This window comes from Microcoleus sp. EPA2, from assembly GCA_020882975.1.
Classification (GTDB): Bacteria; Cyanobacteriota; Cyanobacteriia; order Cyanobacteriales; family Microcoleaceae; genus Microcoleus.
In genome coordinates, this window is sequence record JAHRFD010000003.1 from 255,044 (window position 1) to 344,377 (window position 89,334).

Below are 89,334 nucleotides of genomic sequence, written 5' to 3' on the forward strand. Positions count from 1 at the left end.
TATCTAACTCAACCAAACAATCTCTATAAACCCGCCCCCACCCACAAATTGGTAAATCTTGTAAGGGCGGGTTTTACCAACAATATCTAACTCAACCAAACAATCTCTATAAACCCGCCCCCACCCAATGAATAATCGATCGCTTTCCTAAGATCGGAAGCCATCGACCTATTCAAGATAAAAAATTAACTCAGCACCGGTGGCAATCCCACCTCTTGCGGCCGCACAAATTTGCCACTAAAACTAATAGCTTTACCCTCAAAAGTTCTCGCTTGGGCAACTGCTTGCCGCAAATGAGCTCGATCCATATCGTCCTTAATTCCCGCTACCAAATATACCATTAACTTCGCCGCTAAATCCTTCCCAGAAACCAACACTCGCTTTTTATTCGGATCGTACAAAATCCCGTACCATGCAGACTCAGGATTGTCCATATGGCTGAATCCTTCATCCACATCATACCTGCGGAGTTTATCGAAAGTTGATTTCAGAGAAAGTTTCTTTCTAAAAGTGAGAATTCCTAAAGCATTAGCTAAGGCAATTTGACCGACGGGACGAAACAAAATATTGCCCTCGCCCCCTGGCTTTTCAAAACTAAATCGGCGCAATTCTGCTGTTTCTTCGTCGCTTTCAATTCTTTGATAGCTGGGCAAAGTTGCTAAATGGTCGAACAGTTTCTTAAATTCTTCAATCCCCTCCTTCAGTTCCTCATCTTCTGGCCGCATGGGAATTAAACCTTTTTTTTCCGGCTTCCAATGGGGGAATTTGTATTCTAAATACCGTTCCGACATATCTTGCAGGGCTTGCAATGTGGTTAACACAGTTGATTTGGCTGCGACGGTGGCGCTGTCCCAATTGACGCGGGGGTTTCTGCTATCTTGTTCTTTTAATAACGGATGGGTGACGGCAATTTTGCGGGCGCAGATTGCAAATCCATTGTCCTCATTTAATAAGGCTAATTGACCCTGACTCAGCGTCACCGCCATTAAATTAACGTGCACGAAGATCGATCGCACTCGCCGTTGTGCTTGCTGTCGCGTTTCCCCAGCCACCACGGCGGGAATAAACTCAATGCCGATTTTTTCCTGGGCTAAATCGCAGACTTTTTCGGGGTCTAGTTGATATTCTTCGGCTAAATCTTCGAGGGTAATTGCAGCGCCGACTGGTTTTTTGTTTTTGTTATATCTTTGCAGGATTCCGGTTTTAATTAAAGTCATCAAACCTTGAACTCCCATCAACCGATGCTGGCCGTCTAAGGCAAAAATTGAAATTTTTTGAGAAACATTCAACAGCCCTAAATTTTGGTTTTTATCAAAGGATACGAATTCCGCAGCCGATTTAGTTGCGACTTTATTTTTATCCCATTCATCAGCTAGAGGATTGTCTACCCACGGGGGACTGATTACTACTAAAACTGCGGGAAATTTGTGGGATTTGCGGGCGGCTAGATATTGAGTGAGGGCGGCTTGGCGGGACCAATCTAGGGGGCGCTGGATGATTTCATCGATGGTTTCGTCGTCGCGGAGGATGTTGTTAGTTTGGAGGTCGAATTTGTGGCGGAAAAGTGGCATTTGGGATGCGAAACGCACGCGGGAGTCTAACCATTCTAGGCTGACTGAACCGATGTAGGCTTCGCTGTTTCCCATCTGGGTTTTTTGGACAAAAATGCGATCGTCTTTTCCTAGGTAATTATCTAATAACAGTGCGATTTCTTGGCGATCGCTATTTTCTTTTTCTAATATCTTATTAGCGAGGTCATCCGCTGGGTTAGTGTTCATCGGCGGTTTTTATATAAATATGGTATTTTTTCAAAAACTATCACGTTTAAATTTTTGTGTCAATGGTTGTTTTTAAAAAAATATTGTGAAATACTTAAATTATCTGGAGCGAGGGTCAGCATATATCACAAAAATAAATTAAAGTCAATAAGTATTAATTCTGAATTTTTCTGTCCGATACCCCATTCTAAATTATGTCTACTCTTTCTTTTGAATACATTTTGCCGGTGATCCGGGGAATTCAAGGGGGCCGCGAATATTATGTTTCGATGTGCCCGGTGCGTTTTTTGCCGAAATTGTTCCCCTTTGAATCTGAAGATTTGCCGCCGGAAATGCGGGCTAGTCGTACCCTGAATCAAAGTCGGATTCCCGAAATAGCTGATTATTTGGTGAGGAATTCGACAAGTTATACTTGCGGGGCGATCGCCGCTTCGATTGATGCGGATATTACGTTTGAAGCGGTGGGAAATGAGGGACAAGAACGGAAAATAGGCTGCTTGCGGGTGCCGATGGATGCTAAGTTTACGATTAATGATGGACAGCATCGCAGGGCGGCTTTTGAAATGGCTTTGCAGCAAAATCCGCAGTTGGGATATGAGACGGTGGCGCTGATTTTGTTTATGGATATTGGATTGGAGAAGTCACAGGAAAGGTTTGCTGATTTGAATAGTTTTCAGGTGCCTTTGGAAGCGTCGCTGAGTTTGCTTTACAATCATCGGGACGATCGCGCGCGGTTGGTGAAGGCGGTGGTGAAGCAGGTTGAAGTTTTCCGCTGTTTGACGGAGATGGAGAGGGGGATTTTGAATGGGCGATCGCCCAAATTATTTACCCTGAGTGCGATCGATCGTGCTATCATGGCTTTGCTGTCTAATATTGAGGCCAGCCAACAGGCAAAACCCTCTCGTTACCGCGCCACAAAACAGGAAAAAGAGGCAGAGTTTGTTCAAAAAATACAACTAGCGGTTAGTTATTGGAATGCGGTTAGCAGTTTTATTCCCGATTGGCAGTTGGTTTTGCACAAGCAAGTTGCAGCGGGGGAAATACGGCGGGATTTTGTGCATTGTCGTAGTGTGGTGCTGGAGAGTTTGGGGGAAGTTGGCGCGAGTTTGCGATCGGTTTTTCCTGAGAGTTGGGAGGAACGTTTGGCCCTTTTGCGCGATGTTGATTGGTCGATTTCTAATCCTGATTGGGAAGGTGGGATTTTGTTGAGAGGGGGGATTTCTAAGTCGAGGGCTAGTGTGGGTTGGATGACTGATTATTTGAAAAATCGGTTGGGTTTGGGAACCGCTGAGGGATCACGGGCGGGACGCCCGTGCCACAATCAAGGTGGATAGTTATCTGATTATCTGGGGTTTAAATGGAAAAATTAAGTTGAGTTTGTTGATACCCACTGAGGTGTGAGGTTTTTGCTTCATGTTTGAGCAGTGCTGTTTTTAAATTTGTGTTAAAAATAGTGTAAGATGTCAGGTTTCATTGTATTTATTCAGAGGAGGAGGAAATGACTACAGCACAGGAGTCAGTCAATAAAAATTTAGCTTATTATTGTAAATGTTTTGCCAACCTTAATGTGCACAGTACACGGGAACGGGGTGAGGCTCACTATAAGCCAATATTACTTTTGTCAATAATTGACCTAATCGCTCAAGGCATAATTAATGAAAATAAAATTTATGTGTCCGATAATTTGATTAAAACATTTAATAACTATTGGAATGTTTTAGGTTCGGAGTCTTACAAGGGTGGTTTGTATTATCCATTTATTCATCTGAGAAGAGACGGTTTTTGGCACATAACATACCAGCCCGCATTTGATGGGCCAAAACCTAAAACAATAAACAAGTTAAGAGAAGCGGTAGAATATGCAAATCTGGATAGTGAATTATTTAATATACTGGCGGAACCAAATTCTAGAGCAGAATTAATAGATACACTGGTAGCTGTCTGGTTTTCATCTAACAGGAAGGCTATCGAAGAAATTTTGGAAGTAAATCAAAATTTTATAAATGTTGCAGAGGAAGAAAGAGAAATATTAGAGGAAGCAGATGATTTAGACAGAGAACCTAGGTTCTATTTAAGAAAATCGGCTGTCAGAAATGCTTTTTTTAGGAAAGCAGTGGTGCATATATATGATTATAAATGTGCATTTTGCCGATTAAAAGTAAGAAGAACACTCAATCAAAACATTGTAGATGGCTCACATATTAAGCCATTTTCACAGTTTTATGATAACCAAATTAATAACGGTATATCATTATGTAAAAATCATCATTGGGCTTTTGACCAGGGCTGGTTTGCGATAGATGATGATTACAAAATTATCGTAGCTAGTGACTTAGAAGAGGAATCTCCGAATGCTAAACCCATGAAAGATTTTCAGAGTGAAACTATTCTGTTGCCAACTTCTGAAAGATATCTACCAAGACTTGAATCACTGCACTGGCATCGAGTGAATGTATTTAGAGCTTAATTAATAGAGGTAATAAAATGACAGAAACACAGCAAATGCAACTATTTCCACCGCTCCCAAACCGCACCCTTCCTGAGTTAGTAAAAGATATAGAAAAGCTAACTAAAGAAATTCAATATATTTATTGCTCGGAAAATATACCTTTTGTTATTGGGTGGAGTGGAGGCAAAGATAGCACATCAGTTTTGCAACTTGTTTGGTATGCGATCGCAGCATTGCCACAAGAACAAAGAACAAAAAAAATATATGTAATTACCACAGATACACTGGTAGAGAATCCAATAGTGTCTGCTTGGGTACGCAAGTCATTAGAGCAGATGAAGTCTGCTGCTAAAGCACAGCAGATTCCCATAGAACCTCATTTGCTTTATCCAGATATCAAAGATACTTTCTGGGTTAACTTGATGGGAAAAGGCTACCCATCACCGAGACATGGATTTCGCTGGTGTACTGAACGCCTGAAAATCCTTCCTTCTAATCGGTTTGTTCGTGATGTGGTGAGAATCAATGGAGAAGTGATTCTTATATTAGGTACTCGCAAAGCTGAAAGTATTAAACGTGCTGTTTCAATGGAGAAACATGAAATAGGTCCACTGAGTGACCGTCTCAACGATAATTCTAGTTCAATTAAATCTATGCTTTATCATAGTCCTAGTCTGCCTAACTCTCTAATTTATAGTCCTATTGAAGACTGGCGAACTGATGAAGTTTGGCTTTACTTGATGCAGTGGGAAAACCCTTGGGGCAACAACAATAAAGATTTATTTAGTATGTATCGCGGTGCGACAGCAGACAATGAATGTCCTTTAGTTGTCGATACTTCCACTCCTAGCTGTGGCAGTTCTCGCTTTGGTTGCTGGGTTTGTACAATGGTAAATCAAGACAAATCTATGGAGGCAATGATTCAAAACGATCAAGAAAAAGAATGGATGCAGCCTCTGCTGGATATTCGCAACGAATTAGATATAAAAGACGATCGCCCAAAAAGAGACTTCCGACGCATCTACGGTAGAGTAGAATTGTTTGAGCGCAACATGGGCGACGATACAACCTCCGTCGAACCCATCCCCGGCCCCTATACCAAATTCTGGCGGGAACACTGGCTCAGACGAGTCTTGGAAGCACAAACTCAAATACGCCAAACCGCACCTGTAGAAATGCGCGACATCACCCTAATTACCCCGGAAGAACTTAGTGAAATCCGCCGCATTTGGCTGGAAGAAAAACACGAATTCGATGACTCTTTACCCCGCATTTACGAACAAGTCACGGGTCAACCCTTTGAAGACAGCCGCCCCGCCGCCGAAAGAAAACTCCTCGGTAGCGACGAATGGACTGTGCTCGAAGAAATGTGCGAGGACAAAATGCACCTGGAATTAATGGCAAAACTCCTAGATACAGAACGCCAATATTACACCAAATCCAGGCGTACTGGGATTTATGGCGATTTGGACAAATGCTTTGAAACCAGTTCGCGCTCTAAAGAAGAAGCCATTGGTAACGCTCACTATCAACGGAATCTGAAAAACGCTGTAGAAGCTGTCAAAGCAAATCCGACTCTCAATATTCAGCTAGTCAAAGATGCGATCGCCCAAAGCAATATTTCTGCCACAGAAGATACCGTTAATGTTGCCAAACTGAAAGAACAACTCGAAAGCACCACCAACCAAAGCAGGCAATTGTCTTGGGCTGATATCAAATTTTCACCCCCAAGTCCCTAAACTACAACTAAGAATCCCCGCGCCTCAATGCGCGTGGGGAGTTTATACTTGACTTTTGTCGCTATTAGTGATATGACAGCCCCCATGGGTCTTATAAAAAAAAATAATCAATAATTCTTAAATTTTTATTAATTTTTGTTTTATAATATTACTTATCTTCCAGTAAGTATTTATTCTCATTATGATAGCGGATCAATTTCCTTGGCTGACCGCGATAGTCCTCTTACCCCTCCTAGCTTCCGTCGCCATCCCTTTTTTGCCCGATACAGAGGGAAAAACAATTCGGTGGTACGCCCTGGGCGTGGGTTTGGCAGACTTTGTACTCATGTGCTGGGTGTTTTGGACTCATTACGATCCCACAATCTCTACTTTCCAAATCGTAGAGCAATACCCCTGGATACCTTCTCTGGGCCTCAACTGGTCTGTTTCTGTTGACGGATTGTCAGTGCCCTTGGTACTGTTGGCTGGACTGGTGACGACTCTCTCAATTTTTGCAGCCTGGGATGTCGATCGCAAACCCCGACTTTTCTACTTCCTGATGCTGGTGATGTACTCGGCACAGATAGGAGTATTCGTTGCCCAAGACATCATGCTACTGTTCATTGTCTGGGAACTAGAACTAATTCCGGTTTACCTGCTAATCTCGATTTGGGGCGGACAAAACCGTCGCTACGCAGCCACCAAATTCTTGATTTATACCGCTGGCGCTTCAATTTTCATTCTGGTAGCTGCTTTAGCAATGGCATTCTACGGCGGAGGCAATATCACCTTCGATATGGTAGAACTAGGCTTGAAAGACTACCCCCTCGGTTTAGAATTACTGCTTTATGCGGGATTGTTGATTGCCTTCGGCGTGAAACTGGCGATTTTCCCCTTCCACACTTGGCTACCTGATGCCCACGGCGAAGCATCTTCTCCCGTGTCCATGATTCTGGCCGGTGTGCTGTTAAAAATGGGCGGATATGGCCTGATTCGTCTGAATTTGGAACTCCTTCCTAAAGCTCACGTTTACTTTGCACCGATTATGGCCGTGCTTGGCGTAGTTAACATTATCTACGGAGCACTCAATTCCTTCGGCCAAACCAACATGAAGCGCCGCCTAGCGAATTCCTCTATTTCTCACATGGGATTTGTACTCCTGGGTATTGCTTCTTTCAATGACTTGGGAATCAATGGTGCTCTGTTGCAAATGATTTCCCATGGTTTAATCGCCTCAGTATTGTTCTTTCTGGCCGGCGTAACCTACGATCGCACCCATACCATGATCATGGATGAAATGGGCGAGATTGGTAAAGTCATGCCCAAAGTGTTTGCGTTGTTTACCGCAGGCGCTATGGCTTCTTTGGCACTTCCCGGTATGAGTGGTTTTGCGAGCGAACTTTCGGTATTTGTCGGTGTGGCAACTAGCGATATCTACAGCGATTCTTTCCGGGCTGTGATTGTCTTCCTGGCGGCGGTAGGACTGATTTTGACACCGATTTATTTGCTCTCGATGCTGCGCCAGCTCTTCTATAATTCGGGAGCGGCACCGGCTTGTGACATTGACGATTTAGATTTGCAAAATCAGAGAAATAATCTGGATGAAGCGGTTTGTTTTGGTAATAGTTGCGTTTTGCCTGCGGATGCAGTATTTATCGATGCTCAACCTCGCGAAGTGGCGATCGCCTTTTGCTTTTTAATCCCGATTGTTGGCATTGGTTTCTATCCCAATATGGCGATGCAAGTTTATGATGCCAAGACTGTAGCAGTGAATGCAGAAGTCAGGGAATCTTACATCCAAATCGCTCAAGAAAATCCTCGGATTTATGCGAATCAACTTTTGGTTCCCAAAATTGCCCAGGCTCAAACAGCTCCTGCTTTGGGTAAAATTACTGGTTCTGAATCAGCCTCAGTTTTGGGTATTGTCAAATAATCCAACTCTGTGAGTGTGAGATACCAGACTGCTTCATCGAGTCTGGTATCTAGGTTTTAAGACTCAGTTTGTGCCATAATAAGCGCAATATTTTCTCTAGCATATCCCACTTCAAAAGTCGATTTCTCTGCCAGCAAATATGCAAGTTTGTTCAGGATATTTAAAAGTTCTTCATCTCCTTTAGTTTTCTGACACAAAACTTGCAACCGATTTTTTACCATTTTTAAAATATAACTGCTGGCATCGTATTTGCCTACTTTTTTAGCAAAATTTATGCTAAAATCATAATCTTTCAACAACCGCATATTTTCGATTTTTTGCGTTTTAATCGTCTCCAAAATCTCATATTTAAGCTTTTCTACTAACCTATCGGCAACATATTTCATCATCAAAGGCTGAAGTATAAACACTGTTTCTGTACCCTGATGGATTTTCTCAATCAAGGAGCGGCGGCTCAAAGAATCGAGATTTTTCACTAAATCAGAAAAAGAATACTTAGCCAAAATTTCCTGTCGCAAAGTGCCGAGGGAAACCGGAGTTTCCGCAATAGTCAGCCAATAGGTAATTTCAGTTTCAGCATTAGACATTCGCTCTAACTGCTGGGCGAGTAGATTGCTGATATGTTCTTCAATGAATAATGCCGTTGCTTCCAAAAAACTACCAACATTCCCCTCGAAAAAATCCTGAATCGTTGTGGCTACAATCTTAAATGCTAATAAATTTCCTCCGTAGCGCTCTAGCAAAATTTTCCACTCACTATTTTGAGCAGATAAACCTTTTTCTTGAAAAATATTCTGGGCAATTTCCTGGGAAATCTCTGGTTTGAAAGAGCGTACTTTTTCCCCAGCTAACAAAGCGATTTCTGTTGGTTCTTCTGCACTAATTACCAGCAAACAGCTACGGTGATTAACCTCTGAAATCCGCACAATTAAATCTCGATATTCCTCCCAACCGGGACGGTAATTTCCTGCTAGTTCTTCCGGCTTCAGCACGGCTTCAAAATCGTCGAAAATCAGCAGAGATCGGTGCTGGCGCAAATAATCAACTAGCAGGGAAATTTGACCGTTGATGTCGTCGGGTGGTAAATCGCTTGTTTGGTGGTTGGAAAAAAATTGAATTAAGTTGGTTAGAAACAGTTGGGGAGTCGGGTGCGATCGCCAAGAGCGCCAAACCACAAAATCAAACTCATTTTGGATCTGTGAGACTAATTTTACTGACAGAGTTGTTTTACCGCTACCAGCCAAGCCTAACAACGCCACCAGCCGACAATTATCTGAGACAATCCATTGCTTTAAAGTGTTTAATTCTTGAGTCCGTCCGTAAAAAACCGTAACATCCGGTGCTTCGCCCCAATCTTGTTGTCGGTGTGCGATCGCCATTTTTGATAGGCTTCCTTTACCTGTCGGACTAAAATCCCTCAAACCGATTTCCTGATTGTATGACAACAGTAACTGATGCCTCAATTCTGACAATTTTCCTGGACCATTTCCGCTAATTTGAAACTTTTTGTAAACCTCGCCTAGTCTTTTGCGAACTGCGATGTCGCTAATGCCAAGCTTGGTGGCGATCGCGGAGGTAGTTTGACCATCGAGAGCCATAAACACAGTTTCTAACTCGGCATCTGTGACACCGCGCTCCTTGGCGATCGTTTGCACAAAGTTCTGAGGAATCTGAGTAGTCAAGGTAGGAATCTCGCCAATGCTAAAATATATACATATTATTATATTGTGTCACCTTGTGTTAGCACCCCGACTGGCCAGAATTAGTCGGGGGTCTAGGTCCGAACCCATGTCAAATCTTCTATTTAAAATCTCACATCGATGGGTTCGGAAGAATTACCGGTGGCACCGGAAAACTCTGACTGGGATTGATGCGGGTAAAATCGCTGGCTAATTCCCAAAGTAATTTGCTTCATCACCCAATACAAACTGGCAATTACTAAAAAAGTCGCAGCAATTAATAAAACCGGACGTTTCCCCATCAAATCGTTCATCACAGTATTAACTAACGCATCGGGATTAGTAATGATATCCCAACTGTTGAACCGGATAAATCGCCCTAAATAAATGCCGATCGCCGAAAGTGCGTGTATAGTTAACTCAGCTACTAGGACAAATTTGCCCCAACCCTGTTGGCTCAAATAGTAACCAAAACTCATCACCGACAGCACGTAAGCCTGAACCCCTGCGATCATAAACACCAAATATTGGGGAATCAAAGCTAGAGTCACCACCCACACCGAGTGTCCCTGTTTAATCTGGTCGATCAAATGGATGATATCAGTTAAAACATAGGGCGCATTGGGCAAAAAGGCAATGAATGCCAAAAAACCACCCCACCAGCGGAGAGAGCGCACACCGCGCTGTCGCAGTACCCAGATATCTACAGCCATCAGTGTCAGCGTAATCGCGATCGCCCCCAAAAGGTAAGTTTTGCCCAAATCGTGGACAATGTACCTTAGATGTAACAAAACCAGGGATATAGAGGGCAAAAGAGTAGCCCCCAGCAAAAAACTTGTCCCCCACATCAGCCAGCGCGATCGAGGTTTGCGAAACAGCCAAAAACTCAGCGCTAACGGTACCAAAGCTAAGAATAAATTCCAAGACATCCACCGGACATTGTGTCCCATTGCCTGCAACGCTTCTAGGAGCAATCCCATCATGTCAAATTTCCTAAAAATATCATGGTTCAATGCAGCACCGCTTCGCCAGCAGCTTGAATCTATTTTAATCGCTTATTGTTTGCGGTCAATTCCGTACCAGACTAATCGGAATTGAAATCCTAAAAGTTGTACCCTGTCCTATTTCTGAAAAACACTCTATTTTGCCTTTGTGCTTCTGAACCACAATCGAGTGAGAAATCGACATTCCCAAGCCCGTACCTTTTCCAACTTCTTTGGTAGTATAAAACGGATTAAAAATGCGATCGATCGTCGTCTGTGGCATTCCCGTACCATTGTCGGAGATTTCCACCGCTACCATATTCTCACCAATCACCTGAGTGGCGATCGCAATTCTGCCAGGATTTGCCTCCGCTGCCGCCACAGAGAACTTTTGATACCGTTCCTCGATCGCATCAATGGCATTAGCAATAATATTCATAAATACCTGATTCAGTTGGCTAGGATAACAATCCACCAGTGGTATGTTGCTGAATTCATGAATTACATTAATTTCCGGCCAGCCATTAAGCCCCTTCAATCGGTGCTGCAAAATTAACAAAGTGCTGTCAATTCCTCCATGAAGATCCACCGGCTTCATTTCCGATTCGTCCAGTCGCGAGAAATTCCTGAGCGACAAAACAATTTGCCTGATGCGTTTGGTTCCTACCTCCATCGACCTCACTATTTTGTTTAAATCTTCTGAGACAAAATCTAAATCCATTTCTTCAATCTTATCAAGGATTATAGGATTAGGTTCTGGATATTCTTCGGCATACAAATTGACCAATTCAATTAACTGTTTCGTATAATCCTCGACATATTTAATGTTGCCATGAATAAAGTTAACCGGATTATTAATTTCATGAGCAATTCCAGCCACCAGTTCACCCAAAGAAGACATTTTTTCCGTTTGAACTAACTGACTTTGAGTAGACCGCAATTCCAACAGTGCTTGTTCTAGTTGTTGAGCTCTTTCTCTTTCTCGCGCGTCACTTTGGCGCAGTGCTTCTGTTCTCTGTAACACTCTATTTTCTAAATCTTCATTCAATTTTTGAAGACTCTCTTCTGCTTGTTTGCGCTCGATGGCAATTCCTGCTAAATTCTTGACAAAATCTATAAATTTCCAGTCAAACTTTTCGGGTGTATGTGGCTCAGTATAATACAGGGCAAAGGTTCCCAAAAGCTTGTCGTTAGATGATATAATAGGAGTAGATGAACAAGCTCTGAGTCCAAAACTTAAAGCAAAATCTCGATAATCTTCCCACAACGGATCGGTGGCAATATCTGTAACAATCACAGACTCTTTCCGATAGATAGCAGTGCCACAGGAACCGACATTAGGACCGATCGCCATGCCCTCAATAGCAGCATTGTAACTCTCAGGTAAACTCGGTGCAGCTCCGTTCACCAGGTGTTTGCCATCTGGAGCTAGAATCAAGATCGAACCCATCACATCTTTACATTGCTGCTCGATAATTTTCACTAAGGCATTTAAAGTATCGCCCAGAGGCGCACTTTTAGCAATCATTTCTAATATTTGTTTTTGGGCGGCCAACCAACTTTCACCTTGCTTGCGCTCCGTAATGTCACGGGCTACGCACAGAAATGTGTTTGACTGCATGGGTGAAATAGTAGCAGCAAACCAGAGGTCTTTGTCTCCAATAGGTAAGCTGTATTCGAGTGAATTAGTTTGTTGGGTTGCGGCAGTAAGTCTAATTTGATTTAGTAAAAAATCTGCTATTTTTGGTGGCAGAATCTCGCCGATAGTTTTGCCGATAACTTCCGTCGGTGGTTTGTACAAAAGGCGGGGATTTGTCGGCGCAATTTTGAGGTATCTTCCCTCTATATCAATTACAAAAATGACATCGTTCATGGCGGCAAATAAAGCTCGCAGTTCTGCTTCAGAATCTTGGAGAGCGATTTCAGTTTTTTTGCGATCGCTAATATCAGTTCCAATACACAACATCCCTCTCAAACGGCCTTTCCGATCTCGCAAAGCTTGATTTCGCCACGCGATCCAAACTCTTTCTCCATGACGGCGGATCTGTTCATTCTCCTGAATTGTAAAGTATCGATTCCGGTGTAGCAGGAATTCCCGCATCATGGCAGGGAGTTGATTTTTCGACAAAGTTGTCTCCGATATCAGATTCCAGAAATCATTTTTGCCAATAATTTCGGCTTGTGAATACCCAAAAAAACTTTCAGCAAACTCGTTCAAAAAAGTAACATTTCCCTCACGGTCTAACTGCACAATAATGCAATTGGCATTCTCTACCAATTGCCTGTATTTAGCTTCACTTTCTCGCAACTTTGTAGACCCATACACCAAACTAAAGACCACCACAGAGCTCACAACTGCCAGCAAGCCACCACCAGCAAGCAGCAACCCCCGCTGCGGCGAATTCTGGGGCCATCCCCCCAGGGGAATGGCGGCTAACTGCCAGGAACCGTTGGGCAATGTCACTTCCAGCAATACGGGTGCTTGCTGGAAAATTGCAGGGTTGCCAAAAAAGACTTCCCCAGTCACACCCCGGCCGTCTTTGCCTCGGAGAGCGTATTCTAGCTGGGCAGAAGGGTCTTTGATCCCTGCCTCTTGGAGGAGGGTATCTTGGTCGATGAGAACCCCTGTTAACCCCCAAAAATCACCGCTTTCTGGAGCGGCGCCCGGTGGTGTCAGAAAAATGGGCGATCGACTGACAAAGCCGACATTCCCCGCTAATAATTTCACAGGGCCCGCCAGTACAGTTTTGCGAGTCGCGATCGCCTCTTCCACCATTTTTCGTTGCTGAGGTACGGCACTCAAGTCCACGCCGATCGCCGATTCATTTCCTTCTCGCGGATACATATAAGTGATGGTAGTCCCTTTCACTAAACCTATACTGCGAATGCCAGTTTGGTTTGCCAGCAGAATTCTCCCGGTAGCTGCAAACTCCTCTTCGCTGATGTTTGGATTTTGGGAGAGATCCGCCACCAAACCGCGCATCAAAAACAGCCGCGAGTTCAACTTACCTTCGAGATTAGAACGAATTGTGCTGAGTTGATTGAGAGTAATCGCACGGTTTTCCAGCAAAAACCGCTGCTGTTGAGATCGATCTAAAATGCCAACTCCGGCCACAATTGCTACTGCTGCCGTAATTGCGGCTAAATACGGTGAAATTTGGCAATTTTTCATCCTCAAGTCACGCATTTCTGTCTAATTTAATGATTTTTTTCAGTCTTAAGATAGATTTATTTTAGTCGGATCTCGCTAATTGACTTCCATTCTCCCATTCTCCGCCTCTTCCACTCCGTCCCTAACCCACACTTTAAATGCGTAGCGCCCAATTTACCCTTGGGGGCGATCGGCATTTAGTCGATTCAGCGGATTAAAATAAAGTTAGGAACTCTTTCAACGCTAAGGCGACTCACTCCTAGGGACAAATAGATGCAGGAACAATTGATGGAAGCGATCGCACCCTACCGCGATCGGGTAGATTATCTAGAAGTTCGCCTCGAACAAAGCGAGTCAACAGCCATTAGTTTTCGTGGGCCTCAGTTGGATGCTGTCAACCGCAGTTTTAGCCTCGCTGGTGGTATCCGCGCCTGTCACAAAGGTGGCTGGAGTTTTGTCACTTTTAATGGTTTGGCTGAATTAAAAGACCGTATCGAAGAAGCTGTAATTCAGTCTCGCTTAGTAGGTAGCGAAAAAACTATACTAGCAGATGTCACCCCGATTCAAGATTATGTAGCGGTGGAATTAGGTGGCGATCCTCGCTCGATTACTTTAGCCCAAAAGCGACAATTGCTCGAATCTTACAACCAATTGTTATTAGATTATGACCCGCGGATTCAGACTACAATTGCCGGTTATAGCGATCGATTTGGGATTACTTATTTTGTAAATTCCCAAGGCACTTCCATCGCTCAAGAGCGATTGGATGTCACCGGACGTTTTGGCGCGATCGCCCGTGGTGACGGCGGCATTGTCCGCCAAGGGTTTGAGTCGATTCATTCGCGATCGGACTACAATGTCTTGACAAATATTGAAGATCGTGTTAAGAGTGCTGCCGTTCGAGCTGTCAGTCAACTGGAAGCAAAATCAGTCAAAGGTGGCCAGTATCCAGTCATTTTAGACCCTTATTTATCAGGGGTATTTATTCACGAAGCTTTCGGCCATTTATCGGAAGCAGACGGCATTTACGAAAACCCCAAAATGCAGGAATTGTTGACCTTGGGTAAACCTGTCGCCATCGAACAATTGAATGTCATCGATGATGCCACCTTACCAGGATTACCGGGAACATTGAAATACGACGACGAAGGCGTACCCGCCCAGTGCAAGCATTTAATTAAAAATGGGGTGTTAACCACTCGAATGCACAATCGGGAAACTGCCGGCAAAATGGGCGAAAGTCCCACGGGAAATGCGCGGGCTTTGAGTGCTAGTTTTATGCCCTTGGTGCGCATGACTAATACGGCGATCGAATCTGGAGAAAATTCTTTTGATGACATGATTGGTGACATCGCAGAAGGAGTTTATGCAGTGCGGATGCTGGGAGGACAAACCAACGGTGAAATGTTTACCTTTGCAGCGGCTCAAGGTTACATGATTCGCGACGGCAAATTAGCAGAACCTGTGAGTGATGTCACCTTAAGTGGTAACGTATTTCAGACGCTCAAGGACATTGAGGCGATCGGAAATGACTCAGTTTATGCCTACGGCGGTTGTGGTAAAGGCGGCCAGGGCGGCTTACCAGTCAGTGTCGGTGGCCCCCATTTACGGATTAAAAATGTGGTTGTCGGAGGCAGATAATCCTGAATAACTCATAAAAAACCCCGGTTGCTAAAAAGCTTGCTGTATCAGCATTCTTCAGCTCGATCTTCTTCTTTCCCCCCTAGGGGGCCCGGCTGTTTCATTCTCCAAAAAAAGAGGGCTTTGTAGGGGTAGTGCCCCCGTGCCTACCCCCCCCACCAACTCTCTTCTCTTGCTTCGCGTACTACCCTACGGGAACCCCTGCGGGGAACGCGCCTTCGCGGTTAAATCACCTGACGATACAACCGGAATTGATATGATATCAAATCCGGTAACATCGTCCTGTATTCATCTCTCTTATCTCCCTCTGTGTTCTCTGCGTTCTAGGTCCGGTTAAATCATTCCGATGCAGCCGGAAACGATATGACTTCTTGCTTCTACTTAATCCTGATTGACTAATAAAAAACCCCGGTTGCTTGAAGCAACCGGGGTTTTTTTCTACGGAATAACAGAGGAGTGAACTTTCACAGGTATTGATGGCAAGAACTCACACAATCATTTCACCTGCACAGACAAATTCTAGACAACAAATTGTTGTGTCCGCTGATTTAAAGCTGTCTCATTTCTTCTTCCAGCACCCGAACCAAATCTTGATTGCCACTGGCTTTCGCTACTTCGATGCGGTGCATCAGTTGCTTCTGAATATTAGCTCGGTGGGTTTCAACAGTTTTTTTGACGTTTTGGCGATTTGTGTTCATGGTGGACGTTCCTTATATTAAATTTGGTGTAACCAGCTACTCCTTTAATATAGCGCAAAATTGCAAAAAGTATCTAAATTTACAAAAAGTTTATAAATATTGACCGAGGGACCACAATACTGTATAATAGACTGCGAAAGTCAATAGCGAAATCTTGACAATCAAAAACCAGAGGACATCGGGCATCGGTAGCCGTCTGTCCCCTCTCCCTTAAATTTGTGCCAAAGCCTTTGCCAAATGCTGAAGGTGTCCCAACTCATGAGTTGCCATCAGCGAAATCCGAATTCGACTCACACTCACAGTCGGAGGGCGAATGGCGGGGGCAAAAATACCCATCTCCTTCAGTTTGCTACTAGCGGTTAAAGCTGTGGCTGCATCCTTTAAGGGAAAACTGAAAATGGGCGAGAGTGAATTGGTAATCGGTAATTGGTAATGGGCGATCGCCTCATCTCGGAAATTTTGGATATTTTGCTGTAGCCTGCGTCGTCGATCGGGTTCTTGCTGTACAATCTTCACAGCTTCCAAAGCAGCAGCCGTGTCGGCTGGTGTCAATCCCGTAGTATAAATCCAAGTCGGAGCTCGATTGCGCAGAAAATCAATCGCAGCAGCATCCCCTGCAACATAGCCACCCAAACTTCCCAAAGCTTTGCTGAGTGTACCCACTTGAATCAAGGTTTCTCCCGTACACCCGAAATGTTCCACACAACCAGCGCCCCTAGCGCCCAAAACTCCTGTAGCATGAGCTTCGTCTACTAATACCATACAGTTAAATTGTTTGGCCACCGCTAACAACTGCGGTAACGGGCACAAGTCTCCATCCATACTGAAGACGCTATCGGTAACAATCAAACACTTGCGGTATCGATCGCGATTTTCAGTAAGCAGAGCTCTGACATCCTCAACATTGCAGCGATCGTATTCTAGAGTCTGAGCTTGGCTGAGTGTGGCTCCATTTTTCAGGCTGGAATGGTTGTACTTGTCAGATAATATCAAATCCCGTTTGCCGACGAGGGAGGCGATCGCCCCTAAATTCGCCAAATATCCCGAACTAAAGACTAAAGCATCCTCAGTTTGTTTTAAATTAGCAATACTCTGTTCTAGCTGTCGGTGCAAATCGCGGTGCCCCCCCACTAGCCTCGAACCAGTCGTACCCGTACCAAATTCCTGAGTTGCAGCCATCGCCGCTTGAATCAACCTATCATCCCCCGCAAGTCCCAGATAATCGTTGCTAGCAAAGTTAATTAGCCAGTCCCCGGCTAATTTTACCCTAGGGCCTGGACAACTTTCGATCGATTGTGGCGATCGATACCAATTGGCGCGGTGAATAGTGTCTAAATCCTTCTCTATCCAAGCATAAGGGTCAGCGTTCATAGTGGAAAGCGATCGAGTAATAAGTTATATTGTCTGATAATCAGTTCCTCAATTTCTCAAAAGCATATGTCAAACACTACTCAAAAATACAGATTAGTCACCCGCAGCGATTTTGACGGTCTTGTCTGTGCCGTTTTACTCAAAGAACTCGATATTATCGAAGAAATTAAATTCGTTCATCCTAAAGATATGCAGGATGGAAAAATAGAAATAACCAACAACGATATTACCACAAATTTACCCTATGTTGAAGGTGCTCATCTAGTTTTCGACCACCATTTCAGCGAAACTCTCCGGCACGAAAAAATCCAAAAAAACCATATCATCGACCCCTATGCAGCATCCGCAGCCAGGGTACTATACAAATATTATGGAGGTCCAGCCAAGTTTCCCCACATTTCCGAAGCAATGATGGAAGCTGTTGACAAATCCGACTCCGCTCAATTTTCCCAAGCCGAAGTTTTACATCCCGAAAAATGGGTATTGCTCAACTTCATTATGGATGCGAGAACTGGATTAGGCAGATTTAAGGAATTTACAGTTTCCAATTACCAGTTAATGATGGAATTGATTGACTACTGCAAAAACCATAAAATCGAAGAAATCTTGGAACTTGCTGATGTCAAAGAAAGAGTAGAACTCTACTTCGAGCACGAAGAAAAGTTCAAACAACAATTAGAGCGTTGTGCCAAAGTTTATGATGACTTAGTTGTTTTAGATTTGCGAAACGAAGAGATTATTTATGCTGGAAATCGCTTTGTAATTTACGCTTTGTTCCCCCAATGCAATATATCAATTCACGCACTTTGGGGACTTAAGCAACAAAATACTGTTTTCGCCGTTGGCAAATCAATTTTTAACAAAACTTCTCAGGTAAATATTGGACATTTAATGTTAAAATATGGTGGTGGCGGACACATGAATGCCGGAACTTGTCAAATTGAAAATGACAAAGCTAGTAAAGTTTTGAATGAATTAATTGCACAAATCGATCAAGATAGTTGAATAAACAAGAAGGGAAATTTAATTCTTCTACCACCCTTATTTGGTAATCGGTAATGGGTAATAGGCGAAGTGGAGACCAAAAATAATCGTCTGTAGCTAACCAACTGTCAAATTACCAATCCGGCAATTACGCATTACCTATTACCCCTTACCTACGAGTCCGGTGTACCTCATGTTACTGAGAAAGGTTATATTCTCGTTATGGTTGTTTTTCCACATCTACAGTTTGTGAACTATTATCTTTGACCGAGGGTAAATGGTCTACCAAACCCATATCAAAAGCGACATCCGGCAATTCAGAAACCTGATATTTACCAGGTTCAAACAATCGTCCAGGAGTAAAACAAGGCTGTTTTAATTGTACAATTTCTCCCGGTGCAAACATTCCTCTAAATCTTTTACTTTCCAGCGCCATAATTTTCCTTCCTAAAACAACTGTCTCATTAATTTTAGCAACTTTTTACCCGTCGCTTCCCAAGTAAATAAATCCGCCGTCTCTCTGGCTTTTTGAGCCACCTGAAAACGTCTGGAATCTGCAACAATGTTCCGCAATTGCTCTCGAACAGACTGAAGATTTGGTTCGGCCCAGTGAGGAGAATTGCTAATTTTCAGATGATGAGTATCATAACACAATCCTACGGGAATTAGATCGTAAGAAATCGGATAGCAGTTATCAATATTAGCATACTCGGTCGGGCCGCCGTAAAGAGGCATCGCCACGGGCAAACCCGCGGCAAAAGCATCCAAAATCTTGATGGCAAAACCCTCGCCACGAAAGGGAGCTAAAAAAGCATCGGCGGATAAGTATAAATTCGCTAGTTCTTGTTTGTCAAAAAACTTAGGTAATATTTCAATTTTTGGTTTAAACCTACCAAATCTATGTTGAAAATCCCTAATTATTTCTACGATAACGTCAGGGTTTTTGCCACCGTCTTTGATAATTAATTCAACATTAGATTCATGTTGAAATTCTTGACAAAAAGCTTCTATGGCAATATCTGTACCAAATCTAGAGAAATCAAAAGAATTGGTCATGTGCAGAATAGACGTTACATAGGGTCGGTTTTTGGGAGATTTTTTAGCATAAAGTTCCGAGATTAAAGGATTGAATCCCAAAGGAAGGACGGAGATATTATTGGCGGGACATCCTGCTTGGATTAAAACATTTTTAGAATACTCGCTGACAGCAAGTTTGTGAGAGGAAGTGTGGACAGCATCGTACATCCAATAATCGAATTCATCATGGTTGGTGGCAAATTCATAGTTGATGGCAAAAAATTCTAAATTCAGATGACCATTGAGTTCTTTTAAAAAATAGGGTTTCCAGTAATGAGACCATTTTATTTGAAACAAATCCGATGGATGGTTACTCCTCCACTTGGCGATTAGACTGTTTTCTTCTGCCGTGCAAATGCGCTGCATACGAGGTGTAACTTCTGAGTCTTCGACGGAAATAGGAATCCCCATTTTGTCTAAGGCTTTAGCTAAGGAGAGTGTGATATCTGCGAAGGAGTTGAAGTGTTGAAATCCGATGTTAAAATGAACCATTTTTAATATTTTTGACTTTTGAGTTTACTCATTACCAGGAATTATCCCAGGGAGGCAGAGCCTCTAGATACCTGTTCCGAGGAAATTGGTTATTATCACCAACTAATAACTAATAACTAATAACTAATGACTAATGACTAATGACTAATAACTAATAACTAATGACTAATAACTAATAACTAATAACTAATAACTAATAACTAATGACTAATGACTAATGACTAATGACTAATAACTAATGACTAATGACTAATGACTAATGACTAATGACTAATGACTAATGACTAATGACTAATAACTAATAACTAATTTGCCGATCGCACTAAAATGATTGTACACTCACACCCGCGCGCCACAGCCTCCGGGATATTCCCGTGCATCACCTGTTTGAGCAGTCCTTCGCGGCTAGCTCCCAGGACGATCGCATCACACTGGTCATTTTGAGCTAAATCAATTAAAGCATCAGACACAGACTTAGCGCAAACCGAAGTTGAAATTACCTCACAGCCCACCTGGCGCTTGAGAAACTCCGCCGCTTGCTGCAATTCATGGCGATTCGGTGAAGCGACAGAAGGCTGGTGCACCTGACATAATCTGATCTCTGGTACTTGACTCGCCGCCACAAAAGCAGGTAACAGTCGCAAAGCTGCTGCTTGCTTGTAACTACCACGAATCGGTACCAGCCAGCGCTGCAATCCCATCAGCGTATGTAATCCCAATTCCTCGGTTTGAAGCTGGGAATGTGGCGCAGAAATTTCTTCAGTTTGAGATTCAGGATTTGTGATTTGAGATGGGGAATTTTCTACCGGGTTTATATTGGTTAAATCCACAGATTCTTGACTCAATGCTTTTTTCGGGATTCCCATCTTGTCTCCCCAGTCTCTTTTCTGCCCTTTTTGTAATAACTTTTCGCTCCATTTTACTAAAATTACTTCGCAACCAGCTTGCCGAATTACGGTATCGACAACATCGCCAAAGATGCGTCCAGTCGTCGATGTTTCGCCTTGCCAGCCCATCAAAATCAGATCGATATGTCGCTCCCTAATTGTCTCTAAAATCGCATAAGCAACGTCGTGAGATACCCGTATTTGGGTGTGTAGTGGGACATCCCAATGGCGGGCGATGCGCTCGGCTTGTTGCAACAGGCGTCGGCCTTTTGTTGTCCGCACTGCGGTTTCTGAAGGAGAACTGTTGCGGGGTACTAACATGATTTGTACGCATTCTAGTTCGTAGTTGCGATCGCGCGCAATTGTCGCCGCCAGCCGTAGCAAAGCTGGTGCTGTGTAGGGATTCGAGAGCGGTACTAACAAGCGGCCGTTTCCTACCTGGGGCGATCTGGTTTGATATACAACATAAGAAGGTTCTGGACTTGCCCCCTGGTTTGTTTCTCCGCTCAATCTATTGGACTCAACTCGAATAATATCACTCCGAGTAATAATCCCTATTAAATGTCGTCCTTCTGTGACGGGTAAGCGACTGAGATTGTACTTGCTAAGCCTGTGTAAAACTTCGCTTAAAGTATCGTTTGCTTTCACAGTTATTGGCTGGGGAGTCATAAATTCTTTGAGCAGTGCATTGCCCAAATAATTACGTTTTTTGGCATTAGCTAAATCTGATTGACTGACAATTCCCACTAATTTTCCAGCTTCCACTACTGGAAAACCTCGGTGAGTCGATCGCGAAAAAGCGTGCATTACTTCATCAAAAGTCAGTAGACTCGAAAGAGTTTCAACTTGGCGCTGCATGACGTTAGCTGCGTACAAGTCACTCAAACCATCAACAGCAGGTTTATCTTTTTTCAGTTGAATGCCGTTAAACTCCAAAAGGCGATCGTACAAAGAGCCACTGTCCACCTTTTCCGCAACTAAATAAGCAACTACAGAACAAATCATCAAAGGTAGCACCAACTTGAAATCCGCCGTAATTTCAAACACAATAACTACCGCCGTAATCGGAGCCCTAGAAACCGCACAAAAAAAGGCTCCCATTCCCGCCAAAGCGTAAGTAACGGGCAAACCAACACCAAGCCAATCTGCCTGTAATATCCCCACCATATGACCTAGGGCAGAACCCAGAATTAGGGAAGGCGCAAATAATCCTCCCGGTGCTCCTGAAGCAGCAGAGATAATAGTCAAAGAAAAATGAGCAATAAAAGCAATTAAACTTGTGACACCGCTAGCTTCTCCGGTTAGTAAAAACTCGCGCAATCCCGTATTATTGCGAAAATTTTCGGGTAATAATGCTATTACTAAACCACAAATCAATCCAGCTAAAGCTATTCTAAAAGGCAAGGCAAGTTTGAGAGTTTTTTTATTAAATTGTAATCCCGCCAGAATTCCTTTACTGAACAAAGCTCCCAGGAAGCCTGCTAAAACTCCTAACAGTACATAAAACGGAATTTCCCCAGCCGAAAAACTGGTTGGGTACTCTCGTAAATTGAGATTTAAACTATCACCGCCCAAAATTTGTGAAACAACCGCACCAATGAAAGAAGCAATAATGGCAGTACCTAAAGTCAGCCCAGAAACATCGTGCAGTAGTTCTTCGACTACAAACAAAACCCCTGCAATGGGAGCATTAAAACCCGCAGCTAACCCCGCCGCAGCGCCACAAGCAATCAATTGTCGGCGGTAGTCTGGAGAAGTTGGCATTAAGTGACCAATCCAGTCTGCCAAAGACGCTCCAATTTGGACAGTAGGGCCTTGTCTGCCCAGGGTTAAACCAGAACCAACTGCTAAAATAGTGGTGATAAGTTTAGCAACGGCTACTCGTAAATTCAAAGAAAGATTGACACCAGAAAGAGCAGCTTTGACGTGGGGAATGCCACTACCGGCAGTTTCAGGAGCCCAACGTTCAACCAAAAAACCTGTCAGCAACCCGCCGAATAAACCGACAGCCGGAAGTAAGATTACTGCGGGAATTAATGTTGAGGTAGCTACTCGCCAACTGCCGAGCCATCCGACTCCTAATTTGAGTAAAACCCCAGCCAATCCTGAAATTAAGCCAATCAGACAAGCTTCAAATATAGCGAGGCGTTTCGGGCGTAAAAACAGTTGAGATTCGATGACCCTGGAAGATTCCCTAAATTGTTTAGGGATAGGAATATACCGCATAAATAGGGTTTATTACCTGAATTTTTTAGCTGTTACCAGACTTTAACAACAAAATCCATCGATTGGACAAAATATAACTAATATTTAACCGCAGATGCAGGCAGATTAACGCGAATTAATTATACACTAACCATTTTTGCCAAACTTACTATCCTGCAAAGAATTCCCAATCCCCTGAATCACTCCCCGCCCCACCAAACCAATCCCGCGCCCAATTACCTCAGTCAAAACATAAACAACACCCACACCAAACAGCGAAACAACTGCCCGAAGCCTAGGCGCGATCGCATCCCTCATTTCCAGCACCAAAGTCAACCCCAACTGCCATCCAGAAAGCCGCGCTAACTCCCCATTTCTGGGAGCATAAATACAAACCCTCTGAATTCCCGCATCCCTCAACACAAACAGCCAAAACCTACTCTCAAAAATAGCCTTCGGTTCCACAAAATAACTTTCCCAACGATACTTCCAAGATAAATTATTCCGAAACCGCTCAATCTCTCGTGTGGAAATTAACTTCCCATCATAAAATTTTTGCTTAACTTCCTCAACATTCCCAAAATTGTTTAGCAGAGGCTGCACCACTCCACTAGCAACTTGAATTACCAAATTTTCCAACAAATACTCAGCCCGCTGCATTGCTTCGGGACTGCCAGCCAGACAAGAATTATTATCAACAATCAAGGGATTTTCAAATAGCAAATGCGCAAAAAAATCAACAGTCAGCGGTATTTTGTCAATAATTTCCGCCCCAACTTCCTCCCGGTTAGAAAGTAGCACTGGGACAACTTCTACCCCATTTATTTTTCCGAAAAATTTCCCACTTTCAGCTAAACTGCTGGATATTTTTAAATGTGTTTGAAATTTATCTAAAATCCCAGGTTCCCTGACTTGCAGAGTATAATATCTGCCAAAAAAGTTGATGACGGTATCTTGCCACAAATTCCGCAAAATAGCAGGCATTTTTTCCGTCAATTGAGTTGGCTGCACCTGAGAAAAACGTAACTCTTCGAGCACTTCTTCCAATTGTCCCAGGATACAATTAATCAATTCCAGCTTTTTGGTCGATCGCAAAACATCGATTTCCAAAGGCACGCCACTCAAATTCACCACATCAAACTGCAACTTAGCAGCCACCGAGTCAAACAAACTACCTTGCCAATCACCTCCCTGTGTCGAATCCTCGACCAAAGAATCTGTATTCTTAACTACCAATTCCGAATTAATTAACAAACTCTTTCTTCTCCCCTCTCCCCTCTGCTTACCCTGAACCCCCTGGCTTTCTTGCCTCTCCGTTCTTCTTGGTGTTGGCAATAACTGACTCACCACCCAACGAGCAGCCAGCAATTCTCGGTGATGCCCGCTCAGCAGCAAACCATCCAAAATCGAGCCAAAATCATCATTCCCAGTAGTTTTTGTCTCTTGTAACTCAGCTTTTACGACGGCCAAAGTTGCGTCTATTTGCCGCAGCCCCGACAGGCAAATATCAGCCAATATTTTTTGGTGTATTGGCTTAGCAACTGTCGGATCGTCTACTATTTGTTCCACATCTGTGGCAGAGTTTTCTGTTGATTGAACTCCCCCTAAATTCAGTGGAATTTCCCAGCTCACTGCCACATCTTCTGGCCAATAACTTTCACCCGATGCCACCAAGCGAATCACGGTCATTGTCAGCGCAATATCTCTACCTTTAGGACAATAGCCATTGACACCTGCTTCCTCCAAAATTGCTCGCGACTCTGCCGTCAGTGGCCCACCCAGGAGCAACAGGGGCAATTCGGGGTACAAAGTTGCTAACTGGCGACAAAAGGCGATCGCCGACATTTCGCCCACTTCGCTCACTTCGCCCGATCGCACTCGTGGCGTATCAAAATCAAATATTACTAAATCTGCGGGCTTCGCTTCTCCATTGGCGATCGATCGCCCCTCTAAAAGCAACAAAGCCTCTGTCGGCGTGGAAACCTCCGCAAAAATTTGCAAATCAGGATAATCCTGGCAAGCAATTCGCAATCCCAGGCGGAAAATGGGGTCATTACCGATCGACAACAATTGAAAATTAGTCATCAAACAGCAGAAGGTACGGGATAGGGGTACATGAGAAGAATGGGGGAGACAGGCAGAAAGGATTTGTGGAGCTATCACCCCTAGAGCAATGGCCGATCGCGATCGACCTTCAGCCCCATTACTCTGGAATTAAATTACCATCGGGAGGACCAGCCGACTCCGGGAGCGGAGGTGGAGGCGCGGGTTCCGGGGCCGGAGGAGGAGCAGGTTCAGGAGCGGGTGCTGGAGCCTCCTGTCGGGCGGGCGGATAGTAAGGCTCTTCCTGTCGGGCGGGCGGATAGTAAGGCTCTTCCTGTCGGGCGGGCGGATAGTAAGGCTCTGCTTGTCGGGCGGGCGGATAGTAAGGCTCAGGCTCAGGCGGCGGTGCTTCTTGCCGAGCTGGTGGGTAATAAGGTTCTGGAGCCGGATCTGGTTCTGGGGGTGGGGCATATTCCTCCCGGACAGGAGGAGGGGCATATTCCTGCTGTTGCGGAGCCGGTGCATACTCTTCCACAGAAGCTGGCTCAGCTTGGCGAGGACTTTCCGCTGGTATGGGTGCGCTTCTGGCACTCAGTTCCTCACTCCAGCGCCCGATGGCGCTAGCAGCCTCCGAATGCAGAGCCCTACCGTAACTGACTTGGGATGCCATATCGATCGCCGCTCCCAACCGGCCTTGAGACGCCAACTCAGCAGCTCGATCCAGAATTGGTCGATCTTGAGCCACTTGCAAGTCGCTGACCCATTGATAGACATTATCCTGAGCTTTAGCATATAAAGTTCTACCGCTCTTGATTTGGGAAGCCTTATCAATAGCCTCGCTTAGCTTTCCTTGCTTTGCCAGGGCCAGCGCCCCGTCCAAAAACGGCTGATCTTCCACAATTTCTATGCGTTTAGTCCAGCTCGCCAGGAGAGTTTGGGCTTCTAGCCTGCGGGGGCGGTTTTGAGCGATCAGAGTTACCTGAGCGATCGCACCCTTTAGTCCTTCAACAGTTCCCGGTGCAGCCAACTGCTTGGCCAGCATCACAAAAGATTTGTCCTCTATCCGCTGAATGTCCTTGCGCCAAGAAGCCACCAAAGTTTGAGCGTGCACCCGTCGCGGCTGACTCGGCCCAATGGTTTGCGCTTGGTCGATCGCGATTTCCAAGGCTCCAGGTAGACCAATACTGGCGATCGAATTCGCCATTTGCAGCCGCACCAAATCTTGAAACTGCACTTGCAAACTCTCTATTTGACCTTGAGCCTTCTGGTATAGAGGACGGCCTGGAGCTATCTTACTAGCAGCACCTTGACCTTCTAGCAAGCTAAAAATATGTTCCCCCAGAGGCGTGGTAATCGACTGATTCCAAGTCACCGCCACAGCCCTACCGAACTGCATCAAATCTTGGGCTTCGGCAAACAGAGGTGAATCCGGTGGCACCACAGAAGCCGCCTCGATCGTCCCGTTCAAATCCTTCGCCTGCAAGCGTTTATTCGCCATTGCCAGCAAAATCTTACTCCACCCTGCAATTTCCTCCTCTGCTTTGGCGCGCGCAAACAGTTTCGAGTCTATTTTTCTAGCCAAGACGATCGCCTCTGCAAACTTTTGCGGAGTTTCATCCTTCGCCAACTCCTTCGCCTCGGACAAGCGCTGCCAGCCGTTTCTTTCCACAGCTATCTGCTGGACTAACTCGTTGTAGCGTTTCTGACTCCAGAAAATATTGTCCAGTTTAAACAGAGCTTGAGCGTAATCCCAGGCTTTTCTTAAATCGTCTACTTTCAAAGCTGCTTGAGCAGTATCGTAGAGCTTTTGACCTTCCTGCCAATTTTTTTCCCAAGCGGTAACAGCCTCCTGTACCTCCGGGTAAGACGGACTCGTTTTGGGAATTTTTCCCACAATGTCCATTGCACCTTTCAAGTCCCCCGCCTCGATTCTTGCTTTGGCAAATCCCAAAATTGCTTTCGACCATTCTCCTACCAAATGTTGGCCCTGGGAGTAGAGTGGGTGTTCTTTGGGCCAAGCCTGCACCAGGACGATCGCGGATTCTAGCTGTTCTAGTTTCCCAGACTTAGCCGCTTGCTGAGCGCAATAAAGCCGCTCTCCGTCGGCTGCTAGTGGCGAAAGTTGCTGGCAATTGGGAGGCGGTGGCATCGTCAGCAACCACAGAAATGCTGCTACACCCGTTACTCCAAAGCCCACCAGGACTGTCAGCCAGATGAGCTGCCACTGCCAAAAACTTCTTTTAGTTTCGACTATCGGTGGCGCTATCGCTTCTGAGCCATCATCCCCTGTAACCGAGTCTGCACTTAATTTTGCTGTCGGTTCCGAGGGGTGGTTGTATGTCACTGGTCTTGAGAATTTGTCAGATTGTCGTCTCGCCATTACTTCAGCCTATCCTGTAATGCGCTTGTGCATTTGGTAGTAATCAAACGCAGGTAAATTATACAGTAATTGACCTACTGCTATGCAGTTAGGACAGGGGAGATAATAATTCATGCTGCACAGATGCTCGATCGCGTTGGCAATTTTCAGCTCTTCAACTGTCGAGATTTGCAGTAAATAAGAACTAGATAAAAGTCTGCGGTGTAACTTTTGGTCGATCACCCAATTTTTTACGATCCGTTGGGGAGTGAGCCTTCTGCCGTTGATTCGGGCGATCGATAGCCGTAGAAGTCGATCCGGTAATCTACAATCCGAACTCCCGTTTGTTGTTCAATTTGTGCGATCAAGTCTGGGGGCAATTCCACATGAATGTCGAGAATCTGAGACGTATCTAGACAATTGACGTGAGAGTGAGAATCGCTGACATTGCCGTACAAGCGTCCTTCCGATCGCTCTATGCACTCAATAATCCCTTCTCTAGATAGGGCTTCGAGGTTTTGATACACCGATGTGTGACCGATCGAATGTGCTTGTTGATTTAGGCGATCGTATATTTCACGCGCTGAGAGGTGTTCTTGCGCCTGCCACAGGAGTTCGAGAATCAATCGACGCTGGCGGCTCAAGCGCATTCCCATCGCCTGACAGCGATTTAAAGCATCTTCTAATGAACGAATTGGTTTCACAGCTACCGCCTTCTAAAGCCTGCTCGATTTTTAACTCTCGTACAACGTTGCACGGGGACCCTAATTTCCTTAATTCTAACGCAGGCTAGCTCAAAGGTATAGCAGAAGGAGAAAGGAAGATGGAAGATGGAAGAAGGAAAATGCCACAAAATCCATGATTTCTGCAATTAAGAAAGCCGTAACAGAGAAATTGGCCCTTAAAAAAGCCTTCAAACCTAACATCCTTCCACCTTCTAGCATCCCAAGTCCTAGGGAGAAGATTTGATCGCGTGAATCAGTAACTTAGCTATTTCCGAGAGTTGCTTTTTGTTAAAAGTTTTGAGCAAAAGCTTGACTACCGCCTTCGGTTCCGCAGGAAGTGCTGTAGACCCTGATGCTGCGACTGTTGGTGGAACGCTGGCGGCGGCCGCTACTTGTGGAGATGCTGCCAAAAGCAGTAAATTTTTACTCGGAGCGATCGCCTTGACTTTCCCGCCTTGCACCAAATCACCAGCATCCTTAAGCTCCTTAATAATCAGTGGAGCTAACACTTTATAAGAGTTTTTCGGATTGGCGATCGCCACTCTAGCGGTTTTGACTAAACTTTGCCAACTTTCGATACCGGTTCCCAACTTATACAGACGAACACACAAATCAGACAACTGCTGGCGAGTAGCAGCCGACTCTTTCGCCTTGAACACCTGCAACATTTCTTTGAGTAACACCATCACCGAAGCTGTAAAATTTGTCGTTGAGACAGTTGGAGCAGCCCCAGAGGAACCAGACTTAGCCGCCACCCCAGCAACTTTGCCAGAAACTAAATTATTGAGGTGAGTTTCTAGTTGAGCAAAGGCCGGCATGATTTGCTGGACCAGTTTCTCTCCCTCTTCATTCCTCAACCCAAAAGGCCCCGACATCCGCTGCACCAAATCCTTAAGCGTATCAACTCCTTTGAGAAACAAAGATTCTGCTGTTTGGTCAACCTGCTTAACGGGCCCGTCCTTGAGAATCTTAAAACAATCTTCCAATCTGTGAGCGGTTGTTTTAATGCTATCCAAGCCCAGCATCGCCGCCCCACCTTTGACTGAGTGGGCGGCTCGAAACATCTCTTGAAGGCTTTCGGGGTCTTTCATCGTGGACTTTAAATCCACCAAACCATTTTCTAGAGTATCGAGGTGCTCCTTAGCTTCCTCTATAAATAAACGTAAAATTCGGTCTTGCTGGTCTGACACAACAGTCCTCCTAACAATCTCAGCACCCTCCAGAAAGCACTCCTAACCAGGAAAGTAACGCGACTCATACCCAGAGTCGGAATCTCCTATGCAAGATATTCTAGCCTCAACAGCTAGTACAGTCACAATACTGGTTTGCTCCGAAGGTTAGATTCGATCGACCTGGTGGGTTCAGATGCGGAAGATTGATTCTACAGTTCTGAGGGAGTATCGGGAGCCACTTCTATGCCCATTCCTGATTGCATCATCTGCTGATCCGTAATCAAGTCGCTCAATTCCTGGAATTGGACACCGATGTTTTGGCAAGCTAGTTTGAGTTCGCGATCGAATGTATGAAAGTCACTACCATAGCCGCAAAGTTGGGCTGCTGTGGCAATACCTTGTGGGGCGTTGGCTTTGGCGCAGTCGATTAACTCAATGCCTGTGAGGGGTTTGGATGATGCCATAGTGTCAAACCGCAGATGAAGATTTTTTCCTACTGTATCCAAAATCTTGAGGGCGATCGATCTATCCAAAGGCAGGAGAAGTCTCGCACCACCAAAGTCCAGTTAATTTTTGGGCAAAAACTGCCAAAATAGCACTAATCATGTGGATTCCTTGACATCTACTCTGCCTAACTTGGTATCAGTTATGGTGAAAAACCAGTCCCTATCTAAGATGCAGTGGCTCTGGACAGTCCGCCATCGCCTCTTGGTCTCTGTTTTGTTGGCTATAGCTGTGGGGTTTGTACTACCACCAGACTATCTCAAGCTGACCAGAGCTCTGTGCATTTGGGACACCGGCCTGGTCAGCTTCCTAGGTTTGACTTTAGTGCTCATGGTGCAAGCCACCCCAGAAATGATGCGCCACCACGCACAACAACTCGACGCTGGTCGCGCGGTGATTCTCAGCTCTATCTTGGCAGCGGCTTGTGCTAGCGTCCTCGCCCTAATTCTCCTGCAGCACCAGACGAAAGGCTTGGATTCCCATTTGCTAGTTCTGCACTTGGGGCTTTCGGTTTTGACCATAGTTGGGTCTTGGCTGCTGGTGCATACTATCTTTACCATGCACTATGCCCACGGCTACTACCAAAACCCCAGAAAGTCGAATCACAACAAACCTGAACCAGTCAAGGGTTTGGATTTTCCGGGGGACGAGGCACCTGACTACAAGGATTTTCTCTATTTTTCCTTTGGGGTAGGCATGACTTGCCAAGTTGCAGATGTGCAAACAACTTCTCGCTCTATGAGGTCTTTAGTTTTGTGGCACAGCGTGCTGTCTTTCTTTTTTAACAACGCTATTCTGGCGATGAGTGTCAATATTATTGCCGGATTGAGCTGAGAAACATTACACGAGCAAGATAATTGTCAATTTTAAATAACAAATTAGTTCGATTCCCATTTTTAACTTTTTATTTTATAGTTTAAATTTGTCACTCGACCAAAACTTTGATGAAATTCCAGATTTCCATCTCTCCAAGGAGAATCGTCGCCTTCCTGAGCATTTGGGTGCTATTCTTCAGTGTTGCTGGCTTTGTGGTACAAGTTCTGCGCTACGGCTTTAATTATCGCGGAAGATGGATAGATTTATTTCACCTTGACCGAGAGTTAAATTACCCCTCGTGGTATCAGTCATTTACGTTACTGTTTTGTGGAATTCTATTGGGAGTAATTGCCTCTACGAAAAAAAAACAGGACGATCGCTATTTTCGCCACTGGAAAGCGCTGTCAATTATGTTTGTGATTTTTGCTTTAGATGAAAGCCTTAGCTTCCACGAAGTTTTGATTATTCCAGATTTGCGAAAAGCGCTGCATCTTGGGGGATTATTTTACTTCGTTTGGGTAATTCCAGGTGCTATTTTTGTATTGGTAACAGCGCTCAATTATTTCAAGTTTCTGCTGCATCTTCCATCCAAAACGCGGTATTTATTTATAGCGGCAGGAGGCATTTACATTGGCGGAGCTCTGGCTATGGAAATGGTTGGTGGCTATTATGCAGATTTAGTAGGTCTGCGCAACTTAATATATGGGACAATAGCCACTACTGAAGAAATCTTTGAAATGGTGGGAGTTCTGATTTTTGTCTACGCACTGCTTGCTTACATAGGCCGCTACATAGAAGATATTGACGTGCGGTTTAAGGTACTTGAGGATAGAGATAGGTAGAAGAGTTTGTTGCTAATTGTTGAGGGGGTATAAACAATGACTGTCCAAAGCTTAAAACTAAAAATTGCTAATGATGGGAACCCTTAGTTTCATCCATTAGTGCTGCTTTGATTACAAAGTATCAACCAAATTATCCTCAATTTATTTTAGCAAAAAAAAGGTGTTTTTCGTTGCTTTCGGGATGGAGCGATCCCACGCTTCCTAATAATTTAACCCGCTCATTTTTTGCTAATCCCATCGCAAACCTGTTTCTCGCTTTCCTCAGCACTATTCTGCAAATAGTCGTGCAGCCAATCGCAGCCTTCCACCAGCATTTCATCTAAACTTTTAATTTGCCACAACCTGGCTGTATTGTCCCCTGATGCCGTAGCGATGGATTTGCCGTCGGGACTAAAACTGACACTCCATACCCTATTTTGATGTCCTTTAAATTCTCGTATCAATTTACCTGTTAAATCCCACAACCGGGCTGTTTTGTCCCATGATGCCGTAGCGATGGATTTGCCGTCGGGACTAAAACTGACACTCGATACCAAACTTTGATGTCCTTTAAATTCTTGGAGCATTTTACCTGTTAAATCCCACAACCGGGCTGTTTTGTCCCATGATGCCGTAGCGATGGATTTGCCGTCGGGACTAAAACTGACACTCGATACCAAACTTTGATGTCCTTTAAATTCTTGGAGCATTTTACCTGTTAAATCCCACAACCGGGCTGTATTGTCCTCTGATGCCGTAGCGATGGATTTGCCGTCGGGACTAAAACTGACACTTGTTACCGAACTTTGATGTCCTTTTAACTGATTTTTTTCTCGGATGTTGTCGAGAATCTGACTTAGGGCAATCTGGGGAGTAGATATCGGATAATCTGCAAGGGAACGAACTTCCGTGACTGTAGCTTTAAGTTCTTTCCCAGTATTTACGGCAGAGATTAAAGCATCTATTTGGTTATTGCCAGATTCAAACTGTCTCAAAGCATCACTTGCACGGCGCTCTAATTCTGTCAATTTCTGTGCTGTTGCTAACAACTGTTCAGCTTTCTGCCGCGCCTCTGCTAATATCTGATTTTCTGTTTCAGTCTGCTTGAGCTTTTCGCGTAATTCTAGTAATTCCGCACCGCGCTGTTGGCGAATAAAAGGCACTAAATAATCGTGAACAAGTTGGTAGCGTTTCGGAGTTGCTGGGACTTCTAACACCAATCCCGATTTAACCACAATCTCGATAACTAACTCTAATGTTTCTAACTCGCTGCCTGAATCTGCTGCTAATTCAGCCCAAGTTTTCTGAGGACGAGTGTTGTTTTCATCCGTCAGCAAATACAAAACAAGTTCGGCAATATCTTTATTTTCCCTGCCGCAATCTCTGATAACTTCATCTAAAAACTCTTTAACCAGTTTGACCTTAGCCTGACTACCAAGTTGCTGATATTCACTCAATTGGGTAATCTGCCTTTTTTCCAGTTGCATCCCCACAATTTGCAACTCGATCGGCCTTACTTCGCCCACTTCACCTGCTAAATCTGCTACCAGCGCGTTTGCCAAATCCTCGTTTAAGTAAAATTGAGAGCCTTTTGTTAATGTTTGAACAATAGTTTTTGCTTCAAAAATTGAGAAATTTCCCAAGTAGTAGCAGATTTTTTTCGTGAGAATGTCGTTATCAATAATTGATAAATTGGTGGCGCGATTGAACTCTAACAAGTAGAAAAGATAATCTTCCCGCAGCGACAGGATAATTTTGAGGTCGCTAATCTGATTTAAACATTCAGCCAGAAAATCATATAACTTTTGCCTACCAATTCGATCTTGATAAGTAAAGAAAAATTCCTCAAACTGGTCAAAGATTAATACAGTTAATAAATTACGGTCTTGATTCAGTCGCAACTGTTCTAAAATAGCTGTCGGAGTGTCGATCGCCCCTGACAAACTCACAGTTGTTAATCGTTCAATTCCTGCTTTCAAACACTGACCGCAATCCCTCCCCCAATCATGATAAGATTGCAATAAAACAGGCAATATGTCCCGCGCTTCCAAAGTTGTCAGTTCCAGGGCAGGAACTAACCATGACTGAATTATCGAACTTTTTCCTACCCCAGATTGTCCGTGAACGATCGTCAGCTTGCAAGCAGGTGTACGTATCCGTTTACTGATCTCTTTAATATCGTGCGATCGACCAGAAGCGGCTTCAATTTCCTCAATAATTTCAGCTTTCGACTTACCGGATGCTAAACCGATGTCAATGATTTGTTGTGGCGATTGCAAGCGGCTGGCACCGATAAAAGCTTGCAATCCATATTTGCTTTTAACTTCTTGTTGCTCTAGTTTGATATGAAAGGCTTTTAAATATTCGCATTGCTCAAAATAGAGAGTTCTCAATTCTTCTAAAATCCTCAGATAAAGCTGCACATCATCTTGAGGCTGGGTAATTACTTTCGCTCGTGTTAAAGTTTCTATAATCTCAAGAGGGGAAAATACAGACTCACTCCCCCCCTTACCAAGGGGGGGCTGGGGGGGGTTAACTGTCGAACAGGGGATAAGATTTCGCTGCGCTTTTGCCAAAAGTAGCAGATACAAACCAGTCTCTTTTTTATTTATTCCTGTTTCTGTCAAAACAGCCAATGCTAATTCAGCTAATTCGCCAGCTTTTTCCCACTGAGATTGTTGCAGCGCCACCTCAGCCAAAAAGCCGTAATCTTCAGCTAGTTGACTCGGAGTGCCACAAATTATGTGCATTTTCAAGGCTTTTTCAGCTAAATTTTGCAACTCTTCCCAAGCTTGTAGAAGTCGCAGGACTTCGCCGAGTTCGCTAATACATTTAGCTGCTAAGTCATTTCGTTGTGCTTGCTCAAAATTCTCCAGAGATTGCTGTAAATACTCTCTAGCTTCTTGCCAACAATCTTGTTGTTCTGCCCGATGCAATTCAGCTTTGCGGTTGTAAGCTTGAGCAATTTTCTGGCCGACAATTCCCTGTCTTTCTAACTGGCGATTTTGCTGCCAAAATGCTAAACTTTGTTGATAATGTTCTAATGCTAAATCTATTTGATTTTTATGAAATTGCACTAAACCTCGAATAAATTGCCAACTAGCTTGCAATTCCGGGTCTAATGTTTCTATCAAATTTTTTAGGTCATTCTCCAGCGACTCAATTTCACAGTCCTCTAATTTAAAATTCTCAACATTAGCAAATGCTCGATCGGCTTGTTGCTGCAAAAAAATCATCAAATCATCGGGTGGTATAGTAAACTGAATTGGAGAAGGAACCCAAGACTTTAAATCAGTTGCCGATCGACTAAATTTAGCTAGTACAGCATCCGTCACCCATAATATCACAGGAAAAGCAAAATCTTGCTTGAATTGGTCACGCGCTCTATTAGCCCCAGCTAGCAGGTCATCAAGACCAACCACCGATTCGATGCCCACAACTATCAAGGCTTTTGGTGGTTGCTCTTGGACGGCATTGAGAATAGCTTGATGAAGTGTTTTGGTAGCAGGTGTGAGAACTAATTCTTGATATTCAACAGTAGATATAGTAGCGCGCAATTTTTGCAGCATAGCATAACGCAAACTAGCATAATTGCAGCGCACTAAAGTTAAAGAAAACTTTCCTTGAAAGCGGGCGATCGTCCGTAGTAATGTAGAGAGCGATCGCTCGTTTTCTGCTGCAATATCTTCGGCTCGATTTGAATTTACCATAATCTTAGAAATAAAGGGGATATTTAAGGAGTATTTGGTATTAGATCCCCCCTAGCCCCCCTTAAGAAGAGGGAGACTGGAAGCACTCAAAGCCCTCCTTCTTAAGCGGAGACTGGAAGCACTCAAAGTCCCCCTTCTTAAGGGGGATTTAGGGGGGTCGAGACTCAGAAATAACAAAGAAATCTCTGCACTCAAAGTCCCCCTTCTTAAGGGGGATTTAGGGGGATCGAGACTCAGAAATAACAAAGAAATCTCTGCACTCAAAGTCCCCCTTCTTAAGGGGGATTTAGGGGGATCGAGACTCGCGTAAAATCGAATGAAAATAATCTCAAAAATTTTGCTGTTGCCACAGCTTAAATTTGTCAGTTTCCATCAATAGCGGATTCAACGCAAACCAAATTCTTTCATTATCTACATACTCAAAAACCCACAGGTTTCGCAGCAAATCTTGGTATTCTTTGTCTCCTTTAATGGTTTGTTCTTTCACCACTTTAAAAAGTAATTCCCACTCATCATTATCAATGCCGCGATTGAGAGTATCACGGGAACTGCGAATCACCGATCGCAAAACATCTTGGGAAATGGGAGGGTCATCTTGCTGCAAGCAACCAAACAGCATCCCCATCAAGTTTCGCAAATGACCGCCGCTGACTCGGCACAATTCATCTAAAGTTTCCGAACTGTCAAAAACTTCCGTAATTAATGTCATCTGTTCCTCGGTTGACGCATCAGGAAAAGCCCGCGACATCACCATGCGCCGCAGCAAATTCATCCCCTCCACACATTCGCTACCATCTCTATTTTTTACTGGCACCATCGGCAAAACTTTCGGGTCAACTCCGCCTCCCAAGCGATTTTTCAAAATTTCACTTTCATTGCCAAAAATCAATCCCAGAGGTAGGGTATAAACTAAATGGCAATTGAGTTTTCGCAAGTCATCTCCCCGGTTAATAAAGATATATTCTGGTAGCAGTATCCCCGCTGTATTTGGTCGAGAAACTATCCGGTCTAGGTTATCAACAATTACCACCAATCCTTTTTTACCGCGCTGCTTTAGCTGATTAATTGCGACATCAATAATTTCTTGATTAATCAATTCTAGCATTTTACTGGCTTGCGGTTCCATGTACTGTCTCAGTTTCGATCGCAAGTCGGGATTGCTTTTGGTTTTGGCAGTGATTTTGGCGATACCCAAAGGCAGAGAAAGTTCCAGATTTCCGTCTGTGTTACCCTTGACTTTGCTGCCAAAAATTTCTCCTTCAGCTTCTAAACTCACAGGAGTCTGTAAAAAATTCCAACTGTTTTTTAAGAATTCTTTAAAACCTTGGGGCTGCAAGGAAATGTTGCCCTCTTCCAAGCTTTGGGTGACTCGCCGCGCGATCGCTAACATGATATCTGTCAAATCGAGATCCATTTCATCGAGGTCTTTTGTGGACTCGAAGTAAACTACATGAAATCCCTCATCTGTCAACTCTTTTTGGAGTCGCGATAATTCAGTAGATTTGCCGCAACCAATATGTCCGGTGAATAATTGGCAAGTCCGTTTATCTGGTGACACGCGGGTAATTGTTCGTTTGAGTATGTTAATAATTTTGCCACCGCGTACTGCTGCAAAATCAATGTAGTAGCGCATATCTTCTGAATTTCCTAACATCAGGGAGTGAGTGGGGTTGCAGGCCTCGCAGAATCTATTGAAATCTAGGGTCATAAATTTTATATAGCAATTGATAGTTGATATTTAAGAAGACCAGGCGGTTGAAACCGCGTCTATACAGGCAAAACCCGCCGACGCGGGTTGAAGAAAATACGGTAGTTGAAATCATGTTATCTGATCCAGTCCGCGGAGGCGGACATCGTTTGTATAGGTGCGGTTTCAACCGCCCTCTGATTTCTTATTTCTGTTGCCAATATTTGTAAGCGGCACTGGCCAAGGTGACAACTCCAGTAATTATGGCTGCTTCATCCACCTCAAATTGCGGATGATGGAGAGGATAATTGGGTCGATCTTTTAATCCAACTCCCAGGCGAAACATGGTTCCCGGTGCGTGTTCTAAATACATGGAAAAATCTTCGGCACCGAGGGATGGTTCTGGTAAAATTTGGACGCGCGATCGCCCTAAAGTTTCTAAAGCCGCTGCTTCGAGTAATTGGGTGAGACAGGGATCGTTTTGCACTCCCGGTACGCCACGTTTATAGTTGAGTTCATATTTTGCGCCGTAAGTCTGACAGACACCGGCCACAATTTGTTCGATCCAAGCTGGTAGTTTTTCGTAGGTTTCAGGATGGAGCGATCGCACGGTGCCTAATAATTTTACGCGATCGGCAATCACGTTAGGTGCTCGTCCCCCACTAATTTGCCCGATGGTTAAAACCACAGGCCTCAATGGATTTTGCATTCTACTAATCGCCTGCTGCAAAGTAGTAATAATCTGCGAAGCTATCCAAATTGCATCGATCGCCTCGTGGGGACGCGCGCCGTGGCCTGATTCACCCATGACAATCAATTCTAGGTCATCCGCCGCCGCCGTCAGTGCCCCGTGGCGAATTCCCACACAACCGCCGGGAATCGTCGGAAAAACGTGCACTCCCAGGATGCCCTCCACGTCTTGCATCGCCCCATCTGCAATCATCCAACGCGCGCCTTGGGCTATCTCCTCCGCCGGCTGAAACAAAAACCGGACGTGACCAGGCAGTTTTTCCTCTAGTTGAGACAATACCATCGCTGCGCCCAAACCGACGGTAGTGTGGATGTCGTGGCCGCAAGCGTGCATGACTCCTGGGTTTTTCGAGGCAAATTCCAGGTTTGTGCGTTCTTGCATCGGCAAAGCGTCCATATCGGTACGAATTGCTAGCCAGCGCGACTGGTTGCTATGGCCTTTGAGCTCGCCGATGACACCGGTTTTGCCAATTCCTTCGATCGCATGAACTCCACTGGAAGCCAAAACACCAGCTACATAGGCCGCTGTTTGATATTCTTGCCCGCTGAGTTCGGGGTGAGAGTGGATGTGGCGGCGGATTTCGATTAGGCGAGGTGCAAGGGTAGTAGCTAATTCAAGAATGCGGGCAAGCATGAATTTATTTGGGGATGGCGGTACAAAGGATTTTCAATTAGGTTAACGCAAATTTCCCACGAACAGGCAACCGGGCTTAAGTTGCGATGTTGATATATCCGGGCTGACTTTTGATGCGATCGATCCAAGATTCAATTGCTGGAAATCGTCTTAAATCAAATCCTCCCTCCCCAGCAACGTGAGTATAAGCAAATAAACCAGTGTCAGCAATGGTATAGCGATCGGCTACAAAAAAGTCCTTTGTTTCTAAATGCCGTTCCATCACTCCCAAAGCAGCATAACCCGGTGCTTGTTTTTGCTTAAGCGCTTCCTGGAATTCCTCACTTTTACCAGTCAAATACCAAAAACGAGAAGTTGCAATAAAAGGTTCGTGGCTATATTGTTCAAAAAACAACCACTGCATGACTTGAGATCTTTCAAATTTATCATTGGGAAAAAACTCAGTCCCTTCGCTCAAATAAAACATAATTGCATTGGATTCAAATAGAAATTTTCCCGGTTCTATTTCTAACACCGGAATCCGCCCGTTGGGATTTTTCTTCAAAAACTCCTTAGTTCGACTTTCTCCTTTGAGAATGTCAATTTCCAGCGTGGCAAAGGGAAGATGAAGCTGAGTTAACAGCAAGCGGATTTTGTAGCAATTCCCCGACATCGAATATTGGTAAAGTTTCAACATTCTTTTTTTTATACCGCAGAGGACAGAGAGAACACAGAGTTAATGTTCACAATTTATCATTGTAGCATTATTCTGTTGTGGCTACGGTAGCTGTGAGTAAAGAAGCATTAAGCTGGGATCTGACGCTCAATTAACAGTTATTCTGCAATTTTATTATAAAAATTAAAAGTATTTGACATTTTGCCATGACTAGACATAGAATATTGTGGCTATAATTTTTTAGAACCATCAAATCCTATGAACTGGGACAATAACTCAATTGTAATTTATTCAAATTTTCCATTTCATGTAGAAGATTGGTCTCCCCGATCTGTGAATAAAGGTATTGGCGGCAGTGAAGAAGCGATAATTTACTTAAGTCAAGAATTTGTTAAGTTAGGCTACCAGGTTCATGTTTTTAATCGATGCGGTGAGATGGCAGGGGAATATAATGGTGTAGTCTATCAGTCAGTTGACAAATTTAATCCCCAAGATAACTTTAATGTCTTAATCTTTCATCGCTATTGGACACAACCAATGGGAATGAAAGTTAAAGCCAGAAAAATTGCTGTGTGGATGCACGATAACCCGCAATTATTTCCTCCCATAGAAGAGTCGCAGCGTTTAGAATTTCTGGGAAGTTTTGATAAACTTTTTATGTTGTCAAATTTTCATAAATCTCTACTGCCAGACTGGATTCCTGAAGGCAAGATATTTTTAACCACCAATGGAATTAATGTCGCCGATTTCAATTTAACAGGTATTGCGAGAAATCCCAGGAGATTAATTTCGATTAGTGACTATACAAGAGGTATTGAAAATTTACTCACGCAATGGGATCGAGTTCTCCAAGAAGTGCCAGATGTTGAATTACATATTTTTTATGGTTGGCAAGGAATTGATGCTTTAATTAATTCACCTTATCTTGATAAGTTTCCACACTTGCCAGACAAAAAACAACAACTTTTAAAACTTTTCGCTCAGAAAAATGTCTATGAACATGGCAGAATTGGACACGAGCAGTTGGTTGAAGAATTATGCCAATCAGGCATCTGGGTTTATCCTTGTCATACTGCGACAGAAATTTTCTGTATTAGTGCTTGGAAAGCACAGGCTGCTGGTTGTGTTCCGCTAGTGACAACCTATGCAGGTTTAGATGAAACAGTGCAATCAGGTGTCAGAATTAAGGGGCCTGCGGGTGATGAAGAAACTAATAATGCTTTTATTGAAGCACTGATAGATTTGCTCAAAAATCCTGAAAAACAAGAACCTTTAAGACAGGAAGCATTAGCTCTTAAAGATTCATTTAGCTGGGTTCTAGTCGCTCAACAATGGCATCAGGAGTTTATATGCGCTCCTTAAATCCATTATAAACAGTCCTGGACGCAACGGGAGCATCCCGATTTTGCATAGGCGAAGCATGACCGCAGACAATTTATTAGTGATACCATTTTTCTTTCATGTGTCCTATGGATGAAGTCTTAGCCCCCCCTTAATAAGGGGGGGTTGGGGGGGTAATATCTAGCGCTACTTTATGAAATTGGTATGATAACTAGAGATTCTGCCGATCGCTAATTAAGCCTGGTGTCTGAAGAGCGATCGCATCATTTAATCAAAAGCAGATGGTAGTTTATTTGTCAGTGCGATCGTTCGAGCGATCGAAACCCGCAACTTCTGCCAAAGTATAAAGCGGCCGCCCCTTTACCTCCTCATAAATCCGCCCTACATACTGACCCAAAATCCCAATACTCACCAACTGTACCGCACCTAAAAAGAAAACCGCCATCATCACAATCGTCAAACCAGTTAATGCCGAATTTGGATAAAAAATCCGCCAATACAAAATCAAAAACGCCATTAATACAGATACAAATGCCGCAAATAATCCCAAATAAATCGAAAGTCTCAGGGGAACTTTGGAAAAAGACACTAAACCATTCATTGCCAAACCCAAAGATTTTCTAAACGTATACTTAACCTCGCCTGCAAAACGCGGATCGCGTTCAAATTTAACTGCTGTTTGCTTAAAACCAATCCAAGCCCGCAATCCCCGAATGTAACGATTTCGTTCGGGCATGGCATTGAGTATATCGACTACACAACGATCCATTAAACAAAAATCTCCTGTATCTATGGGAATATCAACATCGGCAAGATGGCGCAAAATCCGATAATACATATAAGCTGGCAACCGCTTAAACCAACCTTCTTTATGGCGTTGAGTGCGTTGAGCGTAAACAACGTGATAGCCTTGCCGCCATTGTTCTACCATATCTATAATCAACTCCGGCGGGTCTTGCAAATCGCCGTCCATTACTACTACAATTTTACCTGTAGAAAAGTTTAAACCAGCAGTCACGGCTATTTGATGGCCAAAATTGCGGGCAAAACTGAGGTAAGAAATGCGTGCATCTTTTTCGTGCAATTCTCGCAGAAGTTCCAGAGAGCGATCGCGACTGCCATCATTGATTAAAATTAACTCTACTGGTCCATCCATCCTAGCCATCACCGCACTAATTCGTCGGTAAAGTTCCGGGAGAGTTTCTTCTTCATTATAAATAGGAATTACCAAGGAATATTTGGGTATGCTTTTCATGATAGTCGATGTTTTAATTCTGCTTTTTAAGTGTTAAATCACAGATCTATTTTTTCATAAATACGCTCAGGGGTGCAACGGAAAATTTTTGTACATAAGTTTGATTTTTGATAACCATTTCTTTTCCTGGTTGCCGATCTTTTTTGCTAGCTTGGTAAATTATCGCACAGGGAATAAAGCTCTGGTAGGGTTCAAAATTTAATTTTTTTTCGACTACAGGATCGATGGTAGAGATATGTTCAATCCGAGGTGCTGGTTTTCCCGGTTCTTGAAAAAATACCCACAAGGGATATTCCCAGGAATTTTTCGTCCAAAATGATAGTCCTATATTTGTGCATTTTTTAGCTTTGATAAAATCTACTGTTTGATTGTAAGAATACTCGATTTTCGGCCGACTTGTAAAGTAAAGTTCATTTCTGCTGGTATTAAAAATGTTGCTTGCTCCTAGCAAAGGTCTAAATTTGTTATGACCAATCCAAGGCAGGGACATAAACATCAAAATTCCTACCATATAGTTGGCTATTTTATAATTGGATAATTGTGATATTGTTAGTCCAAACAACGGTGCAAATAATACAAAAAATGTCAGGTGGTGGCGACTTTGCCAAGGCTGGAATTTGAGCAAAAAACAAATTAGTAAAAATGTACTTATGGTCGCCACCAAATAAATTATTATTAGATGGGTTTTTCGGATTTTCTTTTTATTTAAAATCAGGATACAAGTGGCAATTATTAGCCCGAAATGAATGGGATTGGTAGCATTATTTTCATTGAATGACGGTGTACTCAGAGCATAGACTTGTCCTGGAGGCCATGTGATCCGCGGATCGTTTGGCAGGATACCTAATATCTTGTGTAGCCTTTTAACTACTGCCACAATTAAGCCATTGATTTGGGAAATGCTGGTCCCGATTTGCATGGCTGAGTTTCTAATTATATTTGACCCAAAAGTGGGGAGGCTAAATATTTCGATTTTGTATTCTTTAGTAAAATCTTGAGGAGCGCCGATCGCGTATCCAAACAAATCGTAGTTTCGCCAAAAATGACCTAGATTTAGTAAAATACTTACAGATGCGATCGTCAAAATTGGTGGAATAATTTTTTGAGGAAAACGCTTGATTCCTACTATTAAAAACCAGATTATAAAAGGTAGTGAAAATATATAACCTGTGGTTTTGGTTAAGCAAGCTAGACCCAAGCTTGCACCAATTTTGAGAGTGCTAGATAGAGTAATTCCTGTTGACATTCCCGCTAAACCGCAGGAGACAAAACAGACTACCCAAAAACATACAGCATAGTCGTTTTGGGTGCTAGAACCTTGGAGGATGCCCATGGGTAAAGTTGCAGCAAAGACGCAGGCAAAAATTTGACCCCGCAAGTTTGCTCCCAGTTGCTGAGCAATTAGAGAAACGCCGATCGCACTGCCAATCATACTCAACCATTGTATCAGATTCGCAAAGCGATCGCCCCCGCTTAAAATCTGAAAGTGCATAATCGCAAATTCCGCTCCAGGCGGGTGATATAATTGCGGTACATAGGATGTTGGATAATGCTCCACACTCCGATTTTGCATCCAGTGAACCACCCGACTCATGTGATATGTCATGGAATCCCAATTGTTAGGTGGCGAAACTATAGCTATTAAACCAACGAGCACAAAAATCAAGGATATACTTGCTAGTAAACCTACTAAAAAGCGAGGTATTTTAATTTGATGATTTAGGGAATGACTGCCCTTGACATTTAAAGTTTTTAGATATATGATTAAAATCAAAACATCTGCGGATAACCACAACCAAAACACCGCATTAAAAGCGATGGATTTGAATAAACTTAAAATTTCCGTAGATAAAGTAATCGTGACTCCCCATGCAATAGCAGCCGATAAAACCGCACTGCGCCAACAATTATTTATTTGATGGAATATCAAAAATAAAATTACTAAATAAACCAAGGGAAGCAAGCCGAATATATCTGTAGTCATAAGGTTTATACTACGGTGGTTATGTATTAAATTTTGTTAATACTGAATGCTGCCCTCACGCAAGGGTTGTCGAAGTGTTGAAACCGCTAGCGACTTATCCCCAAGTCGATCGCCAGGGGATTGCGTCTCGTTTCTTGGCCAGAGTTTTTAGGGGTGGGAAGAGGGGCTACCGTCAACCCCTACCTCCCTAAAAATATTAGTCTTCTTTTCGATCGTTGAGACAGGGGGAGTAATTTTTGACTATCAACAAACAGTTTCGTCCATCAGCGGTTCTCACATAACTGAGAGTATCACCGATGTCTTTCATTAATTTTAGACCCCGACCACCCGGAGATTCAATATCTACTGTTTCGGAAATATTTTTGATTTTTGCTTCTAAATCAAAGGGTTCGCCCCAATCCCAGATTTTAATCTCTACAAATTCAGGAAACACTACCACCTGAATTTCTACAGGTAAATCCCCTGGTTTGCCATTATGGGCGTGACGAACGGCATTGGTAAAGCCCTCCGCCAAAGCCAACTGACACCTGATCCAAACACTTTTGGGAATTCGCGACTCGTACAATTTTGAAAACCACGACAAAACGCGGTCTAATCCATTTAGACCCGTATTGACTTGAAGATCCGCTTTCTTGAGCATCGGCAACTTTTCGTAACCTTTCAATTCAATCAATCTCAGCTAATGAATAATTTCACTGGCTGGTGGGCACAATACAACAATACAAAATACAACTACACAAAATACAACGGTCGCAAAAATACAACGGTCGCAAAATTTAATGATAATTGGAGGGTAGTAGTTTCGAGGAGCAGGCCGTATAGATATTTCATCCACTAATCGGTTAAACAGTATACCATATGTAGGGATTCGATGTCAACCAGGGGTGTGGCAAAATAAAAGTCTATAAAAATTTATATTTTGAATATAAACTGAGTGAAGTTCGATCTCGCCGAAATTTCCCTTAAATTTAAACGTAAATTGAACTCAAAGGCCCGCTGTCAACAGCAATTACCTAGAAAGCGATGTTATTAGACTATACTCAATCTCAGACCAACGCGCTGACAGGATATATTTTGAATGACCCCCAGACCTTGAAAGACTTGTAGTACCTGAGTGCCATGTTTCAAATTCTGGTTATAGACGATGATACTGCGGTTCAAGAACTGCTCAGAAGAACCCTGAAAAAACAGGGTTACGAAGTAACGGTAGCAAGTAATGGCGAAGACGGTGTAGCACAGGCGCAAAAACTGTGTCCGGCTTTGATAATTTGCGATTGGATCATGCCACGCTTGACAGGCATCGATGTATGCCGTCGAGTCAAGGCCGATCCACATCTGTCAACTACACAATTCTTTTTGCTGACTTCTTTGGGGTCGATCGCCGATCGAGTCAAAGGACTTGATGCCGGTGCCGATGATTTTATCTCCAAACCCATTGAACTCAATGAGTTGCAGGCGAGAGTGCGGGCCGGACTAAGGCTGCACCAACTCAGCCGAGACTTGAAAATTGCCAAGCAAAGTCTGGAAGCAGAACTAGCTGAGGCGGCGGAATATGTGCAGTCTTTATTGCCAGATCCCATGGTGGAACCCGTCAGCATTGAGTCAAAATTCATTCCTTCCCGTCAGTTAGGAGGAGATTGCTTTGACTACAACTGGCTAGACTCCGATTATTTGGCGATTTATTTGCTAGATGTCGCCGGACATGGTTTGCGGGCGGCCCTGCCTTCTGTGGCAGTGTTGAATTTGTTGCGATCGCGCGCCTTACCCAATATTGACTATTACAAACCCAGCGACGTTTTGCGAGCTCTGAACACCACTTTCCAGATGAGTTATCAAAATGACAAGTATTTCACCATCTGGTACGGGGTGTACAATCGGATCGATCGCCAGTTAGTCTACGCCAGCGCCGGCCATCCCCCGGCGGTGTTGATTTCCCAGTCCCCCACTAGCAATGCCAAAGTCCAGCAACTGAAAACCCCCGGAATGCCGGTCGGGATGTTCCCAGAAGCCCGGTATGTAGATAAAATCTGCCATGTCGAGGATTTGAGCACTCTCTACATCTTTAGCGATGGGGTTTACGAGATTCACCAACCTGATGGCAATATCTGGGGGCTCGATCCTTTCATTGATTTGTTAGCAGCTTACAACGGTGCAACTGCCGACCAGTTAGAGTTAGTTTTGAGCTATGTTCAAAAGTTGAACGCTAAAGCCGTGTTTGATGATGATTGGTCTTTACTCAAGATCAATTTTGGGTAAGAGACTTCTGGCTGCATATCTGTGACAGCATAGCGGTGGGACAGAAATCAGTAAATGTGTTTAAATCTTTGTATAATTTGCAACATCTGCCAATGTGCATAGATGGCAATGCAGGAAAGATGACAGGTTCTAAGAAACAACAGAAAGCTGAAGATGTATACATTCAGCTAGTGTCTGTTGTTTCTGGTGCTGTTGAAACTCAGGTGATGCCGATAGCTGGAGGAAATATGCAGAAGTCCGCAAGGTTTGACTCTTACGGACTGTTAAATATTTGACTTCGATTTTCCAGTCGGTTAGCGAAGCTTTAAACTTAGGATCGATTAATTCTAAGTTTAAGGCACAAGCCGAGCGGTTGGGAAGATGAAACCACCAATTTTAAACACTTCTAGTTTGCCTGCATAGATTGACCGAGATTTAGTAAACCTCAGAAGTTAGCAGCCAAAAGATCTAGTTATTTAAAGCGCAATCTTGCTATTAAAAGCATCACGGGTGGGAAATATCTCAAAAACTCGATCCATACTGGTGAGTTCAAATAAGATGCGGATTTGCTCGTTGATAGAACAGACGACTAACTGACTCCCAGCGGCCCTGACTGTTTTGAGCGCCAAGACTAAAGCGCCCAAACCAGAACTGTCCATAAATGTCACGTCTTGGAAGTCTATTAATACGACATCGGCTCCCGCTTGCACGAGGTCGCTAATTTCTAGGCGGAATTGACCAGCCTTGGTGCCGTCTAAAATACCAGAGGGTTGAATAATTTTAACTACAGGACTCATATTTTGCGGTGGGAATGTCAGAATTTCTAGCCAGACTACGTTAGTATAGCTGCGAGACGGACTCCGATCCAAATACCTAGCATAACCTAGACATTTAATCGATCGCTCCTACTGGGATCACCTTGGCACGGTATAGCAGTTTTTCACCTTGTCTGTATCCGGTATAGCGTACTGTCACCTGTTCTCCCGGCTGGGCGGTTCCGCCCAGCAGTTGATGCTGTTGCGGATTATAAGGGATGGAAGTTCCCACAGGGGCGATCGACTCTACTCCCCACTCTTGCAACAATTTTTCGACGGGCCGTACCAAAGGCAGTAATTTGACTGCTGGTAACTGCTGGTTTTCCTGAGCTTTCCTCGCTGCTGTCGGCCACTGCAACATCCAGGATTCTAAAATCTGCAAGCTAGAAAGCTGGAATTCTTCCATCAAAGACGATCGTTGAAGATCCAGTGTAGCTTGCAGCCGCTGATATTCTTGTTCTAGGGCTGTCGGTGCTGGTGGCTCTAACTTTACAGAACCAGGGGCAAAAGTTGCCAGCAGTTCGTTTAAGGAAATTTTCAAGGCTTGACTGATTTTCAGCAGGATATCTGCTGACATTTGCAAGGCTAAGCCCCGACGCAAACGGCTGAGCTGAAGTTCACCAACTCCTGCTGTTTGGCTGAGTTCTCGTGAGCTCTCTAGCCCTGCTTGCTGCATCAGACATTGTAGTTGAGGAGCGTAATCTGGAATCTTGCTTACCACAAAAAAGCCATCCCAATTAATAACTTAATATATTCTTTATATAGCAATCCTAAATCATTTGTGAATTTCTTACTCCCTCCCCTTCATAAGGTCCGGGTTGGGGTCAGGGCTGTTTCATTCTCAGGAAAACGATGATTTTGTAGGGGTAGTGCCTTTCTTTGCCTACCCTCTTCGTCCACGATTTTGTATGTGTTTGGTGAGATTGGGGCGGGCACTCACAGGCACCGCCCCTACAAGAGAATGAAACAGCCCTGGGGTAGGGGTGGGGTAAAAAACTTTACGACTCCTGCAAGGACTGCTATAGTAATCGGTCAAGTGCCACAACTCAATTTTGAGAGCGGGTCAGAGAACCCGCTCCACCGTTGTGGTCAAAATAGTTAATCAGTAGCGATTACAAAGCTACTTTTTCTGGGGTAGCCGAGGCTGTAGTTGTCGCAGCAGCTTGCAAGTGTGCTTCTAAAAACCACAAGCGCTTGTCAATGGTCCGCGAAATTTCAGTATATAAGTCAGCGGTATCGGCATCGCCGAGTTCCCCTGTTTTATCGATGGCTACTCGCAGATGTTTAGCATAAGGTGCGTAGCGATCGGCCAAAGCAGTCACGTACTCTTTGCCATCTAAAATATCAAAAGGAAATTCTGGCAAAATCGAATCAGCCGCCGCTGTACGGGCTGTTCCTACAGCCAAACCCCCCAAAGCCGTCACCCGTTCCGCCACCGTATCAACATAATCTTCGAGTTCTGTTGCCATTTCATCAAATAGCAAATGCAACTGATAAAAGTCCATACCTTTGACGTTCCAGTGAGCTTGCTTGACTTGGGTTTTTAAGTCGAGAGTCGTTGCGAGGGTGGCGTTGAGCAGCCCAACTATTTGAGAGCGGGTTTCTGCTGGCATATCGATACGAGTTGGATAAAGATGTTGTTTGTGGTTGTTAGGACTCATAGCTTTTGTACCTGGTGATTTTTGACTTAAAAAATTTAGAGTGCGATGTTTCCTGAGCTCACGCTAGGTGCATCTGCAACACAGAACGGGGAGCGCGGCGGACTTTACACCGGATTGTTTCTAAACCGAGGCGTTGACAAGCTTCGTATCGGTGACAACCGGAGAAGCCGTAATATTGACCATCTACTTCTAGCACGTCGATGGGCTCGTTTAAACCTACCTCTCGGATGGATTCCATCAGAGCGCTGACTTTGGTGGGGTCGTTGACTCGCGGCAGGGGGCGGCGAATCTGGTTGAGGGGTATTTCTTCGATCCTCATGGCTCCTCTTTGTTGCTGCTAATTAAATCATACTCGTAATGACTTCGACTTGGCAAGTAAAATGTATAGGACTTACGCATCGGGCCCAGAAACCGGGTTTTTAATGTATTGACGTTTGAATGCTCTAAAGTTATAATCCTATTAGGCAAAGCCTAGGGGTAGTCGTTACGACTGCCGCATCATAACCGCTGAATAGGCGGTTTTGCTGTTTTTAAGCTTGATCAAAACAATAGTATTTAATACCTAATTGGTCTATCTGACTAGGTTCTAGGTAACAATCTACAAGTAATCTTTTTTCCCTCAAAGATAAGAAAGCTCGATTATCAGGCTGGTCTTGGCTGCGCGCAACGGGATATAAGCACAAATCAGTTAGTTGCATTACTAGGTTATTTTTTGTTTTGCTATCTATACCGCGCAGCAGTCTCGAAAAATCCGTGTTAGATAATGGCGAGTATTGACTAGAGCGGTTGGGATCGAAAGGGTTGCCATGCGATCGCAGCTCATTAAAATATTGCTTAAGTAGTCCGTCTTCTTTTTTACCTGCGGCTTCAAAATAGACCATCAGTGTACCGTTTTTGAGTTCTGCATATTTGGCTGCACGTTCCACTATAATTGAAAAGGCACTCCTCATCATTTCCCAAGTGTTTTCACCGTACTTTTCCAAGTAACGTTTTAGGTAGCCTTGGCGGGAAACAACACAAGCGTGAACAACGATTGGGCAACTGATAATAGTATTTGTCAAGTCTCCGAAAAAACGCTCTTGCTCTGAATCCGAGAGTTTACCTAGCCAAGCAAAGCGTTTTTTTCGAGAGCGGATCTCATTGCCGTGTAATGGTATTTCTAGATTGATATTCCAGCGATTTTTGAATTCAACTAGAAGACTCTTAATCCTACCTTCGTTGCTCCTCTCAATTAAAACGCCACCCATTGCAAAGAAGGGAGAGGAGTCATCTGGATTGGGTTTTGGACTTCCCGATTCGTCAAGGTAAAGAGCAAATTCTTGAGGTTTTGTTTCCAGGGTATTGATAACCGACTCAGAATTAATGGGAACTTCGGCGAGGGGAAACTGGTTAACCATAATTTGCCTCTTGACATTATTGTCATATATTAAACTGTCGATCGCCCAAACCATTGCACAAATCCCTCGTACCTAATCGCAGGTGTGCTAACCTACAATCTAAACTCCTAAATTTCCACTATCTGGAGACAGATAACCGTGTCAGTCCAAGCGCCTCAAACTCCCAATTACAAATGGTTTAGCTCAATTTCTAGCGCTGCGATCGCAGCGTTGTGCCTGTGGCCGCTCCCTAGCACTCCCGCCACGGGCCAAAGTCCCCAAAATCGAGAAATCAAAATCGGTGTCGTGCAACGGTTTGGCACCAAAGCAACCGATAAGTTGACCCTGAAAGCTATACCTGGTGATAGTTTAACTGTAAGTTACAAAACTCCTAAAGGCATAGAAACCGCCAAGGTTCCTAGCATCAAGCTAGAAATTGCCGCCAAACCGCTGGAAACACCAGCAGTAGAAGAACGAGTTGTACTGAGTTCCCACCGCAGTTTTGAAAGTGCAGAAGATAGTGCTAATCAATGGCGAGCTAAAGGAATTGAAGTCGAAATTGCTCAACCTTTGCGGTGGCAAGTTTGGGCAAAAAGAGATAATTACAACTCTCCTTTAGTGCGACGTTTATTATTGCAAAGTTTGCAGGAGCAAGGGAATAAAACTGCTTTTTTGGATAGCAAAGTTTTGCCCACAATCCCCCAGGCATTTTGGGTGTTAAACGGTTTTCGTTTTAACCGCAATGAGTTAGATGTGACGGCGGGTAAAAATGTGATTGAGGTTCTGGAACAGACTACTCAAGAGGCCACAGCTACTGAAAAAGAAAAAGCTATTCAACAAACTCGCCTTTATGGTGGGAGTTTGCACCTACAGAAAAATGCTTATGGCACTTATACTTTGGTCAATGAAGTGCCGACAGAAACTTATTTACGGGGAGTAGTGCCGCACGAAATTGGTGCTTTTTCGCCCTATGCTTCCCAGGAAGCACAGGCTATTTTGGCGAGAACTTATGCCCTGAGAAATTTGCGCCGTTTTGCGATCGATAATTACGAGTTGTGTGCTGATGTTAACTGCCAAGTGTATAAGGGTTTGACGGAGGTTTTTCCGCAAACGGATAAGGCGATCGCCAAAACTAGGGGTTTGGTTCTCACTTATCGTCAGGAGTTGGTTGATGCCCTTTATTCCGCTTCTAGTGGTGGCGTTACTGCGCTTTTTGGGGATGTGTGGCACGGCTCGGAACGCCCTTATTTGCGATCGATCGTGGATGCACCTCAGAATATTTGGGATTTGTCGAAGCAGAGTTTGTCTGATGAAAACAATTTTCGCCGCTTTATGAGTTTGAATAAGGGGTTTAATGAGGAAAAACAAGATACTTTTCGCTGGCGCGAAGAAGCTTCTTTAACATCAATTGCTGGGTTTCTCAAACAGTATCTTCAGAAAAAACAGCATCCTTTGGCTAATTTTAAGACTATTAGTCAGGTAGCGGTGGTGCAAAGGTCTCCCGGTGGTCGAGTTTTGAAAATGAAGGTAGAAACTGACTTGGGGACAATCGATATTGATAAAGACGAGATTCGCAATGCTTTTTACCCTCCCATCAGCACTTTGTTTTACCTAGATCCGATTTACAATCCAGACAAAACCCTCAATGGCTATGCTTTTGTCGGAGGTGGCTTCGGACATGGGGTGGGAATGAGTCAAACGGGTTCTTACAATTTGGCTAATTTGGGCTGGAGTAGCGATCGCATTCTCAGCTTTTATTTTCCAGGCGCTCAAGTTGTCCCGCTGAATGATGGGATTACATTTTGGCGACCTGAGAATCCATAGGCATCAACAATAATTAGTGTAGAACAAGTATCGAACCTGTTCTTAAAAAGCTTTTTCCCAGATGTATAACATATATTTAGGGACATGGCAGTGCCATGTCCCTAACTGACCAGATTTCAGTCTAGCCATCGGCTCAAACAACTATTGATTAATAGCTTGGAGTGACAGCCGAAGGCTGAGGCTGTTTTTAGTACAGCGATTCTTCTTTGTGAGTTTCGATGGTGCAATCAGACTTAGGATAGGCGACGCAGGTGAGGACAAATCCAGCCTCAATTTGGTCATCATCCAAGAAAGATTGGTCTGATTGATCGACTTCCCCTTTGGTGATTTTGCCGGCACAGGTGGAACAAGCACCAGCGCGACAAGAGTACGGGAGGTCTAGTCCTGCTTCTTCGGCAGCGTCGAGAATGTAAGTATCCTCGTCAACTTCAATGGTTTGGTTAATTCCTTCAGCTTCGCTGACGAGGGTAACTTTGTAAGTTGCCATGCACTAATCCTCTCAAAAATTCAACAAGATATATAAGCTTTCCTAATGGAAACTTCAAAGCTCTATTAGCTCTGAGGTTTGCTCTTAGGTTGGTTCTCTCTCTGATAGTAGGGGAAATAAGGGAGGTTGCAACACTCATTTACAAAAAATTTGAATGGGATTAGTTATAATTTTTTCTAATTTCATCTTGATTACTTATACCTGCTGTAGTTTCTCGGCATGAGGAGGAAATGTATAGTTGAATGGCATCAAGATTTGGGTCGAAAATCCCGCGATCGCATTTTTGCACCAATTCAGGATTTGGGCGATCGAGCTATAAAGCTTTGTGACGCTTGTTTTGAGCAATTTTTGAAAATGTGACATCTAAAATTCTATGACTAATATTGATACTCGATCGCCTTTTTCGGTCCATGCTCCAATTAGGGTGGGGATTGTGGGCACTGGTTTTGCTGCTAAGTTGAGAGCCGAGATGTTGCAAACTGACGCAAGAGTTGACTTAGTGACAGTGGCGGGTCACACCCCCGACAAGACGGAAGCATTTTGTGAAGCCTTCGGCGCGGAGGCGGCGGTTTCTTGGCGCAAGTTGGTGGAAAGGAACGATTTGGATTTGGTGATTGTGTGTACGGTGAATCGGGATCACGGGGCGATCGCGATCGCGGCCTTGGAAAACGACAAGCACGTTGTGGTGGAATATCCTCTATCTTTAGATATATCTGAGGGAGAAAGGGCGATCGAGCTAGCCACCCAAAAGCAAAAACTCCTGCACATCGAACACATAGAATTATTAGGTGGTTTACACCAAGCCATCAAAACATCTTTGCCCTTAATTGGCAAAGTTTTTTACACCCGCTACGTTACTATTACAGCTCAACGTTCGGTACCTAAGCGTTGGACTTATCAACATTCGCTATTTGGGTTCCCATTAATTGGTGCAATTTCGCGAATACATCGATTTACCGATTTGTTTGGGGAAGTGACAAGCGTGAACTGTCAAACTCAATTTTGGGACACTCCGCCAGATTTTTATAAAGCTTGTTTGTGTAACGCCCAGTTACGCTTTGCGAATGGAGTTTTTGCGGAAGCTGTTTATGGAAAAGGCGAAACTTTTTCGCAGTCGGAAAACATTTTTACAATTTACGGGGAAGAGGGAACGCTGGTTTTTACTCCCGAATCCGGTCAATTAATTCAGGGCGAAAATAAACAAACAATAGAAGTTGGAACGCGGCGCGGTTTGTTTGCTAAGGATACAGATATGGTGTTGGAATACTTGTTAAACGGTACGCCTTTGTACGTGAATAATGCAAGTAGTTTGTACGCTTTGAAAGTGGCAGATGCGGCAAGGCGATCGAGTGAAACAAGGCAAAATGTCGCGGTTATAAATTCGTAAAACAGCGATCGTAAACTATGCGATCGCTAATAGATAGTAAGATTAAATGAACCGCGAAGGCGCTAAGGACACGAAGTCAGAGAAAGAAGAAGATGCAGTTCTTCCTTCGCGCTCTTTGCGTCTTCGCGGTTTAATCATTAGATATTGGGACAAGTCAGGTATAAATTCTGCCCAGCAAATCCGCAATCTGCCGATCGATATTGGTTTGGTGAAAACGCCGACTAGCCATCTCGTAGGCAGATTGGGCGATCGCGATCGTAGACTCAGGTTGGTTGTGACAGGTATTAATAACCTCTGAGAGTAGTTGTGGCTTGCTGGGAGGAACCAAAAAGCCATTGATCCCCGGTTCTATTAATTCCATCGCACCTCCAGATTGAGCAGCAACTATCGGTGTACCACACAGCATAGCCTCCACAATCACTCGGCCAAAAGGTTCAGGTGCGATCGAGGTATGTGCCACTAAATCGCAAATTGCCATTAACTGCGGAATATCTGAACGAAATCCTAAAAACTTAACTCGCTCTTCCAGTCCTAATTCTGCCACTTGTTTGTGCAATTGCTGGACATAATCCTGCTCACCAAAGAGCGCATCACCCACTAAAATAGCTGTGACATCTTTTGGACAATAGGTAAGAGCTTCAATTAAAATATGTTGACCTTTCCAAGGTGACAATCGGCTGAAATGACCTACGATAAATTGCCCGTCAAGTTCTAGCTGTGTTTTGAGTTGGCTAACATGAGAGCGATCGATCTGATAGACTTCAGGCTCAAAACCATTGTAGACGATATCGATGATGTCCGATCGCCCTCCTGCTGCTAAGAAAGCAGCCTGACTGGCTTGGGAATTAGCAATCACCAATGATGCAAAGCGATTCGCCAAAGTTACAGCTACTTTTAAGTTAGTTCGACTGAAATGGTCTGTAGATAAAATGTCATGCAAATGATAGACTAAAGGGCGACGACTGAAAAAGCTAGCTAATGCACCAACAACTAGAGCTTTTTGAGTGTTGGCGTAGATCAAATCGTATTGACGAGCTTTTTGAACAACTTTAGCAATCAAAGGCAGTAGCGCAGTTACACTACTTAAACTCTGTATCAAGCTGCTTTCTTTACGAACTTTAATCGCTTCTGTCGCTAACACCTCAACAGGAATTTGTTGTTGCTCTAGTAATTTCCTAAAAGCACCATCTACAAATAAGCCAACTAGACAGCTATCCCGATAGGGTTTGGCAATATCTATTAGGCAAAGTTCCGCACCACCGGGCTTTCCGCTCTGGTCAAGAAATAGTATTTTCATATCAAAATCCGTTAACCTCGAAACTACTCATCTCTCTATTCTCTTCCTCTGTGTCCTCTGCGCTCTCTGTGGTTAAATCATTCCGGTGCAGCCGGATTTGAGATCATCAGTTTTTTTTGCTAATAATTTTCCCATATATTCTAATTATTTTTAACCTCATGATAACAACACTTTTCTAACTTTTTGCGCGATTGTTTGCCAATCAAAATTCATAGAAGCATATTCATGACACGCTTCTCTAGAAGGCATCGGGACTTTTTTAAGTAACAGTTGTTCTAATCTATCAGCAATCGCTGTTGCTTCTATAGACGTAGTAATCAAATTTGGTGAAAACGGCTCTAAAATTTCCGGCATTCCACCGACAGGAGTACATAGCGCTGGAGTGCCACAGGCGAGAGATTCTAGCACTGCTAATCCAAATCCTTCTAAAGATTGGCTCGGCATCACACTTAGATCCGCTGCTTGGTAAGCTATAGGCAATTGATCGTCTGGCAAAAAGCCGAGAAATTTAACGTTGTCATTGAGTCCTAAATCTGTTGCTTGTTGCTGAAGATCTGCTTGTAGTGGCCCTTTTCCGGCGATCGCCAACCAGATATCAGGAATTTGAGGTTTAATGGCGGCTACAGCCATCAACAGCTTATCGAGTCCCATTCGATGCACTAAGCGACGCGCTGTAAATAAAATCGGGCGATTTTGGGGCCAGTAGATCTGCGTGCGGGCTTCTTGGCGCGATCGGTCAATTTGAAATCTCGACAGATCCACACCGCCAGGAATTACGTAAATTTTACTCCAAGGAACTTGATATTCTTGATGTAAAATATCACCAAATGCTTTGCTGAGGACGATAAAGCGATCGCACCGATGATAAACTCTGTCTTCAACCCAATGCTTCAAAAAAACGCTTAGTTTACCAGCACCTTCCTGTTTACTTTCCAAAGCCCAAGGCCCGTGAAAGGAAAAAGTAACAGGAACCCCCCTAGGTAAAACCTGCAAAAGCGGAAAACTATATAGTGCAAAATGCAGATTAATCGCATCGGGTGTTGCAAATTTTCGCTTTATAAAATTGGAGCGAATCAACCAAAGCCGTTCCCATAGTCGAATATCTGGTTGTGCTAAATTAGTTAGTTTTAGGCCTGAGTTTAACTGATTTTCTGGTAGACCAACTCCACACAATTCAACTCGATCTTGACTGGCTGCTAGTTGATGCGTCAGCTCATATACATATCGATCCAGACCTCCCGGTGTTTTCGGAAACCATCCGATGCCGACACAAAGAATGTTTGCTGCTGTAGCAGCAGGATTACTGGTAGAGTTTTCCATTTGGTTGTTGGCAAATATACATTAAAGTTACAATAACTGAGACATCCTGATTATAGCTGTATATTGCTCAGTGAGATTATGAAGAATCGATTCCTGTTGCTAGTAAACAAATTATGGCAAAAACAGCGGTTATTCATCCAAAAACTGAATAACTCCCTGGATTATTTTAAGCCGATGGAGAACGATCGCCAACCTCGCAGGAAGATGGGAAAGCTAAGGTGATTATGTATCAACTCAGATAGCCAACGTTCCACTAACCTTATTTATCCTATATCCAAATCCATGGAAATAATAGGCGGATTGTATTCCGCACATAAAACTTCCAAAAATTGTCAGTGGAATAGCCTTGGTTATCCGCCCCACGGATGCCATAAATCTCTGGGGTAACATTAAACCGTCGTACAATCTTGATATTCTCTGGAGGTCGATCGAGCAAATTTCTTAAAAGCTCTTCCGCCGCTACGCCTTGAGGTACTTCCGGCACATTAGTTTTAAGTTTGTGATAGACGTTATTGAGACAAGCTTGATAGCCCCTGAGTGTCCAAGCCAGCAAGTACATATCAGTCCAATGCTTCGGAAAATTTCGGAAATTGCAGTATAGATCAAAGTTTAAAGGCTTACGAGCAATTAAGCGAGCTAAATTGCTCACCATATAACGACCTGTCACTTTCCAGACGATTATCTCCCCCTGTTCATTCTGACCATTATTAATGAACTCTGAATGATTCATCGTGTAATCGACGAGTTTGAATTCGCCGTAGCCACGATCGTAGCTAGGAGGATAATCTAATCCGTCAAATACCACAAACTCAACCCGATCTGTAAAACCAAACTCAGCGGTAATGTTTCGTAAACTTGAAACATCAGAATTTGAGTTTTCTGCAAATACAATTGAGTCAACACCCAGATTCAGCAATGGCAGATAAAATTTCAACGACTTCTCATAATCTTGCAGGCGAATTTTGGGATCTGTTCTTGCTAGATTAGGAACTCCAGACCGTGGGGTAATTGTCGCCGTCATTAGTAGTATATTGCATTGCTTGAGAGGTGCTTTGCTACTAGGGAATATTTTGGATAAAAATAACATAATTAGATATTTTTGTTGAATTGAACAGTGTGTTTTGTTAACCCTGTATGGGTAAATCGTTCTGAGAAGTTTACTGGCTTATTATTAAATCAACAGTCTTAATTTCCTTTCACTCTGACAATATGTGATGTGAGTGATACTTATTAGCTGCCATCCCTAGACCCAGAAATCCCCAAAAAACCATGCCAGCGATACCAACTATCACATTTGAACCAGCTAGCATCGGCAGGAACCCAAGAGCAATAGCGCGGGTAGCACTAGCAAAAGAGTCCGCTGTCGATGACTTAGAGCCTTGAAACAGGCTATAGAATAGCAAAAACATTCCAGAGATGTAGGGGATGCTTCCCAACCAGCCTAATGTGAGAATCATCTCTATCAATCCGCTATCAATAGGGGTGAGAGTTCCATTTCCTTTACCTATGTATTCATTTAATGCGTCATCTATCATAATACTATATAGTCCTGCCCTATCCTTCGCACTCTGATCGTCCTTAACGTTAGTTAAACTTGTTACACGAGATTGAATGACTTGCGAAAATGGCTCTATTGTAGACAAAGGAACGACCAATATTGCTATGACTATCAGCAAAGAAATTAAACGGATCTGCACAACTCCTTTTATAAAACCAAGTAGGGCAACTAAAGATACCATCCATCCTCCCCAAGCTGTACGTACCAATGTTAGTAGGAGAGACAAGATGCCAATCGCTAAACCAGGAAAACGTAAAACCGTTTTATTGATGAATAACAATATAGTGCCTGGTATCATAACCGTTGCAAAATGTAAGGGTGAATTCATTGTACTCCACACTCGAAGTCCAAGGGGTTCTGGTTTTCCCATACTGGTATATAGTTTGGTCTGTATCAGCCAGAAACGATCCCACTCAGGTGCAACTAAGTATTGATAGACGCCATAGGATGCTGTCACCAACACACCCCAGAGAAAAGTGCGCTGAATGTTTTCGCGATAACTGGGGTAATCTCGCCAGTTTACCAATAAGTGGAAACCAAACAAAATGGGGCTTACCCAGCTCATAAGAGAGATGATCGCCGGAACAGGTAAGCCATTAATCAGACCAATTAGAAAACCATAGAACACACCTATAGCAGATATAACAAAAGGTAAGCCACCTTGTTTATGTGCTTTGGGAAGGTTACGGTAGAAAGTTAAAATGGTGATCATTGTCACCAGTAGAGGGGCTAACAAAATGGGACTGGGGTCGGTAAAACCGCTCCGAAAATCCGACACACGGCGAATAAAAGGTGTGAGGAAAAACACCCACCAAGTGAAACCTACATAGAGGATGGGATACCGCAAATATAGGAACAGGCCGACGGCAAAAGAACCCGCCGGAAAGATGAGGTTTAGAACCTTGCCAAGACCTGCTGCAAGGCATAGGGCAGTAATCAGTAATAATCCCATGATTGCCATCCAAGCTGCCTGCGGTTCCAGTGTCAGAGAGAAGCCCTGTTTGCGAGAGTTATTCGGAATTCCCTGTATTTGACTCATTACTTGTTTAGGTTGGGTAAATATTTAACTAGATATTAAGTTTTAAATTTTAGCTTTTAGGAAGGTTTAACTAGGTTTTAGGTAGGAATAATTTTATTCCCTAGCACCTAACACTTGACATTTTTATTTTGACTGTTGCCAGGTCTCCCAAGCTTGCGAACGTCCACGTAGAGATGCTACTAATTTCTGTCCCGCTAAGCTTCCTTCTTTAGGTAGGAATCGTAACCATTGTAATAAACCAGGGGCATCTCGTGTTCCCACCAATGTTGCCCAAAATACAAATGCAGTACGTCGAGTCGATGGTAGATTTTCTAACAAAACTAAAGTTTCATTGTGTACGGCATTGAGCAAGGCAATGTCATTGAATTTATTGCGTTGATCTTCGTCAAAACGTTGTGCAGGAAAGTGATCGACTGCTACTTTGGGGTCATAGATTAGCTTCCAGCCTGCCCGTTTCAAGGCGAGACTAAATGCTAGTTCAAAGTGTACTTGCGCGCCAGTACCTCGCATCCGGGGATCGAAGTGCATTTGAGCGATCGCACTCCTGCGAAAACTCATGTTTACACCCTTAATCACATCTACCTCGCGGGCTTCTCCCACTCCTAAATGATGTCCGCCGATCACTCTGCCAAACCACTGGACTTGTCCTACTATTTCGCGTTCCCCCTCTTCTAACTTAGTGCCGTGATACACCCAATCCCGCCCCCCAACACCACCAATATTGCTATCTGATAAAAAGTGAGCCTCCATGCGTTCCAGCCAATCGGTGTGAGGTGCGGCATCATCATCAGTAAAAGCGATGATATCCCCACAAGCGGCATCCATCCCTACATTCATGGCGGCTACAACACCAGATACTTTCACTGTGGCAGTTCGCAGTGGCAAAAATTCAGGGTTAAATGTTTGGATAAATGCCTGAGTTTCAGTATCCGTATCTCGAACTACTACTAAGACTTCATCAGCAGGACGTTTTTGCTGTTTGAGTGCGTCTAAGCAGCGTGCTAAATCTTTCGGGCGACAGTAACTGGGAATGACAATAGAAATCTTTAGCACGGTTTTAGTTCCTCAAATAAATTCACATAATTACTTGCCATATTAGCCCAACTATGATGTTCGGCTATGGCTCTGGCTACTTGACCCATTTGTTGTCTTTGTTGCCGATCGCATTTAACTAATTGATTCAACGCTTCAGCTAAAGCCTGTGTATCTTCTGAGTCTGGCAAAACTACCCCACAATCAGGTGTCACCAACTCCGCCGCCCCCGTTGTAGCAGCCGTAATCACGGGTATTCCTGTCGCCATCGCTTCCAGTACCACTAAACCAAAAGGCTCATAACGAGACGGAAAAACTAGAAAATCTGCTGCTTTCATCAACTCGGGGACATCTTGCCGAAATCCCAGAAAATGCACCCGATTTTCTAAGTTTAGCGATCGCGCTAACTCAGGATAGGGACTACCTGCGGTTCCACCCACAACTGCGAGGTGCAATTGGGGAACTTGCACTAAGGAATGGAGGACTGTATCCAAGTTTTTCCGAGGTGTGCGGATATCGCCAGCAAATAGCGCCAGAGGCACTTCCTCTGGTAAACCCCATTTTTGCCGATCGACCATACCGGGAGCAAATTCTTGTAGATCAATGCCATTTAAGATCGTCCGAATGCGATCGCGTGGAACACCGATCGCAATTAATTCTTGGGCTACTTTCTCAGAAACGGCTACTACGACTTTTGCGCGATCGAAGGCTTTGTGCTCCCAATTAGCATTTAAAGCCGTGTAAAACCGCTGATAAGTGCCACGCAAGCTCAGATTTTGTGTTGAGAGATTGAAGGGCGATCGCAACCAGGAACTGTGTACAAAATGCACTGCATTCACATCTGCCCTAGCTGAAGTAATAGCACCATTGAGTTTGATTAGGTCGAATTCTTTTTGGTGTTTATTTAACCACCAAGCACTTTGAGTAGAGAAAGCCATTTCGCGAACAAGTTGCAATGGATACCCTTTAACTGGAATCGGAATCCAATTGACTTGACTATTTTGTTGCAGTGCCAAATCTACACTACTGGCTAACAAGGTAACATGATGGCCGCGCCGAATCGCTTCCCAGGCAACTTCATAGTTGACCCTACCTTGACCATCACCGATCGCCACTTTATGAGTAACAATACAAAGCTTCATTTAGTACCTCTTTTATGAGACAAATCTGCTTCGTACAAAGTCAGATTATCGCGAGCAATCCGCTGCCAACTATACTTTTTTGCCGTAGCATAGGCATTACGGCGCAATTTTTCCAAGTAAGAACGATGGGTAATTAAACGTTCCAAAGCTTGGTCGATCGCCTGACTGTCGGGGGGCGGGATAAAAATGCGATCTAGTTCGTGGTGAATAGTAAGTAGAAGTTTCATCATTTCCTTTAAATCGAGGGATTTCCTGATTTATTTATAGACATAATTTGGACTGAGAACCAGTAGAATTATTACAGAATTATTAGGTGCATAAGTTACTAAGTGAAGTTCCGCTATTTCTGAAAACGTTGTCAGGAAAACGTCCAAGACATCTTCTCCTCCTTTTCGTTTGAAATCACCTCCTATAAAAAGGATGTTGTAACCTGTCTTTGGAACTTTATTTGAGCGCTCAATTGAGCCAAATTCTTCAATTTTTACGCGAGAATGAATAGTCTTGACTTTCTTATTATTTACCACCATCAGAGTTGATTCAAGCACCAGTTGTATCTATTACTTTACAAAGCTTCATTTAGCACCTCTTTTCTGAGACAAAGCTGCTTCGTACAAAGTCAAAGTATCACGAGCAATCTTCTCCCAACTATACTTTTGTGCCGTAGCATAAGCATTGCGGCGCAAATTTTCCAGGTATGGGCGGTCTGTAATTAACCGTTCCAAAGCTTGCTCGATCGCGTGACTGTCGCGAGACGGGATAAAAATGCCATCATGTCCATCACTGACAATCTCCATTGGTCCAGATGTTGTTGTCGTTACAGGTGCCAAACCGCAAGCCATAGCTTCAATCAGTGCCAAACCAAACCCTTCTGAGAAAGTAGGAAATAGCTTGATGTGATGTCCGCGCAAAAGTTCTGGTAGAGCTTCATGTTGATAGCGTGGCACAACTCGGACGCGATCGCGCACAGCAGGCTCAAAATCTGCATGAACTTCTGCTTCCGAACAGCCAGTTCCCAAAAAACTCACCTTCACATCAGCATAGCGAGCGAGAATTGCATTCAATGCAACTGCACCATACTCAATCCCCTTTCGAGCGATATAGTTACCTACTTGAGCAATGCAAATAGCTGAATCCTCTGCCATTGACATCGGCTCAAAAGGTAGATTCAAAAATTCCTCTGGAATCCCATTCGGAACAATCTCCGTTTGTTCCGAATTGACACCAAATTTGTCAACAACATACTCTGCATCCGGGTGATTCAGCAGCAAAACTAGGTCAGCATAGCGAATGGAAGTTGCGACTTCCCAGAGGCGAAACCCTCCATGATACAGAGGATACTTCCAACTCAAATGCAAGTTTCCCCGACGAGCCTCCTCTAAATATTCCAAGTGCATAGTATGCTCAAGACCGTGACTGCGCGTTACTAAAAGAGGAGAGTTTTTTCTAGATATTCCGCACATTTTCGCCCATATCCAAGCATCTCCAGTCGAAGCATCCACCACATCGACAGCTTGCTTATTTATAAGATCCCAGATGTGGCCAGCGACAAACCAAGGAAACACGATTGACCCTACCAGCCCTGATAACTTGTCTGGAAGGTTATCAAATGTGTAGTAATGTACTTCATGCCCCAGCTTTTGGTATTCCTGACCTAATTTCCATGTTACTCCCGGAGCACCTGCATTGCGATCGAGTTCGTGGTGAATGGTAAGTATAATTTTCATCAGTTCCTTTAAATTGAGGGATTTCCTGATTTATTTATAGACATAATTTGGACTGAGAACCAGTATAATCATTAGAGAACTATTGTGAAATTGATATTTCCTTAAAAATGGACTCTAATGTTTGAAAGTTCGTTTGAGCATTAAACTTCTGTTCAGCTACTTTCCTACCTTTCGCACCCATCTCGCGACCTAAAGTCGGATTTTCGATCAGATATCGGATTTTACTAGCTAAGGCATGGCGATCGCCTGACGGAACTAAAAAACCAGTCTCTCCATCACTGACAACTTCATAAATTTGCGGGAGTTGACTGGCAATCACTGGCAAACCTGCTGCCATCGCTTCCAGAAAAACTGTAGCAAATGCGTCCGCGTAGGTAGGCATCACAAATACATCTGCTTGAGAGTAGAGATTTAAGACTTCGGGGCTGTATGCCTTAATATTATTATGGATGTAAACATGAGGATGCTGACATTCAATAGACGTATAAGTTACTAAGTGAAGTTCCGCTAATTCTGAAAATGCTGTCAGGAAAACTTCTAAAACATCTTCTCCTCCTTTTCGTTTGAAATCACCTCCTACAAAAAGGATGTTGTAACGTGTCTTTGGAGATCTCTTCGATCTATCAATTGAGCTAAATGCCTCAAGTTTTACGCTAAAAGGAATAGCGGTTACTTTTTCACTATCAATGTTATAATCTTCAATTACAGATTTTCTCACAAATTCTGATGTAGTTATGATGCGGGTTGCTGCTTCATAAACTCTTTTTTCTTGAAGCACATTAGGAGTATAAGTCCATCTAAAACTAGGGTTAGTTTTCTCTTGAGATGCCTGAACGGCAGTCAAGTCTATGCTGACGACAGTAGGCAGCTTTTTCATAAAATCTACTGATAGCAAAGCCATAACCTGAGTATGTAAGTGGAGCGCCGAGTAATCTCCTTGACTTAACTTCCGAGCTATTAGACGCCTAGCCATGTAAGCAAAGCCTGTCATAATACGAAAACGATTAAAGTCTAAGTTTTGCTTCTGAATCCATTCATTGGGAAACTTGAAACTAAGCAACCTATTTAATATTTTTGTTGGCAGTTCTCGCTCGTCATTATACCATTGAAAATCCACCTGGCAGGAGGATGTTTTGCTGAAGTATTCTCTCATTAAATTACCATAAGTACCATGACCCATGTGGCTTTCGATGATGGAAAGAATTTGAGGATTTTTAGTCATTTTAATTTTTCCTAAGTAGATACTAATTCAGTAAATTACGGTTTATTCTTTACAAGAATTAGAGTTTGTTAAAGCACCTGTAGTCTCTTTACTTTTAGAGCTTTGAGAGTCTACTGCTGTTCGTCCCCTCTGCCACAGCCATACTGTGCCGTTCAATAAAATAATGCGACCCGCAGATCTTACGACTCTGAATGAGCGGCTGCACTTGAGTGCTTCTCGAATCAGATTAATTGTGCTATGCATATCACCTTCAGCCAACATTTCGTCAGCTATTTCAAGGGCATGAAATGCACAATTTTGCATTGTTTGTTTATAGAGTTTATCAGCCTTTTCCTTGGGTAGGTAAGCTAGAAAAATATTCACAGCCTTACTTATTTGCTCGAAATGCTTACCATTTTTGTTATTAATGTTAGATATAGAGTTTGAACGTTTTCGATAAATTGCCAAAGGTTCAACTTCATACCCTATTGGGTAGTTAGCCGCAATTCTTACCCACATTTCCCAGTCTTCACTCATGGTTAAACGGTGGTCAAATCCTCCTAGCTTTTCGTATACTTCGCGCCGTACTACGATTGACGGTGTTTGGATACGTTGAAAGCCCGCGATCAAGTCCAACCAACTATTTGGTAATACCCCACTTTTTTCGTGTTCTAGTACGGATATATGTTGCCAATGACTATGTTCATCCATGACGATGTGGCGACAAAATGCCGCACCAATTTCTGGATTATCAATGAAGACTCTTTGCATCTTTTGATAAAAGCCATCTCGCACTAAATCATCACCATGCAACTGATGAATCAACTTCCCTCTAGACAGTTCTAAGGTAGTTTGGAAATTTTTCACAAGACCTACATTATGTGGTTGTCGATAGAATTCAACGCGACCCCGGCCTAGTTCTTCGACAACTGCTGCCGGATCATCTAGGGTCGAGTGGTCATCAACAACAGCTATCTGCATAACATCAGGACCGGGATCTTGTGCTAGTACGCTAGCTAGTGTCTGGCGCAGGTATTCTGCACAGTTGTAAGTAGGAATCATGACTGACCACAGTGGACGTGGCACGCTATCTGGAACTGGTGGAATTGTAGGACGATAGGGATGTTGTTCACTCATAATATAAGGAATGTGTGGGATGAATTAAGATCTTAGAAATCTTTTTTGATATGCTCTAATTTATTCAATCATAGAAAAAATATGTTTACGGATTTACTGCTTAGGTATTTTTTCTCGAATAGTGAAAGTCATCAATAGTTTTTTCATAGATAATTTGAAGTTGCTTGACCTGGGTATCAATCGTAAATTTCTCCAGCAACAAGGCATATCCCTCTTCCCCCAAGCTTCGAGCTTTTTGATAATCTTCAGTCAATTCATTGATAGCATCAGCCAACTTTTTGATATCATTGGCAGGGACAAGGATACCTGTTTTGCGATCGCGGATGTATTCTGGAATCCCTCCTAATGAACTAGCAATTACAGGTCGATGGCGAGCGTAAGCTTCAAGCGTGACAAGACCAGCAGGTTCGTGCCAAAGACTAGGAAAAACCAGAGCATAACACTGTCGGTAAAGTGCATCCATTTTCTCACTATCGCACCAGCCATGCCAGGTAATGCGATCGCTCATTCCCAGTTTCTTCGCTAACCGTTCCATTTCCAGTCGATTCCAACCCTTGCCTGCAACATCAAGATGAACTCGTCGGTCAACTTGTGTTAAAGCTTTGAGTAGCCAGCCAAGACCTTTCTCTGGAACAATACGCCCTGCAAACAGAAGTCTAGAATTTTGGTGTGTTTCCAATGTTAATGGTTCACTACTCGTTTTAGGAATGGGAATAGCGCAGTACAATGTTACGGTTTGTTCAGGAGGCAAACCATTTCTAATAAGCTGTCCGCGAACATAACTACTATTGGCAATAACAGGAATTCTCAGTTTTTTAAGTTTCTCTAATTCCCGATGAGACTTTTGAAAATTTTGGATAATCTTCTCAGGTCGTCTACTACCACAGCCATCTACTAGATGCCCCCAAGTGCATCCGAGAGTAGACATAGCGCGATCGCACGCAGTCCCCTTCACTGAGAAATACTTGCTACCACTAGGGCAGTAGGGAGAGTGATTGTGAAGTGTATAGACAACGGGACATTCTCCCGTAATATCCCATACCAACTGTTGCTCTTGAACATTAAGTAACTTGAACTGGCTCTGATCGATATTTTTGAGCCAGGTAATTACCTGCGGGCTGACGTTGGGAGCTTGAGCCTGCAACAAAGACTTGACATAGGTGTCTACTCCTCCACCACATCCTACGCCAGACAAACAGTAATGGATAGTTTTTTCTTTAGGAATCAAGTTGTTTTCAATCATACTAATTTTGAAATGCTTTAAACACTTAAGACAGGGCGTTAAACCAAAATTTATGTCTGACATCATTAACGTAATGCCTAAGTGCAATTTCTTTACCAGCGTACTTGTCTGGATAAATAAACTGGTCTTCAACACTTAGAACATATCGTTTCGAGCAGAGAGGCTTTGCCTGGTTATGGTGTATTGTCAAATGCACCAAAGTTTGCTCGGTAAAATAATGATTAAGTTCTGTGATTTTTGACAATCGCTCAACGGCAAAGCTCCAATCTAGCGGTTTTTTGAATACAATAAATCCACCGTTGACTGGATTTAATTTTTCCCGCTCATCATAAATTACCCGATCGTCCATTTTGGTAGCACAATCCGGTAGATATAGAGAAGATGTATTGTCCGATCTGGCTAATTCAACTAAATCACTTACTCCCGGAAAAAATAGAATATCTGAGTCAGTATAAATCGTTGTCTGATTAATCGGAATTGACATTAATGCCAATAGTTTTCTGCCCATTGAATGCTGAGATGCATAATCATAGACAGATTGAGGCAGATCGGTTCGCTTCAGTTGTTCTAGTGGTAATACCTCAACACAGGGATGAATTCCTTCGAGTAGCTGGCAACTGTTTTCGGTATAGCTACCATCAGAAATGATAGTAAAACGCTCTGGAATGCCAGCATGGCGGATGAAGGATCGCAGACTTGCTACCTGTTCTGGTAGATCGCGCTCGCATGAGAGAGAATAGACGCTTATGGGAATTTTTTGAGTTTGGGAAATTGGTAGTTTAACAATCTGGGGAATTACTGCTTTGTAGAGGGAACGCATCATCTTTCCTTGAGTTCTGGCAGTGTGATAAGCAACATTAACCATAAGTTACTCCTAGTCTGATTTTACGCTTAGCTTATTCTACCTGTGGCATGGATTGATTATAGCACCTTTTGGTTAATTGAAAATAAATCTGTGTTTCTAATCCAGGTTGGTTAATTCTGGATTCCAAATTATGTAAAAAATGAGGCTAATTCCATTGAAACCACCCCAAAAAACATCATTCATCGGTAAACCAATGATTGATGCTAGGTTGCGGTAAACCCAGTAAAGAGGAGCCAAAATAATTGGCAGTCCTGGGGCAATCACGGAGTAAAGTTGCCCCTTGATTTGAACTACATCGACGTGATGAGGTACATCTTTAGGTAACGCGAATGTTCCGAAGTCAACTAGCGCCCTAACTGTGTCTGTAAATCGACCACTTTGAGGGCCGTCAGGAGCGACGTGCAGTACAATCAGGAGGCATACTGAAATAAAAATCTTAAGTGAAATAGCCTTCATGTTTTTCAAAATTCCTTTTCGAGCAATACAATTTCAACGTTACTAGATGCCATCTGCTGAGAGTGATTCATCATCTCTATTAATTTTTAGTTATATTACTAATTAGGGAAACTTTCTCAACTTGTCTTTTATTGCCGAATAGCTTGGTAATACATACTCATACCCGAACATTTAATTGACGGCATAAAAGTTTTTACCATTTTTGTTGCAATTTTGATTTTTCGTTCAACTGGTGACAATACTGATAGTTCTAATCCTTTAGCAGCCAATTCCTTGGACACAATGTAAGTAGACATTCCACGCCAATCAAAGGGCTCCTCTAAGGACTTTTGTAGTTTCCATCCAAACCTTGAAAGTATTTTGTCTGTTGCAACCGGATTCCATCTAGTTTGATGATAAGGCGGATAGTCCCAAACCTCTCTAAGTCCTACTTTTCTGTCAGTTTCAAACTGAGTAGTCCATCGATTGGAGCTAGGGCAAGAAAAATGAATAGATGAACCTGTAGGCATAATTTGCGAGAGTTCTTGAAAGAAAGTTTCTAAATCCTCTATATGTTCAATAACGTGAAAAAACATTACTGCATCGAACTTTCTGCTTGGCAAACGTTCACTTAGTTCTTTTAAATTCCAACAATATACTTCTAACCCTTTTGCCTTAGCCAATTGAATGGCTCCAAGGTTAAAGTCCACTCCTAGAGCACTATGTCCCTCACGAACTGCCAAATCAAGGAAAACTCCCTCTCCACAACCAATTTCTAAGATTTCCGAACCAGGCTTCAAGTCTTCAAGGGTTTTATTGAACTCCCATCGCATTGTATATATTTCTTCGGTATACCACTCTTCTCCAGCAGCAAACATAGGGGTGGCAAACTCTAGCCCACAATCACAACACTTAGCCATATCGACTGTAGAAGGTGCTTTTCCGCTATCTAAGTATTTCTTCAGTTGCTCGCCTGATTCTAAGCTGGTGACTGACCAAAATTTGGCAATTTCTGACGTGGGAACACTTTCTAAAGAATTAATTTGTCTGGATTTACAGGCGGGACAACAAAACACTTGGCTATTCATATTCATTGCTTTAAAATAATTATCGGTGTTGATTTTTACGATTCGGCGTTAGTAGAATGCTATGTGCTTATAGTGATTTATTGCCTCCTAAAAAAAATAAATTTTTACTGAACTAAACTTGGTGCGATCGGTTTTAGTTTGGGGAATTGAGCCTCGATCGCATAACGAGAGAAATATTAGTGCGCATGAAGCTGCGGGATAGCAAAATAGCAGGGCAAGACTGTACTGCTTTTTTAGCAAAATCCCAAGATTGCTGCTCTTTTCCTGCGAGGTATGCCTGTCGGGCACAGCGGGCGTAATTCAAGCTGTATCGCAATCCTTTGATGTATCCTAGGACACTCCTAGTGAGTGGTGCGCTGCGTTGAATCGATGCTGGAAGCCAGACAAAATTGCTGACATAGTGCTTATCAAATATCATCTTAAAGCCATCTACTAGAGAGTAGGCTGGCGCTAGATCGTGAAACTTATTTTCTAGCTGTTGGTCTGAAAATGGCTGGCTACCAAAAACTTTGGCTTCCTCTTGGTTGGGCGAGTGGATAAAGGTTTTCAGCAGGTCTTCTGTAACTTGATGAAAATACCTTACTTCACATTCTTCAGGCTGCAAATGATCGGTCAATCGCTCAGTAAAATCTAGGATTGCTTGCTGCTGAACTAAGACTCCCCATTTGAGCCCTCTTTCATTTTTATCCGATCGCAGTATCGGAATGTACCCATCATCCTGTTTCTCATATCTGACGGTACTGCCATGATCCGCAGCCAGGAATAGCTCTAAAATCGGAGAACTGCTAAGGGAACGCCGTTCGGTGATATCATCAGGTTCCAAGAAATAAGGTATTAAACGATCGGTTGAGAATGGTTTAATACGTCTTTCTAATCCAAAGTAAAATCCAGGCACTCCATCTGGGGGATAGAGATTGGCGATCGCCAAAATTTTACTGAATGAGCGTTGCGATCGCCCAGTCCAGCCAGAATCAACGATCGCAAACGATGTTCCATCACCAATGCCTGCTTGTTTGAAATAGCCGATCGCCTTCTCTCTGTAGATAGCCGCCAAATCAACAATCAGATCGATAATTTCTCGATCCTGAAATGCTGCCTTCAGCAACGTGAATTCTTGTTCCGTCAGATTTTTGTCCCAAATCTCGATTGGAAAGCCATGACGTGTGAGTGCATCAGCAATCTGTTCTGGTTGAATATTGACGCGATCGCATACTAAGCGCACTGAGAAAAATGGCGGTTTGTCAAAAAGCCATTCCTGTTCGGTTTCACCAATTTGTTGAATAGAGGGAAAGTGAAAAGCCTGCCTAGAACCATACAAGTATTGACAGTCGATGTCATAGCCCCACTTACGGCAGATAATTTGGGCAATTTTCCAGAGAATTTGTCCATCTCTGGCCATGAAATACAGCCTCTGAATTCCCTGACGCTTCGCCTCCTGCAACACCCAATGAACGAACCCAAAAAACACAGGTGCGATAACATTAGCACCTGTATTCCAGATTATTTGTCGATGCAATTCTGTCTCTTTGCAGTGCAAGCGACACAGGCGGCTGGCACCAGCTAGCAGCGAACGAAATCGGAGCGGCAATTGTTCGTTATCTGCAATGATTTGTTCGTAGCGATTTAGGTGTGTTTGCACAAAAGGCTGAACTTGAATCCCTAATTTTTTCGCTACTTTGATATCAGAATAGAGATTGTCCCCAGTGTGTAGGAGCTGAGAGGCTTTGATTTGATACTTGGTGAGATAATATTGAAATAATTCTCCAGATACCTTATGAAGTCCAACCTCATTAGAGACGTAGATTACATCACCATCTGCCCAAATTTGATGATCTTCGAGAAAGCCTCGAATCGCCTCGGAGGGTAGGTACATATCTGAGAGATAGGCGAGCGATTGATTTTCCTGATGTAACTCTTGAATTTTTAGGTGAGTAGCTGGAACTGGACGGAGGCTAGCACGTTCTAGTTGAATTTCATTATACATTGCTTTCTCCTTATCTATCTCAGTCCAGTTCAAGGACTCAGCTAGTTGAGCATAAATTTCCTGTAGTGTTACTTCATTCGTTGTAGATGCTTGTCTTGCCTTGCCCTCAGCTTCAATCCTAAGCTGACTCCACATATCTGAAGAAATTGTAATTAGGTTTTCCTGCTGGAGGCGATCGCCTAACTCCCAAAATAGATCCGTTGGCTTAGCCCAGATACGAGTCAAGGCCGTGTCAAACACATCAAATGAGTAGGCTGTGGGGTTCATTGTAAGCTCTCCTTTAGTCACAAACAGGTTGAAAATCAGCAGAATTGTGGCAGATAATATACTTTATTCATTTGTAATACTTTTAAGATTCGATCACTTTTTGGTAAAGAGATTCGATCTTACTAACTACTGCCGAAAGAGAATAATTCTGGTTAACTAGAGCTTTGCCATTGTCACCAAAATTCTGACTCAGATCTGGGTTTTGTAATAACTTGGTAATGGCACTACTAATTTCTTCTGGTGTTTGCTCGACAGCAAAACCAGCGTTGTTACCTTCAATTAATTCGGGTACACCCTGTGCTTTACCACCGATAACAGGCTTGCCATAGCTCCAAGCCTCCAGGTAAACCGCTGGGAGAATCTCGAATGTGGAGGGCATACAAAAAATAGTGCAAGCCGCGATCGCATCCGCCTTTTCCTGATCGCTAACTTTGCCTAAATAATGAATGCGTGAATCTGCGTTCTCAAACCATTTTAAGGATTCAGGGGTATCTGGGCCGACGAAAACAAAGTGAGCGTTTGGGTTAGTTCGCCAAACCCGATCGGCAGCCATAAGTATAGCTTTTGCGCCTTTATAAGCCTCCATACGACCTATGAAAAGAATAATGGGAACATCCACCAGATGATGCTGCTGACGAAATCGATCGGGGTGCGAGGTTGCTGGTAATAGAGGAATTACTCCCAGAATATGCAGCTTTTCAGCAGGTACACCCATAGAAATGAGCTTTTGGCGATCGCCTTCTGTCAGCGCCCCAACAGCGTGAAACCGTGGATAAGATTGAATACTGACAGAGTTTTCCCCAGACTGCCCCGGATGTACATAAGGTGTACAGACACAAGGAATACCCAGCTTTTTAGCTGCATCAAGGGCTGTAAATCCTAAATAATCGGCTAGCAAGCAATGCACAACATCAACATTCTGCATTAGTTTTTCTAGTTTCGACTGAAAGACCAAGCGATAACATTGATAGCTGAACCAGTCGAGGAAAGGTTCCGTATAACTTCGTAGGAGTGGTAGAGTTCGGAGCAAGATGGGCAACAAACGCAAGCGATCGATCGGGCTTGGAGTAACCGCATGAACAGGAATATCACCATCCTGAAAACTTGAGTAATTAGGAGCTAGAAGATTGTTATATAGTGATGCAATCATCATCCTTTTTCCTAACCACCCCGGAACATATTGGGGATGCCTAAAACCAAAATTTCCCGCAGCAATGCTGACTTGATACTTTTTAGCTAACTCCCCTGCAATCAGACGAGCCTGAGTTTCAACTCCACCAATCGAAGGATAATAGATAGGACTCACAAAAAGGATTTTCATCGTGTTTTCAAGTATGAGGTTCAGGTTTGTATTCTTAATTCATTAACACTCAGTTCCTAGTTAAAATTGAGGCTAAACAAGGGTTTGTTCAACTGAATTTCCTCCTGATTCATGTTGCATTTGGTGATACTTCCACAGTCTACCGCGTTGTTCTAACAACTCTTGGTATTTACCTCGCTCTACAATTCGTCCCTGCTCAAGTACCACTACTTGATCGGCACGAGCAATTGTAGAAAGTCGATGGGCGATCGCAATCACTGTCCGACCCATAGACAGCTTTTCCAATGACTCCTGGATCAGTCGCTCCGATACCGAATCTAAAGCGCTAGTAGCTTCGTCCAAAATCAAGATTTCTGGATCGCGCAACAAAGCACGAGCGATCGCCAGTCTCTGGCGTTGACCACCTGATAAACGTACACCGCGATCGCCCAGTTGAGTATCGAATCCCTCTGGTAGTTGTTGGATAAACTCTAAAGCATAAGCTTGACGGGCTGCTTCTAAAATTTCTGCCTCCTCCACTCCTTCCAAAGCATAGGCAATGTTGTCGCGAACATTAGCATTAAAAATGAAAGTATCCTGGCTCACAACTGCTAATTTGTGTCGCAGCGACTTAATTTCATAGGTTTTCAAATCAACTCCATCAATCAGAATCTTACCCCCCGTTGGATCGTAAAATCGTGGAATGAGATCGGCGAGTGTAGTCTTCCCAGCCCCAGACCCCCCCACCAAAGCGGTCATCTTGCCCCGTTCGATCGTCAAGTTAATGTCGTGCAGCACCAAATTATCAGGTTCATATCCGAAATCTACAGAAACTAAATCGATCGCTGTTTTCAATCCTGCAAACTCAAGATGCCCGTTCGGAAAATACTCTTTATTATCCGTTCTCAATAGTTCTTTGATATTAACTGTGGCTCCCTGTAGACCGCTCAGAACAACCCTTGTTCCGTTCACATCCTGTAAAGTTGGTACTAAACGGAACAATACAAAGAAGAATGTAAGTAATGAAGCAACGGGTAATGACTTGCCGATGATGATGCCATTGAACGCTAGAATAATCAGACTCACAAGAATTGCTGTAGCAATACTTTCTGACAATGGTTTAACTGACGACATCAGCCGAGTTATTTTGATAAAGCTTTCGGCTATACGGGAACTACTTTTATAGAATCGTTTCCGCTCAAAATCTTGGGCAGCAAACGCTTGAATAGTCCTAATTCCGTTGATAAATTCTACAGCGGTTGAGGTAAAATTACCGTTAGCTGCTGAAGTTTCAAAACTTACTTCTCGTACCCTTACATTAAGAGTGGATATCCCCACTGCCAGAAGACCGAATAGCATCACTGCCAAGAGTGTTAGTTGCCATGACAGCAGCAGCAAAGTTGATAGATAAACTACCCCTACCAAGCATCGGGTGATTACAAAGGCGACTCCTCCAAAAGCAGTTTTGATTCTCTCTAGTTCAGTTGTGATGGTGTTAACCAGTTCTCCTGACTTCGTTTTAGTAAAGTATCCCAGGCTAAAAGCTTGAAGCTGTTCAAAGATTTGCTTACGAAGTCTATCTAATAATTTGATCTGAGAAATTTCTATATAAATAATAGATAAGTAGTTAAATCCTGCACGCATCCAAGTGCTCAGTAGGATGAGAATGCTAATGCGAACCGTTCGGCTATTTGCTGAAGTATTTGCCCCCAAGATCCAAATGTCAATCCATTGAATTCCTGTTTTGAGAGATTCTCCATTTGGGTTTGTTAAACTTTGGATAAATGAAAGTAAAAATCCAATTCCTACGCCTTCAAAACTTGCAGCCAAAAATGTGAATATAAAAGCAAGAATTACTATTTTGGAAAAATGTTTAAATTCTCTCAAAATCAAGTAATTATCCTGCCATAACTTAGACTTTTTTAAATAAACACGAATTGGATTCAATGAGTTAGAGGACATAGGGGTTACGCAGGTTAACTAATCTGATTCAGTTCTATTAAGTTGAGATCATTTTCTACTATTTAGTCTCTTCAACAGGAGGAGCATTTTTTAACTTAAAACCTGCTGATATAACTCTACATAGCGTTTGGCCTGGAGGCTAAGAGGATATTCGGTAAGCGCAATTTCTCGGCAATTTTGTGCCATCTGTTCTCGCAAATTTTTATCTGCCAAAAGTTGGATAATCCCATTGCACAAGTCGGTGACGTTTTCAGGATCGGCTAGGTACCCCGTGATTCCCGGACGAACGAGATCGGGAACGCCACCAATTCTAAAGGAGATCGTGGGAGTGCCGCAAGCCATACTTTCTTGCAAGACGAGGGGGAGGTTATCTTCACGAGTAGGAAGGATGAATAAATCAGTAGCAGAATAGGCGATCGCTTTTAGGCGATCGCTACTGACATAGCCTAGATTCAAGCTAGAAATACCAACTGTTTCTGATAAGAACTCTCCTCCATGTCCTAGAACTAGTAATAAACAATTCATTTTGACAGAATCAGGTAGAGCTTGCAATGCTTTGAGTAGCAAATCGCCACCTTTGCGAGAATCACCGTAGTTTTCTGCTCCTACCATCAGCACTTGTTTATCAGATGGAATGCCTAAGACAGAGCGGCATTCTTCTGAATCCAGAGGTTGATAAGCTTCTGTGTCGATTCCATAAGGAATGTGATGGATGGCAAAGCGGCTGAGCATACTCTGCTGGGCTTGCTCTGTCAGCCACTGACTAGGAGCAACAATCGTTAAATTAGAATTACTGTAGACCCAATTTTTAAGCTTCCATTCCCAATCAGTGCTATCGCGCTGAATGTCTGGATAGATGCTTGGGTAAGGACATTTACCACAACCGATTTTCCAACGATCGCAGTCATAACTGTAGGAGCAGTGCCCGGTAAAACTCCACATATCATGGAGGGTATAAATGGCCGGCTTATGTTTAGTGAGTTGAGAAATAGCAAGGTAGTTGAAGTAGTCACCGTGTAAGACATGGAAGTTGAGAATATCGGCAGCTTGGTAAAATGGGTGTTTAGGAATATTAAAGCTGCTAATTAGATGGGTGTAGTTGAGTCCTAGCGGGCGAGATAAAGTCAGCAGTTGCTTCTCTGTCCGGTATTTACGAGGCACTGTGGCAACGCGATTGCTGCGGAGCTTAGGAGCTCCAACCATTAGGTTAGAGGTGACTCCTTGGGCTAGTAATCCTTCGTGTAGACGATAGCCTGCGATCGAGCCTCCACCTGATATATCAGATAGGTTGATATGTAAAACTTTCATGGCTTAATCTCGATATATTCTAATCCGTTTTTTTTGCAGCTCATAGTCACCTTTCAAATTTATCTATAAATTCACTTGACACCTACTTTAATAAGAGTGCCTATCCCTTGATTCAAAGTAATTTCAGGCTGCCAATCGATAAACTTTTTCAACTTGGAAATGTCTGCCAGTAGATGCATCCTTTCAACTTTTCTAACACGATCCGGATCGACCTGAATCACAATTTTTTCACCCAATTCTTGCTCAAATGCTTGAACTACATCTCTGACAGAATACTCTAGGCCTCTACCAATGTTAAATGTTTCAAATCCAGCATCAAACTTATTTAAAAGTTGAGTTATGGCAACCGCCATGTCAAAGGTATGAATAAAATCTCGTTTCGGGTCGAGGTTTCCCAGTTGGATGGTTCTCATGCCTAAATTGATTTGCCTTTGAATTTCCGGGATTAAATGGGCATTTGTTTCATTCGGTCCAAAAGCATTGAAAAATCGACCGATGATAGTGGGAATAGATGTTTGTATGTGAAATTCATTCATCAAATGTTCGCCAGCTAGTTTAGATAACCCATAAATATCTAGAGGGTTCGTTGGCTGAGTTTCTGGAATAGCATGGTCACAAATTGGATAAACTGCTGCTGTCGAAGCAAAAAACATCTTTTCTAAATTTTTCAAGCTCTTCGCAGCGCTTAATACGTTGATAGTCCCTTGTATGTTAATGTTACTCGACTTGAAAGGATGTTGATTGCAGTAGGGAATAAAGTGTATGGCAGCCAGATGAATAATCCAATCTGGATCGATTTTATGAATAACTTCGGTTAAGCCAGGTCCGTTCAAAATATCAAGCTTGTGAAAATAAGTATCAGGAATTGTCAAAAAATCTCTATTCCCAAAGGATAAGTCATCAATAACATAAATATCATGACCATGCTTTTGAAGTTCAGCTATTGTTGCCGAACCTATAAAACCTGCTCCACCAGTTACTAAAATTTTTGTCATTTTTCACCTGTTTAGACTTCAACAGTTGGAGTTTTTACTGGTTATCTATGGACTTTAGCTCGTGATTAATCGCTATGTGTATGCCTAGTTAAATTATGCCAAATCTACATTTATGATGTGAGGAATAGCGCTTATAATTGTCCAGGCAGCATCACAATTAATCCAAAAATATTTATTTTTGTAGATGAGTTCTGGAAGCATGAAGTTAGTCGTCCATTGCTTCCCTAAACTTGGCCTAACGTGCAGAAGCTTTTTAAATTGAAGATTCAGTGTTTATCTACCACCAAATCAACCTCATTTGAATTGTTGCCCCGCTCTGAGCTTCTACAATTTCCAATAATGTACTCACCTATGGTTGACCTTCTGAGCCTAGGCGTACTGCCTCAGATATCGTCAAAGGACTGAATGAATCCCTCAAGCTAGTATCACCCCGAAGTACATTGAACAACTGTGGTAACTTATCCAGGTTGTACTTACACATCCAACGAATTAAAGGTGTAGTACGAGAATCTTTATTAACTACTGTCGTGGGAAACTTGAGAAGCCGGAATAATTTGCCTCCTGTGCCCATGTACCATTGCCTACGGAAAATCGGCTCTGGTGAATTGAGATAGATCAATATAGATGTCGCCAATATAGCCGGACTGAGCAATAGGAGGAACACAAAGGCAACAATTGAGTCCATCCATTGCTTGGGCTGGGGACTAAGTTGGTTTTGCTTTTGAAATGTTTTCTGAATAGTCCCCCGTAGAAATACGGGTTTTTGCGCTTGCTCGCAAGCATTGGCCCAGAGTTTCAGCGTTGCCTCACCTAGGCTTGGATGGAGGCAAACCAGCCGTACAGGAGATTGTTTCAAGCATTCTACTAGCTGTTGCTCAGTCTCAAACGCCGAGATATAAGGCTGTTTGGCTTGTGGTCTGAAACTGACGAATAACATTCCCTGTCGCCACTTCAGAATGCAGGGAGATAAGTAATGGCTTGAATGCTGTTGTTCTGCAGAAGAATAGATATTTAAATTTGAGAGTGCTGAATTGGTCATAGGTTCTGAATTAAGTAATACTAATCTCAGTAGTCATGGTGAGCAAGTAAAACTACTTAAATATTTAAATCGTACATACATTACTTAAGTAGAATTACTGCTATACATTAACACAGTTTAAAAACAAGTCAATAGTTGGTCAATCTTTTTTATTTATAATTTTGATATTGACAAAAACAAGATTTTATGTATAAAAGGGACGCGAATAAATGATGTCGATCGCCTGACGGGGTAACAACCAAGTTAAAAATTAGTCTGGGCAAGGTTTTGAGTCGATAGCTCTCCAGAAAGATGGTCGATCGCGATCGCCACTTTAGAGGTTGGGGATCGTAGAAAATGAGGTTGAAGGGCGATCGCTACCCAGGAGAATTATCAATCAGCGTGTCAAGAAGCCATCATTTTTTTCAGGATTAAGCACGAAGAGCCCCATTCGCGATCAGCCCGATCGTATTTAACTTGTTCAGCATGGCAGTAGTATCACTGAGCGCAGTTTTTGTCACCACGTCAATACGTGCCACCAACACTACCCCCCGGCAACAGGATGCAACCAGCAGAACATCTACCATCCCTAAAACAGGAGGTACATTCAGCAGCACTAAATCATAAGTCTGCTCAAACCCTGTGATTAATCTCTGCATTTGAGGAGAACTTAACAGATTTACGGGATCTTCGGGTATGGACCCAGAAGTCAAAATATCAATATATAAGTCTGATGATGGAACATAACTGCGTATGGGCATCGTAGCGTTACTTTCCAGTAGAGTTGAAAGCCCATACTCATTAGGGAGATTGAGCTGTTTATGCAGCATCGGTTGATGGAAATCAGCATCAATTAGCAGTACCCGTTGATGTAGACGCGCAGCACTAATGGCCAAACCTAATGCGATTGTTGATTTTCCCTCACCATCCAATGCTGAAGTAATAATTAAAGGACTAAAAGTCGAACCAGAATTTTGAAGTTGAATGTTCTTATAAATTAAGTCAAAGGATTTCCAAGCTGGGGGACTATGAATTACTTCAATCGTGCAAAGTGCCATACCTTCCGGCTTGCCGAAAGGTAGCTTGATGATTGGTTCGGTTCCCCAACTCGCAGAAACTGGACGCTTGCCGAAAGGTAGCTTAATGATTGGTTTATTCTTCTTGACCTGCGGTAGGTGTGGAGTCATTCCTAGTAGAGGCAGAGCAACCAGTTTTTTTAACTGATCGGAGCTATGAACAGAATCATCCAACATATCGCGAGCAAAAGCCACAGCAACACCCAAGAACAAGCCGACCACGACACCTAGCATTATGTTCTGCTTTTTTTTGGAAACACTCTTTGTACCGAGTTGCGGTACTTCTACAACTTGCCAATCAAATCCCCCTCTGGCAATTTCCAAGCTTAAGTCCTGCCGTGCTTTCTCTAACTGTTGAAATGTTTCACGCTTGAGTTGTATCTCTGTTTGTAGACGAGTGTACTTAGCCAATAGATTCGGAAATCGATCGAGTTCTACACGGAGCTGCTCCTCTTTTTTTGCCAGTGCTTGGTCGCGTGCAGTTAAACCTTTTAAGTTTGTCTGAATATCCAGAACCCTAGTAGCCATAGTTAAGTCAGTTGTACCGAGTTGCCTTTCTTTCAAAAGGCTTTCTCCAGTAGCGGGGCTCTGAGCAGAAACTTGTGGTATGGCACGTTGCCCTTCTGCTTGCAAGAGACTTAGTTGCTTCTTGCGTTCCGAGAGTAGCTTTTGAATAACTGGGTTTTTGTCAGTGAAGCGTATTCGTTGTTGACCGATGGCTAAATCTGTTTTTTGGATTTCGTTGAGTAAGGCTTGATAACGAGAAGACTGACTTAGCCGTGCCGCAACGAGCGCTTCCTGGGGAGAACTAGCAAGTTGCTGCTGCAAAGAGTCGTATTGAGCCTGAAGCTCCCTTCTAGTCGCCTGGTTTGTCCGTCGCTCCTGCTGAATGCTATTAATTGCCTCAGTCAGAGCTTTTGCTTGTACTTCCGGCTCAATTAGATTTTGATTTTTGCGAAACTCTTCTAAAGTTGCCTCAACTTGAGCAACATTGTTACGAGCCTTGGGTAATTGTTCATCAATGAATGCAAGACCTTTAGTTAAACGTAGTCTCTGCTGTTCTCGGTTGTACTCCAGATAAACCCGTTGCATTATTTGTAGCACTTTCTGGGTTTGATTCGGATTATTACCCGTGTAAGTTACTTCAAAAATCTTAGTCTGGGCTTTTGCCTTTTCATCAGCTACTTGAGTGACAACTAAGGATTTTTTGATCTCCTCTACATTAAGTTCTGGGTATTTAGGGCGAAGCAATGCCACCGCTCTTTGAATGAGCTGAGAACCTTGCATCAAACTAAGCTGAGTAGCATTGTCTATTTCAACGTTAGAATCGGCAAATTGATTACCATTTTTACCATCTTTTTTGCCTTGATAATTAGACTCGACCAGGAGCTGCATGGAGCTTTTATAGGTAGGCTTTTCCTTCAACGCTTTTGCAGTTGCAGCAGCCAAGACAATACACAAAACACTTAGCACCCAAAAGCGTCGGCGGATTAGAACTGCAAACAGTTCTCCATAGCCCGCTTCGGTTTCAGCCATTGAGTTGATATTGTTGTCAGTCACTTCTGGGCCTCGCTCATAAACCTATTAAACCAATTATATTTATGACTGATGACGGCCACAAACTTCCTCAATCACCCTCTCTACTTTTTTAAAAAAAGCTTCTTCAGAAAAGTAATCCATCGCATGAGCTCGAATTTTTTCGTAATCCCATGAAATCTTACTGGACTCAACTACGGCTGTGTGAATGGCTTCCGGTGTCTGTAGATTGAAAAATATGCCAGTCTTACCTGGTATCTGAGTATCTAATACACCACCCTTACCATAGGCAATTACCGGCGTTCCACTAACATTAGCTTCCACTGGAACTAAGCCATAGTCTTCCAACGCAGCAACAATCACACCACGAGCTTTAGACATCAACTGACTACGTTCTGTATCGCTCACATGACCGAGAAATTTAATATTTTTTAAAGCTCTCGACTCCAGCCTCTCTCGCTCTGGGCCATCACCCGTGATTAATAATGGTAATCCCAGCCAATTGAATGCTTCAATAATCACATCAATGCGTTTGTAACCAAGCAGACGAGCAGAGGTCAAATAAAAGTCCTCCTTCTGTTGAGAAAAAATAAATTTTTGGACATCAATGGGATAGTTGATCACAACTGATTCCTTGCCATAAAATTTCTGGATACGACTGGCAACTGTGCTGGAATTGGCAATATAAAAATCAGGCTCTTGAGCGGAATCCAGATCGGCTTTTCTCATTTGCTGAAAAATCGGTTCTAGCATACCAGAAAGATTTCGATAGGTAGCATAGTCTCGAAGATAAGTTGTGGTATCCCACAAAAAACGGGTGACATTGTGACAGAAACAAATATGTATTGCTCCTGGTCTTTTTCGGACAGCTTTAGCAAAGCTCGTGGTACTGCTGATAATCAGATCGTAGTCTTTTAGATCCAAGGCTCGAAAGGCTGAAAAATAAAAGGGAGCCATTAGCCTAAAATTCTTACTTGCCCCTGGAACCTTCTGAAGTACAGTTGTGCGAACTTCACGTTCGCCTAGGTCTATAGTTCGTTTAGGTTCGTATAGAGACGTGAAAATATCTGCATTGGGGTAGCGTTTACATAGCAATTCAAATACACGCTCTGCTCCACCGGGTTGTGTCAAGTAATCATGGATTAGTGCTATTTTCATACTACTCTCTCTATTTTAGAACATCGGACACAGACGATCTGGTTGTGCAAATACTTCTTCTGCCACAGTTCCTAGATCGCGTCATCAATTTAACTAGATAACTGAAGCACCAATGTAAATAGCACCGAGAAAATTGGTTACACAGTAGACAAATCTATGGTGATCGCCCGATACTGCTTCAATTTGGAGCATCAGTTTTTTATTCCGTTGAGGGGTCTTGCAGAAGTCCCGATCGCCAACACGAGGGTTAACTCCCTGACAGCTAAGCGAAATTACTGGTATCTGGTCTGGTAAACGGAGCCGATTACTGACCTATTGCTCAGTATGATACCCCTTAATTGCCAGCACTGTGTCGCCAATTACCTTAAACAGAAGTTTTTCACACCTATCTAAGGTAGCTAACTTGTCGGAAGTATTAAGTAAAAGCTCTGAGGTATCCGAACCCATCTATAATGGTCGGAGGGTTCAAATCGATCGAGCCATGCACTTCATCGAAAAGGGCAATCCAAGAGTTTCACCTGGGATGGCTCGAACCTGGATTGATGTTCAGGGACGTTCAGAAGCGATCGCCATTTACCAGGCATGGGCTTTCCATCCTCTCAATTCCTCAATGCTCGCTCAGCGATACACATGATAGACTGAGCAGCCCCTTGAGAATTGGGATCGATTCCCGACAAACGCTGAGGGACTCTAACTGTCCATGGCGCTCGTCCCAACTCTCCTTGCAAAACCTCTGCTCCCAGATTATGGTTGTGAGGATAGGTTGTTACCGTAAAATCCAGCGGTTTGAGAACTTGATAGTAGAGTTCTGTTGTAATTCCATCTCCTGGTTTTTGATTGTGGATTTCCGTAGCTAATCTCTGTCTACTTGTTGCCACATAAGGTTTGCGAGCAACGATCCAGTAAGCCCGATGCTGACGAATTTTTCTTAAAAGTAGCCCAAGCCCTTTCCAATTCCAGGCCGTTACCTGCGGATCGTTATCTGTCACTAGAATCCCACCTGGGCGAACTAAACGCGCGGCCTCTGCCAATACTTTTGCCATGTCATCACAGTGGTGAAGGGTAGCGTTAAGAACTACTAAGTCGGCGAAGGCATCGATAAAAGGCAGGTGATGTGCATCAGCCAAGAGCGGAACATAACCTACTTCTTGTGCTATTTCTAAAGTACCTTGGGAAATATCTACCCCAATCAGTAAGCTAGGTGAGCCGCCCACTGTAGCATACAAATTACCCGGTCCACAGCCAATATCTACAACGATATTGTCATCCCAGCTCCCTATTGCCTTTTGCCAGCGCGCTTTTAAGGCTTCGGTATACCGATCGGGTTTTAGGTAGTCTCTTCGCCACTTAGGATGACCAAATAAATCAATATTGGCTTGCATTCCGGCTGTAATATGCGGAATAGGGTAACTATAAATACCGTTCTCCTGTTCAGTAATTTCCGCACTTTCTATCAGGTATTTCGACAGAGGTGTTATTGATTGCATCTTTAACAGTCTACTCATGACAACGAAGGGTTAATTGATGGGCAGAAACACACCCTAGTTGACTAACAAAAATTTTGGAGCTTGAAACGAAAGCTAGAAGGGGAGAAAAGCTTGGTTGGAGCTAACCAGTCATCACGCAAATTGGTATAAATCATAGCAATTACTTCCCATCTTCATCATACCTTGCATAATTATCTAAGTCAATGCCAAGACATCTAGGGCGATAGTCGTTTTTTCGCTTCCTAGTTTGGTCAGTTAACCAGGGCAGGTATTTTAATTCAATGTAGACCAGCACGATTAGCAAGGAAGACACCGCTGTTTTGGTCTTAAAACCATGATTAATAGCTACTTCATGAGCCGATTCACTCTATCTCAGGACAGATGTAAAGCCGAGATTATTTGTATTCAATACCACTAATTAACTAAACTTTTAGGGAAATAGTAATGTTAGATATTGATGAAATGAGTTCAAAAGAAATAGAGCAACTTCTACACACAGTAGGATACGGTCATCTTGGCTGCATACACGAAGGCAAACCCTACGTGATGCCCATGAATTATTATATTGAAGAACAGGAAATCTACCTGTTTACCACGATCGGCATGAAGACTCATGACATAGATGCCAATCCAGAAGTCTGCCTACAGGTAGAAGAAATTCAGGATGCGCTCCATTGGCGCAGCGCGATCGTCAATGGTAGAGCCTCCCGTCTCACTCTCCAGGAAGACATTGATCGAGCCATGCACTTCATCCAAGAGCGCAATCCCACACTTTCTCCTGGGATGGCTCGAACCTGGATTGATGCTGAGGGACGTTCAGAGGCGATCGCCATTTACCGCATCCACGAGACTGAAATGAGTGGACGCACGACTGATGGAGTCAGCAGTCACTAAAAACTTAGATATTGCACCATTGGTCATCAGCTTTGCCATGACAGGCTCTCCTGTCCACCCCACTATAAATTAACTTGTTGTGGAACAGGAAGTCAGACCTGTTAAGCGAGAATTATCCCGTGAAAAATTAGGGATTATCTACCTCTGAGGATATACAGCTTTTAAACCTAAGATAGATGACAAAAAATCGTGGTAATGAAAGAATAAAGAAAAAATCAAAAAAACAACAACAAGAATAATAAAAAATCATCATGGTGAATAAAATGGAAATGACAAATAAGATTGAAATAAACAAATCTGTACCCCGCGAGCGATGGGGTGAATTTTTCGATCAATTTTCTGATGGCAATCGCGGCCGGCATATCTCAATCGAAATCATCGGTTCAGAACTAGGTGATGCAGAACTGATTAAGAACGCACCTTTAATGGCGATGGTTTACGATCGCCCCGGCAAAGGAGATGATTTGGTAATTGAAGTGGGCAAAGATGAGGTGACTTACGCTCACACGATCGATTCACCAACAGAAGTTTTAACCGGACAAAACTCAAACGGTGTGATGATAGCGCTTCGGATTAGCGATGCTGCTGGGACACAAACATTAATCGAGCTACAAGTTAGTTGAAACGAACATGAAACAACGAAAACTGGGCAATCAAGGATTAGTAGTCTCAGAATTAGGACTCGGCTGCATGGGGATGTCCGAATTCTACGGGACAACCGATGAGTCAGAATCGATCGCCACCATTCACCGCGCCTTAGAACTAGGCGTAACTTTGCTCGACACCGCTGATATGTACGGTATCGGTCACAATGAGGAATTAGTCGGTAAAGCGATTAAAGGCCATCGCGATCGAGTGATTATCGCTACCAAGTTTGGCAACGTGCGCGGTAGTGATGGCAGCTTTCAGGGAGTCAACGGCAAACCCGAATACGTGCGCTCTGCTTGTGATGCCAGTCTCAAGCGTCTGGGCGTAGATGCGATCGACCTTTACTACCAGCATCGAGTCGATCCCCATACTCCCATCGAAGAAACCGTCGGCGCAATGGCAGAACTCGTCCAAGCCGGAAAAGTCCGCTACCTCGGCCTTTCCGAAGCCGCCACCGACACCATCCGCCGCGCCCAAGCAGTCCACCCTATTTCCGCACTTCAGACAGAATATTCGCTGTGGAGTCGGGAACCAGAAACCGAGATTTTGCCTACTTGTCGAGAGTTAGGGATTGGCTTTGTGCCCTACAGCCCCCTCGGGCGCGGGTTTCTGACGGGCAAAATCAAGACCTTGGACACGCTATCTGAAGGAGACTATCGATCGCAACGATATCCTCGGTTTCAAGCCGAGAATCTCCAGCAAAATCTGGAATTAGTCGAGCAAATCGAGCAAATGGCCGCCGCTAAGGGCATCAAAGCCGGACAGTTGGCACTGGCTTGGGTGTTAGCCCAGGGCGAAGACATTGTGCCGATTCCAGGCACCAAACGTCGCACCTACTTGGAAGAAAACATTGCAGCAGCCGATGTGACGCTGACTCAAGCAGAACTAGACCAAATCGCCAAAGCACTGCCGTTAGGAATTGCAGTGGGCGATCGCTACCCCGATATGAGCACCGTCAATCGTTAGGAATTGGGGAGGGTAGGCACGGGGGCACTACCCCTACAACTAAAACAGAAGAGCCTTTGTAGGGGCGGTGCCCCCGTGCCCGCCCTCTCAGTAGGAATTGCAGTGGGCGATCGCTACCCCGACATAAGTAAACAATCAGGAGCGCAATTCATGAAAACAAATGCCTACGCAGCCCAAAACGCCACGAATCCACTCGCACCCTTCAACTTTCAACGCCGCGAAGTCGGCCAGCACGATGTGCAGATCGAAATTCTATATTGCGGCGTGTGTCACTCCGACTTGCACACCGCGCGCAACGAATGGCAAAACACCACATACCCTTGCGTTCCCGGCCATGAAATCGTGGGACGGGTGGTAAAAGTTGGCGCGCACGTCAAAAAATTCAAGGAAGGCGACACCGCAGGAGTAGGTTGTATGGTCGATTCCTGCCGCACTTGTGCCAACTGCGAGGAAAACCTAGAACAATTCTGTGACAACACCATCTGGACCTACAACTCCCCCGACAAACACCTTGGTGGCATGACTTTCGGGGGATACTCTGACAGCATCGTCGTAGATGAAGCGTTTGTGCTGCAAGTTCCCAAGAATTTGAATCTCGCTGCCGTCGCCCCGCTGCTTTGCGCTGGAATCACCACTTATTCACCATTACGCCACCACAATGTTACCAAAGGTCAGAAAGTTGGTGTGGTGGGACTCGGTGGACTGGGACACATAGGGGTGAAATTGGCGAAGGGTTTCGGTGCCCATGTCGTCGTATTCACCACCTCGTCGAACAAAGTTGAAGATGCCCTGCGCCTGGGAGCAGATGAAGTTGTCAATTCTAAAAATGCCGACGAGATGAAAAAACATCTCAATAGTTTCGATTTCATTCTCGACACTGTATCGGCCCCACACGACATCAACGCCTACCTCCTTCTATTAAAACGCGATGGCAACCTCACCCAAGTTGGCGTACCACCCGAACCGCTTTCTCTTAATGTCGGTACATTGATCTTTGGTCGGCGCAGTCTCAGTGGCTCCCTGATTGGCGGCATCAAAGAAACTCAGGAAATGCTAGATTTCTGCGGCAAGCATAACATTACCTCCGACATAGAACTCATCCCCATTCATAAAATCAATGAAGCTTACGATCGCCTGGTGAAAAGCGACGTAAAATATCGCTTCGTTATTGACATGGCATCGTTGCAACAGGCTTGATTGATGTTCCGCCTCTGATAAAATAGCGATTTTAATCGCCGTTTCGCTGGTTGATCTAGTGGCTTTAGCCACTGGATCAACCAACTCCCGTTTAACATCAAGGATAAAAAATATGACAGATATAATCAGCCGCGAAATTCAGTTAGTCTCCCGCCCCAAGGGAATGCCAACCGCAGATAACTTTGCGATCGCCCAAACCGAAATCAAGCCGCTGCAAGACGGACAAGTGCTCGTGCGCAATCTCTATCTTTCGGTAGATCCGTATATGCGCGGACGCATGAATGAAAGCAAATCCTATGTGCCGCCCTTCGAGTTGGGTAAAGCATTGGAAGGCGGCGCAGTCGGCGAAGTTATCGAATCGCGCGCCGCCCAATTCAAGGCGGGTGATGCCGTCACATCCAACTTTGGCTGGCGGGAATACTTCAGTGCAGCGCCAAAAGCATTGCACCCTGTCAGCAGCGAAATTCAACCGCTCTCAGTTTACCTCGGCGCTCTGGGAATGACGGGGATGACGGCTTGGGCTGGGTTGAATTTGGTAGATGTTAAAGCAGGCGACGCGATCTTTATTTCTGGTGCAGCCGGTGCTGTCGGAAGTGTGGCCGGACAATTGGCAAAATTGCGCGGATGTCAGGTTATCGGCTCAGCAGGTTCAGCGGAAAAAGTCAAGTTTCTGCTAGAAGAATGCGGATTCGATCGCGCTTTCAATTACAATTCTGGCCCAGTCCTCGAACAATTGAACCAGGCGGCACCAGACGGGATTGATGTTTATTTCGACAATGTAGGTGGCGAAACCCTGCAAGCGGCGCTGTCCGCCTTGCGCGTGCACGGGCGGATTATCGCTTGCGGCAGCATCTCCGGTTACAACAAGCCGCAGCCAGGGCCGAACAACCTGTTTAATATGATTGGCAAACGGCTGACGATGAAAGGGCTGATTGTTGGTGATTCGCTCGATCGTCAAAGCGAATTTGAACAGGAAGTGGGCGGTTATTTCCAAGCTGGCAAATTGAAAAATCAGGAAACAGTGGTAATAGGAATTGACCAGGCAGTAGGCGCGTTCATCGGTCTTTTTGAAGGCAAAAATCTGGGCAAAATGGTGGTGAAGTTGGAGTAGGCGACGACTAATTAGTGTCAACTTAAGGTACAACCAATAGTCCGGCAAGGGTTGAAACCCCTGCCTCAAAGCGAAAGTCCTCTCAAAGAGGACTGAAGAGAAGAAATTTCAACTAATTAGTCCTCTTTGAGAGGACTTTCGCTATTAGACAGGGAATTAATTCCCTGTCGGTGCCGGGTGGGCGAGAGGATTTGGCGGACTCACAGCTTGAGCTGACACTAATGGTGGCGACCAATTGATTAGGCACTGTCGTAGAGCATTATTTAACGTTATTTGGTTTAAAAAAATATGGATCTCAAACTATCAGGAAAGGTGGCATTGGTCAGTGGTTCAACGGGTGGAATTGGACTGGCAATTGTTACCACACTTGCCGAAGAAGGAGCGACGGTCATTATCAATGGCCGAACCCAAGAGCGCGTAAATAATGCGATCGATCAGATTCAGCAAAGTGTCCCGAATGCCAAACTTCAGGGAATTGCTGCGGATTTGGGAACGCCAGCGGGAGTTGAATTGTTGTTTCAAAAAGTGCCAGAAGTCAACATTTTAGTGAATAACTTAGGAATTTATGGTTCCAAAGCATTTGCAGATATCTCCGATGAAGAATGGATGAATATTCTGGAAGTGAATGTGATGAGCGGTGTGCGACTCTCGCGCCATTACTTGCCGCTGATGCTGAAGCAAGATTGGGGGCGTATTATTTTTATCTCTAGTGAATCTGGCTTGAATATTCCCGCCGAAATGATTCATTATGGCGTGACTAAAACTGCACAATTAGCCTTGAGTCGCGGTTTGGCGGAAACAACCGCGGGCAGCCATGTGACTGTAAACACGGTATTGCCGGGGCCAACTCGTTCCGAAGGGGTGGAAGACTTCATCGAGGGATTATCTAAGGATCAAAATATTTCGATCGAACAAGTTGAGAAAGAGTTTTTTACTAAGATGCGTCCATCTTCGCTAATTCAGCGATTTGCTTCAACCTCTGAAGTTGCTGCGTTAGTTGCGTTTGTTGCTAGTCCTTTAGCCTCTGCGATTAATGGTGCAGCCCTGCGAGTCGAGGGTGGAGTGGTGCGATCGATTGTGTAGCGAAGTTTTTACCTTGATGTGCTGGGAAAATCTCTCACTCCCTACATTTTTGAAATTGGTTTTGAAATTGGTGCGTTAGCCTGCGCGATATCTCTTACAGAATGAGAATTGGTTGGTTTTAGCCTCAAGATTCACAGTTCTGAGATTTCACAGTCTAACGGTGCGAAGTTAGACTGCTTTTACTTTGCTGATTTCTACGCTGCCGTCCTCAAAGACTTGAACCATGAGTTGATAGCCTTCCATTAGTGACATTCCAACTAGAGGTTCTGAATCCGCTTCGTCAATTGGAATTGTTAGATACTGTCCATCCCAAAATACAACTGCTTCGTAAATATTAAAAACGCATTCACTACCATCGCCAAGAATAGCACGTCCTCTTCTTTTCCATTTCAGATTTAGCCGCTCGATCAGGTCTGGCGGCAATGACAGCCAACCGTTAAAGCCTGTATCGACGATCGCATCTTGTGTGTAAATTTTTCCATCAGAGCCACATATCGAAAGCGAGATAATCGCCTCAAAATCTGCGTTAACACTTCCTGAGATCATACAGTTCTCTTTATTCGTCCACCAAATCGTCGAACGTGGCGAGAACCAACTCGAACAATCCAGATTTGAGCATCTGGATGACGGGTTTCTAGCCTAGTGCAAGCAGCTATTTCACGCGCATCAATTTCAAAGTCTCCAGTTTCAAGGTCGATCGCCACAATCTTCCCGTGATTACCTGCTTCGACTTGTGGGCGTATTTGCGTTTGATAAATTAGATCGCCACGTTGGGCAAATTCTTCTTTGCTATAGCGGGGTTGACGAACTACCATGATTGTGAATTTCCTCGATCCTTATCTCACATTATATAGCAACCGCCAAGGCGGTTATGGCGTAAACTGAGAATAATCTTCTTTGTTGCGGAGCGATCGCACGTCATGCCCCAACCATACAGCTACGACCTACGTCAGAAAGTCATTCAAGCTATCCAACT

Annotated in this window: 73 protein-coding genes; 19 read left to right on the forward strand and 54 right to left on the reverse strand. The window is 43.7% G+C overall.

What is annotated here, in order from left to right:
* Positions 1 to 185: 185 nt before the first annotated feature.
* Complete coding sequence (locus AAFP14_RS05395) at positions 186 to 1,778, reverse strand: DGQHR domain-containing protein (RefSeq protein WP_341731272.1); 1,593 nt, start codon at positions 1,776 to 1,778, stop codon at positions 186 to 188.
* A gap of 194 nt (positions 1,779 to 1,972) precedes the next feature.
* Between AAFP14_RS05395 and dndB the strand changes: the two genes are divergently transcribed.
* The 4 genes from dndB to AAFP14_RS05415 all read left to right on the forward strand — a co-directional run bounded on the left by dndB (position 1,973) and on the right by AAFP14_RS05415 (position 7,878).
* Complete coding sequence (gene dndB, locus AAFP14_RS05400) at positions 1,973 to 3,112, forward strand: DNA sulfur modification protein DndB (RefSeq protein WP_341731273.1); 1,140 nt, start codon at positions 1,973 to 1,975, stop codon at positions 3,110 to 3,112.
* 164 nt (positions 3,113 to 3,276) lie between these two features.
* Positions 3,277 to 4,245: an HNH endonuclease gene (locus tag AAFP14_RS05405; protein WP_341731274.1), complete on the forward strand. Its 969-nt coding sequence runs from the start codon at positions 3,277 to 3,279 to the stop codon at positions 4,243 to 4,245.
* 17 nt (positions 4,246 to 4,262) lie between these two features.
* On the forward strand, positions 4,263 to 5,966 hold the full coding sequence (gene dndC, locus AAFP14_RS05410) for a DNA phosphorothioation system sulfurtransferase DndC (RefSeq protein WP_341731275.1): 1,704 nt from the start codon (positions 4,263 to 4,265) through the stop codon (positions 5,964 to 5,966).
* Positions 5,967 to 6,147: 181 nt separating this feature from the next.
* Positions 6,148 to 7,878: an NAD(P)H-quinone oxidoreductase subunit 4 gene (locus AAFP14_RS05415; protein WP_341731276.1), complete on the forward strand. Its 1,731-nt coding sequence runs from the start codon at positions 6,148 to 6,150 to the stop codon at positions 7,876 to 7,878.
* Positions 7,879 to 7,934: 56 nt separating this feature from the next.
* Here the strand turns inward: AAFP14_RS05415 and AAFP14_RS05420 are convergent, their stop codons facing one another.
* The 3 genes from AAFP14_RS05420 to AAFP14_RS05430 all read right to left on the reverse strand — a co-directional run bounded on the left by AAFP14_RS05420 (position 7,935) and on the right by AAFP14_RS05430 (position 13,712).
* A complete protein-coding gene (locus tag AAFP14_RS05420) occupies positions 7,935 to 9,560 on the reverse strand; it encodes an NB-ARC domain-containing protein (protein WP_341731277.1) in 1,626 nt (541 codons plus the stop codon).
* Between the two features lie 122 nt (positions 9,561 to 9,682).
* A complete protein-coding gene (locus tag AAFP14_RS05425; protein WP_341731278.1) occupies positions 9,683 to 10,540 on the reverse strand; it encodes a DUF1361 domain-containing protein in 858 nt (285 codons plus the stop codon).
* A gap of 85 nt (positions 10,541 to 10,625) precedes the next feature.
* Positions 10,626 to 13,712, reverse strand: a complete 3,087-nt coding sequence (locus tag AAFP14_RS05430; RefSeq protein WP_341731279.1) for a PAS domain S-box protein — start codon at positions 13,710 to 13,712, stop codon at positions 10,626 to 10,628.
* 252 nt (positions 13,713 to 13,964) lie between these two features.
* On the opposite strand from AAFP14_RS05430, the gene AAFP14_RS05435 reads away from it, so the two are divergent.
* Positions 13,965 to 15,332 carry a TldD/PmbA family protein gene (locus AAFP14_RS05435; RefSeq protein WP_341731280.1) on the forward strand — a complete coding sequence of 456 codons (1,368 nt, stop codon included), beginning with the start codon at positions 13,965 to 13,967 and terminating at the stop codon, positions 15,330 to 15,332.
* 548 nt (positions 15,333 to 15,880) lie between these two features.
* Here AAFP14_RS05435 and pirA read toward each other — a convergent pair.
* Both pirA and bioF read right to left on the reverse strand, forming a co-directional pair.
* Positions 15,881 to 16,030 carry an arginine synthesis PII-interacting regulator PirA gene (pirA, locus tag AAFP14_RS05440; protein ID WP_341731281.1) on the reverse strand — a complete coding sequence of 50 codons (150 nt, stop codon included), beginning with the start codon at positions 16,028 to 16,030 and terminating at the stop codon, positions 15,881 to 15,883.
* Positions 16,031 to 16,240: 210 nt separating this feature from the next.
* Positions 16,241 to 17,401 carry an 8-amino-7-oxononanoate synthase gene (bioF, locus tag AAFP14_RS05445; RefSeq protein WP_341731282.1) on the reverse strand — a complete coding sequence of 387 codons (1,161 nt, stop codon included), beginning with the start codon at positions 17,399 to 17,401 and terminating at the stop codon, positions 16,241 to 16,243.
* 66 nt (positions 17,402 to 17,467) lie between these two features.
* Here bioF and AAFP14_RS05450 point away from each other — a divergent pair, with 66 nt between their 5' ends.
* Positions 17,468 to 18,406: an exopolyphosphatase gene (locus AAFP14_RS05450; protein WP_341731283.1), complete on the forward strand. Its 939-nt coding sequence runs from the start codon at positions 17,468 to 17,470 to the stop codon at positions 18,404 to 18,406.
* Between the two features lie 199 nt (positions 18,407 to 18,605).
* Here the strand turns inward: AAFP14_RS05450 and AAFP14_RS05455 are convergent, their stop codons facing one another.
* From AAFP14_RS05455 to AAFP14_RS05495, 9 genes are all read right to left on the reverse strand, one after another.
* Positions 18,606 to 18,821 (reverse strand): hypothetical protein, encoded by a 216-nt coding sequence (locus AAFP14_RS05455; protein ID WP_341731284.1) that lies wholly within the window; start codon positions 18,819 to 18,821, stop codon positions 18,606 to 18,608.
* An 11-nt stretch (positions 18,822 to 18,832) separates the two neighbouring features.
* Positions 18,833 to 19,954, reverse strand: coding sequence for a glycosyltransferase family 4 protein (locus tag AAFP14_RS05460; RefSeq protein WP_341731285.1), 1,122 nt, complete (start codon positions 19,952 to 19,954; stop codon positions 18,833 to 18,835).
* 305 nt (positions 19,955 to 20,259) lie between these two features.
* Complete coding sequence (locus tag AAFP14_RS05465; RefSeq protein WP_341731286.1) at positions 20,260 to 23,067, reverse strand: chloride channel protein; 2,808 nt, start codon at positions 23,065 to 23,067, stop codon at positions 20,260 to 20,262.
* Between the two features lie 126 nt (positions 23,068 to 23,193).
* Positions 23,194 to 25,131, reverse strand: coding sequence for a DUF3685 domain-containing protein (locus AAFP14_RS05470; RefSeq protein WP_341731287.1), 1,938 nt, complete (start codon positions 25,129 to 25,131; stop codon positions 23,194 to 23,196).
* Between the two features lie 118 nt (positions 25,132 to 25,249).
* The gene (locus AAFP14_RS05475; protein WP_341731288.1) at positions 25,250 to 27,433 is read right to left on the reverse strand and encodes a hypothetical protein; all 2,184 of its coding nucleotides are present in this window, start codon (positions 27,431 to 27,433) and stop codon (positions 25,250 to 25,252) included.
* 45 nt (positions 27,434 to 27,478) lie between these two features.
* Complete coding sequence (locus tag AAFP14_RS05480; protein WP_341731289.1) at positions 27,479 to 27,691, reverse strand: hypothetical protein; 213 nt, start codon at positions 27,689 to 27,691, stop codon at positions 27,479 to 27,481.
* Positions 27,692 to 27,699: 8 nt separating this feature from the next.
* Entirely contained in the window at positions 27,700 to 28,152 is a 453-nt protein-coding gene (locus tag AAFP14_RS05485; protein ID WP_341731290.1) for a Fur family transcriptional regulator, read from the reverse strand.
* 248 nt (positions 28,153 to 28,400) lie between these two features.
* Positions 28,401 to 29,363, reverse strand: coding sequence for an Hpt domain-containing protein (locus AAFP14_RS05490; RefSeq protein WP_341731291.1), 963 nt, complete (start codon positions 29,361 to 29,363; stop codon positions 28,401 to 28,403).
* A 191-nt stretch (positions 29,364 to 29,554) separates the two neighbouring features.
* Entirely contained in the window at positions 29,555 to 29,809 is a 255-nt protein-coding gene (locus AAFP14_RS05495; protein WP_341731292.1) for a hypothetical protein, read from the reverse strand.
* A 184-nt stretch (positions 29,810 to 29,993) separates the two neighbouring features.
* On the opposite strand from AAFP14_RS05495, the gene AAFP14_RS05500 reads away from it, so the two are divergent.
* Complete coding sequence (locus AAFP14_RS05500) at positions 29,994 to 30,683, forward strand: DUF1345 domain-containing protein (protein WP_341731293.1); 690 nt, start codon at positions 29,994 to 29,996, stop codon at positions 30,681 to 30,683.
* 110 nt (positions 30,684 to 30,793) lie between these two features.
* On the forward strand, positions 30,794 to 31,507 hold the full coding sequence (locus AAFP14_RS05505; RefSeq protein ID WP_341731294.1) for a hypothetical protein: 714 nt from the start codon (positions 30,794 to 30,796) through the stop codon (positions 31,505 to 31,507).
* Between the two features lie 218 nt (positions 31,508 to 31,725).
* On the opposite strand, the gene AAFP14_RS05510 is transcribed toward AAFP14_RS05505, so the two are convergent.
* From AAFP14_RS05510 to AAFP14_RS05525, 4 genes are all read right to left on the reverse strand, one after another.
* Positions 31,726 to 35,196 carry an nSTAND1 domain-containing NTPase gene (locus AAFP14_RS05510; RefSeq protein ID WP_341731295.1) on the reverse strand — a complete coding sequence of 1,157 codons (3,471 nt, stop codon included), beginning with the start codon at positions 35,194 to 35,196 and terminating at the stop codon, positions 31,726 to 31,728.
* Between the two features lie 328 nt (positions 35,197 to 35,524).
* Positions 35,525 to 36,904: an ATP-binding protein gene (locus AAFP14_RS05515; RefSeq protein ID WP_341731296.1), complete on the reverse strand. Its 1,380-nt coding sequence runs from the start codon at positions 36,902 to 36,904 to the stop codon at positions 35,525 to 35,527.
* Between the two features lie 184 nt (positions 36,905 to 37,088).
* Entirely contained in the window at positions 37,089 to 38,267 is a 1,179-nt protein-coding gene (locus tag AAFP14_RS05520) for a M20 family metallopeptidase (protein WP_341731297.1), read from the reverse strand.
* Between the two features lie 76 nt (positions 38,268 to 38,343).
* Positions 38,344 to 38,943 (reverse strand): glutathione S-transferase family protein, encoded by a 600-nt coding sequence (locus AAFP14_RS05525; protein WP_341731298.1) that lies wholly within the window; start codon positions 38,941 to 38,943, stop codon positions 38,344 to 38,346.
* A gap of 312 nt (positions 38,944 to 39,255) precedes the next feature.
* Between AAFP14_RS05525 and AAFP14_RS05530 the strand changes: the two genes are divergently transcribed.
* Positions 39,256 to 40,284 (forward strand): glycosyltransferase family 4 protein, encoded by a 1,029-nt coding sequence (locus tag AAFP14_RS05530; RefSeq protein ID WP_341731299.1) that lies wholly within the window; start codon positions 39,256 to 39,258, stop codon positions 40,282 to 40,284.
* Between the two features lie 268 nt (positions 40,285 to 40,552).
* Here the strand turns inward: AAFP14_RS05530 and AAFP14_RS05535 are convergent, their stop codons facing one another.
* From AAFP14_RS05535 to AAFP14_RS05545, 3 genes are all read right to left on the reverse strand, one after another.
* Complete coding sequence (locus AAFP14_RS05535) at positions 40,553 to 41,518, reverse strand: glycosyltransferase family 2 protein (RefSeq protein ID WP_341731300.1); 966 nt, start codon at positions 41,516 to 41,518, stop codon at positions 40,553 to 40,555.
* Between the two features lie 46 nt (positions 41,519 to 41,564).
* Positions 41,565 to 43,502 carry a hypothetical protein gene (locus tag AAFP14_RS05540; RefSeq protein WP_341731301.1) on the reverse strand — a complete coding sequence of 646 codons (1,938 nt, stop codon included), beginning with the start codon at positions 43,500 to 43,502 and terminating at the stop codon, positions 41,565 to 41,567.
* Between the two features lie 196 nt (positions 43,503 to 43,698).
* Positions 43,699 to 44,166 carry an ATP-binding protein gene (locus AAFP14_RS05545; RefSeq protein ID WP_341731302.1) on the reverse strand — a complete coding sequence of 156 codons (468 nt, stop codon included), beginning with the start codon at positions 44,164 to 44,166 and terminating at the stop codon, positions 43,699 to 43,701.
* A 455-nt stretch (positions 44,167 to 44,621) separates the two neighbouring features.
* On the opposite strand from AAFP14_RS05545, the gene AAFP14_RS05550 reads away from it, so the two are divergent.
* The gene (locus AAFP14_RS05550; RefSeq protein WP_341731303.1) at positions 44,622 to 45,758 is read left to right on the forward strand and encodes a PP2C family protein-serine/threonine phosphatase; all 1,137 of its coding nucleotides are present in this window, start codon (positions 44,622 to 44,624) and stop codon (positions 45,756 to 45,758) included.
* A gap of 56 nt (positions 45,759 to 45,814) precedes the next feature.
* A complete protein-coding gene (locus AAFP14_RS05555) occupies positions 45,815 to 46,033 on the forward strand; it encodes a hypothetical protein (RefSeq protein ID WP_341731304.1) in 219 nt (72 codons plus the stop codon).
* Between the two features lie 180 nt (positions 46,034 to 46,213).
* Here AAFP14_RS05555 and AAFP14_RS05560 read toward each other — a convergent pair whose 3' ends face one another.
* From AAFP14_RS05560 to AAFP14_RS05580, 5 genes are all read right to left on the reverse strand, one after another.
* On the reverse strand, positions 46,214 to 46,534 hold the full coding sequence (locus AAFP14_RS05560; RefSeq protein WP_341731305.1) for an STAS domain-containing protein: 321 nt from the start codon (positions 46,532 to 46,534) through the stop codon (positions 46,214 to 46,216).
* A 94-nt stretch (positions 46,535 to 46,628) separates the two neighbouring features.
* Positions 46,629 to 47,273, reverse strand: a complete 645-nt coding sequence (locus AAFP14_RS05565) for a helix-turn-helix domain-containing protein (RefSeq protein ID WP_341731306.1) — start codon at positions 47,271 to 47,273, stop codon at positions 46,629 to 46,631.
* A gap of 391 nt (positions 47,274 to 47,664) precedes the next feature.
* Positions 47,665 to 48,213 carry a DNA starvation/stationary phase protection protein Dps gene (dps, locus tag AAFP14_RS05570; protein WP_340522591.1) on the reverse strand — a complete coding sequence of 183 codons (549 nt, stop codon included), beginning with the start codon at positions 48,211 to 48,213 and terminating at the stop codon, positions 47,665 to 47,667.
* 58 nt (positions 48,214 to 48,271) lie between these two features.
* A complete protein-coding gene (locus tag AAFP14_RS05575; protein WP_341731307.1) occupies positions 48,272 to 48,532 on the reverse strand; it encodes a sulfiredoxin in 261 nt (86 codons plus the stop codon).
* Between the two features lie 211 nt (positions 48,533 to 48,743).
* Positions 48,744 to 49,610, reverse strand: a complete 867-nt coding sequence (locus AAFP14_RS05580) for a DUF3800 domain-containing protein (RefSeq protein ID WP_341731308.1) — start codon at positions 49,608 to 49,610, stop codon at positions 48,744 to 48,746.
* Between the two features lie 138 nt (positions 49,611 to 49,748).
* On the opposite strand from AAFP14_RS05580, the gene AAFP14_RS05585 reads away from it, so the two are divergent.
* Positions 49,749 to 51,413 carry a SpoIID/LytB domain-containing protein gene (locus tag AAFP14_RS05585; RefSeq protein WP_341731309.1) on the forward strand — a complete coding sequence of 555 codons (1,665 nt, stop codon included), beginning with the start codon at positions 49,749 to 49,751 and terminating at the stop codon, positions 51,411 to 51,413.
* Positions 51,414 to 51,600: 187 nt separating this feature from the next.
* Here AAFP14_RS05585 and AAFP14_RS05590 read toward each other — a convergent pair whose 3' ends face one another.
* On the reverse strand, positions 51,601 to 51,900 hold the full coding sequence (locus AAFP14_RS05590; protein WP_341731310.1) for a ferredoxin: 300 nt from the start codon (positions 51,898 to 51,900) through the stop codon (positions 51,601 to 51,603).
* Positions 51,901 to 52,095: 195 nt separating this feature from the next.
* Positions 52,096 to 52,263, reverse strand: a complete 168-nt coding sequence (locus AAFP14_RS05595) for a hypothetical protein (RefSeq protein WP_341731311.1) — start codon at positions 52,261 to 52,263, stop codon at positions 52,096 to 52,098.
* A 10-nt stretch (positions 52,264 to 52,273) separates the two neighbouring features.
* On the opposite strand from AAFP14_RS05595, the gene AAFP14_RS05600 reads away from it, so the two are divergent.
* Positions 52,274 to 53,287 carry a Gfo/Idh/MocA family protein gene (locus tag AAFP14_RS05600; RefSeq protein WP_341731312.1) on the forward strand — a complete coding sequence of 338 codons (1,014 nt, stop codon included), beginning with the start codon at positions 52,274 to 52,276 and terminating at the stop codon, positions 53,285 to 53,287.
* 154 nt (positions 53,288 to 53,441) lie between these two features.
* On the opposite strand, the gene AAFP14_RS05605 is transcribed toward AAFP14_RS05600, so the two are convergent.
* The 23 genes from AAFP14_RS05605 to AAFP14_RS05715 form a co-directional block, all read right to left on the reverse strand.
* Positions 53,442 to 54,584 carry a glycosyltransferase gene (locus AAFP14_RS05605; RefSeq protein ID WP_341731313.1) on the reverse strand — a complete coding sequence of 381 codons (1,143 nt, stop codon included), beginning with the start codon at positions 54,582 to 54,584 and terminating at the stop codon, positions 53,442 to 53,444.
* A gap of 156 nt (positions 54,585 to 54,740) precedes the next feature.
* Positions 54,741 to 55,904 carry a glycosyltransferase family 4 protein gene (locus AAFP14_RS05610; protein ID WP_341731314.1) on the reverse strand — a complete coding sequence of 388 codons (1,164 nt, stop codon included), beginning with the start codon at positions 55,902 to 55,904 and terminating at the stop codon, positions 54,741 to 54,743.
* Positions 55,905 to 56,172: 268 nt separating this feature from the next.
* Positions 56,173 to 56,925 carry a hypothetical protein gene (locus AAFP14_RS05615; RefSeq protein WP_341731315.1) on the reverse strand — a complete coding sequence of 251 codons (753 nt, stop codon included), beginning with the start codon at positions 56,923 to 56,925 and terminating at the stop codon, positions 56,173 to 56,175.
* A 175-nt stretch (positions 56,926 to 57,100) separates the two neighbouring features.
* Complete coding sequence (locus tag AAFP14_RS05620; RefSeq protein ID WP_341731316.1) at positions 57,101 to 58,501, reverse strand: O-antigen ligase domain-containing protein; 1,401 nt, start codon at positions 58,499 to 58,501, stop codon at positions 57,101 to 57,103.
* A gap of 123 nt (positions 58,502 to 58,624) precedes the next feature.
* Positions 58,625 to 59,554, reverse strand: coding sequence for a glycosyltransferase family 2 protein (locus tag AAFP14_RS05625; RefSeq protein ID WP_341731317.1), 930 nt, complete (start codon positions 59,552 to 59,554; stop codon positions 58,625 to 58,627).
* Complete coding sequence (locus AAFP14_RS05630) at positions 59,548 to 60,675, reverse strand: glycosyltransferase family 4 protein (RefSeq protein ID WP_341731318.1); 1,128 nt, start codon at positions 60,673 to 60,675, stop codon at positions 59,548 to 59,550. Before AAFP14_RS05630 ends, AAFP14_RS05625 begins: the two co-directional genes overlap by 7 nt.
* Positions 60,672 to 60,905 (reverse strand): glycosyltransferase, encoded by a 234-nt coding sequence (locus AAFP14_RS05635; protein WP_341731319.1) that lies wholly within the window; start codon positions 60,903 to 60,905, stop codon positions 60,672 to 60,674. The genes AAFP14_RS05630 and AAFP14_RS05635 overlap by 4 nt, the downstream gene beginning before the upstream one ends.
* Before the next feature lie 342 nt (positions 60,906 to 61,247).
* A complete protein-coding gene (locus AAFP14_RS05640; protein WP_341731320.1) occupies positions 61,248 to 62,399 on the reverse strand; it encodes a glycosyltransferase family 4 protein in 1,152 nt (383 codons plus the stop codon).
* 79 nt (positions 62,400 to 62,478) lie between these two features.
* Positions 62,479 to 63,621 (reverse strand): glycosyltransferase family 4 protein, encoded by a 1,143-nt coding sequence (locus AAFP14_RS05645; protein ID WP_341731321.1) that lies wholly within the window; start codon positions 63,619 to 63,621, stop codon positions 62,479 to 62,481.
* Between the two features lie 42 nt (positions 63,622 to 63,663).
* Positions 63,664 to 64,737, reverse strand: coding sequence for a glycosyltransferase family 2 protein (locus tag AAFP14_RS05650; protein ID WP_341731322.1), 1,074 nt, complete (start codon positions 64,735 to 64,737; stop codon positions 63,664 to 63,666).
* Positions 64,738 to 64,837: 100 nt separating this feature from the next.
* Positions 64,838 to 65,980 carry a glycosyltransferase family 4 protein gene (locus tag AAFP14_RS05655; protein ID WP_341731323.1) on the reverse strand — a complete coding sequence of 381 codons (1,143 nt, stop codon included), beginning with the start codon at positions 65,978 to 65,980 and terminating at the stop codon, positions 64,838 to 64,840.
* Positions 65,981 to 66,005: 25 nt separating this feature from the next.
* Positions 66,006 to 66,845, reverse strand: a complete 840-nt coding sequence (locus tag AAFP14_RS05660) for a hypothetical protein (RefSeq protein WP_341731324.1) — start codon at positions 66,843 to 66,845, stop codon at positions 66,006 to 66,008.
* Positions 66,846 to 66,941: 96 nt separating this feature from the next.
* A complete protein-coding gene (locus AAFP14_RS05665; protein WP_341731325.1) occupies positions 66,942 to 67,301 on the reverse strand; it encodes a hypothetical protein in 360 nt (119 codons plus the stop codon).
* A 128-nt stretch (positions 67,302 to 67,429) separates the two neighbouring features.
* Positions 67,430 to 68,368, reverse strand: a complete 939-nt coding sequence (locus tag AAFP14_RS05670; protein ID WP_341731326.1) for a class I SAM-dependent methyltransferase — start codon at positions 68,366 to 68,368, stop codon at positions 67,430 to 67,432.
* A 133-nt stretch (positions 68,369 to 68,501) separates the two neighbouring features.
* Positions 68,502 to 70,619, reverse strand: a complete 2,118-nt coding sequence (locus AAFP14_RS05675) for an HAD family hydrolase (RefSeq protein ID WP_341731327.1) — start codon at positions 70,617 to 70,619, stop codon at positions 68,502 to 68,504.
* Positions 70,620 to 70,701: 82 nt separating this feature from the next.
* Positions 70,702 to 71,940 (reverse strand): glycosyltransferase family 4 protein, encoded by a 1,239-nt coding sequence (locus AAFP14_RS05680; protein WP_341731328.1) that lies wholly within the window; start codon positions 71,938 to 71,940, stop codon positions 70,702 to 70,704.
* 72 nt (positions 71,941 to 72,012) lie between these two features.
* On the reverse strand, positions 72,013 to 73,881 hold the full coding sequence (hepA, locus tag AAFP14_RS05685; protein ID WP_341731329.1) for a heterocyst formation ABC transporter subunit HepA: 1,869 nt from the start codon (positions 73,879 to 73,881) through the stop codon (positions 72,013 to 72,015).
* Positions 73,882 to 73,971: 90 nt separating this feature from the next.
* Positions 73,972 to 75,189, reverse strand: coding sequence for a glycosyltransferase family 4 protein (locus AAFP14_RS05690; RefSeq protein ID WP_341731330.1), 1,218 nt, complete (start codon positions 75,187 to 75,189; stop codon positions 73,972 to 73,974).
* A 71-nt stretch (positions 75,190 to 75,260) separates the two neighbouring features.
* The gene (locus tag AAFP14_RS05695) at positions 75,261 to 76,184 is read right to left on the reverse strand and encodes an NAD-dependent epimerase/dehydratase family protein (RefSeq protein WP_341731331.1); all 924 of its coding nucleotides are present in this window, start codon (positions 76,182 to 76,184) and stop codon (positions 75,261 to 75,263) included.
* Positions 76,185 to 76,533: 349 nt separating this feature from the next.
* Positions 76,534 to 77,223, reverse strand: coding sequence for a heterocyst development glycosyltransferase HepC (gene hepC, locus AAFP14_RS05700; protein WP_341731332.1), 690 nt, complete (start codon positions 77,221 to 77,223; stop codon positions 76,534 to 76,536).
* A gap of 410 nt (positions 77,224 to 77,633) precedes the next feature.
* Positions 77,634 to 79,838, reverse strand: coding sequence for a GumC family protein (locus tag AAFP14_RS05705; protein WP_341731333.1), 2,205 nt, complete (start codon positions 79,836 to 79,838; stop codon positions 77,634 to 77,636).
* 39 nt (positions 79,839 to 79,877) lie between these two features.
* Positions 79,878 to 80,972, reverse strand: a complete 1,095-nt coding sequence (locus AAFP14_RS05710; RefSeq protein ID WP_341731334.1) for a glycosyltransferase — start codon at positions 80,970 to 80,972, stop codon at positions 79,878 to 79,880.
* 599 nt (positions 80,973 to 81,571) lie between these two features.
* Positions 81,572 to 82,459: a class I SAM-dependent methyltransferase gene (locus AAFP14_RS05715; RefSeq protein ID WP_341731335.1), complete on the reverse strand. Its 888-nt coding sequence runs from the start codon at positions 82,457 to 82,459 to the stop codon at positions 81,572 to 81,574.
* 444 nt (positions 82,460 to 82,903) lie between these two features.
* On the opposite strand from AAFP14_RS05715, the gene AAFP14_RS05720 reads away from it, so the two are divergent.
* From AAFP14_RS05720 to AAFP14_RS05745, 6 genes are all read left to right on the forward strand, one after another.
* The gene (locus AAFP14_RS05720; protein WP_341731336.1) at positions 82,904 to 83,353 is read left to right on the forward strand and encodes a pyridoxamine 5'-phosphate oxidase family protein; all 450 of its coding nucleotides are present in this window, start codon (positions 82,904 to 82,906) and stop codon (positions 83,351 to 83,353) included.
* Positions 83,354 to 83,622: 269 nt separating this feature from the next.
* Positions 83,623 to 83,976 (forward strand): DUF5335 family protein, encoded by a 354-nt coding sequence (locus AAFP14_RS05725; protein ID WP_341731337.1) that lies wholly within the window; start codon positions 83,623 to 83,625, stop codon positions 83,974 to 83,976.
* A gap of 7 nt (positions 83,977 to 83,983) precedes the next feature.
* Complete coding sequence (locus AAFP14_RS05730) at positions 83,984 to 84,967, forward strand: aldo/keto reductase (RefSeq protein ID WP_341731338.1); 984 nt, start codon at positions 83,984 to 83,986, stop codon at positions 84,965 to 84,967.
* Between the two features lie 150 nt (positions 84,968 to 85,117).
* Complete coding sequence (locus AAFP14_RS05735) at positions 85,118 to 86,164, forward strand: NAD(P)-dependent alcohol dehydrogenase (RefSeq protein ID WP_341731339.1); 1,047 nt, start codon at positions 85,118 to 85,120, stop codon at positions 86,162 to 86,164.
* Positions 86,165 to 86,276: 112 nt separating this feature from the next.
* Positions 86,277 to 87,275 carry an NADP-dependent oxidoreductase gene (locus AAFP14_RS05740; protein WP_341731340.1) on the forward strand — a complete coding sequence of 333 codons (999 nt, stop codon included), beginning with the start codon at positions 86,277 to 86,279 and terminating at the stop codon, positions 87,273 to 87,275.
* A gap of 288 nt (positions 87,276 to 87,563) precedes the next feature.
* Complete coding sequence (locus AAFP14_RS05745; RefSeq protein ID WP_341731341.1) at positions 87,564 to 88,358, forward strand: SDR family NAD(P)-dependent oxidoreductase; 795 nt, start codon at positions 87,564 to 87,566, stop codon at positions 88,356 to 88,358.
* Between the two features lie 168 nt (positions 88,359 to 88,526).
* Here AAFP14_RS05745 and AAFP14_RS05750 read toward each other — a convergent pair whose 3' ends face one another.
* Positions 88,527 to 88,904 carry a clan AA aspartic protease gene (locus AAFP14_RS05750; protein WP_341731342.1) on the reverse strand — a complete coding sequence of 126 codons (378 nt, stop codon included), beginning with the start codon at positions 88,902 to 88,904 and terminating at the stop codon, positions 88,527 to 88,529.
* Complete coding sequence (locus AAFP14_RS05755; protein WP_341731343.1) at positions 88,901 to 89,173, reverse strand: hypothetical protein; 273 nt, start codon at positions 89,171 to 89,173, stop codon at positions 88,901 to 88,903. The genes AAFP14_RS05750 and AAFP14_RS05755 overlap by 4 nt, the downstream gene beginning before the upstream one ends.
* Positions 89,174 to 89,334 lie beyond the last annotated feature (161 nt).

Excerpts from the sequence above, each read along its gene's own strand:
- AAFP14_RS05395 (WP_341731272.1), bottom strand. The coding sequence starts at position 1,778 with ATGAACACTAACCCAGCGGATGACCTCGCTAATAAGATATTAGAAAAA.
- dndB (WP_341731273.1), top strand. The coding sequence starts at position 1,973 with ATGTCTACTCTTTCTTTTGAATACATTTTGCCGGTGATCCGGGGAATT.
- AAFP14_RS05405 (WP_341731274.1), top strand. The coding sequence starts at position 3,277 with ATGACTACAGCACAGGAGTCAGTCAATAAAAATTTAGCTTATTATTGT.
- dndC (WP_341731275.1), top strand. The coding sequence starts at position 4,263 with ATGACAGAAACACAGCAAATGCAACTATTTCCACCGCTCCCAAACCGC.
- AAFP14_RS05415 (WP_341731276.1), top strand. The coding sequence starts at position 6,148 with ATGATAGCGGATCAATTTCCTTGGCTGACCGCGATAGTCCTCTTACCC.
- AAFP14_RS05425 (WP_341731278.1), bottom strand. The coding sequence starts at position 10,540 with ATGATGGGATTGCTCCTAGAAGCGTTGCAGGCAATGGGACACAATGTC.
- AAFP14_RS05430 (WP_341731279.1), bottom strand. The coding sequence starts at position 13,712 with ATGAAAAATTGCCAAATTTCACCGTATTTAGCCGCAATTACGGCAGCA.
- AAFP14_RS05435 (WP_341731280.1), top strand. The coding sequence starts at position 13,965 with ATGCAGGAACAATTGATGGAAGCGATCGCACCCTACCGCGATCGGGTA.
- pirA (WP_341731281.1), bottom strand. The coding sequence starts at position 16,030 with ATGAACACAAATCGCCAAAACGTCAAAAAAACTGTTGAAACCCACCGA.
- bioF (WP_341731282.1), bottom strand. The coding sequence starts at position 17,401 with ATGAACGCTGACCCTTATGCTTGGATAGAGAAGGATTTAGACACTATT.
- AAFP14_RS05450 (WP_341731283.1), top strand. The coding sequence starts at position 17,468 with ATGTCAAACACTACTCAAAAATACAGATTAGTCACCCGCAGCGATTTT.
- AAFP14_RS05455 (WP_341731284.1), bottom strand. The coding sequence starts at position 18,821 with ATGGCGCTGGAAAGTAAAAGATTTAGAGGAATGTTTGCACCGGGAGAA.
- AAFP14_RS05460 (WP_341731285.1), bottom strand. The coding sequence starts at position 19,954 with ATGGTTCATTTTAACATCGGATTTCAACACTTCAACTCCTTCGCAGAT.
- AAFP14_RS05465 (WP_341731286.1), bottom strand. The coding sequence starts at position 23,067 with ATGCGGTATATTCCTATCCCTAAACAATTTAGGGAATCTTCCAGGGTC.
- AAFP14_RS05470 (WP_341731287.1), bottom strand. The coding sequence starts at position 25,131 with ATGACTAATTTTCAATTGTTGTCGATCGGTAATGACCCCATTTTCCGC.
- AAFP14_RS05495 (WP_341731292.1), bottom strand. The coding sequence starts at position 29,809 with ATGGCATCATCCAAACCCCTCACAGGCATTGAGTTAATCGACTGCGCC.
- AAFP14_RS05500 (WP_341731293.1), top strand. The coding sequence starts at position 29,994 with ATGGTGAAAAACCAGTCCCTATCTAAGATGCAGTGGCTCTGGACAGTC.
- AAFP14_RS05505 (WP_341731294.1), top strand. The coding sequence starts at position 30,794 with ATGAAATTCCAGATTTCCATCTCTCCAAGGAGAATCGTCGCCTTCCTG.
- AAFP14_RS05510 (WP_341731295.1), bottom strand. The coding sequence starts at position 35,196 with ATGGTAAATTCAAATCGAGCCGAAGATATTGCAGCAGAAAACGAGCGA.
- AAFP14_RS05515 (WP_341731296.1), bottom strand. The coding sequence starts at position 36,904 with ATGACCCTAGATTTCAATAGATTCTGCGAGGCCTGCAACCCCACTCAC.
- AAFP14_RS05520 (WP_341731297.1), bottom strand. The coding sequence starts at position 38,267 with ATGCTTGCCCGCATTCTTGAATTAGCTACTACCCTTGCACCTCGCCTA.
- AAFP14_RS05525 (WP_341731298.1), bottom strand. The coding sequence starts at position 38,943 with ATGTTGAAACTTTACCAATATTCGATGTCGGGGAATTGCTACAAAATC.
- AAFP14_RS05535 (WP_341731300.1), bottom strand. The coding sequence starts at position 41,518 with ATGAAAAGCATACCCAAATATTCCTTGGTAATTCCTATTTATAATGAA.
- AAFP14_RS05540 (WP_341731301.1), bottom strand. The coding sequence starts at position 43,502 with ATGACTACAGATATATTCGGCTTGCTTCCCTTGGTTTATTTAGTAATT.
- AAFP14_RS05550 (WP_341731303.1), top strand. The coding sequence starts at position 44,622 with ATGTTTCAAATTCTGGTTATAGACGATGATACTGCGGTTCAAGAACTG.
- AAFP14_RS05560 (WP_341731305.1), bottom strand. The coding sequence starts at position 46,534 with ATGAGTCCTGTAGTTAAAATTATTCAACCCTCTGGTATTTTAGACGGC.
- dps (WP_340522591.1), bottom strand. The coding sequence starts at position 48,213 with ATGAGTCCTAACAACCACAAACAACATCTTTATCCAACTCGTATCGAT.
- AAFP14_RS05575 (WP_341731307.1), bottom strand. The coding sequence starts at position 48,532 with ATGAGGATCGAAGAAATACCCCTCAACCAGATTCGCCGCCCCCTGCCG.
- AAFP14_RS05580 (WP_341731308.1), bottom strand. The coding sequence starts at position 49,610 with ATGGTTAACCAGTTTCCCCTCGCCGAAGTTCCCATTAATTCTGAGTCG.
- AAFP14_RS05590 (WP_341731310.1), bottom strand. The coding sequence starts at position 51,900 with ATGGCAACTTACAAAGTTACCCTCGTCAGCGAAGCTGAAGGAATTAAC.
- AAFP14_RS05595 (WP_341731311.1), bottom strand. The coding sequence starts at position 52,263 with ATGTCACATTTTCAAAAATTGCTCAAAACAAGCGTCACAAAGCTTTAT.
- AAFP14_RS05600 (WP_341731312.1), top strand. The coding sequence starts at position 52,274 with ATGACTAATATTGATACTCGATCGCCTTTTTCGGTCCATGCTCCAATT.
- AAFP14_RS05605 (WP_341731313.1), bottom strand. The coding sequence starts at position 54,584 with ATGAAAATACTATTTCTTGACCAGAGCGGAAAGCCCGGTGGTGCGGAA.
- AAFP14_RS05610 (WP_341731314.1), bottom strand. The coding sequence starts at position 55,904 with ATGGAAAACTCTACCAGTAATCCTGCTGCTACAGCAGCAAACATTCTT.
- AAFP14_RS05615 (WP_341731315.1), bottom strand. The coding sequence starts at position 56,925 with ATGACGGCGACAATTACCCCACGGTCTGGAGTTCCTAATCTAGCAAGA.
- AAFP14_RS05620 (WP_341731316.1), bottom strand. The coding sequence starts at position 58,501 with ATGAGTCAAATACAGGGAATTCCGAATAACTCTCGCAAACAGGGCTTC.
- AAFP14_RS05630 (WP_341731318.1), bottom strand. The coding sequence starts at position 60,675 with ATGAAGCTTTGTATTGTTACTCATAAAGTGGCGATCGGTGATGGTCAA.
- AAFP14_RS05635 (WP_341731319.1), bottom strand. The coding sequence starts at position 60,905 with ATGATGAAACTTCTACTTACTATTCACCACGAACTAGATCGCATTTTT.
- AAFP14_RS05640 (WP_341731320.1), bottom strand. The coding sequence starts at position 62,399 with ATGAAAATTATACTTACCATTCACCACGAACTCGATCGCAATGCAGGT.
- AAFP14_RS05645 (WP_341731321.1), bottom strand. The coding sequence starts at position 63,621 with ATGACTAAAAATCCTCAAATTCTTTCCATCATCGAAAGCCACATGGGT.
- AAFP14_RS05650 (WP_341731322.1), bottom strand. The coding sequence starts at position 64,737 with ATGAGTGAACAACATCCCTATCGTCCTACAATTCCACCAGTTCCAGAT.
- AAFP14_RS05655 (WP_341731323.1), bottom strand. The coding sequence starts at position 65,980 with ATGATTGAAAACAACTTGATTCCTAAAGAAAAAACTATCCATTACTGT.
- AAFP14_RS05660 (WP_341731324.1), bottom strand. The coding sequence starts at position 66,845 with ATGGTTAATGTTGCTTATCACACTGCCAGAACTCAAGGAAAGATGATG.
- AAFP14_RS05665 (WP_341731325.1), bottom strand. The coding sequence starts at position 67,301 with ATGAAGGCTATTTCACTTAAGATTTTTATTTCAGTATGCCTCCTGATT.
- AAFP14_RS05670 (WP_341731326.1), bottom strand. The coding sequence starts at position 68,368 with ATGAATAGCCAAGTGTTTTGTTGTCCCGCCTGTAAATCCAGACAAATT.
- AAFP14_RS05675 (WP_341731327.1), bottom strand. The coding sequence starts at position 70,619 with ATGAACCCCACAGCCTACTCATTTGATGTGTTTGACACGGCCTTGACT.
- AAFP14_RS05680 (WP_341731328.1), bottom strand. The coding sequence starts at position 71,940 with ATGAAAATCCTTTTTGTGAGTCCTATCTATTATCCTTCGATTGGTGGA.
- hepA (WP_341731329.1), bottom strand. The coding sequence starts at position 73,881 with ATGTCCTCTAACTCATTGAATCCAATTCGTGTTTATTTAAAAAAGTCT.
- AAFP14_RS05690 (WP_341731330.1), bottom strand. The coding sequence starts at position 75,189 with ATGAAAGTTTTACATATCAACCTATCTGATATATCAGGTGGAGGCTCG.
- AAFP14_RS05695 (WP_341731331.1), bottom strand. The coding sequence starts at position 76,184 with ATGACAAAAATTTTAGTAACTGGTGGAGCAGGTTTTATAGGTTCGGCA.
- hepC (WP_341731332.1), bottom strand. The coding sequence starts at position 77,223 with ATGACCAATTCAGCACTCTCAAATTTAAATATCTATTCTTCTGCAGAA.
- AAFP14_RS05710 (WP_341731334.1), bottom strand. The coding sequence starts at position 80,972 with ATGAAAATAGCACTAATCCATGATTACTTGACACAACCCGGTGGAGCA.
- AAFP14_RS05715 (WP_341731335.1), bottom strand. The coding sequence starts at position 82,459 with ATGCAATCAATAACACCTCTGTCGAAATACCTGATAGAAAGTGCGGAA.
- AAFP14_RS05720 (WP_341731336.1), top strand. The coding sequence starts at position 82,904 with ATGTTAGATATTGATGAAATGAGTTCAAAAGAAATAGAGCAACTTCTA.
- AAFP14_RS05725 (WP_341731337.1), top strand. The coding sequence starts at position 83,623 with ATGACAAATAAGATTGAAATAAACAAATCTGTACCCCGCGAGCGATGG.
- AAFP14_RS05730 (WP_341731338.1), top strand. The coding sequence starts at position 83,984 with ATGAAACAACGAAAACTGGGCAATCAAGGATTAGTAGTCTCAGAATTA.
- AAFP14_RS05735 (WP_341731339.1), top strand. The coding sequence starts at position 85,118 with ATGAAAACAAATGCCTACGCAGCCCAAAACGCCACGAATCCACTCGCA.
- AAFP14_RS05740 (WP_341731340.1), top strand. The coding sequence starts at position 86,277 with ATGACAGATATAATCAGCCGCGAAATTCAGTTAGTCTCCCGCCCCAAG.
- AAFP14_RS05745 (WP_341731341.1), top strand. The coding sequence starts at position 87,564 with ATGGATCTCAAACTATCAGGAAAGGTGGCATTGGTCAGTGGTTCAACG.
- AAFP14_RS05750 (WP_341731342.1), bottom strand. The coding sequence starts at position 88,904 with ATGATCTCAGGAAGTGTTAACGCAGATTTTGAGGCGATTATCTCGCTT.
- AAFP14_RS05755 (WP_341731343.1), bottom strand. The coding sequence starts at position 89,173 with ATGGTAGTTCGTCAACCCCGCTATAGCAAAGAAGAATTTGCCCAACGT.